Origin of the sequence: Sulfitobacter sp. 1A13421 (genome assembly GCF_043557285.1) — a bacterium.
In the GTDB taxonomy this organism is placed as follows: Bacteria; Pseudomonadota; Alphaproteobacteria; order Rhodobacterales; family Rhodobacteraceae; genus Sulfitobacter; species Sulfitobacter faviae.
In genome coordinates this window covers 1-110,697 of sequence record NZ_JBIFFQ010000010.1, presented here as the reverse complement: position 1 = coordinate 110,697, position 110,697 = coordinate 1, and the positions used below count along the sequence as shown (strand labels likewise).

Below are 110,697 nucleotides of genomic sequence, written 5' to 3'. Positions count from 1 at the left end.
ATTACCCCGAGCCGCCACGGCCCTAGCCCCTGATAGGCAGGAAACCCTAACAAATTCCTAAGCCCGAAACGAAAAAGGCCCCGATCCTTTCGGATCGAGGCCCCAATCTCTATGCGGTAAGCCTTAGCTCAGCACATCGGCAGTCGCGCTGGATTTCGCGATGGCCTTTTTGATTTTCAACGCGTTGTCGGACAGTTCAACGTCTTTGGCTTTTGCCAGGAACTTGTCCAGACCACCACGGTGGTCAACGCTGCGCAGGGCTGCGGCAGAAATGCGCAGCTTGAACGCGCGGCCCAGTGCTTCGGACTGCAACGACACGTCGTTGAGATTCGGCAGGAACCGACGGCGTGTACGGTTGTTGGCGTGGCTTACGTTGTTGCCCGTCATCGGGCCTTTTCCGGTCAATTCGCAACGGCGCGACATGGGTTCATCCTTTTGCTGTTGTGTCTTTCCAGCGATCCGGAAACACACATAACGTGGGGGCCGCGCAGAGCCGACCCTGAATTGGTTCGCTGGCTTTAAGGGGAATCGCGGTAGCCGTCAACCCGATGCGCGGGACTTGGCCATATTTCCTGCACCCGCCGCCGATCGCGTCAAGCATAGCCGCCCCGCCCTGCCCCCGCTACGCTGGTTTTTGCCATCGGGGCCAGGGTTTCCTTTGCATCCCCCCGGCGGATTTGCGATGCAGACGCATGACCATACAGATGCGCGCCCTCTTCGTTCACCTTTTCACTGCCACCGGAGCAGTGCTGGCGATGCTCGCCATGCTCGCCGCCGTGGAAGAGAAATGGGACCTCATGTTTCTATGGCTGGTGATCGCCTTTTTCGTCGATGGCATCGACGGGCCGCTGGCGCGCAAATATGACGTGAAGACCAACGCGCCCGAGTTCGATGGCGTCTTGATGGATCTGATCATCGATTATCTGACTTACGTCTTCATCCCGGCCTTCGCGCTCTTTACCTCGGGGCTGATGGATGGCTGGAGCGGCTGGGCGATGATCATTATCATCACCTTCGCCAGTGTCATGTATTTCTCTGACACGCGGATGAAAACAAAGGATAATTCCTTTAAAGGTTTCCCCGGCTGCTGGAACATGCTGGTGCTGGTGCTCTTTGCCTTGCAGCCCCAATGGTGGGTCAGCCTAATCGTGGTCACCATCCTTGCCGCGGCGATGTTTCTGCCGATCAAATTCGTCCACCCCGTCCGAACCGAGCGTTGGCGTCCCGTGACGCTGCCCATGGCGCTTGCTTGGACCTTCTTTGCGGGCTGGTCCGCTTGGGTGAACTTCCACCCCGAAAGCTGGGCGCATTGGGGTCTGGTGATCACCTCTGTCTACCTGATCTGCGCCGGCGCCGCGCAGCAGCTGATCCCGTCGGGCGACGAGTGAACCCGCCTTAGTCCCTCAAATCAACAGCCCCGCCGCGCCTTCATGGCGCAGCAGGGCGACCTTGGTCTCGACCCCGCCCGCGCCGCTGAAACCGGTGAGCCCCTTGGCGCCCATGACGCGGTGACAGGGGATGAGGATCGGGATCGGATTGCCGCCACAGGCCCCACCCACGGCCTGCGCTGGCGCGCCGAGGTCACGGGCGATCTCGCCGTAGGTGCGGGTGTGGCCGAAGGGAATGGCCGCGATGGCGGCGCAGACCGCGCGCTGGAAATCGCTGCCGGTGACGCGCAGCGGCAGGTCAAAGTGCTGACGCTGACCTGTGGCGTATTCGTCAATCTGCCTCAAAGCGGTGCCGAGCAGCTCCGAGCGGTCTTGCCCCGCCGCCTGCCCCCAGCCGAGCGCCGTGATCGAACCGTCTTCTTCGGTGACGATCAGATCGCCGAAGGGCGTGGAGAGGGAAGCTTGTTTCATCACTCTACTCTGCGCCAGAAATCACGCCTGCGAAAGAGTGCTGAGGGCATCGCGCTCCCTGGGGGCGATACGCCCTATCTGGCGGGTGTGGACTTGCAAGAGACGCTAAAGGTGCGAATTGCGCAAACGCTGCAAAATCGCCCTCCGGGGGGAGGGAGGGCGATGCCCGTGGTTCCCACGGGCGGGGCATAGGGGACCTGACAAACGAAAACGAGCGCCGGTTTCCCGACGCCCGTTTGATCACTCACTGAAAACGCCTCAGGCTTCCGCCAATGCCTCACGCACCGCCTCATCACAGCGCCCGCAGACTCCGGGATATTCATGCGTGCCGACATCCGGCAACACCTTCCAGCAGCGCTCGCATTTCGCGCCCTCGGCCTTTTCAAACACCACAGCCACGCCATCGGTCTCCGGCATGCGGAAAGCCTCGGCAGGTGCCGGATCGCCGGTCACGGTGATGTCGGAGGTGATGCTGACATCCTCGAAGGACACGCTCTCCAACGCCTCGCGCTGCGCCGCGTCGTCGACATGTACCACGGGGGCCGCCTCGAGCGACGCGCCGATCACCTTCTCGGTCCGCTGCACTTCGAGCGCTGCGGTCACCACCCGGCGCGCGGCGCGGACCTTGGCCCATTTCGCCGCCAGTTCCGGGTTCAACCATGCTTCGGGCGTCTCGGGCATGTCGACCAGATGCACCGAGGAGTCGTCGCCCGGGAAGCGTTCCAGCCAGACTTCTTCCATGGTGAAGACCAGCACCGGGGCCAGCCATGTGGTCAGACGGTGGAAGAGGATATCCAGCACTGTCCGCGCGGCGCGGCGGCGCAGGGTGTCGCCATCGCAGTAAAGCGCATCCTTGCGGATATCGAAGTAGAAGGCCGAGAGATCGATTGTGGCAAAGGTGAAGACCGCTTGGAACACGCCTTGGAAGTCGAAACGCGCAAAACCGTCGCGCACCACCTTGTCGAGTTCCGCCACCCGGTGCAGCACCCACTGCTCAAGTTCCGGCATCTCCGCCGGGTCCACGCGGTCCGCCTCGGAGAAGTCACTCAGCGCGCCCAGCATGTAGCGCATGGTGTTGCGCAAGCGACGATAGCTGTCGGCGACGCCCTTGAGGATCTCATCCCCGATGCGCTGGTCGGCGGTGTAATCGGTCTGCGCCACCCAGAGCCGCAGGATATCGGCGCCATACTGCTGCACGATCTTTTCGGGCACGATGGTGTTGCCGATGGACTTGGACATCTTCATGCCCTTGGCGTCCAGCGTGAAGCCATGGGTCACGACGTTGCGATAGGGCGCGCGGCCCGTGGTGCCGACGGATTGCAGCAGCGAGGAATGGAACCAGCCGCGGTGCTGGTCGGTGCCCTCCATGTAGACATCGGCGATGCCATCCTCGGTGCCGTCCTCGCGGTCGCGCAGGGTGAAGGCATGGGTCGAGCCGCTGTCGAACCAGACGTCGAGGATGTCGGTCACCTGATCGAACTCCGCCGGGTCGACGATGCCCGAAAGGAACCGCTCCTTGGCGCCTTCGGCATACCAGGCATCCGCGCCTTCGGCCTCGAAAGCCTCGACGATGCGCTGGTTCACCGCGTCGTTGCGCAGTAGGAAGTTCTCGTCCGTGGGCGCCACGCCCTTGCGCACGAAGCAGGTCAGCGGCACGCCCCAGGCGCGCTGGCGGCTCAGCACCCAATCGGGCCGCGCCTCCATCATCGAATGCAGACGGTTGCGCCCAGATTTCGGCACCCAGTTGACCTTGTCGATGCAAGTGAGCGCACGCTCGCGGATGGTCTTGCCGTTCTGGTCCAGACCGTCGCCCACTTTCTTGTCGATGGCGGCGAACCACTGCGGCGTGTTGCGGTAGATCACCGGCGCTTTAGAGCGCCAGCTGTGCGGGTAGCTGTGCTTGATCTTGCCGCGCGCCAGCAGGCCGCCGACCTCCACGAGCTTGTCGATGATGGCGCTGTTGGCGTTGCCCTCCTTGCCGTTGGGCTTGAGGATCGCCTTGCCGCCGAAGAAGGGCAGATCGTCGCGGAAGCGGCCGTCTTCCATGACGTTATAGGTGATGACCTGCGGCAGCATGCCGAGATCACGGTAGAGCTCGTATTCTTCCAGACCGTGGGAGGGCGCGCAATGCACGAAGCCGGTGCCCTCGTCCGAGGTGACGAAATCGGCGGCACGGAAATCGCGCAGATCGTCCCATTCGCCATTCGCGCCCTCGGCCCCCGCGAAGGGGTGCTGGAGCGAGACCTTGGCCAGCTCGTCATTGCTCACGCCGCGCACCCGGCGCCACATGCCATCTTCCAGCCGCGCCCGGCCCAGCACGTCGGCGGCCAGATCATCGGCCAGAAGGTAGCGGTCGCCGACATTGGCCCAGCATTCCTCGGGCGTGCCCGTGACCTCGTAAAGGCCGTAGGAGATGCCCTCGCCGTAGACCACGGCCTTGTTCGAGGGCATGGTCCAAGGCGTGGTGGTCCAGATTACCACCTTGGCGCCGTCCAACTCGCTGTCGGTGCCCACGACGTTGAACTTCACCCAGACGGTGAAGCTTTCCTTGTCGTGATACTCGACCTCGGCCTCGGCCAGCGCGGTCTTCTCGACCGGCGACCACATCACGGGCTTGGAGCCTTGGTAGAGCGTGCCGTTCATCAGGAACTTCATGAATTCCTCGGCGATCACCCGCTCGGCATGAAAGTCCATGGTCAGATAGGGGTTTTCCCAATTGCCGGTGATGCCGAGGCGCTTGAACTCCTCGCGTTGCACGTCGACCCATTTGGCGGCGAAGTCGCGGCATTCGGCGCGGAACTCGTTGATCGGCACCTGATCCTTGTCGCGGCCCTTCTTGCGGTACTGCTCTTCGATCTTCCACTCGATCGGCAGGCCGTGGCAGTCCCAACCGGGGATGTAGCGCGCGTCATAGCCCATCATCTGGTGGGAGCGCACGATCATGTCCTTGATCGTCTTGTTCAGCGCGTGGCCGATGTGCAGGTTACCGTTGGCATAAGGCGGGCCGTCATGCAGGGTGAAAGGCTCCCGCCCCTCTTTCTCGCGCAGGCGGTCATAGACGCCGATCTTTTCCCAACGCTCCAGCCAGCCGGGCTCGCGCTTGGGCAATCCGGCGCGCATCGGGAAATCGGTTTTGGGCAGGTTCAGCGTGGCTTTGTAGTCGGGGGTCTCGGCGCACATGGGGGGCGTCCTTTAGGCATTTGGGGGGTTATTCAATCTCGGTCGGTGCGAATGGCTCAAGCACCTCGGCCCGGCGTCTCAACTGCTTAGAGCGCCGGGAATATAATTCGAATAATGATCGCGGTGAGGCGTGTCATGGGCCCGCTTATAAACAGCCCCCCCTGCCCCGACAAGCCCCGGAAGACGCGCGACAATCGGGCTGAAAACACCGCCAGAGTCGCCGCCCGCCGGACTTAACATTTTTTATGATCCCCGGCCTTCGCTTGAATTTTTCGGCGAAAACAGCATCATAAGGTATTCGACAAAGCTTTATTTCCGCGGGCTCCGTTTTAGGGAACCCGCGACAATTCTAATGGGCAGAAAGACCTGCGTGTGACCATCAAAGACACCTTTTATCACGATATGGCCGTAAAACCGTCGGGCATGGTCGACCATCTGAGCGGCGCGCAATGGGCCAAACTTGCCCCGCTGATGACCCATCACAAGCGTTTCACGCCCGGAACCGTGATCAGCCGCAGGGGTGATTTTCTGGATCACAGCCTGTTGCTGCTCGATGGGTTGATCGCCCGCAGCGTGCCGCGCGGACAGCGTGCCCGCAGCACCTTCGTCGCCCTCCAATTCCCCGGTGAGTTTGTCGATCTGCACGCCTTCCCGCTGAAGCAACTCGACCATGATGTGATATCGCTGACCGATACCCATGTCGCCATCATCTCGCATGAGCCGCTGCGCGAGTTGCTCAATGGCGATGTCGAGATGGCCCGGAAACTCTGGCTGATGACCTTGGTCGATGCCTCCATCCACCGCCATTGGGTGATGCGCAACAGCGCCATGCGCGCGCTGGCGCGGGTGGCGAATTTCCTGAGCGAATTCGATGCCCGCATGACCGCCGCCTATGGGATGGAGCGTCAGAGCCTGCCCTTCAGCCTGCGCCAGACCGATATCGCCGATGCCACCGGCCTCACCTCGGTCCATGTCAGCCGCACCCTGCGTGAGCTGCGCGAACATGGCTGCTGCGCCGTGACGGGCGGCAAACTGCTGATCCACGACCGCGCGGGGCTGCATAAAGTCGGCCAGTTCGAGCCTGCCTACCTCTATATGCCCCAAGCCGAAGCGGCGTTTTAGCCCGCCTTTGCCAGAGGCTGCGGCGCACCTTCCACCTCCAAAGCAATCGCCGGATAGGTTCTACGCGGCAGCGCGACATCCCTCTGCGCCCGGGCCGCGTAATAGAGCCGTTCGAACTTCGTCACCATCGCCTGCGCATCAAAGAGCCGTGCCACACGGGCGCGGGGCACATCGGCGGGGATATCACGCGCCTGTAGCAGGGCCTGCGCCAAGGCATCCGCGCTATCCTCAGCCGCGATGACACCCGCCTCGCCAAGCACCTCCTCAACTGCGCCATGCGGGGTCGCGGCAACGGGCAAGCCCGTCGCCATCGCCTCCACCGCGGCAAGGCCAAAGGGTTCCTCCCACTGTGGGGTGAAGAGCCCCACCGAGGCCCGCCCATAGGCCGCCCCAAGCGCCGCCGTTTCCAGATGCCCAACATAGGCCACATCGCCATAAAGATGCGGTCTTAGCATATCGTTAAAGTAATCCTGATGCTCGACGACGCCGTAGATGCGCAGGGGCACCCCTGCGATCTGCGCCGCCTCTGCCGCCAGATGGGTGCCCTTAGTCGGCGTGATCCGCCCAGCCCAGACGGCACTGCCATCCCCCGGCCCGCCTTGCGGCCATTCGTCAAGGTCAATCCCGTTGTGCACCACATGCGCCGTGTCGGGCGCGCCCTCGGGCCACCAGATGCCGCGTTGCCGGGCCGAGACGACGGAGGACAGATGCCAAGGCGCCGCCCCATCCATCAGCGCGCCGCGCAACACTTTGAAGGGCGGGATGTGCAGCGAGGTCACCATCGGCAGCCGCTCCGCCCGCGACAGGCGCGGCAGGAAGCGGTGCAGCGCGTTGTTGTGCACCACGTCAAAGCCACCTTCCAGCAAGAGCCGCGCGGCGCGGGCATAGCAGGCGTCGAGGTGGTCGTTCAGCGCATCGGTGCCGTGAAAGTCATGCCAAGGATAGCGCGCATCATAATGCGCGTCACAGATGGGCAGCAGCTTCACCCCCGGCGGCAGGCTCGCAGCACTGTCCCCGCTGGCCAATAGGGTCACCTCATGGCCGCGTTCGGCCAAGATCCGGGCAAGACCGTGGGTAAAAGCCTCCATCCCGCCCTTGAAGGGGGCGGCGATGGGGTGGCGAATATGGCCGACGATGGCGATGCGCAGGGTCATTCCGCCGCGATCCGCTCTTCGCCGCGCAGATAGCGCAGCACCCGCGCGGTATTGGCGTAAGGCTGGTCCGACTGCTGCTCGCAAAGCGCGAAGTCATCCGCATCCGGTTCACGCAGCTGCACCAATGCATCGCCATCCGTCCCCACCAGCCCCATCAGGCGAAAGGCGGTGAGCCAGTGGTTCATGGTGCGATGGCCCCATTTATCGGCGAAAATCTCGGTATTGCGCAGGATCGAGGGGATGTGGTGGATCGGCGGCATGCAATGCGGGTGATGCTGGTGAAAGACCTTCGCGCCCTTCGCCCAGTGGATCGGCACGCCGCGCTCGTCCAACTCTCGGCCAAAGTCCGTATCCTCGCCCCCATAGCCGGTGTATCGCTCGTCAAAGCCGCCGGAGCGGTCCCAATCTTCGCGGTGGATCGCAAAGTTGAGCGACCAGAAACAGCGGTAATCGTTGCAGCGTTTCAGCCCTTCGGCGGGCGGCCCCTGACGGTCGGAATGGCGCACGGCAACGGCCTCCAACTTCGGATAGCTCCAACCTTCGGTGGCCGTGCCTGCGGGGAGGTAGTTGACCTCGCCCATGATCAGCCCGTTGCCCGGCACCGCATAGTCCATATAGTCGGCGATCAGCTCCGGCGCCGGAATGCAATCCACGTCGAGAAAGACCAGACAGTCGCCTTTGGCCTCTGCCGCGACGGTATTGCGCGCGCGTGAGAGGGGCAATTCGCTGCCCGTCACCTGAACCTGCCGGATCGGGAAATCGGTCTGCGGCAGGTCGTCGTAAAGCGTGTCCTGCATGACCCCGATCACCAGCTCATCCGGCTGCCGGGTCTGTCGGGTCAGGCCAAGGATCACATTGCGCAGATGCGCCGCCCGCCCCCGCGCGAGCGTCAGCGCGCTAACTGTGGTATTCTCAGGCACGGATGGGGTGAACGACGTCATGTATGTCTCCGGTATCTTTGGGTGTTTCTAATAGCAGCTGGTCGGTCAGGCCGATCAGCCAATTGGCCGTCTCTCTGGCGGCATCCTCGTTGACCAAGGCCCGTTGCAGGGCGGGGTCATGGGCATCGAAGGTGTCTTGAATCGCGCGGCGCCATGTCGCGGCGGAAGACGGGAAATGCGGCAGGTGATGCGCCGCCCCCGCCCGCGCCAGCGCTTCGGCCTTTTCGACCTGTTCGTCGAAATAGCGCCACTCCGGCACGGCGAGCCACGGTGTCTCTGCCGCGAGGATCTGGTGGCAGGTGGTGTTCCCGGTCGAGGCCACGACCATATTTGCCGCCGCCAGATAATCCGCCGCGTTATCGATCCAGCCGTGATGGCGCAGGTTGGCAGGCTCGGTGGCATGCCAATCGCGTGCCATGCGCCCGATGGTGATGAAAGCCGTCTCGGGCATTGCCCGCGCCGCGATGCCGAAGGGGGCGGAGGCGAAACCCGTGCCGCCCCCGCCCGACATGACCAGCACCATGCGCTGCTCTGGCCCGACGCCAAGCCTCTCGCGCAACCTGTCCCGCCGCGCGGGATCGGGGCGTTTCACATCGACGCCCAAGCCCCCGGCGAAATGCGTCTTGGCCATATGCCGCGCAGGCCAGTCCGGCTGCGCCAGCGCCTTGGCGGCGGGACAAAGCAACCCGACCGCCCCGTCATAGGCCGCCTGATGCCCCGGATCGCCGCGCTGACCGTGTTGCAGCACCTTCACATGCGGCACCGAACAGATCCGCGCAAGCTGCGCCACCTCAGCCGAGACATCACTGATCATCAGCACCGGATTGGCGCTGGCAAACCAAGCGGCGAGTTGGGCCATGGCCTGCCGGATGCCGGGCCAGCCAAGCGGCGCGCAATGCACCGTATCCGGCGCGCTGGTGGTGTCGTTGATGTCCTCGGCCCCCGTCGCCTCGAATAGCGATGGCAGGGTGATGACTTCCACCGCCCGGGTGAAGGCGGGGAAAATGTCCGGTTTCGCGCAGAAGACGGTCACCGGCTGGCTCTCGGGCAGCGCGTTGACGACCGCCGCGCAGCGCTCCGCATGGCCGCGGCCCTGATGGTGGACGAAGTAACCGATGGGCCGCGTCATTGCGCCACCATCTTCACCGGCGGTTCCATCGCGTTGAGGGCGAAGCCAAAGGTTTCCAGCCCCTCCAAGACCCCAGCCGCATGGGCCGCGCGGGCGTGGTAGAGCCGTCTGCCGCTTAGGCGTTCGCGCAGCCCGTCCATCGCATTGCCCACCAAGATGCCCCGGCCCGGACCATCCTCCACCGCCTGCAACATGTCGAAATCATTGCCACTGTCCCCAGCCACGACAACCCGGTCCATCGGCATGCCCAACCGCCGCGCGGCGGCACAGACGGCAGGCCCCTTGCCCGCCGCCAAGGGCAGAACATCGATCAGCCGCCCATGCGAGGCCACGATCTGCGCCGCAGCACCGCGCCGCGCCAGATGCCGCTCCAACCGGCGCGCGGTGCGCATGTCGCCGAAACCACTGAGCTTCCACCGCCGCTGCTCGATTGGCGCTTGCCAGTTAAAGCCGAAGTCCTTCAGCGCCCGCTCCACCCCGGCCCGGTCCCATCCGGCATCAAGCTTTTGGGCAAAACGCTCATCGAGACACAGCCGCCCTTCGGCATCGGGCAGATAGACCTCGGTCCCAACAGAGGTGATAAAGACGCGCGGGCTGGGCAGGTTCCAATCGCGCAGGATACGGCGGGCCTCCGGCAGGCTGCGCCCCGTGGCCACTGCAAAAAGCGGGCGGTCGCGGGCGATCCATGCGTTGAACAGGGCTGCGGAAGGTGCACAGCCCGTCAGCGTGTTGTCGATATCGCTGGCCAGCAGGACAGGCGCAGGCGTCGTCACGGGCTCGGCGTGGCGGATATCTTCGCAGATGTGCTGCACCTCTTCGGCCCATTTCGACCAGTCGTAGCGCCCGACATGGGCGCGCCCGGCCTCAGATGCCTCGGCCCAGAACGCGCGATCGTCCAACAGCTTCAACAGCGCCGCCTCGATGGCCGCGCCATCGCAGGGCGGCACACAGAGCCCATGACCGAGGTCCGCCACGATATCGGCAGGCCCGCCTTCCCGCGTCGCTACGACCGGCAGGCCATGCGATGCCGCTTCCAACATGGTCAGGCCAAAGGGTTCATGCAGTGCGAGGTTAACAAAAACCCCACCGGTCTGCGCCGCGCGGTCGTAGAGGGCCGCCACATCGCCCTGCGTATGGCTCTGCGGCAGCGCCACTTTGCCGCGCAGTTCCGGCACTTCTAACGTCTCCCGCAGGCGGATCAGCTCCGCGCGGGCCTCTGCATTCGCCTGTAGCGCATCGCCATGCTGGCCGGCGAGGATCACAAGGTTCGCCCGCGCCTGCAAAGCGGGGCTTTGCGCATAGACCCGCGCCAAGGTCGCAAGGTTCTTGCGGGCCACGGGGCGCGCCACGGCGAGCAGCGTCGGGCGGTCGGGGTCACTCAACTGATCGGCCAAAAGCGCACGGCCCGCCCCCGCCTCAGCCGGGCGGCGCAGCGATACGCCCGGAGAGACGCGGTGCACCCGCGCTTGCGCATCCGCCCCATAGGCTGCGACCTGCACCTCGGCCTCATCGCGCGAGGAAAGCACCACCGCATCGGCCTCCAACAGCGCGCGGCGCTCCGCCGCCACGCGCGCTGCATCCACCTCCGCCCCCGATTTGCTTAAGGCCAGCGAATGGGGGGTATAGATCACCGGAATGCCGAACCGCGACCGCGCCGCCAGCGCCAATTGCGCCGCATCGGCGAAATGCGCGTGTATCACATCCGGCAGCCGTTTGGCCTGCGCCAGATCCTCAAGAAACGCGTCCACCAATGCGGGGATTTCCGCGGTGAGGTTTTCCTTGCTCAGATACCCCCGCTCCGCCGTCCAGAGCCGCCGGATCGACAGGCTGCGGCTGACCTGCTGCTCGGTCTGGGCATGCACAGCGCCAAGGCTTGGTTCATCGAAAGCACGGGTCACGATCTGCACCGCATCCACATCGCCCCGCGCCGCCTGCGCGCGGGCCGCCCCCAAGATATAGGCGATGTGACCGCCGGTATCTTCGGTCACGCCATAGTTGACAGACGGCGCCGTGAGGCAGCCCCCGAGGGCAATGTGGCAAATGAACATGAATGGGTCTCCTTATGGAGGGGTGACCCCTCTCATGCCCCATCCGTTCCGATAACAAATGTTAATGCATACATTTCTGGACAGCGGGCATGGCTGCACTAGCTGCCTGCAATTAAACCCAGATATCTTTCAGTCAGAGCCGCCCCAGATGCCCCCAGAAATCCCCCCGCGCTACCTGTTCATCGCCGGGCTGCACCGCTCTGGCACCTCGCTGGTCAACCGCTTGGCCAATGCACTGCCCGGCGCGGGCGGCATTACCGGATCGGCGGCGCCCGAGAATGAGGGGGTCTACCTCCAAGGGGCCATTCCCCATACGGCGCAATCCGGGCGGCCCATGCATTTCGCGACCAACCCAGAGGAACATCTGACCGAGGCGCATCCGCTCAACAGTTTGGAGACGAAGACCCGGCTGGCGCAGGACTGGGCGCCGTGGTTTGCCCCGGACCTGCAATGGCGGGTTGAGAAGTCGCCGGTGAACCTGACCCGCATGCGGCTGATGCAGCAGCTCTTTCCCATGTCGCAATTCATCGTCGTCCTGCGCCACCCCGAGGCCGTCGCCGCCTCGGTCGCGTCATGGGTAGATGCCCCGGCGCAGGCGTTGATCGACCATTGGATCGCGGCGCAAGCCCAGATGCTGGATGACCTGCCCTATCTGCATGCGGTGATGGTTCTGCGTTACGAGGATATCGTCGCCGACGCCCCCCGCGCCCTGCGCCGGATCGCGCGTTTCGTTGATCTGCCCGAGGCGGCATTGCCCGAAGGTATCGCGGATGGAAACCAGACCTACGCCGGGGCCACGCAGATGACGAAGGCACAGGCGGCCGAGGCCGCGCGGTGGGGCTATGCCCCCGGGTTGCAGGTCTCGCCTTGGCCCGGCCTGATCCGGCACCCGCTGCGCGCGGTGCGCGAAGCGGTCGAGGCGGCCTGATCGCTTAACCCTCGCCGAGCACCCCGGTCAGCGCACGTTTGATGATGCCCCGCACGCCGGGGCGTTTTTCGCGGGCAAAGGGCAGCGGGCGGCAAACCTCGATCGCGGCCACGCCAACGCGCGCGGTCAGCGCCCCGTTCACCAGCCCCTCGCCGAAACGGCGGCTCAGCTTGGCAACGATGGACCCGCCCAAGAGCGGCTCGATCAGATCATCCCCCACGGCCACGGCCCCCGTCGCCACCAGATGCGACAGCACCGCGCGGGTCAGCCGCCACGAGCCAAAAAAGCCCGAGCGCCCGCCATAGATTTCCGCAATGCGTCGGATCATCCGCAGGTTGCTGCTGAGGGCCGCGGCGACATCGGCCAGCGCCAGAGGCACCAGCGCGGTCACGGCGGCGACCTGCCGGGCGGCGGCCTCGACCTCGCGGGTGGCGGCACGGTCCAGCGGGGCCAGAACCTCACTCTCGGCCAGCCCCAGAAGCGCTTCGGCATCGAATTGATCGCCCCGCAGCTCCGCCAGCCGGTCGCGGCCCCAGCGGGTATCCTCGCGATGCTTGTAGAGCGCCTCAAGCCGGCCCGTGACGCTGCGCGCGGCGGTCAAATCCCCCTGCGCCAACGCTTCGCCCGCGTCATGGCGCAGCCCGTCGAGCCGCGCGAGCCGTCCAAAGGCCGCCATTTCACGCAGCGACAGCAACAAGAGGACCAGCAGGAACGCCCCGATCAGCAGTGTCATCGCCCAACCCAGCAACGGGTAGCGCGCCATTAAGTCCGTCACGAAGGTCCAAGCCGCGATCGACACCAGCGCGGTGACCAATGCCCCCGCCAGCGCCCAGAACAGCCGCACCAAGCGCGACGGTTTGCGCGCCGCGAGCCGGGCGGCGATCTGCATCGCTTGGCCCTTGGGCGGCGGAGCCTCGACGTCCAACTCGGGCACCGCCGGCGCATCGGCGACCGAGGGCTGCGGCTTGGCGTCTTCTTCAAGGTCGAACAGGATCGGTCCGCGGGCCATCAGGCGGCCTCCCTTTGCCAGTGCAATGTCAAATCAGGCAGCCCTTCGTCATTGGCGCTGCCATCGCTGCGCGCGGTCTCGGCAAACCCGTGTTTGCGGTAGAAGGCGATGGCCCGCGCATTGGCCTGAAACGTCCAACAGGTCAGCGACTTATGGCGTGTCTTTAACGCGCCCAGAAGGGCCGAGCCGATGCCCTGCCCCCGGGCCGATTGCGCCACAAATAGTGCATCCAATGCGCCGCCCTCGCAGGCCGCGAAACCAGCCACGCGGCCCTCCCGCTCGGCCACCGTGACCCAGCCCCGGGCGATCATCGCATCCGCATGGGCGATATCCTCGGCACCGGTATGAATGCGCGGCAACCACGCTGTATCGCGGGCGAAATCGCTCATGATGCCGCCCACGGCCCCCGCATCGAGCGGCTGCGCCGGGCGCAGGGTGGCGGGGCGTGTCACAACCGCACTCACAGCCGGTCCCCAATCAGGAATTCCGCCGCGCGGTCAAGCCGGATATGCGGCGGCCCATCGCCGGGGCGCAGGTCCAGCACCGCCGGGGCAAAGCGCATGATCTGATAGTCCGCCCCCAGCCATTCCTGCGCGCCCTGCCGTGCGGGGGTCAGCAGATGGGCCGGGTCTTCGGGCAGTTCACCGGGATAGAATGCCGCCTGCCGCCCGCGCGTCTCATCCTCGTTCAAAAGCGTGCCGCGCACCACGTCGAGCGGCTCTCCCCCATGGGTCATCACGTCTTCGGTCGTGGCGCGCAGGCTGGCGATGGCCATGGCCCGCGTGCCCGCCCCCGCATATTGCGCCCGATCCCGCGCCTCGCGGATCAGCGCCTGCATGATACCGCTCAGTCGGGAATGCTGGCTGTGGTGCAGATGGTCGGCCTTGGTCGCGGCAAAAAGAATTTTCTCGACCCGTTTGCCCCGCAGGAGCGTGCTCAGAAAGTTGTTCGTCCCCGGCCGGAACGCGCCCAGAATATCGGCCATGGCGCCGCGCAGGTCTTCGACCGCCTGCGGCCCTTGGTGGATCGCGCCAAGCGCGTCAACCAGCACCACCTGCCGATCGATCCGCGAAAAGTGATCGCGGAAGAAGGGCTGCACCACCTGTTTCTTATAGGCCTCGAACCGCCGCGCCATTTCGCGGATCAGCGATTTGCGCGGCGCGCCTTCCGATCCCGGCAGTGGCGCGAAGGTCAGCACCGGTGAGCCTGCAAGGTCACCGGGCAGCAAAAAGCGCCCCGGCGTGCAGTCGGAATAGCCATTGGCGCGGGCGGTTTGCAGATAGTCGGCAAAGCTGTCGGCAAGCCTGCGGGCGGTGGTTTCCTCCAACTCGGCATGAGGATCGGTCTGCTCGGCCAGCGCGCGGTAGCCCGCCGCCTCTTCACGCGACGCGATGCGTTCAATGACTTGCGCCGACCATTCGGCATAGGAGATATCCATCAGCGCCAGATCCAGCAGCCATTCGCCGGGGTAATCCACGATATCCAGATGCAGGGTGCGCGGCCCTTGCAGACCTGCAAGCAACCCATTGGGCCGCACCTTGAGCGAGAGCCGCAGTTCCGAAATCGCTCGCGTGCTCTCGGGCCAGTGGGGCGTCTTTCCGGTCAGCGCGGCGAGGTGGGTCTCATACTCGAACCGGGGCACGGTATCGTCGGGCTGGGGCTGCAGAAACGCCGCCTCAATCCGCCCCTCAGAGGCCGCGAGCAGCCCCGGCATCCGTCCCCGGTCCAGCAGGTTGGCCACCAGCGAGGTGATGAAAACCGTCTTGCCCGAACGCGCAAGCCCCGTGACCCCAAGCCGGATCACCGGCTCGAAAAACGTCTCGCCCACCGTGTCGGTGACATTCTCAAACTGCCGCCAAATCCCGTCGGCAATGCCTGTGATACCCAAAGCTGCGCCCGTCCTTCTTTCTTTGGCCTCAACATAGGGCCGGCAGGCAGGGATTGCCAGAAGCGCCCGCCCGCGCTAAGGCCCCGGTCATGCCCAGATATGCCCTGAAAATCGAATACCACGGCGCGCCCTTCAACGGGTGGCAGCGTCAGGTTGACCAGCCCACAGTGCAAGGCGCGATCGAGGCCGCTTTGGCCAAGCTGGAACCCGGTGACCACACCATCGCCGCCGCCGGGCGCACCGATACCGGGGTGCATGGGCTGGCGCAGGTTGCGCATTGCGACATGGCCCGCGATTGGTCGCCCTTCCGGCTGGGCGAGGCGCTGAACTATCACCTCAAGCCGCAGCCCATCGCGATCACCGATTGCGTGCTGGCGCCCGAAGATTTTCACGCCCGCTTTTCGGCGCTTGAGCGGCGCTACCACTTCCGCATCCTCAGCCGCCGCGCGCCGGCGGTGCATCAAGCGGGGCTGGTCTGGCAGATCAAACACCGCCTAGATGTCGCGGCCATGCAGGCAGCGGCGGATCTTTTGGTGGGCAAACATGATTTCACCACCTTCCGCTCGACCGTTTGTCAGGCGGAAAGCCCGGTGAAAACGCTGGACCGGTTACAGGTTTCGCAGGTCGAGACCAGGGCTGGGACGGAGTATCATTTCGACGTGCGCGCGCGGTCCTTCCTGCACAATCAGGTGCGCAGTTTCGTCGGTTCGCTGGAGCGGGTCGGCGCGGGGTCTTGGAGCGTGGCGGATATGGGCGCAGCACTTGCGGCGAAGGACCGTGCCGCCTGCGGGCCGGTCTGCCCGCCGCAGGGGTTATATCTAGCGCATGTGAGCTATCCGGTGGACCCGTTCGCTAAGGTGTGACGCGGACCATCGCCTGCCCGCGGGGTGGCGATGCTTCAGTCGGCTCATGCCACTTTATCGTGCAGCCTAGGGGCGCGTTACCCAGAGGACACCGCCCTTGGCGAAATCGCCTCCCCGACCGGGCGGGCAGGCGATGGTCCGGCGCCTTTGGCTTGTTTCCGGACCTATAAGCCCTCTTACGGCAGAGGCGTCCACGTCCCGTGGAATTTCCCCTCTTCGCTGATCCGCTCAAACCCATGCGCACCAAAGAAATCGCGCTGCGCTTGGATCATATTCGCCGTGCCCCGCGCCCGGCGCATGCTGTCATACCACGCCAGCGCCGCCGACAGCGCGGGCAGCGCCACGCCCAACAATGCGCCCGCCGCCACGACCCGGCGCAGCGCCGGAATGCTCTCTTCCAAACGTTTGCGCATCGCGGGGGCGAGGATCAGATGCCCGCCGGGCAATTCGCCCCGGAAGGCATCGGCAAACTCGTCCAAAAGCGCCGAGCGGATGATGCAGCCCGCGCGCCAAATCTCGGAGATCCGCGCCATGTCGAGGGACCAGCCAAACTCCTCTGACGCCGCCGACAGGATGCGAAAGCCCTGCGCGTGGCCGATGATCCGCCCCGCCAAAAGCGCCATCTCCAGATCCGCCACCTCGGGCAGCGGCGCGTCCTGCACGCCTTCGGGCAACAGTGGCTCGGCCATCTCGCGCACGAACTTCTCGCTCGACCATCCGCGCGCGCCGACGGCGGCTTCGATGGTATTGGCCGATTGCCCCATCTTGAGCGCTTCGATCAAGGTCCAGCGCCCGGTGCCCTTTTGCCCGGCCTGATCGCGGATCACATCGACCATCGGCGTGCCGGTCTGGGTATCGACCGACAAAAGCGCCGCGGCCGAGACTTCGATCAGATAGGAGTTCAGCGGCCCCTTGCGCCAATCGGCAAAGAGATTGCCAATTTCCACCGCGCCCTGCCCGCCCGCATCGCGCAGCAGGCCGTAGACTTCGGCGATCATCTGCATGTCGGCATATTCGATGCCGTTATGCACCGTTTTGACGAAATGCCCCGCCCCGTCGGGGCCGAGATGCGCCACGCAAGGCGTGCCCTCGAATTGCGCGGCAATCTTCTCGGCCATCGGTTTGAACTGGGTCCAAGAATGCGCGCTGCCGCCGACCATCATCGACGGGCCATTGCGCGCCCCGGCCTCCCCACCTGACACGCCCATGCCGACGAAATGCAGCCCCGTGCCTTCGAGTTCGGCACTACGGCGGCGGGTGTCGTGGAAATCGGCGTTGCCGCCGTCGATCAAAGTGTCGCCCTCATCCAGCAGCGGTTTGATCGCCTCGATCATCGCATCGACCGGCGCGCCGGAAGGGATCATGAAAAGAATGCTGCGCGGGCGGGCGATGGCGGCGACGAACTCCTCAAGCCGCTCGCTCCCGATCAGGCGCTCGGCCAGCGGTCCGGCCTCGTTAAGAAACGGTGCGATCCAATCGGCCTCTCGGTTACTGACCGCCACGGTAAATCCGTTGTCGGCCAAGTTCAGCGCCAGTGCCGAGCCCATGGTCCCCAGACCGTATACCCCGATATCGGCGCCTGCGCCCTGTGCTGCGCCCCCGTCCGCCTGCGTGCCAGTTGCCATAACGATCATGCCTCATTTCTAGCCTGTCATACTGCCAAGCCCGCCAATCCGGCAGGCCGCAGTTTGATTTGCGTTCGGGAAGACTATATAATGTGCGGATAACAAGAAAAACACCCGACCGAGGCATAGTTCTGTAATGACACAAGTATTTAGACGCGCATGGGAGGATATGGTCCTTCCTATTTTCAAACGTCCCCGCCGTGTGCAGGTTGCCGCCCTGTGCTACCGCGACACCGAGGCGGGTAAAAAGGTCCTGCTGATCACCAGCCGCGACACGGGCCGCTGGATTTTGCCCAAGGGCTGGCCGATCGACGGGTTGGACGGCGCCGGAGCCGCCTTGCAAGAAGCATGGGAAGAGGCCGGGGTGACCAATGCGGATATCGAATCCGATCCGATGGGCATTTTCGACTATGACAAGGGTCTCGGCGAAGGTTTGACCGTGCCCGTGACCACACAGGTCTACCTCACCCGCGTCCGCGATCTGAGCGAGGAATACCCCGAAGCGGGCATGCGCAAACGCGCGTGGTTCACCCCGCAAGAGGCATCGGAACTCGTGGATGAGCCTGATCTTAAAGCAATCTTATCTGCCTTCCATTAAGCCCCTTCGGCGCCGGGCCGCTGTCCGGTGCCATTTCCCCCCTGCCCCATTGCCGCCCCTGCCCGTTTCGGGATGTTACAATTTTGTGACAGGGTGACTTGCGCCCTCGGTAGCCTTATGTCACCCCCCGCTGAACGTTAGGATCGGAGATCATACAGGAATGGCAACGGAACCGCAGGGCAGCCAGTGGAAGACACTGGACAAGGACCTCAACCGCATTTCGCAAGTCGAACTGGCCGCGACCTATGTCGCCCGCCCCCTCGTGGCGCCGGGCATCGCGCTGGCCTTTATCGTGGTGGCAGGTGCCGTTGCGGCGGTAATCTTCGGGCAGCAGCCCTCCAGCTTTGTCGTGATCGCCGCGGCGGTCTTTGGCGCCTATATGGCGGTGAACATCGGCGCGAATGACGTGGCCAACAACATGGGCCCCGCCGTGGGGGCTAATGCGCTGACCATGGGCGGCGCCATCGTCATCGCGGCCCTGTGCGAATCCGCCGGGGCGCTTCTGGCGGGGGGCGATGTCGTCTCGACCATTTCCAAGGGCATCATCGACCCGGCGAGTGTTGCGGACACGCGCATCTTCATCTGGGCGATGATGGCGGCGCTGGTCTCCTCCGCGCTCTGGGTCAACCTTGCCACATGGGTCGGCGCGCCGGTCTCGACCACCCATTCGGTCGTCGGCGGGGTCATGGGCGCGGGCATCGCAGCAGCGGGCCTTGGCGCGGTGAACTGGAGCTCGATGAGCATGATCGCCGCAAGCTGGGTGATCTCGCCCGTATTGGGCGGCGCCGTAGCGGCGATGTTCTTGGCCTTCATCAAAGCGCGCATCCTCTACCAAGATGACAAGATCGCTGCTTCGCGCACTTGGGTGCCGGTGCTGGTGGGGCTGATGGCCGGTGTCTTTGCCGCCTATCTGGCGCTGAAGGGGCTGAAAAAGATCATCAGCATCGATATGCCGGTCGCCCTGATCATCGGGCTTGTGACGGGGCTTGTGGTCTATGCCATTTCCGCCCCGCTGATCCGCCGCGCCTCGGAAGGGATGGAGAACCGCAACCGCTCAGTCAAAACGCTCTTTGGCCTGCCGCTGGTCCTCTCCGCCGCGCTGCTCAGCTTTGCCCATGGGGCCAATGATGTGGCCAATGCGGTTGGCCCGCTGGCGGCGATCGTCCATGCGACCGAGTTCGGCGGTTTCGAGGATAAGGTGAGCATTCCCACATGGGTGATGATCATCGGGGCCTTCGGCATCTCCTTCGGTCTGTTCCTATTCGGGCCGAAACTGATCCGCATGGTCGGCAGCCAGATCACCAAGCTGAACCCGATGCGCGCCTATTGCGTGGCGCTTTCGGCGGCGATCACGGTGATCGTGGCGTCGTGGCTGGGCCTGCCCGTGTCTTCGACCCATATCGCCGTGGGCGGGGTCTTTGGCGTGGGCTTTTACCGCGAATGGCATATGGAGCGTCGGCTGCGCCGGATCGGGGCCAAGACCGGTGAGGTCAAGCGTATCGCCAAGGAAGAACGCCGCCGCCGCAAGCTGGTGCGCCGCTCGCATTTCATGACCATCGTCGCGGCTTGGGTGATCACCGTGCCCGCAGCGGCGCTGCTCTCTGGCATCGTCTTTTGGGTGCTCAACGCCTTCGTGAACTAAGATCAGGCGCGGGCGCGCCTCACCCCTCTTGCCGGTCCTGCCCTGCCGCCATTTCGGCCCGCAGGGCGGTGACCGGCAAATGCGGCAGCCCTTCATCCGCAAGCTCTGCCCAGCCCATCACCCGCAGCACCATATCCGTCACCGGCGTCGCCCGGCCAAGCGCCCTTGCGCGGCGCTGCACCTCGCCTTGGAGCGCATCGATCTCGGTCGGGCGGCGCGCGGCGAGGTCTTGCGCCATGGAGGTCCGCGCCTGCGGGTCGATCTGCAACATGGCCGCAGCGACGCGGGTAAAAATCGGCGTCGGCAGGCGCAGGAGTGTCGGCACCAGCCGCGCCGGGATCGGCGTGGTCATGGCGGGGCGGATCTTGTCGGCGCGCAGAACCGCCAGCGCCTCGGCCCATTGATCGGCCATCAGACGCCGCCACGCCCGATCCTGCAACTGCGCTTGCAACGGCAGACCGCTTAAAGCGTTCAGGGCATTGTTGAGGTTCATCAGGAACTTGCCCCATTGCAGGGCGGTGATATCGGCGCGTTCCTCTACCTTCAGGTCCGGCAGCGACAGCCGCGCGGCCAGATCAGCCGGGCCCGCCTCGATCACCAAATCGCCCGAGCTTGCCCGGTGGTAGCAGCCCTGCCCCATGGCCACGACGTTGAACGGCACCAGCCCCGCGCGCAGATCATGCTGCGGCAGATGCTGGGCCAAGGCCGCGCGGTTGCCCATGCCGTTTTGCAGGCTGATGACCTGCACGCCCGGCCCGCTATGGCGGGCGATCAGCCGGGCCATGTCTTCGGTGTCGCGCGATTTGACCGTGACCAGCACGATATCGGCATCGCGCAGACAGGTCTCATCCCCGGCAAGGTTCAGATCATCCGGCGAGAGGTAGCGCGCCATGCCGCCGAAATCCGTCAGGGTCAGCCCATGGGTGCGGATTTCGGCCTGAATGCGGGGCCGCGCCAGTAGGGTCACGGCATGGCCTGCCCCGGCCAGCAGCCCGCCGACAAAGCAGCCCACCGCCCCCGCGCCCGCAACAACGATGCGGGGGCCGTCGCTCATGCGCCGAGACACCAGCGCATGACGGCTTTCTGCGCGTGCAGACGGTTCTCGGCCTCGTCAAAGATCACCGAATGCGGCCCATCCATGACCGAGCTTGTCGCCTCGTCATCGCGGTGCGCAGGCAGGCAATGCATGAAGAGCGCGTCGGGCTTGGCCAGCGCCATCAGCGCGTCGTTCACCTGATAGCCGCGCAGCTGGTTGTGCCGCCGCTCCCGCGCCGACTGCGGATCATGCATGCTAACCCAAGTGTCGGTGACCACCAGATCGGCACCCTCCACGGCCTTCTGGGGGTCGCGCTCAGTGGTATAAAGCCCGTCGAGCGCGCGCTCGGGGTCGAGCGGCTCCGGCCCGGTGAAGACAAGATCGAAGTCGAACTGCTTGGCCGCATGGGCGAAACTGGCGAAGACGTTGTTGCCGTCGCCCGACCAGACCACCTTGCGCCCTTTGATCGGGCCGCGGTGTTCTTCAAAGGTCTGGATGTCGGCCATGATCTGGCAAGGATGCGTGCGGTTGGTCAGCCCGTTGATCACCGGAACGGTGGCATATTCCGCCATCTCCAGCAGGGTCTGCTCTTCGAAGGTGCGGATCATGATCATGTCGACATAGCGCGACAGCACGCGGGCGGTGTCGGCGATGGTCTCACCATGGCCAAGCTGCATGTCAGCACCCGAAAGCACCATCGTCTGCCCGCCCATCTGACGCACGCCCACGTCGAAGGAGACACGCGTCCGGGTCGAGGGCTTCTCAAAAATCAGCGCGACCATGTGATCCTTCAACGGCTGTTCATCATCCGGCGCGCCGCGCGGGCGGCCGTTGCGCGCGGCTTTCATGGCGGCGGCATTGTCGATGATCTGCCGCAGATCGGCGGGGTCGGTTTGGTGGATATCGAGGAAATGGTTCATCTGTCGTCTCTGTCTTGCGGGGTCCAAGGCCACGGCCTTGAAAGCCCGAGGAATGTTTTGGGGTGAATGGCGCTCAGGCCGGGGTCAGGTCACGCGCGATGGCATCAAGGCGGGTCACCGCCTCGGCAATCTCATCGTCGGAAATGGTCAGCGGCGGAAGCAGGCGGATCACATTATCGGCGGCGGGCACGGTGATCAGCTCATGGGCATAGCCCGAGGCGACCACATCGGCATTCGCCGCTTTGCATTTCAGCCCCAGCATCAGCCCCGCGCCGCGCACCTCTTCAAAGACCTCCGGATGCTCAGCCACCAGCCCTTCGAGACGCTGACGCAGCAGCCCCGCCTTGCGGCTCACCTCGGCCAGAAAGGCCGCGTCGGCCACCACATCCAGCACGGCGCAGCCCACGGCACAGCCCAGCGGGTTGCCGCCATAGGTCGAGCCATGGGTGCCTGCGGTCATGCCCGAGGCCGCCTTTTCCGTGGCCAGTACGGCGCCCAGCGGAAAGCCCCCGCCGATGCCCTTGGCGACCATCATGATATCAGGGGTGATCCCGGCCCATTCATGGGCAAAGAGCCGCCCGGTCCGGCCCACGCCGCATTGCACCTCATCGCAAATCAGCAAAAGCCCGTGAGCGTCGCAAAGCGCGCGCATCTGCTGCAATTCGGCATCCGGCACGGCGCGGATACCGCCTTCGCCCTGTACCGGCTCGACCATGATGGCGGCGGTCTTGTCGGTGATGGCGGCCTCAAGTGCGGCGCTGTCGCCAAGGTCGAGATGCACGAAACCCGGCAGTTGCGGGCCGAAGCCTTTGGTCATCTTCTCAGACCCCGCCGCCGCGATCCCGGCGGAAGAGCGGCCGTGAAAGGCTCCGTTGAAGGTGATGATCTCGACCCGCTCGGGCTGGCCCGCCTCATAGAAATACTTGCGCGCCATCTTCACCGCCAATTCGCAGGCCTCGGTCCCCGAATTGCAAAAGAAGGCCGTGTCGGCAAAGGTCTCGGCCACCAGCCGATCGGCCAGCGCCTCTTGCTGCGGAATGTGGTAGAGGTTCGACGTATGCCACAGCGCCTGCGCCTGATCGGTCAGCGCCTTCACCAGCGCCGGATGCGCATGGCCAAGCGCGTTCACCGCGATCCCCGCGCCCAGATCAAGAAAACGTCGTCCATCCGCCTCGATCAGCCAAGTGCCTTCGCCTTTGACGAAGGTCAAAGGAGCGCGATTATAGGTTGGCAGAACGGAAGGGATCATCTGTTTGTCCTTGAAAGAGGGCCGTGTCACGCCGGTAAAAGGGCATGGGGCTGGCGCAGGGTCAATGGGATTTGCTTGTTTTTGAAAGGATGCAGCACGCAGGCTGCGAGATCAGGCCATCACGCCGCCCCAAGGGGGGGGGGCACCATGTTATCGGACGAAGCGTCGTCGGATGGAATATGCGGCAGATTTGATCATGGCTCTTGCATAGCCGCCCTTCATCCCCCACGTAAAGCCCCAATCGCAGCGCCCCGCGCCCGGAGGGCATCGGCGCTTGCACCTGCGGCCCCAGAAGATAAAATGGGGGCCGATACACTGACAAAGCGGTCCGGGCTAGGGGGCCGCTTTTTAACTGGGGAACCCCGTATGTCCTGGACTGATGAGCGCGTAGAGACACTGAAAAAGATGTGGGGCGAAGGCCAGTCCGCCAGCCAGATCGCGAAAGAACTGGGTGGGGTGACGCGCAACGCCGTGATCGGCAAGGTGCACCGTCTGGGCCTGTCGAACCGCACCGCGGGCGCGCCTGCCGCCGCGGCGGCGACTGCCAAGCCGGAGCCCAAGGCCAAGCCCGCAGCCCCCAAGGCCGAGGCCAAGGCGAAGCCCGCCGCCAAAGCCGCGCCCGAGCCGGAGGCCGAAGCCGCCCCCGCGCCCGAAGCCGAAGAGCCCGCCGCAGCCCCGGCGCCCAAGCCCAACCTGCCCGCACGCAAGCAGATCATCCCCGCAGGCCAACCCCTGCCGCCGCAGCCGTCGGCGAATGAGATCAGCCCAGAGGCGCTTGCCAAGGTCAGCGAAGTCGAGAAGAAGGCCAAGAAGATCGGCCTGATGGAACTGACAGAACGCACCTGCAAATGGCCCGTGGGCGACCCGGCGACCGATGATTTCTGGTTCTGCGGCCTGCCCGTGCAGCAGGGCAAACCCTATTGCGAGGCCCATGTCGGCGTCGCCTTCCAACCGATGAGCGCCCGGCGCGACCGCCGCCGCTGAGACGGTCAGGATAAAATGAAAAAAGGCGGGCGGGCTTGAGTGCCCTGCCCGCCTCTTTCTTTGCCTGAGGCCTAGATCAGCGCAGTTTCGGCGGTTTCGCCGGATCGCTGCCCGGGGCCATCCGGGGCGTGTTCTGCAAAGGCTCCATCTGCGGCAGGTCAAAACGCAGGCCGACGCGGGCCAGCTTCTCGACCACCGCGTCATTGGGGCCGAAGAAGCCGACATCCATCGCCCCCGCCTCGATCCCCGAAAAGGTCAGCGCCTCAGACGCGGCGCGCACCAGCGCGTCTTGCGCGCGGGGGATCGCACCGACGAAGGCCAGCAGATGCCCGCGCCCGCCGCCGCTGTATTCGACACCGACAAGGAAGGCCCCTGCCGCCATGCCCGTGGCCGTGGCGAGCTTTGCGTCAATCGCGGCGATCAGCGTCTCGGGCAAGCCCTGCGGCGGGAACACGCGGTCGATGCCCGCCTCCACCTCGCCCGGCGCATGGGCCAGGGTGTTGCGCAGCCAGTCCATCGCCTCGGCAGGCAGCAGGATCTCGGACGGGGCCACGCCGATATTCACCGCCATGCCCAAGGGCTGCCCCTCCAACATCGCGGCAATCGCACGGCCCGAGAGCGCCACGTAAGGAGATGCCTCCCCCACATGGGCCGAGAGCCGCGCCGCGCGGTCGAAGACCATAACATAGCTATCGTCAAGCAGCACCGGGCTGATCTGATCGCCCTGCGGCTCATTCTCAAGCAGCATGAAAAGCTCGACATCCGCGATACGCTCGTAAAATCGCAGCCGCGCCGCGTCGTCGTCGGGGGCGGAGGTCATCGCGGCATGGGCTTGGTCGAGCGGGGTCGGCTCGGTCTTGGGGTCAGTTTGGCGGTCGGTCATTCATCACCTCGGACACGGCGGCGCGCAGACGGGGCAAGACCTCTTCCGCGAACCAGGGATTCTTGTTCAACCATCCGGTATTGCGCCACGACGGATGAGGCAAGGCAAAGACCCCCGGTGGATGATCCCGCCAGCCGGCCACGGCCTCGGTCACGTTGCGAAATCCGGGCAGGTGATATTTCATCGCATAGGCCCCGATCAGCACCGTGAGCCGCAGATCGGGCAGCATCTCCAGCACCGGTTTGCGCCAAGTCTGCGCACAGATACGCGGCGGCGGCAGGTCACTGCCCTTGGCGTCATAGCCCGGAAAGCAAAATCCCATCGGCACGATGGCGACCCTGTCGCGGTCATAGAATGTCGCCTCATCCAGCCCCAGCCAGTCGCGCAGGCGGGTGCCGGACATATCCCAGAACGGCTTGCCCGCCTCATGCACCCGCTTGCCGGGCGCTTGGCTGGCGATCAGCAGCCGCGCGCCGGGTTTAAACCAGACGATGGGCCGCGGGCGATGCTGGGTGGCGGTCACGGCGAAACGCTCGGCACAAAGGCGGCAGGCCGCCAGATCATCTCGGATATCCTTCATGAGCAGGAGATAAGCGGAAGGGGCAAAAGATAAAGGGCGGCGGGCCATCACTTCGACAATTATCGAAATAAACCTTGCATCGCGCTGACGTTTCGATATTTCTAGAATCATGAAACAAGAATCCGCAACCCCCGCCCTCACCCTCGCCGCCAGCAGCTTTGCGGCGCTTGGATCGGAACAACGCCTTCTGGTGCTGCGCACGCTGGTGCGCGCCGGATCAGAGGGGCTAAACATCGGCACGCTGGGCGAACGCACCGGCGTGACCGGCTCGACCCTGACACATCATCTGAAACTCTTGGCCTCTGCCGGTCTGGTGAAACAGGAAAAACAAGGCCGCAGCACCATCTGCGCCGCCGTTGCCTATGAAGAAGTGCAAGCACTGGCGAATTTCCTGCTGACCGAATGCTGCGCGGACGCAATCGACGGCTGCACGGAGCACAACCATGGCTGATACCACACAAACCCTCCCCGCGCTGCACCGCTTGGCCTTTTTGAAAGGCGCTTGGGGCATCACGCTGGCGCTCTTGGCGCTGATCGCGCTGCTGGATTCGCCACAGGTCATGCCGACGGTCATCTTCGCGTCTGAGGCGCTTTTGCACACCGCCCCCTTCATCGCCTTCGCGGTGCTGGCCGTGGCCTATCTCAAAGCCAGCGGGGCGGAGAGCCTGCTTGCCCGCGCGTTCGAGGGCAACCCGGCGCGGATGGTGGTGATGGCAGCGGCGCTTGGCGGCTTGTCCCCCTTTTGCAGTTGCGAGGTAATCCCCTTTATCGCCGCGCTGCTGGCCGTCGGCGCTCCGCTCGGCGCGGTGATGGCCTTTTGGCTGGCCTCCCCGCTGATGGACCCGGCGATGTTCGCGATCACCTCAGGCACGCTCGGCTTCGACTTCGCCTTGGCGAAAACCATCGCGGCGCTTGGCGTCGGCATGTTTGGGGGCTTCACCGTCATGGCCCTGTCCCGCACGCCGATTTTCAACGACCCCCTGCGCCCCCAGCCCGCGAAAAGCAGCTGCTGTTCTTCGGCCAAACCCTTCTCCGGCGCGCCGGTTTGGAAGTTCTGGCAAGAGGCCGAGCGCCGCGCGAGTTTTGCCGACACGGCACTGACCAATGCGCTGTTCCTCGTCAAATGGCTGACCCTCGCCTATGTGGTCGAAGCCCTCATGCTGACCTATGTGCCCGCGGAATGGATCGCCAATGTCTTGGGCGGCACCGGGATCATGCCGATCATTCTGGGCGCATTCGTGGGCGCACCGGCCTACCTGAATGGCTATGCCGCCGTGCCCCTGATCGACGCGCTGCTGGCGCAAGGGATGACCCAAGGCGCGGCCATGTCCTTTGTCGTGGCGGGTGGGGTAAGCTGCATTCCGGCGGCCATCGCGGTCTGGGCACTGGTGAAACCGCATGTCTTCGCCGCCTATATCGGTTTTGCCTTCGTCGGAGCGATCTTTGCGGGTGTGATCTGGCAGTTGGTGGCGTGACCGCGTCAAACTGACGACCCGAATGCGGGGGCGGTAGAAATGCCGCCCCCTTTTTCGTTTCGACTGTTACTGAGGCGAGGGCAGATGTCGCCCCCGCCGAGAGGCCGGGCAGCGAGGCGCTCGCGACTTACGCCGCCGCGCGCTCTCCGTCTGGCTTTTCGGAAGGTTCATCCCCAATCGGCCCCTCGCCATTCACCATGTCTTTGACGGCCATCCCATGGGGCAACTCCTTCCCCGTACCATTGCCCAAGGGCATATCGATATAGAAGGTCGTGCCGGGGCCGTCGTTCTTGAAATAGTCGATCTGCCCGCCCAAGGCTTCGATAATCCGTTTCGAGATGTTCATTCCCAGCCCGGTGCCGCCGACGGCCCGCTGGTCCGAGGAATCGATCTGCGAGAATTCGTCAAAAACCTTCTCGCGCTCGGATTCGGCAAGGCCGATCCCCTCGTCGATCACGCTGATCCGCACCTTGTCGCCACGGTTGACCGAGGTAACCTTGACCGTCGACCCTGCGGGCGAGAATTTGGCCGCGTTCGACAGCAGGTTGGACATCACCTGTTGCAGGCGCTTTTCATCCGTGGCGATCCCCGCAGGCTCCGACGGTTTGGCATAGCGCAGCGTCACGCCAAGGTTGCCTGCAAAGGATTGGTTCAACTCAATCGCGTCTTCGATGATGGTCTGCACCTCAAGCGGTTCGATATCAAAGCTGATCTTGCCCGCCTCGAACTTTTGCAGGTCGAGAATCTCGTTAATGATCGACGTCAGCCGCGCCGAGTTGCGCTGCGCGATCTTTAACACTTTCTCCATCTGCGGGGTCATTTCGCCCAAAACCCCGGCGCAGGCCATATCGAGCGACCCTTTGATCGAGGTCATCGGCGTGCGCAGCTCATGGCTGATGGTCGAGACGAATTCGGTCTTCACCTTGAACGCGATCTTGGTTTTCTCATGCTCGACCTTCAGCTCTTCAAGCTGGCGCAGATTTGTGCGGTACATCTTGAGGAAGATGCGAGAGCAATCGACGATGAAATAGAGCACGAAGACCACGGTGAACAACTGGGTCCAAAGCTCGGATTCGATGCTCGCCCCCGTGCGCACGATGTCCCAGATCGGGATGAAGAGGAATGTCGCGCCATAGATCGCAAGCCGCAGCATCAGCACCGGCAGGATATGGTGGTTGTTCATCGAGGCGAAAAGCGCGGCCGCGAAAAGGAAGAAGAGCGGCAGGAAATGCGTCGTCGCCCCCTGCTGTAACGCGATCCCAAGGGCGAAATAGCTGATCACCCCGGCGCTCAGCACCGTGCCGATATAGATGCGGTTCATGAACAAACGCGCCAAACGTGGGCTGCGCCCCCGCCAGCGGGTGATGCGCAGGAAAAGCAGATAGTCGAAAGTCTCGGAAATCGCGATCAGGATCACGGTCGAGATCGACAGCCACAGATCGTAGTAAAACGCAGACAGGAAAATGGCCGCCGCAAAGATCATCTGCCGCTGCCAGAACAGGTTAACGCCGACTTGGGAGTAATCCCGCATCTGCTGTACCTTTGTCGCGTCTGCCAGATGCGGCGTTTGAATCGGGCCGTATGTTACTTTTTCCTGCGACATCGCTCTCGTTTTCTTCGGTCGGCTGCTCGAATGCCGGCATTCTGCCGATAAACGCCTTTAACATGTTGCATTTCGGCATCGAAGCACATGCTAGACGCGATCATCTTCCCTTCTACACCCGGAAATGGGACATAAGCATGGCCATTTCATGCAACTAGAGGTTAGCCTCTTGATAAGAGGTATTTTTACAGCGAATTTTCGAGGTCCAACATGAGTCTGCAAGGACGGAGCTTCAGTGGAAAATCTTGGCAGGATGTTCTTCCCGAACTGACGCCACAGGACGCTAAGGCGCTGGAAGTAAAGAACAACCGCTTTCCACGAAAACTGCTTAACAGCAAATCGACAGAGACTGACCCCTATAGCCCCGAAGCCCTTGCCCGCGCCAACCCATATATGCGTGCCACAACTTTGTCATTTTTGAACATGCATCAGCACGGGGAATTATTCGTCAACTTCCTCCGGGCGCGGCGCCGAATCTTTATCGACGACAAGCAATGGGATCTCCCTCAGGTTGATGGGATGGAGTTTGACCAATACGACACGCCCCGCGCGCGTTGGATCGTTTTGCATGAATATGGGGAGGTCATGGGCGGGGTCCGCCTGATGCCCACCACCTCGACCTGCGCGCAATACAGCTACATGCTGCGCGATGCGCAACTGGGGATGCTGCCGGACATTCCGCAGGACGTGCTGTTCTTCAAAGCGCCTGTGCGCGACGACATCTGGGAAGCCACCCGCCTGTTCCTGACCAGCGCAGTCCCTGCCCAACGCCGCATCGCCGTGCAACGTATGCTGATGAACCAGATGGCCGGTGCCGCCTATGCCATGGGCGCCAGCCATGTTCTGGGCATCGTGCCCGCCACCTTCAGCCGCTGGATGACCCGGCTTGGCCTGATGAGCGCCGTGCCCGTGGGCCCGGTGCAAAACATCGACGGTGACCGCACGCAGGCGGCCTTGATGAACGTCAGCTACATCGGCGAGATGGCCCCGACCGAGAGCACCCACACGTTGCACTGACCCCCGCGCGGGCGCGGGCCGATATGCCCTCCTCTTATGCCCCCTCTCCCGCAGGATACCCGTCCTGCGGGCAGCAAGTTTTACCGTCACCAAACAGCCCCACGCGGCACCCTGCCCCAGCGAACGCCCGCGTTTCGACATATTGTGGTCAAATTCCGTGAATAAACGGTTAAGATACCTCTGATACCAGAGGCGCCGCGACGCCCCGCTTAGCACCAACCGGAGCAGCGAATGCTGGAATTTGAAAATGTGTCCAAGTCCTTTTGGACGGGATCGCAGCACAAGGTCATTCTTGACCGGGTGTCTTTTCGCGTGGAGCTTGGCAACTCCTTGGGCATTCTGGCCCCCAACGGCACCGGCAAAACGACCCTGATCAACATGATGGCCGGGCTGGAAAAACCCGACGAAGGAGAGATTAGGCGCGGCTGTAACATCTCGTTTCCATTGGGTTTTATGGGCGGGGTGGTCAATAAAGTCTCAGCCATGGAGAACGCCCGCTATATCGCGCGGCTCTATGGGCTTGACCCTGATTACGTCGAAAGCTTTTGCCGCTGGCTCTGCGGTTTGGGGGAATATTTTGACCAGCCGCTCGGCACCTATTCTGCCGGGATGCGGGCGCGTTTCTCATTCGCGCTGATGTTGGCGCTAGATTTTGATATCTATCTGATTGACGAAGGCATGCCCGGCACGACAGACGTGGAATTTAACCGCAAGGCGGGTGATATTCTGAAAGAACGGCTGCGGACCACGACGATCATCATCGTCTCGCATCAGGCCCATACGCTTGAGAAATTTGCCCGCTCCGCCGCTGTCCTTTTGGACGGCAAGCTACATATGTTCGACACCTTGGAAGAAGCGAAACAGCTCTATGACTACGAAACCCAAGGCTAGAAAATTCCGCATCCGCAAAGCGCCGCCCCCCTCGGGCAGCAGCGCCGCGCCGAGCAGCGCCGAGAAGGCGCAGGCGGGCCAGACCGACGCCGAAAAGGCCGCGCGCAAGGCCAAGCTGCGCGCCGTCGCCGATGCGACCGAGGTGGAACCCTCGCACAGCAAGGAAGCCTTGGAACATGCCGCCCGCAGCGGCAAAGCGCCCCATTCCGAGAGCGCCCGCTCGGGCGAGGTGTCCTCCGCCAATGAAGTCTCGGCCGAGCAGGACATCGACGCGATCCGCCGCGAAGGGCTGACAGGCCGCCAATTGCGCATGGCGCGGCGGGTGGCGCAGAAACACGGGCTGGCGCCAACCTCGGATTTCGACGCGGTGCGCCTTTTGCGGGCCAAGGGGATCGACCCGTTTCAGCGGTCCAACATGCTGGAACTCGTGGTGCCGCAGGCGGGTGATCCGGCGGACAGCGGCCTGCCCGCCACCCGCGGCCAGCCCGGCGACCCGAAGGTGCAACTGCCCCAGACCACGCCCCGCGGCCCGCGCGGCCTGCCCTCGACCGATGTCAGCCCCGCCGAGCGCCGCCAGCGCGAGATCTCGGACATTCAGCGCGACATCACCCGCCGCCGCCGCCGCAAAGCGGCCATGCTGCTGGTCCGGCTGGCCTTTTTCGTCATGCTGCCCACCATCGCCGCGGGTTACTATTTCTACAAAATCGCCACACCGATGTATGCCACCGAAAGCCAGTTTCTGATCATTCAGAACGAAGGTGGCGGCGGCTCCAGCCCCTTTGGCGGGCTGCTGCCCACGCAATTCGCCAATAGCGCCGACAGCATTGCCACGCAGGCCTATCTGCAATCGAAAGACGCGATGCTGCGCCTCGACGAAGACGCAGGGTTCCGCGCCCATTTCGCCGACCCTGAGATCGACGCGATCCAACGGCTTTCGGAAAACCCCAGCAACGAAGAAGCCTACAAAACCTACAAGAAGAACGTCAAAATCGGTTACGACCCGACCGAAGGCGTGATCCGGATGGAGGTGATCGCCGCCGATCCCGAGGTCTCGGAAGAATTCTCGAAACGTCTGCTCACCTATGCCGAAGAGCGGGTGAATGACCTGAGCAAGCAAAAGCGCGAAGACGGGATGCGCGACGCGCTGGAGGGTTATGAAACCGCGCTGGAGAACCGCCGCGCGGCGCAGGAGGCGCTGATCAAATTGCAGGTCGACAACAACGTCGACCCCGAGGCGATGATCGCGTCGATCCGCACGCAGATCACCAATTACGAGACCCTGTTGATCGAAAAGGAACTCGAACTCGCCGCCCTGCTCGACAACCAGCGCCCGAACCAAGCCAAGGTCGATGGCGCGCGCGGGGATGTGCGACGGCTGCGCGAGCAGCTCACCAAACTGCGCGAGCGGATGACCGCCGCCAATGAAGGCGAAAACTCGCTGGCGCAACAGGCGGTCGCCGCCCAGCTTGCCCAGGCCGATCTCGCCTCTGCCGACATGGTGCTGCAAAGCGCGCAAACCGCAATGGAACAGGCCCGAACCGAGGCCGGGCGGCAGGTCCGCTACCTCACCGTGGCGGTCAACCCCGTGGCCCCGGACGAGGCGACCTACCCCCGCAAGTTCGAAAACACGATATTGGCTTTCCTTATCTTTGCAGGCATCTACCTGATGTTGTCCCTGACAGCGTCCATTCTAAGAGAACAGGTAACTTCATGACCCAGCTGCGCATTGGCAATCTAACCGTCGGCAATGATCGTCCCCTCACCGTGATCGCTGGCCCCTGCCAGTTGGAGAGCGAAGACCACGCGCAGATGGTCGCGGGGGTGTTGAAAGAGGCCTGTGACGCCGCATGCGCGCAGTTCATCTTCAAGGGCAGCTATGACAAGGCCAACCGCACCTCCCTCTCGGGTAAACGCGGTTTGGGCATCGAAAAGGGGCTGCAAGTCCTGCAATCTGTGGCGCGTGCCAATGACGTGCCGGTGCTGACGGATGTGCATAATGAGGCGCAATGCGCACAGGCCGGTGACGTGGTCGACGTGCTGCAAATCCCCGCCTTCCTCTGCCGCCAAACCGACCTGCTGCTCGCCGCCGGGGAGACGGGAAAGGCGGTGAACGTGAAGAAGGGTCAGTTCCTCGCCCCCTGGGAGATGCAGAACATCGTCGATAAGATCGAAAGCACCGGGAACCGCAACATCCTGCTGACCGAACGCGGCACGACCTTCGGCTACAACACGCTGGTTGCCGACATGCGCAGCCTGCCGCAGATGGCCCAGACCGGCTACCCGGTGGTGATGGACGCGACACACTCCGTCGCCCAGCCCGGCGGCAAGGGCGGGTCTTCGGGCGGACAGCGTGAGTTTGCCCCGGTCATGGCCCGCGGTGCTGCCGCCATCGGCGTTGCGGCGATCTTCATGGAAACCCACGAAGACCCCGACCGCGCGCCTAGCGACGGGCCCAATATGATCTACCTCGACCAGATGCCGGGGCTGATCAACCTTTTGATGCAATTCGACGCGCTGGCCAAAAGCCACCCGCTGACTTTCTAAATTTATCTTAAAAAGCGAGTATTTGACGTGACTAAACCGGCCTCCACCGTGACCCCGAACACTTGGGAATTTCTGCGCGATGCGATGATCACCCCCACAGGTTTCCGCGAATATGACGCGCGTTGGAAATACCCCGACGATATCAATCTGCCCGGCATCACCGCCCTCGGCCTTGGCCTTGGCACGCAGATGCATGCGCGTGGGATTGAGCCTGTCATCGCCGTGGGCAATGACTATCGCGACTATTCGCTCTCAATCAAAAATGCGCTGATGCTGGGGCTGATGCAGGCCGGGATCACGGTTAAGGATATCGGCCCGGCGCTTTCCCCAATGGCCTATTTCGCCCAGTTCCACCTCGATGCCCCTGCCGTTGCCATGGTCACGGCGAGCCACAACCCGAACGGCTGGACCGGCGTCAAAATGGGTTTTCAGCGCCCCCTCACCCACGGCCCGGACGAGATGGCCGAACTGCGCGACATCGTCCTGAATGGCCGCGGCGAGCAGCGCCCGGGCGGGGCTTATGAGTTCGTCGACGGCGTGCGCGAAGCCTATTTGGATGACCTTGTGGCTGACTTCAAAATGACCCGCAAACTGAAAGTCGTTTGCGCCACCGGCAATGGCACCGCGTCGGCCTTCGCGCCCGAGCTGTTCCGCCGTTTGGGGGTCGAAGTCGTCGATAGCCACAACACGCTCGACTACACCTTCCCCCATTACAACCCAAACCCCGAAGCCATGGAGATGCTGCACGACATGGCCGACAGCGTCCGCGTCTCCGGCGCTGATCTGGCGCTTGGTTTCGACGGGGACGGGGACCGCTGCGGCGTGGTGGATGACGAGGGCGAAGAGATCTTCGCCGACAAGATGGGCGTCATCATGGCCCGCGATCTGGCCAAGCTGCACCCAAACAGCACCTTCGTCGCCGATGTGAAGTCCACCGGTCTCTTTGCCTCGGACCCTGAGTTGCAGAAATACGGGGCCAAGGCGGACTATTGGAAAACCGGCCATAGCCACATGAAACGCCGGGTCAAAGAACTGGGCGCGCTGGCGGGGTTCGAAAAGTCCGGCCACTATTTCTTGGCCGAGCCGATTGGCCGTGGCTATGACTGCGGCATGCGCGTTGCGGTGGAAATCTGCAAACTGATGGACCGCAACCCCGACAAATCCATGTCGGACCTGCGCCGCGCCCTGCCTCAGACCTATTCGACGCCCACAATGTCGCCCTATGCCTCGGACACCGAGAAATACGACATCCTCGACCGGATCGTGCAAAAGCTCACAGCCAAGGCCGATGCCGGGGACAAGATCGGCGGTCGCGCGATTGCCGAGGTTATTACAGTCAACGGCGCACGCGTCATGCTCGACAACGGCGGCTGGGGCCTTGTGCGGGCTTCCTCCAACACGCCGAACCTCGTCGTGGTCTGCGAAAGCCCCGAATCTGACGCCGAAATGCGCGCGATCTTCGCCGATATCGATGCGGTGATCCGCACAGAGCCGGGCGTGGGCGATTACGATCAATCGATCTGATCGCCATTTACGGCACCAGAACGACAATGGCCCGGGGCATCGCCACCGGGCCTTTTTTCTTTGAACTAAAAGAGCTTACTTCAGCGCCGCTTCGCAGAAGGCGCGAATGCGATCGGCATCCTTCACCCCCGGCGCGCTCTCGACCCCCGAAGAGACATCAACCTGCCGCGCCCCGGTGAGGGCAATCGCCTCCCCCACGTTGTCGGCATTCAGCCCCCCGGCAAGCATCCAAGGCTTGGGCCAGCGACGCCCAGCGATCAGCCGCCAGTCAAAGGCTAAACCGTTGCCCCCCGGCAGCACCGCGTCCTTGGGCGGTTTGGCATCGACCAAAAGCTGATCCGCGACGGTGACATAGTCGTTCAGCAGCGCCAAATCATCGCGATCGGCCACGCCGACGGCCTTCATCACCGGCAGCCCATAGCGCGCTTTGACCTCGGCCACCCGCGCCGGGCTTTCGCTGCCGTGCAGCTGTAGCATGTCCAGAAAGGGCACCGCGGCCAGCAGCGCATCCAGCGCCGCATCGTCGGCATTGACGGTCAGCGCGACCTTGCAAATGCCGTCAGGCACTGCCTCGGTCATATGCGCCGCGGCCTCCAGCGACAGATGGCGGGGGGATTTTTCGAAGAAGACGAACCCCAAGGTGCGTGCGCCCGCCAAAAGGGCGGCTGGCACATCGGCAGGGTCGGTCAAACCGCAGATTTTTACGTTAACGTTCTCAGGCATGGGTGGGGTTTAGCCTGCTTCGTCGAGCAGCGCCAGCACCTCATCCTTGCCCTGATGCTTCTCTTCCTTGAGGCGGATCACCTCACGCTCCAACCGACGACGCTCACGGGCTTGCCGTGCCAGTTCGGCCCGGTGGCCGTGTTCGCGGATCCATTCCCAAACGAAGCCCACCAAAAGCCCTACGATGATCCCGCCAAGGATCACGATAAAGAGCGGCAGTTCGATAGAAGGGTTCACGGCAAACCAACCTGAAATCTCGGTTGGAAGCACTTGGAGTGTCACGATATTCCGGTTCGCCAGAGCAACGGAAACCAGCGCAATCGCGAAAAGCGCGATGCAGGCATAACGAATGTAACGCATCAGCTTTTCCCGTTCAGCCGGTCGCGCAAGAGCTTGCCTGTCTTGAAGAAAGGCACATGCTTTTCTTCGACATTCACCGTCTCACCGGTGCGCGGGTTGCGCCCCACACGGGCATCGCGTTTCTTAACGGAAAAAGCACCGAAGCCGCGCAATTCGACCCGGTCCCCACGCGCCATGGCGCCCGTGATCTCATCAAAGACCGTGTTTACGATCCGCTCAACATCACGTTGATAAAGATGCGGATTGTCGTCAGCGATCTTCTGGATCAGTTCCGACCGGATCATGGCACGTCCCCCGAGAATTTATTGATGTCTTACCCGACTATAGGAAATAACGCCCCACACGGGAAGGTGTTCCACCAGCGCCGCGATAGATTTTTCGCGGCGAAACCTCTGTTATTTCGGCCCTTTTCCGCCGCCTGCTGCCGCTGAAGGCCACGGCGCGTAGGGATTGGGCATAAGGGCCAAAACCCGCTTCGCGATTCGACCCCGCCCCCTGAACAGCAAAAGGCCCCGCATGTCGCCATGCGGGGCCTTCGCTAAGATTACATATTCAACGTGGAATATGCTTACTCGTCGTCGCCTTTCAGCGCCGCACCAAGGATGTCGCCCAAGCTCGCGCCGGAGTCGGAGGAACCGTACTGCTGTACCGCCTCTTTCTCTTCCGCGATCTCGCGTGCCTTGATGGAGACGCCCAGACGGTGTGCTTTCGCATCAACGTTGGTGATGCGCACGTCGACCTTGTCACCGACCGAGAAACGCTCGGGGCGCTGTTCGGCACGGTCACGGCTGAGGTCGGAACGACGGATGAAGCTCTTCATGCCTTCGTATTCGACTTCGATGCCGCCATCTTCGATGGAGGTCACAGTCACGGTCACGATCGAGCCGCGCTTCACGCCGCCCACGGCTTCGGCGAACTTGTCACCGCCGACGTTCTTGATCGAAAGCGAGATGCGCTCTTTCTCGACGTCCACTTCGGAGACAACGGCCTGAACCACGTCACCTTTGCGGTAGTCTTGAATCGCTTCCTCGCCGCGCTGGTCCCAGCTGAGGTCGGAGAGGTGAACCATGCCGTCGATGTCGCCGGGCAGGCCAACGAACAGACCGAATTCGGTGATGTTCTTGACTTCGCCTTCGACTTCGGTGCCCTCGGGGTGGGTCTCAGCAAAGACTTCCCATGGGTTGCGCATGGTCTGCTTGAGACCAAGGGAAACGCGACGCTTGGCGCTGTCGATTTCCAGAACCATGACTTCAACTTCTTGGCTTGTGGACACGATCTTGCCGGGGTGCACGTTCTTCTTGGTCCAGGACATCTCGGAGACGTGGACAAGACCTTCAACACCGGGCTCCAGCTCGACGAATGCGCCGTAGTCGGTGATGTTGGTCACGCGGCCGCTGTGCACGGAACCCAGCGGGTATTTCGCGCCGACCAGATCCCATGGATCTTCCTGCAGCTGCTTCATGCCGAGGCTGATGCGGTGGGTCTCTTTGTTGATCTTGATGACCTGAACCTTGATGGTCTCGCCGATCGACAGGATCTCGGAGGGGTGGTTCACGCGGCGCCATGCCATGTCGGTGACGTGCAGCAAGCCGTCAACACCGCCAAGGTCAACAAACGCACCGTATTCGGTGATGTTCTTGACCACACCATCGACGGTCTGACCTTCGGTCAGGTTGCCAATGACTTCGGCACGCTGTTCGGCGCGGGACTCTTCGAGGATCGCACGGCGCGATACAACGATGTTGCCACGACGGCGGTCCATCTTGAGGATTTGGAACGGCTGCTTGAGACCCATGAGCGGGCCTGCGTCGCGTACGGGGCGCACGTCGACTTGGGAGCCGGGCAGGAATGCAACTGCGCCGCCGAGGTCGACGGTGAAGCCACCTTTGACACGGCCAAAGATCGCGCCTTCGACACGCTCTTCTGCGGCATAGGCTTTTTCCAGACGATCCCAGGCTTCCTCACGGCGGGCCATTTCGCGGCTGATGACGGCTTCGCCACGCGCGTTTTCGACTTGGCGAAGGAAAACTTCGACTTCGTCGCCAACTTCGATTTTGGGGGATTCGCCGGGATCAGCAAATTCTTTCAGCTCAACGCGGCCTTCCATTTTGTAGCCGACGTCGATGATGGCTTGGCCCGCTTCGACAGCGATCACCTTGCCTTTGACGACTGTGCCCTCTTGGGGCGTGTCCATTTCAAAGCTCTCGTTAAGAAGCGCTTCGAATTCGTCCATTGCTTTAGTCATGTAGCTTTTCGTATCCTTATCAAATGTTTCTGGCCGCGCGGTTGTCTCCGCCGGTCTGGAGTTGCAATTGGTCGTTGTGGTGGCACCGTGCCGTTCTTGTCAGAGAAGCTCCGACATAAAAGCACAGCGGTTGACCCGCAGCCGAACGCAAACAAAAGAGGGCCGGTTAGTACCGACCCTGCCCGCTATATCGCGTCCGAAGCTGTAACCGCCCCTTAGACAAGGCGCGTATAGGCGAATTTTGACGCTCCTGCAAGGGCTATGGCGTGCTGGCCGGGGGATATGCGGGGTTCTGCCGGGCAAGGGCTCCGTAGCGCGTCCGGGGATAGAGGGCACCACAACGGATCAGGCCGAGCGCCGCGCTGCAACCTTTTCCTAGCGATCTGCACGGCCTCTGCCGCGGGAAGCCTGCCTCTCACCCGCTCCAGCCCGCGCCCAGCCCCGGCGCGGGTTTCGGCGGATCGGCAAGATCGCCTTCGGCAAGGTCACTGCCTTGATAGCTGGCAAGGTCCTCAACAAACTCCCAAAGGCGCAGAAAAGTGTAGTCGACCTTTCCTAACGCCTCCGCCACGGCGGCGGGGTTCGACCTGTCCAAGGCGCATAGCGCGCGCATGCTTTCATTCACCATCGGCTTGATATCCTGCGCGCATTCCTCGGTGAACCGCCGTAGAACGCTTTGCAGCTCAGTCCGTTTTTGCTCCTGCGTGGCCACGCCCAGTTGCAGAGCGGTCTTGTGAAGCGCGTGAAAGGCGGAACGCCTGAGCGTGCTTTGCGACAGTTCATCCTTGGCGATATAGTCACTACAGCCGCCGCGCAGCGCTTCGATCGCGACGTCGCTCTGCTCCGTCCCGGTGACCATCACCGTGGCCACACCACCGTTGCGCGGGTGGGCACGGATCATCTGCAAGCCGCGCAGGCCATCCCCATCGGGCAGGTTGTAGTCCAGCAAGATCAGGTCAAACGCCCCCTCATCCAACTGCTGGCCGAGGGCGGCGAGGCTCTCCGCCTCTGTCAAAGAGACAGGAAAATCCAAGCCCCCGCAGAGCCGTTTGATCCGCATCCGGTCAAAGCGCTGGTCATCCACGATCAGGATACGCGCCGCCGCCAAAGGCCCCGCCGCGCCATCCGCCCTATCGCCTGCACCGCTTCCGCGCCTTGCCACGCTCATCAGCCGTCCCCCTGCTTTGCCTCGGCATTTACACCCATGGAGCCTAACAAATGGTTAACCCGCCCCTATTCGCCGCCAGCCTTGCAGAGGAATGTTGCGGTGGCGCGGCGAGGCCGCTACACGAGCCGCCATGAGTGATACAACACGCCCCCGCCGCAACTTCTATGGCCGTCTCAAAGGCAAAGCGCTGAAGAAGTCGCAAAAGACCTATATCGATGAAGACCTCGACGCATTGTCGCCGGGGGCCGTCGATTGGGAGAGCAATCCCGACCGTAGGCCCCTTGACCTTGATACGCTGTTTGGCGGGCGCAAGGTCTGGCTGGAAATCGGCTTTGGCGGCGGTGAGCATCTGGTGCATCAGGCCGGGCAAAACCCGGATGTAGGCATCATCGGCTGCGAGCCTTACATCAACGGCGTCGCCATGTTGCTGGGCAAAATCCGGCGCGCGGGCGTGGACAACCTCGCCATTCACCCCGGTGACGTGCGCGATATGTTCGACGTGCTGCCCGAAGCCTCCATCGACCGGGCGTTCCTGCTTTATCCCGATCCTTGGCCGAAAACCCGCCACCACCGCCGCCGTTTTGTCACGCCCGAGCATCTGGAGCCGCTGGCCCGCGTGCTGAAACCCGGTGCGATCTTCCGCGTGGCGACGGATATTGAGGATTACGTTCGCCAGACGCTCGAACAGGTGCCGCAGCATGGGTTTGATTGGCTGGCCGAAGGGCCTGACGATTGGCGCGCGCCTTGGGATGACTGGATTTCGACCCGCTATGAGCAAAAGGCGCTGCGCGAAGGGCGCACCCCGCATTATCTGACCTTCCGCAAACGCTAAATATTTGCAGCTGATACCACCCCGTTTCCAATCCATCGCACGCGCGGCGATGGACGCTGCCGCCCGCCTGCGATAATAGGAACCTTGAGCAGATCAGAGGTACCTCATGTCCAGTCACGGCAGCCCCATTCCTATGTCATCGCGCGCCTGCGGGCCGCTTAGCGGCACCGCCGAAGTGCCCGGCGACAAGTCGATCTCGCACCGCAGCCTCATCCTTGGCGCCATGGCCGTAGGCGAGACCACGATCACCGGGCTTTTGGAGGGGCAAGACGTGCTCGACACCGCCAAGGCCATGCGCGCTTTCGGGGCCGAGGTGGTCGACCACGGCGGCGGCTCCTATTCCGTGCACGGCGTGGGCGTCGGCGGCTTTGCCGAGCCGGACAATGTGATCGACTGCGGCAATTCCGGCACCGGCGTGCGGCTGTTGATGGGGGCGATGGCGACCTCTCCGATCTCGGTTACCTTCACGGGCGATGCCAGCCTCAACAGCCGCCCGATGGCGCGGGTGACCGACCCGCTGGCGCTGTTCGGCACGCAAACCGTGGGCCGCGCCGGGGGCCGCCTGCCGATGACACTCGTGGGCGCGGCCGAGCCCGTGCCAGTGCGCTACACCGTGCCCGTGCCTTCGGCGCAGGTGAAATCCGCGGTGCTGCTGGCGGGGCTGAATGCGCCGGGCAAAACCGTGGTGATCGAGGCCGAGGCCACCCGCGACCATACCGAGCGGATGCTGGCAGGATTTGGTGCCGAGATCACGGTCGAAGAGACTGACGAGGGCCGCGTCATCACCCTGACCGGCCAGCCAGAGTTGAAGCCGCAGCATATCGACGTGCCGCGCGACCCCTCCTCCGCCGCTTTCCCCGTTTGTGCCGCGCTGATCGTGCCCGGCTCAGACGTGCTCGTGCCGGGCATCGGCTTGAACCCTACGCGGGCGGGGCTGTTCACCACCCTGCGCGAGATGGGCGCGGATCTGACTTATGAAAACGAACGTACCGAGGGCGGCGAGCCTGTGGCCGACCTGCGCGCAAAGTTCTCGCCCAACCTCAAGGGCATCGAAGTACCGCCCGAACGTGCGGCGAGCATGATCGACGAATACCCCGTGCTCTCGGTCGTGGCAGCCTGTGCGACGGGCGAGACCGTGATGCGCGGCGTCAAGGAACTGCGCGTCAAGGAAAGCGACCGGATTGAGGCCATGGCCAGCGGGCTGCGCGGCAATGGGGTCGCGGTCGAAGACGGGCCGGATTGGTGGACCGTCAAAGGTCTGGGCCACGGCAATATCCCCGGCGGTGCAACCTGTCAGAGCCATCTCGACCACCGTATCGCCATGTCGTTCCTGATCCTTGGCATGGTCGCGCAACAGCCGGTACAGGTGGATGACGGCGGACCCATCGCCACCTCCTTCCCAATTTTCGAGCCGCTGATGGCCTCCTTGGGTGCGCAGGTCGAACGGTTGCCTGCGTGACAGGCGACCGGCTGATCTGGCTCAGCCTTTGCGCTGCACTGGCCTTTGCAGCCCTTGCGGGCTTTGCCGAGACACATCTGCGCGCGGCGGGCATCGGCGTCTTGGACGGGCGGCTTCTGGGCTATGATCTGCCCGAGGCGCGCTCCTATCTGTCAGCACTCAGCCCCGAGCAGACGGCGCTGTATCTCGGCCAGTTCCGGCTGGCCGACACCGCCTTCCCCGCCCTTTTGGCGCTGGCCTTGCTGCTGTGGTTCCGGCGCTGGTCGTCGGGCGGGCTGCGGCTGGGGCTGACGCTGGCCGTGGCCCTGTATCTGGGGGCGGATTACACCGAAAACATGCTGATCGGGCGGCTGGTCGAATTGGGGCCGGACCGGATCACCGCACAGGCCGTCGCAACGGCGAGCCTGTTCACAAATGCGAAATGGGTGATACTGGCGGGCTGTTTCACGGCGGCCCTGCTGCTTGGCCTGCGGGCCCGGAACAAAAGGAATTTGCAATGACGGACAACAAAACCAACGGCATCACCGTTGCCATCGACGGCCCCGCCGCGGCGGGCAAGGGCACCGTGGCCAAGGCCGTGGCGGCACATTTCGGCTTTGCGCATCTCGACACCGGGCTTTTGTACCGCGCGGTCGCGGCCAAGACCCTCACCGGGATGGACCCGGAAGAAGCGGCCCAGACCCTCGCCCCCGTCGATCTGGAAGACCCTACTCTGCGCAGCCCCGAGGTTGCCCAAGAGGCCAGCAAAGTGGCGGTGATCCCCGCGGTGCGTGCCGCCCTTGTGCGGTTCCAGCGCAGCTTTGCCACCCGCGCAGGTGGTGCGGTGCTCGACGGGCGCGACATCGGCACGGTGATCTGCCCCGACGCGCCGGTCAAACTCTTCATCACCGCCAGCCCCGAAGTGCGCGCACAGCGCCGTTTCGCCGAACTGTCGGGCAAAGGGATCGAGACCAGCTATGAAGATGTGTTGGAAGACGTGCGCCAGCGCGACCTGCGCGACATGAGCCGGGACCAAGCGCCGCTGAAACCTGCCGAGGATGCCAAGCAGATCGACACGACGGAAATGGCGATCGAAGATGCAGTGGCCGCCGCCGTGGCCTTGGTCGAGGCGAAACGGGGCTGACCCCCGCCGCGAAAAGGGGGGCGCTGTCGCCCACCCCCTCAATCCTTACACAGCCGCCTTCAACTGATCGACCAGATCGCGGCGTTCCCAGCTGAAACCGCCATCCGCGTCGGGCGCGCGGCCAAAGTGGCCATAGGCCGCCGTGCGCTGGTAGATCGGCTTGTTCAACTGCAGATGCTCACGAATGCCGCGCGGGGTCAGGTCGATGATCTGGCGGATCGCCTTTTCGATCGCCGCGTCATGCACGTCACCGGTGCCATGGGTGTCGCAATAGATCGAAAGCGGCTCGCTCACGCCAATCGCATAGCTCAGCTGGATGGTGCATTTGTTCGCCAGCCCTGCCGCTACGACGTTCTTGGCCAGATAGCGCGCCACATAGGCCGCCGAACGGTCGACCTTGGTCGGGTCTTTGCCCGAAAACGCGCCGCCGCCATGCGGTGCGGCCCCGCCATAGGTGTCGACGATGATCTTGCGGCCCGTGAGGCCCGCGTCGCCATCCGGCCCGCCGATCACGAAAACGCCGGTCGGGTTCACATGCCAAACGGTGTCGGCGTCGATCCAACCCTCGGGCAGCACCTCACGGATATAGGGCTCCACGATCTCGCGGATATCGGCGCTGGTCTGGCTTTCGCTCTCATGCTGGGTCGACAGCACGATGGAGCTTACGCCCACCGGTTTGCCGTTCTCGTAACGCACCGAAAGTTGGCTTTTCGCATCGGGCCGCAGGGTCGGCTCGGTCCCGTCTTTGCGCACCTCGGCCAGACGGCGCAGAATCGCATGGGCGTAGTGGATCGGCGCGGGCATCAACTCGGGCGTCTCATCAGTGGCGAAACCGAACATGATGCCCTGATCGCCTGCGCCCTCTTCCTTGCCATCGGCGGCATCGACGCCTTGGGCGATATGCGCCGACTGCGGGTGCAGCAGATTGGTGATCTCACATGTCGCGTGGTGGAACTCATCCTGCTCGTAACCGATGTCTTTGATACAGGCGCGGGCGATATCCTCGACACCCGCCAGATATTCATCGAGCTTGGTCTTGTTGGCCAGCCCGACCTCGCCCCCGATCACGACGCGGTTGGTGGTGGCAAAGGTTTCGGCGGCGACCCGCGCTTCGGGTTCCTCGCTGATGAAAGCGTCGAGGATGGCATCGGAAATCCGGTCGCAGACCTTATCCGGGTGCCCCTCGGAAACGGATTCCGAAGTGAAAGTATAGTTCTGACGGGACATGTAGTGCTCCAATAAAAATTACGCACCACGTCAGGAAGCCGTTGTGGTGCTCTCCCAACGGCTTAGACAACCGCTGGTGGATGGTCAATCGGCATTCCCCGGGCTGCGACGGCGGGCCACGGCAAGCCCGCCAAGGCAGAGGGTCAGAAGCAGGATCAAAGGCAAATCACCGCTGCGACTGTAGAGCGTTGGTGCCAATGGCGCAGGCAGCGGCGCGTCGATGAAGCCCGCGGAATTGAGCGGCAGCGAAGCGATCACCCGCCCCTGCGGGTCGATCATCGCCGAGATGCCAGTATTGGCCGCCCGGGCCATGGGCAACCCCTGCTCGATCGCGCGCATCCGCGCTTGGGCCAGATGCTGACGCGGGCCTGCGGCCTTGCCGAACCATGCGTCATTGGTGACCTGCATCAGAAAGGCGGGCCGCGCCGGGGCGGCGTTCACGTCATGGGCAAAGACGGCCTCGTAGCAAATCAACGGCAATGCGGCACCGAGCGGCCCCAGTTCCAAAACCTGCGCGCCCGGCCCGCTGGAAAAGCCGTTCCCCTCCTGCGCGGCAAGCCCGTGGATACCGAAACGCGCCATCAGATCCCCCAAGGGCATGTATTCGCCAAAGGGCACGAGGTGATGTTTGTCATAAAGCTGATCGACCGCGCCATCGGCGTCCAACACAACAAGCGAGTTGTAATAGCGCATGTTCGACCGGCGCTGCACGCCCAGCACCACCGGCACGTCCGAAGCCGCGCCAATCTCGGCCAATGCACTCCCCGCCATATCCAGCGACCATGGGATCGCGGTTTCGGGCCAGATCACCAGATCGGGGGCCGTGCTTTCGTCCTGCGGCTCGGCGGCGGTGTAGTCGAGTTGGCGGGAGAAATAGAATTCAAAGGTATCGGGGTTCCACTTATCGCGTTGCGCGGCATTGGGCTGCACCAAACGCACCACGTTCTCGGTCAGCACCGCGGGCGGCGCTTGCGGGGGCAACAGCAACAGCAGCACCGTCGACAAGGCCAGCGCCCCCTGCCCCAACCGCAGGCTCAAAGGGCCGCGCAGCAGCAAGATCGCGGCAATGGCGAATAGCCAGAGGTTCAGCGCATAGGGGCCGACCCAGGCGAGGCCCTGCCCCGCCATCACGCCAACCAGTCCTTGAGCGGGCATGGCCCATGGGAAGCCGGTGAAAATATAGGCGCGCAGCAGTTCCACCGCCGCCCAAGTCAGCGCCAGCGCCAGCCCACGCTTCGGCGCGATCCAACGGGCGAGGCCAAAAGCCACCCCCCAGAACAGCGCCATGCCAGCGGCCAGAAGGATCAGCGCAAAAGGCGCCATCCACCCATGCCGCGCCACATCGACCATGAATGGCGAGACGATCCACTGCAGCGCATGCAGGAAATAGCCAAAGCCAAAGCCCCAGCCTAGAAGCACCGCCCGCACTGGCCCGCCAGATTGCGCGCGAAACAGCCAGAACGCGGCTACCAGCCCGGCAAAAAGCAAAACAGGCAGTTCATAAGGCGCGTGCCCGAAGGCTGCGATGGCCCCGGCGAGGGGGGCCAGCAGCAACCGGCCCCGCATCGCCAGCCGTTGCCTCATCCCCCGGCCCCTTGGGTGCGGACCCGCAACCGTTTGATGCGGCGCGGATCGGCGTCGATCACCTCGAACTCTGGCCCGTCGGGGTGCAAGACCACCTCGCCCCGCGCAGGCACGCGGCCCGACAGCATGAAAACCAAGCCGCCAAGCGTGTCGATCTCTTCTTCGTCGACGGTCTCATGATCGGTCAGGGAATGGCCAATCTCAGCCTCGAAATCCCCCAGTGGGGTCTTGGCGAGTGCCAGATAAGTGCCGGGCTTTTCGACCGTCCAATAGGTGCCCTCGTCGACGTCATGTTCGTCTTCGATCTCACCTATGACCTGTTCGATCAGGTCTTCGATGGTCACCAGCCCGTCGACACCGCCATATTCGTCGATCACCAGCGCCATATGCCGCCGCTCGGCCTGCATCTTGGTCAGCAGCACGCCGATGGTCATCGACGGCGGCACATAGACCAAGGGCCGCAGCAGGGTGCGCAGATCGAATTTGGTGTTTTTACCGTTGAAACCGTGGTTTAGCGCAAGGTCTTTGAGGTGGACCATACCAACGGGCGTGTCGAGCGTGCCATCATAGACCGGCAGGCGGGTCATCCCGCTTTCCTTGAAGACCGAGACCAGCTCATCCAGCGTGGCGCTGACCGGCACGGCGGTGATATCCGCCTTTGGGATCGCCACGTCATCGACCCGCATCCGGCGCAGGTTCATCATGCCGTGGCCCGTGGGCCGCTCAGCCTCTGCCGAGGTCTCTGGCGTGTCGTCCTCACTGTCCGATGGGCTTAGCGCCTCGAACACCCGAGAAAAGAAATTACCGGTGCGCATCGCGCCATCATCCGGCTGCTCATGTCTGTCTTCATCTATCAGCGCGCTCTGCGCCGCGTCAGATGATCCGTCTGTATCGCCCATTGGGTCCCGTCTGTGTTACAAAGCCCCTCAAGGCCCATTTTCCTTATATGGGTCATCATAACCCATTTTGCCAAGTATTTCGCACTCCAACCCCTCCATCAACGTCGCGTCGGGGTCATTTTCATGGTCATAGCCCAGAAGATGCAACAGCCCGTGCACGATTAAATGGGTCACATGGGCATCTAATGGCTTCTCCGCCGCCGCGGCTTCAGCGGCGCATGTCTCGAAAGCCAAGGCGATGTCGCCCAGTTCGAGCATCCCGTCAATGCCGGGGGCGACAGGCAGCGGATCGCCGCCCGGGGTGACCGCCCCGCGTTCCTCCGCAGGCCAACTTAGCACATTGGTCGCCCGCGCTTTGCCGCGAAAGTCTTCGTTTAGCGCCGCAATGCGGCTGTCGTCGCAGGCCAGCAGGGTCATCTCAGCGGCTTCGGCATCAAGGCCGAGATGGCCCAAGGTAGCCCGCGCCGCGGCATGGGCGCGCGTTTCAAGGTCGACCGCGGCCCAGCGGTCGTCCTCGATCACGATGTCGAAATCCTCCAGCATCACATCAAGCGGCACCGCTATCGGCCTCATAAGCTTCGATAATCGCCGCGACCAGCGGGTGGCGTACCACGTCTTTGGAGGTGAAGTAGTTAAAGCTGATGCTGGGGATTTGCTTCAGCAAGCGCTCCGCATCCTGAAGCCCCGACTGCACGCCGCGCGGCAGGTCGATCTGCGTCCGGTCGCCGGTGATCACCATGCGCGAATTCTGCCCCAGACGTGTCAGGAACATCTTCATCTGCATCGAGGTGGCGTTTTGCGCCTCGTCCAGCACCACGAAAGCGTTCGACAGCGTTCGCCCCCGCATGAAGGCCAGCGGCGCGATCTCAATGCGCTTTTCCTCTAGCAGTTTGGCCAACTGCTTGCTCGGCAAAAAGTCGTTCAGCGCGTCGTAGAGCGGCTGCATATAGGGGTCGACCTTGTCCTTCATGTCGCCGGGCAGGTAGCCCAGCTTCTCGCCCGCCTCGACCGCGGGGCGGCTGAGGATGATCCGGTCCACATGGCCGCCGATGAACATCGACACGCCCACGGCGACAGCCAGATAGGTCTTGCCGGTGCCCGCAGGGCCGATGCCAAAGGCCAGTTCGTTGTCGAAGAGCGATTGCACATAGGCTTTCTGCGCATCGGTGCGCGGCTCCACCCGTTTCTTGCGGGTCTGGATTTCGATCGCATCCGAGATCGGCATTTCAAGCTGGTCACCCTGACGCACGCCGGTGCCTGCGCCGGAGTTCCCCATACGCAGCAGACCGTCCACATCCGCAGGCTCAACCGCCCGGCCACTTTCCAGCCGGACATAGAGCGCATTGAGCAGGCACTCAGCCTTCTCCACGGCCTCGCCTTCGCCCAGAATTTGCAGGTGATTGCCGCGCCGGATGATCTGCACCTCAAGCGATTTTTCGATGGCCGCCAGATGCGCGTCATAGGCGCCGCAGAGGTCGATCAAAAGGCGGTTGTCGGGAAATTCCACCACCCGTTCGGCCGCGGTTTCCGGTGTCATCAGATCAGTTGAAGGCAATGCGCGTATCCTTTGTGAAGCACTAAATGTTGAAATAGTCAGACCGGATCGATTTACCAACCCGTCGCGACAAAAAGGGCCGAAGCGCAACGCGCTCCGGCCCGGGGTCTGTGATATGGCCCGCCAAGGTCAGTTCGGGTCTTTGATGTTGGAGCCGCCTTTGAAGTGGCCTGCGGTATGTGTCGGTGGCGCCACGCCCGAGCAGACCGGCTTGCCGAATTTATCGAGCCGTGCCGAAAGATAGCCCTCGACACCGTCGTCGATGATCCAGTGGTCGCAACCGTTGGGATCGACCCAGATGCCCGCCTGAAGGTTGCTCAGGTGCTTTTTGTCGATGCCCCGGTCAAAGGTCTTGTCCGAAGGGTAGCCCCGGCCCAGACCGCCTTCGTAATCGGTACAGGCCGAAAGGCCGACGGCACAGGCTGTGACCATGAGAAGTTTTGTCTTAATCACTTTTACGGTCCCTTCAGCGAATGCAGATGATTTCGACACGGCGGTTCTTGGCCATGTTCGCAGCGGAATTGTTCGGCACGGCGGGCATCCGTTCGCCATAGCCCCGCACATCGGCGATCTTGGCACCCACTTGATTGGCGATGCGCGCCACGGCATTGGCCCGATTGTAGGACAGGCGCATGTTATAGGCGTCCGATGCGCGGCTGTCGGTATGGCCGGTGATGATGTAGGATACCGCCCCGGTCGATTGGAAGAAGTTCGCCAGCCGCGCCCGGCCTTGCGGCGAGATGCTGTATTTGTCGGTGGCAAAGAACTGATCCGCCTCCATCACGCCGCAGACATCGCCGCGGCGGCACACCGGAATGCCCTGCCGGGTGACATGGGGGGTCATATAGCCCTCGGCCCCGTCATCCATAACCCAATGTTCACAGCCATCCGGGTCCACCCAGATGGTCGGCGTGTAAACGCCCTTGTCGCGGCCCTGTTGCGAGGGTGTCTGCGCATCGGCCGAGGTGCTGGCCACGGTCAGCGCCGCTGCCATCGTCAGGCTGGCCATGGCGCGCAGTGCTTTGGAAATAGTGGATCCCACAGCGTTTGTCCTATTCTAATTTCTGGTTCTTATCTTTGGCAAATGCGACCCCTCCCCGGACCCGCGCCTTTTGAGTATAGGGTCAGGTTAGGTAAAAACGGTCTCGCTGTGAAGCTGTGAAATCAACATTTTGTGGCCGAACCTTGGCGGCTTACAACGAATCCACCGCGGGGTAGCGGCAAAACGGCCTCGGAGAGCGGCCATTTCACCCTGCCCCGATCCGCCGAAAACAGGCCATTGGAGACGGCTTGGCGACAATCCCATGCAAGCCATTGAGATTGTTCGCAAACAACAGCCCCTGCCATTGAATTTTCTTGAAAATCGCACCTTTAGACCTAAACCTCTTTCCATCGGATCGCGAGGGTGGGACTTCGCGCGGCTTTGCCGATCTTGATTGCTGCAATGAAAACTGGGGGACCAACTTATGATGAAAACGCTACTCGCCACCGCCGTCACCGGCCTGCTTGCCCTGCCCGCTTTCGCGGGGGGCGTGAAATACGCCTATCACAACCAAGGTGTGGCCCATCCCACGGGCAATGTGATCCACGTCAGCTGCTACCGCGGCCCGTGGAACGACGTGATCTGGGACCGGCCAAACTCGGTCTTCGTGGATAGCCTCGTGGCCGTGGGCTATGACTTTGCCACCGCCCATGCCGTGGCAGAACGGGTCTGCCGGGATCACACACTCGTCGGCAACCCCGAGGGGCTGAAAGCGACGATGAAACGGATCTTTGCGGATGCCGCGTCGCACCGCAAACACAACTACTGACAAGCCAAGGGTGCGCGGCGACGCGCACCCGTTGCAGGCCCTTTAGGGCTTCGGGTCAGACCAGAACGGCGGCCAAAGAGTTCGTCTTGGCCTCGGTCACCCGCACGCGCTGGATATCACCGATCTGCGCCGTGCTATCCTCGATATGAACCGCATGCAGATACTCCGACTTGCCCAGCATCTGACCGGGTAGACGGCCCTTCTTCTCAACCAGAACCGAGACTTCGCGCCCCACCATCGACTGCTGGATTTCCTGCTGGTGCTGGGTGATCAGCCCTTGCAGACGCTGCAAACGGTCATCGGCCACGGCTGGATCGACCAGCGGGCGTTCGGCGGCGGGCGTGCCGGGGCGGGTCGAGTATTTGAACGAATAGGCATAGCCGTAGCGCACCTGCCGGACGAGATCCATCGTGGCCTCGAAATCCGCTTCGGTCTCTTCCGGGAAGCCCACGATGAAGTCACCTGACAGCACGATGTCGGGCCGCGCTTCGCGGATGCGCTCAAGCAGTTTGAGGTAGCTCTCGGCGGTGTGGCTTCGGTTCATCCGTTTCAGGATATGGTCGCTGCCCGATTGCACCGGCAGATGCAGATAGGGCATCAGTTCGGGCACCTCGCCATGGGCCGCGATCAGATCGTCGCCCATGTCGTTGGGGTGGCTGGTGGTGTAGCGGATACGCTCCAGCCCGTCGATCTTGGCCAGCGCACGGATCAACCCGGCCAGCGTCATGCCGCCGTGGTAGGCGTTGACGTTCTGGCCCAGCAAAGTGACCTCGCGCACGCCGCGTTCGACCAGATCGCAGGCCTCGTCCAGCACCTTTTCGGCAGGGCGGGAGACTTCGGCGCCGCGGGTATAGGGCACCACGCAGAAGGCGCAGAACTTGTCGCAGCCCTCTTGCACGGTCAGGAAAGCCGCGGGGGCGCGTTTCGCCTTGGGGCGGCCCTTGAGGTGGTCGAATTTGTCTTCCGCCGGGAAATCGGTGTCGAGCGCGCTTTGCCCGCCCTGCACCTTCGCCTCCATCTCCGGCAGACGGTGGTAGCTTTGCGGGCCAACCACCAGATCGACGGCGGGCTGGCGGCGCATGATCTCTTCGCCCTCGGCTTGGGCCACACAGCCCGCCACGCCGATCTTCAGATCGGGCCGCGCGTCTTTCAGCGGTTTCAGACGGCCCAGTTCGGAATAGACCTTCTCCGCCGCCTTCTCGCGAATGTGGCAGGTGTTGAGCAGGATCATATCCGCGTCATCGGCCCGGTCGGTGGTGACATAGCCCTGCCCGCCCAGGCTCTCGGCCATGCGTTCGCTATCATAGACGTTCATCTGGCAACCATAGGTCTTGATGAACAGCTTTTTCGGTTGGGTCATGGCGGGCATCCAAGGGTTTTGACGGATTTCGGGCAGATGGCGTCGTCTAACAGCGGTGGCCGCGTCTTGCAATGCACCCGGAATTGGCCGACTTTACCGGCGGCAAATTCCAGCGGGGGCCTATGCGGTATCGCAATCTCGACCAGCTTATAAAAGAGGGCCGCATGGCGCTGAACACAGGCCCGATCGCCATGATCCTGGTCGAGGATGAGGTTGAGGTCGACACCACCCTGCGCCACCACCAGCAGGCGGGGTTCGACAGCGTCGTGGCGCTGATGCCCCCCGGCTTCGAGTTGCCCCGCGACCTAGAGGGAAGCGTGCTGCGGGTCGACTATGACACCACTGCCGAAGCCGCGTTGGAGCGGGCCGTGAACCGCATGATCGCGGCGGTTCCGGGGCAATGGCTCTATTACTGTTACAACGCCGAATACCTGTTCCACCCATTTAGTGAGACGCGCAACGTCAAGGAATTGCTGGCCTTTCACAGCGAAGAACGGCGCGATGCCATGCTGGCCTATGTGGTCGACCTCTATGCGCTAGACCTCAAGCAATACCCCGATGCCGTCTCACTCGATCAAGCGCATTTGGACCGATCGGGCTATTACGCGCTCGCGCGCAAGGATGCGGCCCGGCAGGGGCATCCCAAGGAACGGCAGCTTGATTTCTTTGGCGGGCTGCGCTGGCGGTTCGAGGAACATGTGCCGCCGCAAAGCCGCAAGATCGACCGTATTCCGCTGTTTCGCGCCAAACCGGGGCTGAAGCTGCGCGGCGACCACACGTTCAACGACGAGGAATACAACACCTACGCCTGCGAATGGCATCACAACGTCACGGCGGCGATCTGCTCGTTCCGCACGGCCAAGGCGCTGAAGCGCAATCCCGGCAGCCGCTATGACATCGCTACATTCCAGTGGCACAACTCCGAGCCGTTCGAGTGGCATTCCCGGCAGTTGATGGATTTGGGTTTGATGGAGCCGGGGCAGTGGTTTTGACAGGCTCCCCTTTCAACTGACCCGCCCGGTGGCACACCGGGCATCGCCCTCCCTCCCCCCGGAGGGCGATCTTGCAACGTTTCGGCAGACGGGCCAGCCACGGTCCAGAATGACCGTCCCAAACCACGCGACCGCTCATCACCCACCAGGGAGGGCGACACCCTCAGCGCATGGTGGCTAACCTTTTCGGCGCACGGATAAGACGCCGTCGGTATCCGCTACCCTCACCGTTCAGCCCGCAACCGCCCAAAACCCGCGCCCGTCCAAAACCTCCTTGCACTCACCCGCCATGCACCTATGACGGAAGACAGCCTGAACGGGAGGGTCCGATGGCCGTCAACTTGCTCGACACATTCATCAAACCGATGCACCGCGAGGGCATCAAATTCGTGGCGATCTTCGCCGCTGTCACGCTGGTCCTCTTCGCCATCGAAGAAGTCCTCGGCTGGATCGGCGTCGGCCTGACGATCTGGTGCTACTACTTCTTCCGCGACCCCGAGCGTGTCACCCCCGACCGGCCAGACCTGATCGTCAGCCCCGCCGATGGCATCGTCTCGCTGATCGAGCCTGCGGTGCCGCCCGCCGAGCTGGGGATGCCGGATGTGCCGCTGACCCGCGTCAGCGTCTTCATGAGCGTCTTTAACTGCCACATCAACCGCGCCCCCGTCGCGGGCAAGGTGCAGGCCGTGGCCTACCGTCCGGGCAAATTCTTCAACGCCTCGCTTGATAAAGCCAGCGCCGACAACGAGCGCAACAGCCTCTGCATCCGCATGGACGACGGGCGCGACATCGCCGTGGTGCAGATCGCGGGCCTCGTTGCGCGGCGCATCGTCTGTTTCGTGAAATCCGGCGACGGGCTTGAGACCGGCGAACGCTTCGGCTTGATCCGCTTCGGCTCCCGGCTAGATGTTTACCTGCCCGAAGGCGTCGACCCGATGGTGCGCATCGGGCAGACCATAGTCGCCGGGGAAACCGTGCTGGCCGAGTTGAAACAGCCGGTCATAGAGACCGCCCCGCTTTAGGAAAGACCCCATGCGCCCCCCTTCTGAAAAGACCGGCGCGGACCTTGCGCTGATCCAGCTTCTGCCCAATGCGCTGACGATCACCGCGATCTGCGCGGGGCTTTCGGCGATCCGGTTCGGGGTGCAGGGCAACTATGTCCTGGCGGTGCAACTGATCCTTCTGGCCTGTGTGCTGGATGGGTTGGACGGGCGGCTTGCGCGGCTTTTGCGGTCTTCCAGCCCGATGGGGGCGGAATTGGACTCGCTTGCCGATTTTTTGAACTTCGGCGTGGCCCCGCCGCTGATCCTCTATTTCTGGGCGCTGCAAGACATGCGCAGCGCGGCTTGGATTTCCGTGCTCGTCTACGCGGTCTGCTGCGTGGTGCGGCTGGCGCGGTTCAACGTCAACGACAAGGCCGAAGCGGCCAAGGCCAAGAACGGCGATGCGGTGGGCGAATCCGGCTCCTTCTTCACCGGCATCCCCTCGCCCGCAGGCGCGCTGCTGGTGCTCTTGCCGATGACCCTGTCCTTTGCCTTTCACAACCGGCCCATTCTGCCGGATTGGATGATCTGCCTGCATATGGTGCTGATCGGTTTTCTGATGATCAGCCGCATCCCCACATGGTCTTTCAAAACCACCAAAGTCTCCCGACGCCATGTGAAATACCTGCTGGTGGGCGTGGCAATTTTCGCCGCTGCTTTGGCCACCTACGCTTGGACCACGCTCGTCGTCCTCTGCTTGGCCTATATCGGCATGGTGATCTGGGGGCTTTTGAGAGCACGGAAAACGAGTTTAACCAAAAGGAATTGAAATGGACATCAAGGCGGTCGAGACATCCTATGCCCGTTGGGCACCGATCTACGACAAGACCTTCGGCGCGCTGACCAGTGGCGGTCGCCGTCATGTCGTGGCCCATATCAACAAGGGCAGCGGCTCTGTCCTCGAAGTGGGTGTCGGCACCGGCCTGTCCCTGCCCCACTACGCGCCGCACCTCTCCGTCACGGGCATTGATTTCAGCGACGAGATGCTCGCCAAGGCCCGCCAGCGCGTCACCCGCGAAGGGCTGCAACATGTAGCTGACCTGCGCCAGATGGACGCGCGCGACCTCGACTTCCCCGATGCCAGTTTCGACACGATTGCTGCGATGCATGTGCTCTCCGTGGTGCCCGAGCCCGAGCGCGTGATGGAGGAAATCGCCCGCGTGCTCAAACCCGGCGGTCAGGTGGTCATCGCCAACCATTTCATGCGCACCACGGGGGTGCTGGGCTTTCTAGAAAAAGTCTCGGCCCCCTTTGCGAATACGCTTGGCTGGCATTCGGATTTCGAGATGGAAACCGTGCTGCAACAAGACGCGCTGGAGGTCGAAGACGAACGCGCCCTGCCGCCCATGGGCATGATGACCTTCCTAGTGTTGCGAAAACGCGGCTGATCACGCAGGCGGCGGGGCGTGCCCCGCCGGTTCAGGTCTTCCGGCGCAGCCGGATCACCACATCGACCGAGGCAATCTCGGCCCCCTCAGGCGCATCGGGAAGCTGCGCGATCACCAACTTTTCCGAGGGCGCATCGGTCAGCTTGCTGTCGTCTTCCCAAAAGAAATGCGGGTGGTCGTGGGTGTTGGTGTCGAAATAGCTTTTCGAGCCATCCACGGTCACCTCCTGCAACAGCCCGGCATCACAGAACGCCCGCAGCGTGTTATAGACCGTGGCCAGCGAGACAGCCTCGCCCTGCCCCTTCGCAGCCTCAAACAGGCTTTCGGCGGTGACGTGGCGGTCTTGCCCATCGCCCACCAGAAGGTTCGCCAGCGTGACACGTTGGCGCGTGGGGCGCAGCCCGGCCTGAGCCAACCAGCGCGTTCCGACCTCTTGTACCTCTGCGGACATCAGTTCCCTGCCTTTCAGGGTCATATAAAGGAGGAAATCCCCGGTTTTCAATTGAAAACCTCGCACCAATCGTCGCAGCGTCCCTGCCGCGCCCTTGCGGCACGCGGCGGCGGGGTGCTAAACGGGGCCGGATGTTATAACAGAGCAGCAGGAGAGCCGCAGGATGGCCGACTACCCCACGAGTTTCGACAAGGAAGATCTGCTGAAATGCGCCCGCGGTGAACTTTTTGGCCCCGGCAACGCACAGCTTCCCGCCCCGCCGATGCTCATGATGGACCGGATCACCGATGTCTCGGCCGATGGCGGCGCCCATGGCAAGGGCCATATCACCGCCGAGTTCGATATCACCCCGGACCTGTGGTTCTTTGAGTGCCACTTCCCCGGCAATCCGATCATGCCCGGCTGCCTTGGCCTTGACGGCCTGTGGCAGCTCACGGGCTTCAACCTCGGCTGGCGTGGCTGGCAGGGGCGCGGCTATGCGCTTGGCGTGGGCGAGGTGAAGCTCACCGGCATGGTGCGCCCGGACCGCAAGATGCTGACCTACAAGATCGACTTTACCAAGGCGATCCAAACCCGCCGCCTGACCATGGGTGTGGCCGACGGCATCGTAGAAGCCGATGGCGAGGTGATCTATCAGGTGAAAGACATGAAAGTCGCCCTCAGCGAGAGCTGAAGCGCTGCGACCTTACGGATATAAAAAGGGGGCCGCGCGGCCCCCTTTTTCATTGTCGCTCAAAGCGTTTCCATTTCCTGCACCTTACCGTCATGAGGCCCGGTCACCGCGGCCTCGGCCAATACGGCTGCCACATCGGCACGATGCGCCTCGCCCTTCTGATCGACACCTTCGCCGAGATTGACCGCATTGGTCTTGGGGTCATCGGTCAGCGCCACGGGCCGCAGGATCGAATGGGTCAGGCCGGATGCTTGCAGATGTTCATCCGCCGCCTGCTTCGCCTTCAGGTAATGGGTCATCTCATGATCCTCCGGCGGATTATCGGCGCCCACCGAACTCAGCATCACAAAGCGGTCGACCTCGGCCTCGCGGGCCAGATCGACCAGACGCTGCGCGCCTTCGCGGTCGACCTTCTCAGTCATCTCCGGCCCCGTGCTGCCGCCCGACCCGGCGGCGAAAACAACGGCGTCTACACCGTCGCACACACCTGCTTGCAGGTTGGTCAGATCGCCCTTCCGCTCTTCGGTGCCCTCGGGCAGCACAGAGGTATCAGAACCGCCGCGCACCAGTGCGATGGGCTCGGCTCCGCGATCTTTCAATTCACTGACGAGCAGACGCCCGGTTTTGCCGGTCGCACCGGCGACAAGTACTTTCATGGTCATATGGAACCTCTCGGAATTTAGTTTGATACGGGCGAGCGGCGCCTCGCGCCGCCCGCCCTTTGCCGGTTACGACGGCAGGAAAATCGACTTGGCGTTGACGAACTCTTTCATGCCAAAGCCGCCGTGTTCGCGCCCGTAGCCGGAATTTTTCACCCCGCCGAAGGGCATATTCGGATCGGCGGCGCCAAAGTTGTTGATCCGCACCATGCCGGTGTCGAACTCATCCCGCGCAAGGCGCAGGGCGTGTTCTTCATCCGTGCAGAAGATGCCGCCGCCCAGACCATAGCGGCTGTCATTGGCAATGCGCATCGCGTCTTCGTCATCCTTCGCCCGGATGACCGAGGCGACGGGGCCGAAGATTTCATCGTCATAAGCTGGCATGCCCGGCTTGACCTCGGCCAGAACGGTCGCGGGATAATAGGCACCTGTGCGGTCGGGCACTTCGCCACCGCAGAGCACCTTGGCGCCCTTCTCAACACTCTCTTTCACCTGATCGCGAACGGATTCGAACTGCTCTTGGCTCGACAACGGCCCGAGCTTGGTGCCTTCGTCCATCGGATCGCCCATCGGGATCGCCTTCATCGCATCGACATAGGCGCTCACGAAAGCGTCGTAATTCTTCTCGGTCACGATGAAACGCTTGGCCGACACGCAGGTCTGGCCGTTGTTATAAAGCCGCCCCATGGTCGAGAATTTCACCGCCGTTTCGATATCGGCGTCGTCGAGCACAAGATAGGCGTCGTTCGAGCCAAGTTCGAGGACGGATTTCTTCAGGTGCTTCGCGGCCTCGGACCCGATATGGCTGCCCGCGCTGTCAGAGCCGGTCATGGTCACGCCGCGTACCAGCTTATGGCCGATCAGCTTGTCGGAGGTATCGTGGTCGATGATGATAACGTTGAACAGGTCTTTGGGCAGGCCCGCTTCTTCGCAAAGCTCTTTCAAACGCAGCCCGCTGCCGGTGCAGATTTCCGCGTGTTTCAGGACGCAGCCGTTGCCGGCCATCAGGTTCGCGGCCAGCACGCGCACGGGCTGGTAGAGGGGGAAGTTCCACGGCTGAATTTGATAGATCACACCGATGGGCTGATAGGTCACCACACCGCGCTTCTTGCCGCCGGCGTGTTTACGCTCTTCATCCTTCAGCATGTCGGGGCCGTTCTCGGCGGTATATTCAAAGATCTGCGCGCAGAGTTCGACCTCGGTCAGCCCGTCTTTGTAGAGCTTGCCGACCTCGCGGGTCATCAGTTCCGACAGGCTTTCCTTATTTTCGCGCAGCTTCTCGGCGATCTTTTTCAGATAGGGCGCGCGTTCGGCATGGGTCAGCTTGCGCCATTCCTTGAACGCCTCATGCGTGGCCTCGACCGCTTGGGTCGCTTCGGTTTCGGACATCACGTCATAGGTGTCGAGCACCTCTTCCGTGGCGGGATTTACCGTGTTGATCTCGGGCATTCTAATCTCCTTTATGTCTCGTGAAGCCAACACTGCCTGCCATTGCCCCGTTCCATCACAGAACCTTGACCGCGACCTTCGCGCGCAGAGGATAGGCAAACCGCTTGCGCCGTATGGGCGTGCTGGCATACACCGGGGCTGCCAAAACAAAGGAGTGCTGCGCATGCGCCGCGTCGTCGTCACAGGGTTGGGGATCGTCTCATCCATCGGAAATAACGCCGAAGAAGTGCTCGAAGCACTGAAAAACGGCACCTCCGGGATCGAAGCCAGCCCGGAGATGGCCGAACACGGGTTCCGCAGCCGCGTCGCCGGCACGCTGAAGATCAATCTGGCCGATCACATCGACAAGCGCACCTTGCGTTTCATGGGGCCGGGCGCGGGCTATGCCTATGTCGCCATGGATCAGGCGATCAAGGATGCGGGGCTAGACGAGGCGCAGATCAGCAACCCGCGCACCGGTCTGGTGGCAGGCTCCGGCGGGCCGTCGACCTCGGCCATGTTCGCCGCGCATAACATCGTGAAAGACACCGGCGCCACCAAGCGCATCGGGCCTTTTGCCGTGCCGAAATGCATGTCTTCGACCGTCAGCGCGAACCTCTCGACCGCCTTCAAGATCAAGGGCATCAACTATTCGATCACCTCGGCCTGCTCCACCTCGCTGCATTGCATCGGCAACGCGGCCGAGCAGATCATGCTGGGCAAGCAAGACGTGATGTTCGCCGGTGGTGGTGAGGAGTTGGACTGGACGCTCAGCTGCCTCTTCGACGCGATGGGGGCGATGTCGTCCAAATACAACGACGCGCCCGAGACAGCGAGCCGCGCCTTCGACGCGGACCGCGACGGTTTCGTGATCTCCGGCGGCGGCGGCATGCTGGTGCTGGAAGACCTCGACCACGCGCTGGCGCGCGGTGCGAAAATCTACGCCGAGGTGACCGGCTATGCCGCCACCAGCGACGGCCACGACATGGTTGCCCCTTCCGGTGAAGGCGGCGAGCGCGCGATGCGTCTTGCGCTGGAGACCCTGCCCGAGGGCCGCAAGGTGGGCTACATCAACGCCCATGGCACCTCGACCCCGGTGGGTGACGTGGGCGAGATCGAGGCCGTGCGCCGCGTCTTCGGTCAGGGCAACACACCGCCCGTCAGCTCCACCAAGTCGATGACCGGCCATGCGCAGGGCGCTGCCGGCGCGCTGGAGGCGATCTTCTCGCTGCTGATGCTCGACAACGATTTCATCGCCAAGTCGGTCAACGTGCAAAACCTCGACCCCGCGCTCGATCCCTCCGAGATCGCGCTGGAGCGTGTCGACAACGCGGGCCTCGACTCGGTGATGACGAACTCCTTCGGGTTCGGCGGCACAAACGGGTCGATGATCCTGTCGAAATACCAAGGCTGAGGGCTGGAGATGTCTGGATTGCTTGCAGGAAAACGCGGCCTCGTCATGGGTGTGGCCAATGAACGCTCCATCGCCTGGGGCATCGCCAAGGCGATGGCCGAGGCCGGGGCGGAACTGGCCTTTACCTATCAGGGCGAAGCCTTTGGCAAGCGGCTGGAGCCGCTGGCGCAGAGCGTCGGCTCCGACTTCATGGTCGATGTCGATGTGACCGACGACGCCTCGCTCGACCGCGCTTTCGAGGAGTTGGGCGCGCGTTGGCCAACCATCGACTTCGTTGTCCATGCCATTGCCTTTTCGGACAAATCCGAACTGACGGGGCGGTTTTTGAACACCAGCCGGGCGAACTTTAAGAACTCCATGGATATCTCGGCCTATTCCTTCATCGACGTGGCGCGCCGCGCGCATCCGCTGATGAAGGACAACGGCGGCACGCTGATGACGCTGACCTACATGGGCTCGAACCGGGTGACGCCGAATTACAACGTGATGGGCGTGGCCAAGGCGGCGCTTGAAAGTGCGACGCGTTATCTGGCGAATGATCTGGGGCCCGAGGGCATCCGCGTGAACGCGATTTCGCCGGGGCCGATGAAGACGCTGGCGGGGGCTGCCATCGGCGGCGCGCGCAAGACCTACAAGCACACGGATCAGAACGCGCCGCTGCGGTCCAATGCGACGCTCGAGGCTGTGGGCGGCACGGCGGTCTATCTGGCATCCGACGCAGGCGCCTGCACAACGGGCGAGATCATCCGTGTGGATGGCGGTTTCCACGTGCTGGGGATGCCGCAGGCGGAGCATCTTTAACCAGAGACTGAGGGCCATCGCCTGCCCGCGGGTGGGCGAGCCAACGGCTGGACCTTGCCACTTTATGGTTCAGCCGTGACGTGACTTCGCCAAGTCGCGTCCAGCCTCACCAAATCGCCTACCCGGGGGGCGGGCAGGCGATGGCCCGGCGCCTACGGCTTGATTCCGGGCCGAGTGACATACGTGACCGAAGGACGAGGCGCATCGCCACCCCACGGGCAGGCGATGGCCCTCAATTGCTACCGCAACGCCTCGGTCTGCCAAAGCCACACTTTCATCCCGCCATGCGCAATCGCCGGCCCCTGCCCCTTCCACGGCAGCCCGGTCGCCTTGGCAAGCGGCGGCTCCGAGGTCACCAGCCCCACCCGCCAGCCGCGGAACCGCGCCTTCAGCGTCTCGCCCAGCGTCCCGTAGAGCGGATAAAGCAGCTTCTTGTTGCCGATCCGCCCGCCGTAGGGCGGGTTCACGATCACCAGCCCGGGCGGGCCTTCGGGCGGCTGCACCTCCCCTGCCCCGTGGCAGGTGAAGTGACACCACGCCCCCACCCCGGCACGGTCGGCATTGGCCGTGCTCATGCGGATCGCGCCCGCGTCCCGGTCGGAACCGTGGAACCGCAGGGCAGGCTCGGCCTCCGCCCCCGCAGCGCGCATTTCTTCCCACGCCCCGGCATCGAAACTCGCCAGATCCTCGAAGGCGAACCGGCGGGAGCGCCCGGGCTTCAACCCCGCCGCGATCTCGGCGGCCTCAATCAGGAACGTGCCCGAGCCACACATCGGGTCGACCACTGGCTCGCCGGGCGCATAGCCGCAGGACCGCAGCATCAGTGCCGCCATGTTCTCGCGCATTGGCGCCTTGCCCACGGCCTCCTTGTGGCCGCGCTTGTGCAGCGCCTCGCCGGAGGTATCGAGGCTGAAGGTCACCTGATTGTCGTGGATGCGGACCTTCAGCACCAGCGCCGCCTCGGCATCCACCGTGATGCCATGGCTTTCGCGCAGCGCCGTCTCGACCCGTTGGGCTGCCGCCCCGGCGTGATAGATCTTCGACGCCTTGGTCGTCACTTGCACCTTCACCGGCACATCCGACCGCAGCACGTCACTGAAAGGAAACTTCCGACAGCGTTTATCCAGCTGCGCCAGATGGAAAGCCATGAAGCCACCGATCCGCGCCAGCACCCGCGCGGCACCGCGCAACTCCAGATTGGCGCGCCAGACCTCGGGCCAGCCGCCCTGAACGGTCACGCCACCGGGCTGGGCCTGCGCTGCTGCAAAACCTTTTTCCTGCGCTTCGGCGCAGAGCAAATCCTCAAGCCCGGGCGGGCAGACAAAGAAAATCTCGAATGTATCTGGGGTATCCATGGCCCCTGCATAAGCGCCAATGCGCGGGCGTGCGAGGCGAAAAGACGCTGGAGACGTCTTTGGGGCGTGCCGGGGGGAAGCCCCCCGGCCACCGATATCAGGCCGCCGAAGCGATCTTGACCAGTTCGATGTCGAACTGCAGGTCCTTGCCCGCCAGCGGGTGGTTGGCGTCGAGCGTGACGGTGGTCTCGTCAACCTCAACCACGGTCACCGGCAGCGCCTGACCTTCGGGGGTCTGCATCTGCAGCTGCGTGCCGGGATCGAGCGGGATGTCCGCCGGGATGCCCTCGCGCGGCACGGCCTGACGCATCTCGGGGTTCACGGGGCCATAGGCCTCTTCGCTGGGCACTTGAACGACCTTCTTGTCGCCCTCGATCATGCCCGGAAGTGCGCTGTCGAGACCGGGGATGATCTGGCCCGAACCCACGACGAACTCCAGCGGGTCACGGCCCTCGGAGCTGTCGAATGTGGTGCCGTCTTTCAACGTGCCGGTATAGTGAATCTGTACTGTGTCGCCGGATTTGACCTCAGCCATCGGGTGTCTCCAATCTGTAGGGGAAAAAAGGGAAGGAGGCCGCGTATCTGCGCGGGTGCTCCAAATTCCGCGACAGCATGAAGATTGTGACCCCGAGAGTAAACCCCCCGTCCGGGCCGATCGCGGAATTCGCCCCTTTTCGCCGCCGCGCCTGCGTGCCACTCTGTCGCGACACGGAAAGGGAGAGCCTGTCAGATGCCCATTACCACCTGCGTTTTCGACGCCTATGGAACCCTCTTCGACGTGGCCGCCGCCGCCCGTGAAGCCGCAGCCGAACCCGCTTTTGCCGCCATCGCCGAGACTTGGCCGGAACTGGCAGAACACTGGCGCCTCAAGCAGTTGCAGTATTCATGGCTACGGGCCGTGACCGGGGCGCATGACGATTTCTGGCAAGTCACCCAAGAGGGGCTGGATTGGACGCTGGAAAAGATGAACCTCGCCGATGACCCTGCCCTGCGCGCGCGCCTGCTGGCGCTTTACTGGGAGCTTCGCGCCTATGACGAGGTGCCCGCCATGCTGCGCGCGCTGAAAGACGGGGGCCTGAACACCGCGATCCTGTCCAACGGCGCCCCCGCGATGCTGGACGGGGCGGTGCAATCGGCGGGAATCGGTGATCTTTTGGATGTCTCGCTTTCGGTCGAAAGCGTCGGCGTCTTCAAACCGCATGCGTCGGTCTATGACCTTGTCGGAGAACACTTCGGCTGTGCCAAGGACGAGGTGCTGTTCGTGTCCTCCAACGGCTGGGATGCGGCAGCGGCGACGGGCTATGGGTTCACCACCGCATGGGTAAACCGGGGCGGCGATCCGGTGGACCGGCTGCCGTGGAAACCCGCGCATCAGTTGCGCGAGCTGAGCGGTATCCCCGCATTGGCGGGGCTCTGATGCCGCGTTTCACCACCTCCGACGGGCTGTCGCTGCATTACACGGATGAGGGCCGCGGCCTGCCGATCCTCTGCCTTGCCGGTCTCACCCGCACGGGCGCGGATTTCGACTACCTCGCCCCGCATTTGGCTGATCACCGGCTGATCCGCATGGACTACCGCGGGCGGGGCCGCTCGGATTTCGACGCGAATTGGCGGAACTACACGCTCTCGGTGGAATGCCGCGACGTGTTGGAATTGCTCGCGCATCTGGGGTTGGAACAAGTCGCCCTCATCGGCACCTCGCGCGGCGGGCTGAATGCCATGGCGCTGGCGATGATCGCCCATGATCACCTTTTGGGCGTGGCGCTGAATGACGTGGGCCCCGAGCTTGACCCCAAGGGCGTCGAGTTCATCATGGGCTATCTGGGCCGCAACCCCGCCGCCAAGACCTATGAAGAAGCCGCCGCCGCCATGGCCCGCGCCTTTCCCGAGTTTCACGGCGTGCCCGAAAGCCGCTGGCTTGAGGAGGTCAAACGTCACTACAGGGCGACCGACGATGGGCTGAAAATCACCTATGATCCGCATCTGCGCGATGCCGTGGCCGCCGCAGGCCAGCAGTCTGTCGATCTGTGGCCGTTCTTCGATGCGCTGCAAGGGTTGCCGCTGGTCACGATCCGCGGGGCCAATTCCGCCTTGTTCAGCCGCGAGACACTGATGCAGATGCAGGCCCGCCGCCCCGATATGATCGTGGCCGAAGTGCCGGATCGCGGCCATGTGCCCTTTCTCGACGAACCCCAAGCGCTTGCCGCGCTGCACGAATGGATAGGACAAATCAAATGAACATCGACATGATCCGCGCCGCCGCCGACCGCGCCAAGGGCCATGTGCGGCGCACGCCGCTCTTGAACTCCCCCTTTCTGGACGAGATCGCGGGCCGCCGGGTCTGGGTCAAACCCGAATGTTTGCAGCATACCGGCAGCTTCAAGTTCCGCGGCGCGTGGTCGGCCCTTTCGGCCCTACCAAGCGCGCAGCGCGCCAAGGGCGTCATCGCCTATTCCAGCGGCAATCATGCCCAAGGCGTGGCCCTGGCAGCCAAGATGCACGGCGCGCCTGCCGTGATCGTCATGCCCGAGGACAGCCCGCGGCTGAAGATCGCCAACACCCGCGCCTATGGCGCCGAGGTGGTGCTCTATGACCGCGCGAATGAGAGCCGCGAGGAGATCGGCGCGGCCTTGGCCGAGGAACGCGGGCTCACGCTGATCAAGCCCTATGACGAGCCGCAGGTGATCGCGGGCCAAGGGACCACAGGCCTCGAGATCGCCCAGCAGGCCGCCGAGGCCGGGATCGAAGAGGCCCAGGTGATCGTCTGCTGCGGCGGCGGTGGCCTGACCTCCGGCGTCGCGCTGGCGCTGGAGGCCGAGGCGCCGGGGTTCCGCGTGCGCTCGGCGGAACCGGAGGGCTTCCACGATGCCGCCCGCTCGTTGGTTTCCGGCCAGATCGAGCAGAACCCGAGCGCCTTGGGCTCAATCTGCGACGCCATCGTCACGCCTGCGCCGGGGGAGCTGACCTTTCCGATCATGCAGCGGTTGGTGGGGCCGGGGCTGGTGGTGAGTGATGAAGAGGCGTTGCAGGCGATGGGTCATGCGTTCAACCGGCTGAAGGTTGTAGCCGAGCCGGGCGGTGCCGTGGCGCTCGCGGCGGCGCTGTTCCGGGGCGGAGAGATTGAAGGGGACAATGTGATCGTCACCATCTCCGGCGGGAACGTTGATGCGGATATGTTCGCCCGCGCGCTGCAGACGCTGGGCTAACGATTAGGGCAGCACCGACCCGCGGGGTGGTGCTAAAAGCGCCGCCCCAGGGGGGCGGGTCGGCGCTGCCCGCTGCGCCACCGGGCGGTACCTATTCGAACTGTCCCGTCTTTGACCTTCCGCGTTCGCACGATATGCTGCCCCTCAACGCCGCCCAAAGGAGACCCCCATGCAGATTTTCGACACCGGCGAGGTGCAACTCCACTACCGCGTCGACGGCCCCGAGGACGGCGCGCCCGTGGTCTTCGCCAATTCGCTCGGCACCGACATGCGCCTGTGGGATCCAATCCTGCCGCTGCTCGCGCCCGGTCTGCGCATCATCCGCTTTGACAAACGCGGCCATGGCCTGTCGTCCTGCCCGCCCGCGCCCTATTCCATGGGCTCGCTTATCACAGATACCGAGCGGCTGCTCGACCACCTTCAGGTGCGCGGCTGCGTCTTCGTGGGCCTCTCGATCGGCGGCATGATCGCGCAGGGCCTTGCGGTGAAACGGCTCGACATGATCCGCGCGCTGGTGCTGAGCAACACCGCCACCAAGATCGGCAACCGCGACATCTGGGATGCGCGGATCGCGGCGGTGGAACAGGGCGGTATCGAAAGCCTTGCCGATGCGGTGATGGAGCGTTGGTTCTCGACCGGGTTCCGCGCCACGCCGGAACTGGCGCTCTGGCGCAACATGCTGACGCGGCAGCCCGACGCGGGCTATGCGGGCTGTTCGGCGGCGATTTCGCACAGTGATTTCATGACGCCGACCTCCGGCCTACGCCTGCCCGCGCTTGGCATCGCAGGGTCGGAAGACGGCTCAACCCCGCCCGATCTGGTGCGCGAGATGATGGACCTGATCCCTGCCTCGAAATTCAAACTGATCCGCCGCGCGGGCCATCTGCCCTGTGTCGAGCAGCCGCAGGAATACGCAGAAACGTTAAACGATTTCCTCGCCAGTGTCGGACATATCCCGAAGGCGCAGGGCTGATCGTGGCGGCAGGTGTCTCCGGTAGCGGGCGGACCATGCGCGTGCGCCTCGTGCCGTATTCGCGCCCTATCGCGACGTCCGCCCTTGCCTTTGGCCCCTGCGCGAACCACATCTGACCGAATGCCGCTGCCACTGATCTTTATCCTTGTGACGGTGATGATCGATGCCATGGGCGTCGGTCTGATCCTGCCCGTCATGCCCGACCTGATCCGCGAAGTTCGCGGCGGCGGGCTGAGCGATGCAGCCCTTTGGGGCGGCGTGCTGGCCACGGGCTTTGCCGCGATGCAATTCCTCTTCGGCCCGGTGCTGGGGGGGCTCTCCGACCGTTTTGGCCGCCGCCCGGTCCTGCTGCTGGCGCTGATCGTGATGACGCTGGACTATGGCGTGATGGCACTCGCGGGCAGCATTTGGCTGCTGCTGATCGGGCGGCTCGTGGGGGGCATCACGGCGGCGACCCATGCCACGGCCTCGGCCTATATGGCCGATATCTCTCCGGCGCAGGACCGCGCGGCGCGTTTCGGGCTGATCGGCGCGGCCTTTGGCGCGGGCTTTGTTCTTGGGCCGCTGATAGGCGGCGTCTTGGGCGAATATGGCACCCGCGCGCCCTTCTGGGCGGCGGCGGTGCTGGCGGCGGGCAATGCGGCGCTTGGCTGGGCCGTGCTGCGCGAAACCCTGCCCCCGACGCAACGCCGCGCCTTCGACTGGCGACGGGCCAATCCGCTGGGCGCGCTGCGCGCCCTTGGCCGCCTGCCCGAGGTTGGCAGGCTGCTCGCGGTCTATTTCATCTACCATGTGGGCTTTGCCGCCTATCCGGCGGTCTGGGCCTATTTCGGGGTCGAGCGTTTTGGCTGGTCGCCGACGATGATCGGCCTTTCACTGGGCCTTTTCGGCGTGTTGATGGCGCTTGTCCAAGGCGCCTTGATCGGCCCCGTGATCCGCCGCTTGGGCGCGCGCGCCACGGTGATCTTGGGCCATATCTTTGCCCTTGCCGCTTTTGCCGCGCTGACCCTGCTGACCTCGGGCACTTGGGCACTGATCATGACCCCGCTCGCCGCGCTGGCCGGGGTGATCCCGCCCGCGCTTCAAGGCATCATGTCGGCCCGCGTCAGCGCCGATGCCCAAGGAGAGCTGCATGGCGCGCTCAGTTCCTCCACCGCGCTGGCGATGATCCTCTCGCCGCTGACGATGACGGCGGTTTTCGCCTATTTTACCGCGCCGGAAGCTGCGCTCTACCTGCCCGGCGCGCCCTTCCTGCTGGCGCTTTTGCTGACCCTCGGCGGCTTGGCGATCTTTGCCAGCCGCCCTACCCCCACGTCACAAGGTGAAACTTCCCCGCAGTAGGCCCATTCCCCGTCTTGCGCCACCGGCCCATCCGCGTCAGGCTGGCGAAAATTGAAAGAAAGGGACAGGCCATTGCAAACCATCAAAGCCGCCGTCTGCCATGCCTTTGACACACCGCTAAGCGTCGAAGACATCCGCATCAAAGCACCGCAATCGGGCGAAGTTGAAGTGACCTTGGATGCCGTGGCGATCTGCCATTCCGACATTCTGTTTGCCGAAGGCGGCTGGGGCGGCACCCTGCCCGCCGTCTATGGGCACGAGGCCGCAGGCCGGGTCAGCGCGGTGGGGCCGAATGTGCAGGGTCTGGCCGAAGGCGACAGCGTGGTGGTCACCCTGATCCGCGCCTGCGGCAGCTGCCCCAACTGCGCCTCGGGCCAGCCGACGATCTGCGAAACCCCGCAAGCGCCCGAAGGGCCGCTGCAAACGGCGGAGGGCGCACCGCTCGTTCAAGCGATGAACACCGGTGGTTTCGCCGAGAAGGTCGTCGTCGACCGGTCGCAGGTCGTGAAAATCTCGCATGACATCCCCAAAGACGCCGCCTGCCTGATCGCCTGCGGCGTGATCACCGGTGTCGGCGCCGTGGTCAATGCGGCGGGCCTGCGGGCCGGTCAAGACGTGGTGGTAATCGGCGCGGGCGGGGTCGGCCTCAACGCCATCCAAGGAGCGCGCATCGCGGGCGCGCGGCGGATCGTGGCGGTCGACATGACCGAAGACAAACTCGCCATCGCCCGCGAATTCGGCGCGACCGACACTGTGCTCGCGACCGAGGCGAAGCCGTGGCGCGCGGCCTTCAAGGCCATGGGGCGCGGGGCGGATGCCGTGATCGTCACCGTGGGCGCGATCCCCGCCTATGAAACTGCGCCGCGCTACCTTGCCGCCGGGGGCCGGGTGATCATGGTCGGCATGCCCCACAGCGGGGCCGAGGCCAGCTATGAACCGGTCGTCCTCGCCGCCCTAGGGCAAGGCATGGTCGGCTCCAAAATGGGCGATGTGGTGATCCAGCGCGACATTCCGTGGATGGTCGACCTCTATCTTCAGGGCCGCCTGCAACTCGACAGCCTGATCTCTGGCCGCTGGCGGCTGGATCAGATCAACGAGGCGATTGCCGACACCAAGACCGGCGCCGCGCGGCGCAATGTGATCGTCTTCGACCGGTCCTAAATCGGCCCCGAGGCGAGCGGACGCTACGGCAGATCGCCGATCAGAAGGGCGCGAAAATCATTCACATTGGTCCCGGTGGGGCCAGTGTGGAACAGTGCATCTATCGCCTCGAAGGCCCCGAAAGCATCGTTGCGCTGCAAAGCGCCGCGCGGGTCCACAGCCGCCGCGCGCATCGCAGCCGCCGTGCCCGCCTCGACGAAGGCGCCCGCGTTATCCTCCGACCCGTCAATCCCATCGGTATCCGCCGCCAAAGCGGTGATCCCCTCCCGCCCTTCGAGCGCCAGCGCAAGGGACAGCGCAAACTCACTGTTGCGTCCGCCGCGCCCCTTGTGGCGCAGGGTGACCGTCGTCTCCCCACCCGAGAGCAGCACCAGCGGTGCAGGATGGGGAAAACCGCTTTCCTGCGCCTGTCGGGCAAGGGCCGCATGGACCAGCGCCACCTCCCGCGCCTCGCCCTCGATCGCGTCCGACAGGATCCACGCGTTCACCCCCCGCGCCTGCGCGGCCTTGGCCGCCGCGGCAAGCGACAGACCGGCAGAGGCAATGACATGGGTCTGCGTCGTACTCGGCGCGTCCTGCTGAGGCTGCGCGGCGGCCTTTTGCAGAAAAGCCATACAGCGCTCCGGCAGTTCCAACCCCCGCGCGGCCACCTCTTCCAACACCGCCGCCGCAGTACGCCGCCCCGGCACCGTGGGGCCCGAGGCCACGGCCCCCGGATCATCCCCCGGCACATCCGAGACGACAAGGCTCACCACCCGTGCGGGATGGGCCAGTTCCGCCAGACGTCCGCCGTTGACCGTGCTGAACTGCTTGCGGATGTCATTCATGACCGAAATCGGCGCGCCCGAGGCCAAGAGCGCCGCGTTCAACGCCTTCAAATCCTCCAACGTCAGCCCCTCTGGCGGGGCGGGCAAAAGCGATGAGCCGCCGCCGCAGACCAGCGCGATCACCTGATCCTCCGGCCCCAGACCTTGCACCGCTTCCTGCAAGGCGCGGGCAGCCTCGACCCCGGCCTGATCGGGCACCGGGTGGGCGGCCTCCAGCACCTTGATCCGCTGACAAGGCGCGCCATAGCCGTAGCGGGTGACCACGACACCATCATAGGAATGCGGCCAGATGGCCTCGAACGCCTGCGCCAATTGCGCCGCCCCCTTGCCCGCACCGATCACCACCGTGCGCCCTTTGGGCGGCGGCGGCAGCTGGTCTTTCAGGATCAAATGCGGATCGGCGGCGGCGACGGCGGTGTCGAACATTTCGGCCAAGAACTGGCGTTTCGGGTCATTGAGGTTGGACATAGGGCACTCCGACTGCTGCGGCGATCATGGCGGCCCGTTGTCTGCTGTCAATCCGGCAGGGGGCGTTCATGCTGAACAAACAGGCAGTTGCGCGCGCCCAGCAGGCCAAAGTCGGGGTCGCTGCACAGGCCCAAGGGCATCGCCGCGCGCCATTTGCTGTGCCGCCCCCCTGCGTTGAAGGCGGCGCGGAAGCTGTCATCCAGCATCCACGGGTTCTGCTGCGCCACGCCCCCCGTGATGAAGACCCCGCCCCGCGCGCCCATGACCAAGCCCAGATCCCCCGCGACCCCGCCAAGATACTGCACCATCAGAGCAACCGCACGACAGGCGCTCGCGTCCTCCCCGGCCTTGGCCGCCGCGAAAATCGCCGCCGCCCCCTCCAAATGCGCCGCCTCGCCCCGTGCGGAGGCGATGGCGCGATACCAATAGGGCATGCCGGTGCCCGACAGGATCGCCTCGGCCTCGACCGCCAGCGCCGCGCCCATCTGCACCTCGGGCCAGAGCGCGATCAGGGCTTCGAAATAGGCCACTTCCTCGGCGCTATGGGGGGTGAGCCGCAGATGCCCCCCCTCGCCCGGCACCGCCGTGGGCCGCGCGCCCTGCCAGACCAGAGACCCGACGCCAAGGCCCGTCCCCGGGCCGATGATCACCCGCGCCCCTGGTTGCGGGTCGGGCCGGCCCTGAAGATAGGTCACTTTATCCGCATCCAGCGTGGCCAAGGACCAAGCCGCCGCCTCGAAATCATTGAGCAACAGCACCTTGGCGGGGTCCAAACCGCAGGCCCGCGCCAGATCATCGCGCGAAATGCTGCGCGCTGCATTGGTCATCCGCACCTGCCCGTCGACAACCACCCCGGCCACCGCCATGGCCACCCCTTCGGGCGGGCGGCCCATCTCGGCACAAAGCGTCGCGCAGGCGTCGGGCAAAGTGGTCAGCCCGTCGGTGGGATGGGTGCGGCGTTCTACCACCGCCCCCGCCGGGTCTACCGCTGCGAGGCGCAGATTGGTGCCGCCGATGTCCCCTACCAAATACCACATGTGCCTGCCTTGCTGCCCCTGATACCGATGCAAGATGGCCCGCACGCGCGGCCAAGGTCAAACAACAAAACCCGAAAGCCGAGGCTTTCGGGTTTCGCATTTGGGTGCTGTCCGTTTGGATCAATCAGGGGCGATCGGCACCGATGCTTCATCGTCGCCCTCGATGACGTTTTCCTCGTCGACGATCACTTCTTCTTCCGTCTCGGGCGCGGTGGCGACTTCCTCGCCCGTCCAATAGACGATGATCCCGACGCCAAAGATCACCACAAGCGCCATGCCGATCAGGGGCCATTTGTGACGGCTTTCCTGTTTTTTGAGGTTCGTGTCTGGTGGGCTCATGATCCACTCCCTTTCGCTGTCTTCGGGCTGTGCCGCGCAGCACTTCGCGCGGTCCTCGTTACCGGGCCAACCCGGCAGAGCGCGCTAAAGTTCCCGAAAAGGGAAGGTTTCACAAAAGCGCCATCACCTCTGCCATGGTGCGACGGTAACCCGCCACGATCCGATCCCGCTGCCGGTGCCGCCCGCACGTCACCGCATGGCGGCCCGCTGACCACAGATCGGTCACCACCCGGTCCTTGGCGGCAAAGGCCAGACCGTCGAGCAATTGGTCGAGCCGCAGCGCGCAGAGCGCCGGGTCTTGGCTGTCGATCGCCACAAGATCGGCCCACTCGCCCACGGCAATCTCGCCCCGGCCCCGGCCAAGCGCCTGCGCCCCGCCACGCGCCGCGCCCGTGTAAAGCGCCGCCCCGACCGAACCTTCGCCCGCCACCATCACATTGCGCGCCAAATCCCGCAGACGTTGCGAATATTCCAGCGTGCGCAATTCCTCGGTCAGCGAAATCAACACATTGGAATCCGATCCGATGCCAAACCGCCCCCCGGCGGCAAGGTAACCCGGCCCGTTGAACGGCCCATCGCCCAAATTGGCCTCCGTCACCGGGCAAAGCCCTGCCACCGCGCCGCTGTGGGACATGGCAGCGGTCTCACCTTCCGTCATATGAGTGGCGTGGATCAGGCACCAGTTCTCGGCCACCTCGGCATTGGCCAGCAACCACTCGACCGGGCGTGCGCCAAGCCATGCGGAGATATCCGCGACCTCTTTGGGCTGTTCGGCGATGTGGATATGGGTTGGTACATCGGGATGGGCGGCCAGCACCTCGGCCAATTCCGCCGGGGCGGTGGCGCGCAGCGAATGGGGCGCGATGCCGACGCGGCAATCGGGGGGGAGGTCCCGCACCGCCCGCTGCGCCTGCTCAACCAGCGCGCCGAAGCGCGCCACCCCATTGCCAAAACGCGCCTGCCCCGCCTGCAAGGGCTGCTGCCCCGCCCCGCCATAGGTATAGAGCACCGGCAGATGGGTCAGCCCGATCCCCGTCTGTGCTGCCGCCGCCGCGATCCGGGCCGATAGCTCCCCCAGATCGTCATAGGGCGTGCCGTCCGGTTGGTGGTGGAGGTAGTGAAACTCTCCCACGCTGGCGAAACCGGCCTCTTGCATCTCTAGGAAGACGAAGGCCGCGATGGCTTCGATATGCGCAGGCGTCAGATGCGCGGTGAAGCGATACATCAGTTCGCGCCACGTCCAGAAACTGTCTTTCCCGGCCAAGCGCGTCTCGGTCATCCCGGCCATGGCGCGTTGGAAGCTGTGGCTGTGCAGATTGGCCAGCGCCGGCAGCAGGGTGTCGACACGGGTGTCATCGGCCTGCGGTGCCTGCCCGGTCTCAACCTGCGTCACCCGCCCATCGGCAACCGTGATCCGAACCTCTCGCGCCCATCCCTGCGGCAGTTTTGCATGTGTAGCGAAAATCATTTGACGGCCCTTTGCTTCTTTATGTATAGACATATAGCAAATAAAACCGATGTATAAAAGCGAAACCTGAGGAGGAGGCGATAGGATGACAGCGCAGGATCGGGTCTTGGTCGACCTCACGGCGGCGACGATGGATGGCCCACAGCCCTATGGTTTGATCAAAGATGCGGCGATCGCGATTGCCGAGGGCCAGATCGCATGGGTCGGCCCGCGCGATGATCTGCCGCAAGGCTACCGCGCCCTGCCCGCCGAATCGCTGGGCCAGCGGCTTGTCACCCCCGGGCTGATCGATTGCCACACCCATATCGTGCACGGCGGCGACCGCGCGCGGGAGTTCGAGATGCGGCTGGAGGGCGCCAGCTATGAGGAAATCGCCCGCGCCGGGGGCGGCATCGTCTCAACCGTCACCGCCACCCGCGCCGCCGATGAGGCAGAGTTGCTGGCCGATGCCCTGCGCCGCGTCGACGTGCTGATCGCCGAAGGGGTCACGGCCATCGAAGTCAAATCCGGCTACGGTCTGGATATCGAGACCGAGCTGCGCATGTTGCGCACCGCCCGTGCCATTGGCCAGCAGCGCCCGATCCGCGTCTCAACCACCTTCCTCGCCGCCCATGCGGTGCCTGCCGAATACGCAGGCCGCGCGGATGCCTATATCGACGAGGTCTGCCTCCCCGCCCTGCGTGCCGCCTATGCCGAAGGGCTGGTCGATGCGGTCGACGGGTTCTGCGAGGGCATCGCCTTTCAGCCCGCCCAGATCGCACGGGTCTTTGACCTGGCGCGGGAATTGGGCCTGCCGGTGAAACTCCATGCCGAGCAATTGTCGAACTTGGGCGGCGCGCGGCTGGCGGCCTCCTATGGCGCGCTCTCGGCGGATCATATCGAATACCTTGATGAGAGCGGCGTGAGCGCGATGGCCGAAGCGGGCAGCGTGGCCGTTCTACTGCCCGGTGCCTTCTATACATTGCGCGAGACCCAAGCGCCGCCCATCGACCTGCTGCGCAAACACAGCGTGCCGATGGCGCTGGCGACGGATATCAACCCCGGGTCTTCGCCGCTCAACTCCCTCCTCTTGACGCTTAACATGGGCTGCACCCTGTTCCGCATAACGCCCGAAGAGGCGCTGCGCGGCGCCACGCAACATGCCGCCCGCGCGCTCGGGCTGGACGATTGCGGCATGATCCGCCGCGGCCTGCGCGCCGACCTCGCCGTTTGGGACATTAAACACCCGGCCGAACTTGCCTATCGCATCGGCTTCAACCCGCTTAATTCCCGCATTTTCGGAGGCCAATCGTGACCACCCTGACCCTCACCCCCGGCGCGGCCACGTTGGACGATCTGGCCCGCATCTACCGCGAAGAGGCATCTGTGCGGCTCGACCCCGCCTGCCGCCCCGCAATCGAAGACGCCCATGCCCGCATCGCTCGGGCCGTGGCGGGCGAAGATGCCGTTTACGGCGTGAACACCGGTTTCGGCAAGCTCGCCTCGGTCAAGATCGCGGCGGAGGATACGGCGGCGCTGCAACGCAACCTGATCCTGTCGCACTGCTGCGGTGTTGGCCCCGCGATCACGCGCGGCCATGCGCGGCTGCTGATGGCGCTGAAACTGCTGAGCCTCGGGCGCGGTGCCTCGGGCGTGCGGCTGGCGGTCGTGGACCTGATCGAAGCCATGCTTGAGCGGGGCGTGACCCCGGTGATCCCGGCGCAAGGCTCGGTCGGCGCCTCGGGCGATCTGGCCCCCTTAGCGCATATGGCCGCCGTGATGATGGGCCATGGCGAGGCGGAGTTGGAGGGCCGCGTCATGACGGGCGGCGCGGCGCTGACTGCTGCGGGTCTCACCCCGTTGGAGTTCGGCCCGAAGGAAGGGCTGGCGCTGATCAATGGCACACAATTCTCCACCGCTTTCGCGCTGGCGGGACTCTTCGACGCATGGCAGGCCGCGAACTCGGCGCTGGTGATCTCAGCCCTGTCGACGGATGCGATCATGGGCTCCACCGCGCCGCTACAGCCCGAGATCCACGTCCTGCGCGGCCATCGCGGCCAGATCGAGGCGGGCGAGACCATGCGCGCCCTGCTCAATGGCTCAGAAATCCGGGAGAGCCATGTGGCGAATGATGCCCGCGTCCAAGACCCTTATTGCATCCGCTGCCAACCGCAGGTGACGGGGGCGGCGATGGACGTGCTGCGCATGGCCGCCGCCACGCTGGAGGTCGAAGCCAATGCCGCCACCGATAACCCGCTGGTGCTGACGGGGGCAGACCTCATCGTCTCGGGCGGGAATTTCCATGCCGAGCCGGTGGGTTTCGCCGCCGATATGATCGCCCTCGCCGTGGCCGAGATCGGCGCCATCGCGCAGCGCCGGGTGGCGCTGATCGTGGACCCGGTGCTCAGCTTCAACCTGCCGCCCTTCCTGACGCCGACCCCCGGCCTCAACAGCGGCTATATGATCGCCGAAGTCACCACCGCCGCCCTGATGAGCGAGAACAAACATCTCGCCAACCCTTGCGTCACCGACAGCACGCCGACCTCGGCCAACCAAGAGGATCACGTCAGCATGGCCGCCCATGGCGCGCGACGGCTCGGGCAAATGGTCGAGAACCTGAACCGCATCCTTGGGGTGGAACTGCTCTGCGCCGCGCAGGGCATCGACTTTCGCGCGCCGCTGGCCACCAGCGAGACCTTGCAGCGGGTGGTCGCGCGGGTCCGCGAAGAGGTCGCCACGCTGGAGAAAGACCGCTACCTCGCCCCCGATCTGGAACGCGCGGCACGGATGGTAGCGGGCGGTGAGATCACCCGCGCCGCCGCCTGCGAGATGCCGGGGCTTTCCACATGACCCCCGCTGAGATCACCCCCGTCGAGATCACCCGCGGCGACAGCCCCATCGTGCTCGGCCTGCCCCACACCGGGACTGACCTGACCGAGGCCATCCGGCGCGACCTGAACCCGCGCGGGCGGGAATTGGCGGATACCGATTGGCATATCGATCGGCTCTACGACGGGTTGCTGCCCGGCGCGACCACGGTGCGCGCGACCTTCCACCGCTATGTTATCGACGCCAACCGCGACCCTTCGGGCGCATCGCTCTACCCCGGGCAGAACACCACCGGGCTGGTGCCGTTGACGGATTTCGACGGGCAAGACATCTGGACCACCCCGCCCGACGCAGCCGAGGTTGAGGCCCGCCGCGTGGCATACCACGCGCCCTATCATGCCGCGCTTGAGGCCGAACTGGCCCGCGTCCGCGACCTGCATGGGGTCGCGATCCTCTATGACTGCCACTCGATCCGCTCGCTGATCCCCTTCCTCTTTGACGGCCCGCTGCCCGATTTCAACATCGGCACGAACCTCGGCACCACCTCCGCGCCGGAGATCGAAGCCGCCGTCGCCGAGATCTGCGCCGCCGCACCCGGCTACACCGCCGTCAGCAACGGGCGCTTCAAGGGAGGCTGGACCACGCGCCACTATGGCCGCCCCGCCGAAGGGGTCCACGCGATCCAGATGGAACTGGCGCAAAGCAGCTACCTCGGCGCCGAGGCCCCGCCTTGGCCCTATGCCCCCGACCAGGCCGCGCGGCTGCGCGTCCATCTGACCGATATCCTGACAACTCTGGCCGCACTGGCCCCTACCCTGAAAGGCACAGCATGAGCGATCCGCGCAAGAACACCCGTGACGTCTATCCCGCCACCGGCACCGAGCTTTCGGCGAAAAGCTGGCTGACCGAAGCGCCGCTGCGGATGCTGATGAACAACCTGCACCCCGACGTGGCCGAGAACCCGCATGAGCTGGTCGTCTATGGCGGCATCGGGCGCGCGGCGCGGACTTGGAAGGACTACGACCAGATCGTCGCCTCCCTGCGCGCCTTGGAAGAAGACCAGACACTGCTGGTACAATCGGGCAAGCCCGTGGGCGTCTTCCAAACCCATAAGGACGCCCCGCGCGTATTGATCGCCAACTCCAACCTCGTGCCACATTGGGCGAATTGGGATCACTTCAACGAACTCGATAAAAAGGGTCTGGCGATGTACGGCCAGATGACCGCCGGCTCGTGGATCTACATCGGCAGCCAAGGCATCGTGCAGGGCACCTATGAGACCTTCGTCGAGGCAGGCCGCCAGCACTATGGCGGTGACCTCAAAGGCAAGTGGATCCTCACCGGGGGCTTGGGCGGTATGGGCGGCGCGCAGCCTTTGGCCGCGGTCATGGCCGGGGCCTGCTGTCTGGCGGTGGAGTGCAATCCCGACAGCATCGATTTCCGCCTGCGCACCCGCTACGTCGACGAAAAGACCGACAGCCTTGATGAGGCGCTGGCGATGATCGAGCGGTGGACCGCCGCGGGCGAGGCGAAATCGGTTGCACTTCTGGGCAATGCCGCCGATGTCTTTCCCGAGCTGGTGAAACGCGGGGTCCGCCCCGATATCGTGACCGACCAGACCTCGGCCCATGACCCGGTGAACGGCTACCTGCCGCAGGGCTGGACGATGGGCGCATGGCGCGAGAAACGTGAGAGCGATCCCAAAGCGGTCGAAAAAGCCGCCCGCGCCTCGATGAAGGTGCAGGTGCAAGCGATGGTCGATTTCCACACCGCGGGCATCCCAACGGTCGACTATGGCAACAACATCCGCCAGATGGCGCTGGAGGAAGGGTTGCAGAACGCTTTCGACTTCCCCGGCTTCGTGCCCGCGTACATCCGCCCGCTGTTCTGCCGCGGCATCGGCCCCTTCCGCTGGGCAGCGCTGTCGGGCGATCCTGAGGATATCTACAAGACCGACGCCAAGGTGAAGGAAATCCTCGCTGAGGACACGCATCTGCACAACTGGCTCGACATGGCGCGGGAGCGTATCTCTTTCCAAGGGCTGCCTGCACGGATTTGTTGGGTGGGCTTAGGCGTGCGCCACAAGCTGGGGCTGGCCTTCAATGAGATGGTCCGCACAGGCGAACTCAGCGCGCCGGTGGTGATTGGCCGCGACCACCTCGACAGCGGCTCCGTCGCCTCGCCCAACCGCGAGACGGAGGCGATGAAAGACGGCTCGGATGCCGTGTCGGACTGGCCGCTGCTGAACGCGCTTTTGAACACCGCCTCGGGGGCGACTTGGGTGTCGCTGCACCACGGCGGCGGGGTTGGCATGGGCTTCTCACAGCACTCTGGCATGGTGATCTGCTGTGACGGGTCCGAGGACGCCGACCGGCGGATCGAGCGGGTGCTCTGGAACGACCCGGCGACGGGCGTGATGCGCCATGCGGACGCGGGCTATGACGAAGCGCGCGATTGCGCCCGCGAACACGGGCTGAACCTGCCGGGTATCCTTTAAGCGCTGAGCGCCGCCGCCCGCTCGCGGCGGCGGCAGCTTAATAGCGCGTGGTCAGGCGGTGGCCGGGGCGGTAGGACAGCCGCACATAGGTCACCGCCTGCCCCTCCCACCACGTCGAACGCTCGACGGTAAAAACCGGATCGCCCAAGCCGCAGGCGAGGTATTCGCTCAGCCGCTGATCGGCCAGACCGGCGGAGAGGCTGATCTCCACATCCGAAAAGGGAATGGCCGAGATCAGCCATTCGTTCGGCCCGACATCGGTGAAACTCTCCTCCCGCGCCTGCGGGAGGGTGGCGAGGTTGATCCAACGGTCCTCAAATTGATAGGGGTCGCCATCGGCGTAATGCATGCAAACCAGATGCAATGCCTCGCTCCCCGCGCTCAGTTTGAGCCGGGCGCGCAGCCAGTCGGGCGCAGGCTCAATCGCGTGACTGACCCGCGAATACCGATAGTCGGCGCCCTTCTCTTCGATCTCGGCCCGGACCAGCGGAATGTCGAAACGCGCCTGCCGCAGCGGGGCCATGCGCACCCGCGTCCCCGCCTTGCGCCGCCGCTCGATAAACCCCTCTTCGGCCAATTCGCGCATGGCGCGGTTGACCGTCGCCCGGGCGCAGCCATAGGTCTCGGCCAGATCGACCTCATTGGGCACAAGGCTGCCCAACGGCCACTCGCCCTTGGTGATCTTTGACAGGATGTCGGTTTTCACATCCCGGTAGGTGACTTTCATAGCGCGGCCTGCTGCGATCATGACTGTTTTACCAAGCATTACACTAGATCAATGCCCAGCCCAAGCGCCCCCGCGCGCCAGCCCGGAAGGAAACCGCCGGAGCCGGGCGCGGGTCTTGCCTCCGCCCGCGTTTGCTGGAAAATTACCCGCCACCTGCCCCCTCAGCCAGAAAGGCCGCCCATGCGCGTTCAGCCCCCGAAAATCCGCACTGCCGCTCTGATCTTAGGCCTTGGCCTGCTCGCCGCCTGCGGTGGCAAACAGACCGAAGTCGTCGCGGTTCCGGCGGATGAGGTGGAGTGTATGGCCCGCGCGATGTATTTCGAATCCAACCGTTCCAGCCGCGACGGAATGGTGGCCGTGGGGACGGTGGTGCTGAACCGCGTCCACTCCGACGCCTTCCCTGACACGGTCTGCGGCGTGGTCGGTCAGCCCAATCAATTCGCCCCCGGCGTGATGACGAAACCGATGACCGACCGCGGCGCCCCGCTGGCCCGCGCCACGGCGCTTGCCGTGCTTCAGGGGGAGCGGCATCCGAAAGTCACCCGCGCAAAATTCTTCCACGCGGCGTGGTACAATGCGAACTACAACAACATGCATTATGTGGTGACGGCGGGCGGCAATGCCTTTTACGAAAAGCGCCGCGCCCATCTTGTGACCGCGCCCAACCCGCTGCCGCCGCTCGAAGGGATCACCCCGCACTAAGGGTCACAAACCCCCGCGGGCGATCAGGATCAGCACGAGGTAACGCCCGCCCTTCGCGAGAGAAACGATCAGCAAGAACCGCCAAAGCGGTTCGCGCAACATGCCCGCGGCCAAGGTCAGCGGATCGCCGATGATCGGCACCCAACTGGCCAGCAGGCTCCAATAGCCCCAACGCCGATACCAGCCAGAGGCGCGGGCCATCTGCTTGGCCGAAAAGGGAAACCAGCGGTGATCGGCGAAATGACTAAGGTAGCGACCCAGCCACCAGTTCAGCAGCGATCCCAGCACATTCCCCAGCGTCGCCACCAGCCACAGAAGTGCCGTGGCATGAGCGCCCGACCACATCAGCCCCAATAGCACCGCTTCGGATTGCGCGGGGATCAGGGTGGCCGCCAGCAGCGCCGCGAAGAACAGGCTCAGCAGGGCCAGCATGTCGGCGGCAAAAGTGGGCAGAGACGGCAGGGCATGGCGCGTCAGTAAAGACGCCGCGCCCACAGGGCAAGCCGCGCTTTGGAAAAGCGCGCAGGCTTATTTGGTCAGGATCAACTTGCCCGCCCGCGTGATGCGCAGCGTATAGGTCTGGCCGTCCAAGACGATATTCGCGGTCGAGCCATTGGGCACCAAGGCACGGGCATCATGCACGGCCTCTTGGGCCGGTTGGGCGGCGGGCGATGGATCGGGCAGTTTTTGCATCAGGCTCATCACAGGTCTCCCAATTGGCGTGCGCGTTGCAGATCGATGAGATGCTCAAGGCCGAAGCCTTCGCAGGCTGCGGCATCGTTGCTGCCAAACGCGATATCGCGCCAGCTGTTGTTGGATGGGGTCTGTAGCCGGGCATGGCTCATTGGCTCGGGCGTGGTCACGGGTGTCCTCACGGGGCGGGCTCCTTTCCATTGACATCCGGGCTTCCGACGCGCGGTGGCTTGGACGGTTTCGGCGTAAAGTCGTACATTCTCCCGGCAAAAAGACCGGGCTCCCTTAACGGCTACTTAATCCGATTATTTTAGTCAAGTATAGAAAAGCCGGCCCCCAAGCGTCATTCCGCGTCGATCTTCTGAATGGCGCTGAAGCCCTCGAACCGGGGCGAGCCTTCATGCAGCTTGCGGGTCTGCCCCGCCCGCGCATGGGCCGCGCGGAAGGCGTCGCTGGTGGTCCAAGCCCGGAAATGTGCTTCGCTTTGCCAAACGGTGTGAGAAGCATAGAGAATCGTCCCCTCCGCCTCCGGCCCTTTCAGCATGTGGAAGGACACGAAGCCCTCGCTGTCCTTCAGGTGGCTTTCACGGTTCAGCCATAGTTCTTCGAAAGCGACGGCGTTTTCGGGCAATACGGTGAAACGGTTCATGGCAAGATACATGGGCCTGTCCTTTAGTTCTCGATCAGGGCGTTGCAGGGGGCGTCGCGCTCGGCGGGCGGGATGAGACGGGCCTCATCGAAAGGCACCGCGGTCTCGGCCTCTACAAAGCCGATGGCATGGGTCGTGACTTCGGGCGCGGCTTGAGCGATGAGGGCGGGAATGCCCCAATCGGTGCGGGCGTGGCCATTGCCGGTGATCACGGCCACCGGCGGGCCGTAGGCTTCGAGCGCGTTGAGCGCGGCGCGGGCGAAGGTGGCGTCGCGGTAGCGCTGCACGGCGACCATCCCGCCCATCATCTCGCGCGGCATGGCTTCGCAATGGGCGGCGAATTGCAACGCTACACGCCCGGCCTGCTGATCCTCCGGCAAGGGCTGGTCGAGGCCGAAGCGCGCCGCCTCAGGCCCGAAGAGCTCGGCTGCCCCCTCGCTGTACACGCGTTGCACAGCCTCACGCGGGGCGGCGGCGCCGATGATGCGGGCGTCTCCCAAAGCGTCAAAGATGGGGGCATAGATATCGAAGTGCTGCCACCCGCTCGCCGCCCAAGCCTGCGCAATCTGGCTGCGATCGGCGTCGGCCTTTGCCGACTCTTCGGCGGTGAGCATTTCGAACACCACTGCCGTAGGACGCAGCGCCTTTAGGGCAGCGGCCTGTTCGAGATGGGCATGGGGGTTGTCATGCACCTCGCCCAAGATCACGATCTCGGCGGGGGTGTCAGCGTTCGCGGGCGGCGCCAGCCAGAGCAGCATCGCGGCGCAAAGGCGCTTCGCCCTCACGATTTGCGCTCATCCGTGTCGGTTTTGATTTCGGGGTCGTTGTAATCGTTGGGGTCAAAGTCTTCGGGGTCGAACGGGTCTTCGTCTTCGGCGATGCCGCTGACATGGGTGGTGCCGCTTTCCTCGTCAAAGACCAACCCGTAGTTCGCCTTGCCCTCGCTTTTGTAGCGCCGAAACTCGTGGATGCCTGCGTAGACGAAAACCAGCGTGATCGGCAGCAGAATCAGAAATGCGATAACTTGGGCGTCCATGAACGCGCTCCTTTGAATGCTTGTCGGGGGCCTGTCTCACCATAGGGGGCGCGGGTGGAGGCCACTGCGCGCGCGGTGATCCGGCCAAAGATCTTAACGGTCGCTGCGCCAATTGCGCGGCCTGACCAGATGCGGCCCTATCTGAACCGCCTTGTGAGAGAAAGCATTAATCCGCCCAGTTTGTTCCGCAAGCTCTATTTCGCAGGCTCTTGTTTTATTGCGTTCCACCGGCTCTTCGGCACTCGCAGCCCCGCTCTTTTGACCCGTGCGCAGCGGCGGCGGCATCGCACAAGCGCCTATGAAACCAGCACAAACGCGCGGACTTAGGCAGCCGTTCCGCAAAAAAGGACGCGTTACAAAAGCTTCGTCAAACTTAAACATTCGTGACATTCACCGCTGCGATAGGTCGCCCCGCAAACCCCGGGGGACTTATGCTCGTCATTTCTGAACTGACCAAAACATTCGGCGCGAACACAGCGGTGGCCCGCGCCAACCTAGAGGTCGACAAGCCGCAGATGATCGGAATCATCGGGCGCTCCGGCGCGGGGAAATCCACCCTGCTGCGGATGCTCAACCGGCTGACCGATGCCTCCTCGGGGCAGATCCTGTTTCAGGGGCGCGATGTGACCGCCCTGCGTGGCGCGGCCCGGCGCGGCTGGCAGGCGGAATGCGCGATGATCTTTCAGCAGTTCAACCTCGTCCCACGGATGGATGTGGTATCGAACGTGCTGCACGGCACGCTCAACCGCCGCTCGACGCTCAGCAGCATCTTCAACCTCTACCCCGATGCCGACATCACCCGCGCCATCGAAATCCTCGACCGGCTGGGCATCGCACAGCACGCGCCCAAACGGGCCGAGGCGCTTTCCGGCGGGCAGCAACAGCGCGTCGCCATCGCCCGCGCCCTGATGCAGGACCCGCAGATCATTCTGGCGGATGAACCCATCGCCAGCCTCGACCCGATGAACGCGCAGGTGGTGATGCAATCGCTGCGCCGCATTCACGAGGAAGACGGCCGCATGGTCATCGCCAACCTTCACACGCTGGATACCGCGCGCCGCTACTGCGACCGCGTGGTGGGGATGCGCGACGGCAAGATCGTCTTTGACGGCACGCCCGAGCAGCTGACCACCGGCATGGCCCGCGAAATCTACGGTGCGGACAGCAGCTTTTCCGAAGCCGCCACCTCAACCGAGATCGAAACGCTGGACAAAGTGCCAGCCTGACACGACCCGCCCCAAAGGGCATTTTTTGCAAACGGAGACGACACAATGAAAAAGCTCATCGCCGCCGCCTTGGCAACCACGGCCCTCACCGGCACCGCCATGGCCCAAAGTGCCGAGATCGACGAATTCCGCATCGGCATCCTCGGCGGGGAAAACGCGCAGGACCGGATGAACTCCTACGAGTGTCTGCGCGGCTACACCGAAGAGCGCCTTGGCGTTCCGGCCAAACTCTTTGCCCCGGCCGACTATAACGGCGTGATCCAGGGCCTGCTGGGCGGCACGCTCGACATGGCATGGCTCGGCGCCTCGGCCTATGCCGCCGTGCACCTGCAAGACCCCGAAGCGGTCGAGCCGGTGCTGGTCAAGATCAACCTCGATGGCTCCTACGGCTATCACTCCATCGGTTTCGCGCGCAAAGATGCGGGCATCGAGAGCCTCGAAGACATGCAGGGCAAGGTCTTTGGCTTTGGCGATCCGAACTCCACCTCGGGCTACCTGATCCCCTCCATCGAAATCCCCCAGACCACTGGTGCCACGATGGAATCCGGCGATTACTTCGGCGAAGTGAAATTCACCGGCGGCCATGAGCAGACCATCGTCGCGGTCAACAACGGCGATGTCGACGGCGGCGTGACATGGGCCGACGGTCAGGGCAACTGGGAAGACGGCTACAACTCCGGCGCGCTGCGCAAAGCCGTGGACGCGGGCCTCGTCGACATGAACGATCTGGTGGAAATCTGGCGCTCCAAGCCGATCCCCGAAGGCCCGGTCGTTCTGCGCAAGGCCCTGCCCGAAGAGGTCAAGGCGACCATGACCCAACTGGTGGATGAACTGCACGAGAAAGACGCCGATTGCGCCTACGGCGTGGCCGCGGGCGAGAGCCTTGGTTTCGATCCGATCGCGCATGACGCCTATGTCTCGATCGTCGAAGCGCGCAAGGCGAAATCCAACTGATCGCAGCGATTACAAGACATCTGGCAGGTCCCGACAACGATTGTCGGGGCCTGTCGTCATAGGGGGACGACAGATGCACCAGACCACCACCGCGCCAGATATCACGGCGGATTACCTTGCCCACACCCGACACAAGCGGGTGATGAACATGATCCTGCTGGTCGTTTTCCTGGCCCTGCTGATCGGCGGTTTCGGCACCGCCAATGCCCGTAACGCAGGCGGGTTCTGGAACGGGCTGCCCAATGTCTTTGACTTCCCCGCCGATGTGCTGAGCGAAGCGTGGGCGCGCATCCATCTGCTGCCCGGCTATTTCGCGAAATACCTCCCCTCTCTGATCGAGACGGTGAACATCGCCGGGGCCGCCACGCTGATCGGCGCGCTGCTGGCTTTCTTCGCTGCCCTTCTGGCTACCCGCGGCCTTGCCCCCGCGCCGTGGCTCGTGGCCCCGCTGCGCCGCCTGCTCGACGTGCTGCGCGCGGTGCCTGAGATCGTCGTCGCGCTGGTGCTGATCTTCCTTCTGGGCGGCGGCCCGGTGCCTGCGATGATCGCCATCGCGCTGCATACCGTGGGTGCGCTCGGCAAGCTTTTTTCCGAGGTGAATGAGAACGCCTCTCTCAAACCTGTCGACGGCCTTGCGTCTGTCGGGGCGGGCTGGCTGCAACGCATGGTTCTGGGCGTCGTGCCGCAGGTCGCGCCCAACTACCTCTCCTATGCGCTGCTGCGGTTCGAGATCAACATCCGCGCCTCGGCCATCCTCGGCTTCGTCGGCGCAGGCGGCATCGGCTATGACCTGCGCAACACGATGTCTTGGGGCCAAGGCAAATTCGACGAGGCGGCGGCGATCTTTCTGCTGCTCTTCGGCACCATCATCATCGTCGACCAAGTCTCAAGCCATTTCCGCGATCGGCTGACCCATGGCCGCGCCTATAAGGACAAGGGAGCCATCCTGTGACCGACCTTACCGCTTCCACCCTCCCCGCTCAGCAGGTCGCCAGCCGTAGCTTCCGGCGCAAACGCATGGCGAGCCTTGCCGCCCCGGTGCTGATCCTTGCCTATCTCACTTACGTCTTCTTTGCCTTCGACGTGGCCGGGCTGGGTGACCGCATCAATGTGTCGAACATGAAGACGCTGGTGGCCGACAGCTATAGCTACAAAACCCATGTCGCCCGCGACAACCGCAACGGCGAGATGGAAATCGCCATCGAAGGGGAGCGCAAGGGCCGCTATGCCCCCGGCACCGCCCCCGATTGGGTCACCTTGGGCGAGACCTCTATCGTCGAGTTGGGCAACGGCCATACCGTCGAACTGGGGCCAGAGGTGCGCTATGACGTGCCGGGCTACGGGCTGATCACCGCCACACCGGGGCGCAGCGGCGTCAACGCCACCCTGCCCGACGGCCCCTTGCCCGCGTGGATCAACGCCTCGAAAAACCGTCTTGCCGTGACCACGGAGGCAGGCCGCCTCACGATCACCCGCAACCGCGCCGAGGTGTTCCGCTATTTCAACGGCTGGGAGCTGTTCTTCTTCACGCTCGACAGCCCCTACTACGGCATGTCCCCGCTTGAGCTGTTGCGCAGCGGTGAATACGGCGCGATCTGGCAGGACTTCTGGACCAACAAGATGTGGCGTCACGGCGATGTGGCTTGGGCGCTGGTCGAGACCGTTCTCATGGCCTTCCTCGGCACCTTTGGCGCGGCGATGATCGCCTTGCCGCTGGGGTTTTTGGCGGCCAAGAACTTCTCTCCGCTTGGCGCGCTGCGCTTTGCCGCGCGGCGGCTCTTTGACTTCCTGCGCGGGGTCGACGGGCTGATTTGGACCATCGTGCTGTCCCGCGCTTTTGGCCCCGGCCCGCTGACCGGCTCGCTGGCGATCCTGCTGACCGATACCGGCACCTTCGGCAAAATCTTTTCCGAGGCGCTTGAGAATGTGGACGACAAACAGATCGAAGGCATCGCCTCTACCGGGGCCACCCCCGTGCAACGCTACCGCTTTGGCGTGATCCCGCAGATCACCCCGGTTCTGCTGAGCCAAGTCCTCTACTATCTGGAGTCCAACACCCGGTCCGCCACCATCATCGGCGCGATCACCGGCGGCGGCATCGGCCTTTTGCTGACCCAAGCGATCATCACCCAGAAAGACTGGGAAGAGGTGAGCTATTACATCGTGCTGATCATTCTGATGGTGGTGGCGATGGACAGCTTCTCGGGCTGGCTGCGCCGCAAGCTGATTGCGGGCAATGAGGCGGGCCACTGATGGCGCGTCTCAAAGCGGATGCGCCCTTCCTTCACCCGGACTGCGAAGTGACTGACACGCAGTTCGGGCGCTATGTCGAGATCGGGCGCGCCACGCGCCTCGCCCATTCCGAAATCGGGGATTACTCCTATTGCGACCGCTGGTGCGACATCGCAAACTCGCAAGTCGGCAAGTTCAGCAATATCGCCGCCAGTGTGCGCATCGGGGCCACCGATCACCCGATGGAAAAGGCCAGCCTGCACCACTTCCACTACCGCGCCGGGGACTACTTCGACGGGGCCGAGGATGACGCCGATTGGTTCGCCCTGCGCCGCAGCCGCCGCACGGTGATTGGCCATGACACATGGTTGGGCCACGGCGCGCAGGTCCGGCCCGAGGTGACCATCGGGCACGGCGCGGTGGTGGCGGGCGGGGCCATCGTCACCCGCGATGTCGCCCCCTATATGATCGTCGCAGGCATTCCGGCCAAACCGCTCCGCCGGCGCTTTTCCGAAAGCATCGCCGCGCGGATGGAGGAATTGGCGTGGTGGGATTGGCCCCATGACCGACTGCAAGCATCGCTCAAGGACTTCCAAACCTTGCCCGCCGAAGCGTTTCTTGAGAAATACGGCTAGTCGCCGGGGTTGAGCGTCAGCGTCACCCGGTCACCCGCGAACCAAGTCACCCCATATTCCACCGGCACGCCTTCGGGGTCCACATTGATCCCCGCCGAGCGCAGGATCGGCGCGCCTTCGGACAATCGCAAATGCAGCGCCTGCGTGGCATTGGCCAGCTTCGCCGTCAGCCGGGTCGAGGCGCGGGTGTAGTCCGCCACCCCGCCCTGCGCCAAAGCCGTGGTGACCGAGCGGCTGGCCTCAAGCGCCGCCAACAGGTCAGGAAACCGCGCGGCGGGAAAGATGCTGCGAAAGATCGCGATGGGCTGCTCATCGGCCAGCGACAGCCCCTCATAGACATGCACCATTGCATCCCCACCCAGCCCCAACTGCGCGGCCTCATGGGCCGAAGCCGTCCGTGTCTCCAACGTCAAAACCTCCTTCGCCGGCACCCGCCCCGCCGCCGCAAGGTTCTGGTGAAAGCGCACCCGTTTGCCGATGGGATAATCCGTGGGCCGCTGCGCCACGAAGACCCCGGCCCCGCGACGGCTGTAGGTCAGCCCGCTCTCGTTCATGTCACCGATCGCGCGGCGCACCGTGTGACGGTTCACGCCAAACCGCGCCGCCAATTGCGCCTCGGTCGGGAGCCGGTCGCCGGGGGCGTATTTCCCCGTTGCGATGTCATGGGTGAGCGTGGCGGTGATGGTTTTCCAGATCGTAGTTCGGGCCATGTCGCAGAAGTTTCACATATCCAAGCTTGCGCCAGCGGAAGGCCAGCGGCTAATACTTGTCTAGTTGTATAGTAAATTAGACAAATGCACAAGGTGTCTAGATGACGGTTGAAACCAAGGAAAAGTCCCGCGACAGGCAGGCGTGGATGGGCCTGCTCGCACGGGCCGAGGCCCGCGATCTCGCCCGGCTATGGGAGGGCTTCGGCCCCCTGCCCGCCCATGAGGTGCTCCGCGCGCCTGAGATCGGCGGCGTCATGCTGCGGGGTCGAATGGGCGCTGTGGGCGATGCCTTCAACATGGGCGAGATGTCGGTCACGCGCTGTTCGGTCCGGCTGACGGATGGGGCAGACGGCCACGCCTATGTGCAGGGCCGCAGCCGCGACAAGGCGCTGCAAGCAGCCCTTACCGACGCGCTGATGCAGGGCGATGCGGCGGATGAGGTCCGCGCCAAACTGCTCGACCCGCTGGCCGAGATCGAGGGCCAGCGCCGCGCCAGCCGGGCCGCCAAGGCCGCCGCCACCAAGGTCGACTTTTTCACCATGGTCAGAGGAGAAGACTGATGCAGACCCTATCGCTGACAGGTGGGTTTCGCGACGCGCCCAAAGACGCCGCTTTTGCCTTTCGCGCGGTGATGAACGCCATGGCCAAACCGGGGGAGATCAACAGCGTGACCGGGGCCGAACCGCCTGCGGGTCTCTCCACCGCCGCCGGGGTCGTCCTGCTGACGCTTTGCGACCCCGAAACGCCGCTCTACCTCGCCCCCGGTTTCGACCGGCCCGAGTTGCGCGACTGGATCACCTTCCACACCGGCGCGCCCTTCGCCCCCGCAACTGCGGCGCAATTCGCCTTGGGCGCATGGGACGACCTGCCGCGCGGCGACTTCCCCCTCGGGACCGCCGCCTACCCCGACCGCTCTGCCACGCTGATCGTCGAGGTGGATGATCTGCGCGGCGAGGGCACGACCCTCTCCGGCCCCGGCATCAAGGATACTGCGGCACTGTCGCTGCCCGAGCGCGCCGCCTTCCAGCAGAGCGCGGCGCTCTTCCCGCGTGGGCTGGATTTCATTTTCACCTGCGGCGACCGTCTGGCGGCGCTGCCCCGAAGCACAAAGGTGTCCTGATGTATGTAGCGGTAAAAGGCGGCGAGCGGGCGATCGACAACGCCCACGCATGGCTCGCCGAAGAGCGGCGCGGTGACGCAAAGGTGCCGGAACTGAGCGTCGCGCAAATTCGCGAGCAGATGACGCTGGCGGTGAACCGGGTAATGGCCGAAGGCTCGCTCTATGATCCTGACCTCGCCGCGCTGGCGATCAAACAGGCGCGGGGCGATCTGATCGAAGCGGTGTTTCTGATCCGCGCCTATCGCACCACCCTGCCGCGTTTCGGGGCCTCGCGCCCGATGGACACCGGCAGCATGGCCTGCGACCGCCGCGTCTCGGCCACCTTCAAGGATGCGCCGGGCGGGCAGGTCTTGGGGCCGACCTTCGACTATACGCACCGGCTGCTGGATTTCAAACTCGCCGCCGATGGTGAGGTGCCCCCGGCCCCCGAAGCGCCCGAGAGCGAGCCGCCAACGGAGACGCCGCACATCATGGAATTCCTCGACCGCGAAGGGCTGATGCAGCGTGACACGGACAGCAAGACCCCGCCGCGCGACCTAACCCGCGAGCCGCTGGAACTCCCCGCCACGCGCGACCTGCGGCTGCAAGCGCTGACCCGCGGCGACGAAGGTTTCGTGCTCGGCATGGCCTACTCCACCCAGCGCGGCTATGCGCGCAACCACGCTTTCGTCGCGGAACTGCGCATCGGCAAAGTCGCGGTCGAAATGGATATTCCCGAACTGGGTTTCGCCATCGAGATCGGCGAGGTCGAGCTGACCGAATGCGAGACGGTGAACCAATTTGCAGGCTCCAAGACCGAGCCGCCGCAGTTCACCCGCGGCTATGGGCTGGTCTTTGGCATGTCCGAGCGCAAGGCGATCTCCATGGCGCTGGTGGACCGGGCATTGCGTTGGGAGGAATTGGGTGAAGACAACCTCGGCGCGCCGGCGCAGGACGCGGAATTCGTGCTCTATCACGCCGACAACATCCAAGCGACAGGGTTCTTGGAGCATATCAAACTGCCCCATTACGTCGATTTCCAATCCGAACTCGAACTGATCCGCAAACTGCGCCGCGAGGCGACAGCCGCGGCGCAAGACGCACCACGGGAGGCCGCGGAATGAACCCTGCCATGACACAGAGTGACCAAGACAGGCATGAGGACCGGGGCATGAACGACTACAATTTTGCCTATCTGGACGAGCAGACCAAGCGGATGATCCGCCGGGCGATCCTGAAAGGGCTGGCGATCCCGGGCTATCAGGTGCCCTTTGCCAGCCGCGAGATGCCGATGCCTTACGGCTGGGGCACTGGCGGGGTGCAAGTCTCTGCCGCGGTGCTGACGCCCGAGGATACCTTCAAGGTGATCGACCAAGGGGCCGACGACACGACCAACGCCGTCTCGATCCGCCGCTTTTTCCAAAAGACCGCTGGCGTCGCGGTGACCGAAGCCACGACCGAGGCCAGCGTCATCCAAACCCGCCACCGCATCCCCGAAGCCGCGCTGCGCGAGGATCAGGTGCTGGTCTATCAGGTGCCAATCCCCGAACCGCTGCGCTTTCTTGAGCCTTCGGAGGTCGAGACCCGCAAAATGCACGAGCTGGAGGAATACGGGCTGATGCATGTGAAACTTTACGAAGACATCGCCCAGCACGGAGCGATTGCCACGGCCTATGCCTATCCGGTCAAGGTCGAGGGGCGCTATGTGATGGATCCTTCGCCGATCCCGAAATTCGACAATCCGAAACTGGAAATGGCCGCGATCCAACTCTTCGGCGCGGGGCGCGAGCAGCGGATCTATGCGCTGCCGCCCTATACGCAGGTCGTCTCGCTGGATTTCGAGGACCACCCCTTTGAGGCGAGCAAGGCCGACCATCCTTGCGGCCTCTGCGGGGCCGAAGACAGCTATCTGGACGAGCTGATCGTCGATGACGCTGGCGGGCGTCTGTTCATGTGTTCCGACACCGATTATTGCGCGGCGCGTCAGGCTGCCGGGCATCGCGGCGCGGATGCAGCACCTGTGGTGGAGGGCATGGCATGACCCCCTTGTTGCAAGTTGAAAACATCGCAAAATTCTATGGCGCGCGGATCGGCTGCACCGATGTCAGCTTTGACCTCTTCCCCGGTGAAGTCATGGGGATCGTCGGGGAAAGCGGCTCGGGCAAGTCGACGCTGCTGAACACGCTGGCGGGGCATCTGACCCCAGATCGCGGGGCGGTGCGGTTCGACACCCGCGCCGATGGGCTGCGCGACACGGTGACGATGAGCGAGCCGGAGCGCCGGATGCTGTCGCGCACCGATTGGGCCTTTGTCCACCAACACGCCCGCGACGGGCTGCGCATGAACGTCAGCGCAGGCGGCAATGTGGGCGAGCGGCTGATGGCCGTGGGCGCGCGGCACTACGGCGACATCCGCGCCAGCGCCACCGATTGGCTGGGCCGGGTCGAGATCAACGAAGACCGGATCGACGACCGGCCCTCGGCCTTCTCTGGCGGGATGCAGCAGCGTTTGCAGATTGCCCGAAACCTCGTGACCGGGCCGCGGCTGGTTTTCATGGACGAACCCACGGGCGGGCTGGACGTGAGCGTTCAGGCGCGGCTGCTCGACCTGCTGCGCGGGCTTGTGCGCGAGATGGGGCTGAGCGCCATCATCGTGACCCATGATCTGGCGGTGGTGCGGCTCTTGGCGGATCGGTTGATGGTGATGAAGGATGGCCATGTGGTGGAAACCGGCCTTACCGATCAGGTGCTCGACGACCCGCAGCACGGCTATACGCAACTTTTGGTCTCGAGCGTGCTACAGGTGTGAACATGCAAAGAAAACCATTCAATTTCAGAATTATACCGAGCAAGGCTAAACCATGATACGCGTGGAAAATGTAAGCAAGTCCTTCACCCTGCACAATCAGGGCGCTGCGGTGTTCCCGGTGATGCGCGGCGGTGAATTGACCGTGGCGCAGGGCGAATGCGTGGCGCTGACCGGCGCTTCGGGCGCCGGGAAATCGACGCTGATGCGGATGATCTATGGCAATTACCTGACCGCCTCGGGCCGGATCATGGTGGGCGATCTGGATGTCGCCCAAGCCGCCCCGCGTGAGATATTGGACCTGCGCCGCAATGTGCTGGGCTATGTCAGCCAGTTCCTCCGGGTGGTGCCGCGGGTGGCGACGCTTGACGTGGTGGCAGAACCACTGCGCGCGGTGGGCAGCAGCGAAGCCGACGCACGGACGCGGGCTGGAGAGTTACTGGCGCAACTCAACATCCCCGAACGGCTCTGGCAGCTCAGCCCCACGACCTTTTCCGGCGGGGAGCAGCAGCGGGTGAACATCGCGCGCGGCTTTGCGCATCCCTACCCCGTCTTGCTGCTGGACGAGCCGACGGCGAGCCTTGACGCCACCAACCGCGCCACGGTGCTGGCGCTGATCGAAGAGGCCAAGGCCCGCGGCACGGCGATCTTGGGAATCTTCCATGACGAAGCCGCCCGCGACCAAATCTGCAACCGCGAAGTGGACGTGACCCGCTTCACCCCCGGATTGGCGGCATGAGCGGGCGTTTCATCGCGGTGGTGGGGCCGTCGGGCGTGGGCAAGGACAGCGTTATGGAAGCGCTGGCGGAAGCGCAGCCCGACATCTTCCTCGCCCGCCGCGCCATCACCCGGCCCAGCGAAGCGGGCGGCGAAGACTTCGACGGGATCGACGAGGACACGTTCCTGCGGCTGGAGGCGGAGGGCGCCTTTGCCCTCAGCTGGGCCGCGCATGGGCTGCGCTATGGCATTCCCATCGCGGTCGATATGGCGCTGGCCGAGGGGCGCGACGTGCTGGCCAACCTCTCGCGCGCGGTGCTGACCGAAGCGAAGCTCAGGTTTGAGCGGTTCGAGGTGCTGTCGCTCACCGCCGCGCCCGAAGTGCTGGCCGCGCGGCTGCGGGGCCGTGGGCGCGAGAGCGAAGCGGAAATCACCGCCCGGCTGGCCCGGGCCGAGCGGGACTTGCCCGACCATATCTCCGCCATCGAGATCGACAACTCCGGCCCGCTGAAGCAGACCGTGGCACAGGCGCTGGCGGCGCTTTATCCCGAAAGGGCCGCGCGGTGAACCTCATGGAACATACCGTCTGGGGCCTGCCCCACCAGTGTCAGGCTGTCCAGCACGAAGGGCTGCGGCAGATGCGGCGTGATATAGGGGGCGAGCGCTGCGGTGACCTGCGGCAGATCGCCCTTGGGCAGTTTGCCGGTCAAGGTGATGTGAAAGCGGAACGCCTCCATCACATAGGGGTAGCCCCATTGGCTGAGGTTGGCCTCTTGCACCGGGGTCAGATTGGCCTGACGCCTGCGGGCCAGATCGGCCTCGGTCGGCGGCGCGCGGAAAGGATCGAGGCCGCGCACCACCTCGGCGGCCATGGCGTTGAGCGCGGCGGTGTCCCCCGCGGGCGTCAGCGCCAGAAACCGGCCCAGCGGGGTGAGCGCCAGCCCATCCAGCGTGACCGGCGCGAGCCGCGTGCAAAGCGTCTCGAACTCGGTCAGCACCCCGTCAGCCGATGCGCCTTTAGCCAGCACGAACGGCGGTTTGATCGTCGCATGCAGCCCGTATTTGCGCGGCGTTTCGGTCAGAGCGGCCACGTCCAGCCCCGCGACCTCAGGATGCGCCACGGCACGCCCGCGCGCCAGATCCCACCCCAGCCAAGCGGCCCCAGCCTCGGCCAATGCGCCCTTGGGCGTGTAATAGATCGCGTAGCGGTCGAACTTCATTCATCTTCTCCCTGCATCCATAGATGCGCAACAAGCGTGACCTTCACATGACAAAAGAAACCATTCTCGCCAATGCTAAAATCATCCTGCTCGATGCGGTGATCCCCGGCAGCGTGGTGCTGCGCGACGGGGTGATCGCCGATATCGCCGAAGGCACCGCCCTGCCCAAGGGGGCGATCGATTGCGAGGGGCGCTACCTCGCCCCCGGGCTGGTGGAGCTGCATACCGACAACCTAGAGCGCCACATGAAGCCGCGGCCCAAGGTCGACTGGCCGCACCGTGCCGCTATCATCGCCCATGACCGCGAACTGGCGGGCACCGGGATCACCACCGTCTTCGACGCGATCCGGGTGGGGTCGATCCTGTCGGACGAAGGGCGCAAACGTTACGGAAAATACGCCCGCGACATGGCCGATGAGATCCTGATGATGCGTGACAGCGGGGCGCTGGCGATCAGCCACCACATCCACCTGCGCGCCGAGATCTGTTCCGAAACGCTGGAGGAGGAACTGGCCGAGTTTGGCCCCGACGACAAGGTTGGCATCGTCAGCCTGATGGATCACACCCCCGGCCAGCGGCAATTCCGCGACGTGCAAAAGTTCGAAGATTACGTCTGTGGCAAGAACGGCCTGCCGCGGGAGGATTTTGGCGATTACGTTACCTTCCTACATGGATTGCAGGACCGGCTTGGCGCGAAACATGAAGCGGCAGCGGTGGCGGCGGCGGCGCGCTATGGCGCAGCGCTGGCCAGCCATGACGACACCACCGCCGAACAGGTCGCGACCAGCTATGCCCATGGCGTGCGGCTGGCCGAATTCCCCACCACCCGCGAAGCGGCAGAGGCTTGCCATGCCCAAGACATCGCCACGATCATGGGCGCGCCGAACCTCGTGCGCGGCGGCTCGCATTCGGGCAATGTCGCGGCCAAGGAACTGGCGGAACTGGATCTGCTCGATATCCTGTCATCCGACTATGTGCCCGCAGCCCTTTTGCTGGGCGCGGTGCAACTGGGCAACCTATGGGGCGATATGGCACGCGGGCTCGCCACCGTGACCCGCACGCCCGCGCGACATGTGGGGCTGTCCGACCGGGGCGAGATCGCTCTGGGTGCGCGGGCCGATCTGATCCTCTTTGACATCATGAAAGACGCGCCGATCCTGGCTTCGGTCTATGCCATGGGCAACCGCGTGGCGTGACCGCGCCCGGCCCCCTGTGCATCCGCCGGTTTTGGCGGGTGCGCCTCTCTCTTTTATCTGCGCAAAAACCCGCCCCTTATACGAATGTGGCTTTTTGCCCTCGTCTTGTCGCTCCATAAGGCTAGGTTAAACAAACCTGCATCTTGCAGAATAATTTAGCCGGTCATCATGGCCGACAAGTTTGAGGAAAATGGTGCGAGAAGCATTCAGATTGGCGAGTGATCGCCTTGGCCAGATCGTCGAAGATGCGGCCAGCGAAGTTTACCTGTTTTCAGTCGAAGATTTCACCTTCACCCTTGCCAATCGCGGCGCGCGGGAGAACCTTGGCTATTCGATGGATGAGCTGCGCGGCATGGCGGCTTGGGACATCAAGCCCGAACTCTCGCGCGAGGCGTTTCTGGAACTCGTCCAACCGCTGCTGAGCGGTGAGAAGACGACGCTGGAATATGAGACGATCCACCAACGCAAGGACGGGTCGCGCTATAACGTGCTGACCCATCTGCAATTGATCGTGACTGAGAATGACACGGTCCTCTACGCGGCCATTCAGGACATCACGAAACAGAAAGAGGCCAACGCGGCGCTGACCAAGGTCTCGGCCCGGCTGGACGCGATCCTGAGCAACACGACGATGGCCATCTTCATGATGGACGACAAACAGCAATGCGTTTTCATGAACCGCGCGGCAGAAGAGCTGACCGGCTATCGGTTTGAGGAAACCGCAGGCCGACCGTTGCATGATGTGATCCACCACACCCATCCCGACGGGCGGCATTTCCCCATCGAAGACTGCGCCATCGACCGCGCCTTTCCCGAGAACCACCAGACCCAAGGGGAAGAGACCTTTGTCCATAAGGACGGCAGCTTCTACCCCGTGGGTTTCACCGCCTCCCCGATGAAGGACGAGACCGGCAAAACCGTGGGCACGGTGATCGAGGTGCGCGACCTGCGCGAAGAACTGCGCGCCCGCAATGCCGAGATCGAGTTCAACAACGCGCTGAAAACCAAGATCGAAGAGGCCATGGCCGAGCGGGACCGGCTTGAGGCGCAATTGGTGCAGGCGCAAAAGATGGAAGCCGTGGGCCAGTTGACCGGCGGCATCGCGCATGACTTCAACAACCTGTTGCAAGTGGTGGGCAGTAACCTGCAACTCTTGTCGAAAGAACTGCCCGAGGGCGACGCCAAGCGGCGGTTCGTCGACAATGCCATGGCAGGCGTGTCGCGCGGGGCCAAGCTCACCGCGCAGTTGCTGGCCTTTGGGCGGCAGCAGCCCTTGGAGCCGAAACCGCAGAACCTTGGCCGATTGGTGCGGGGCATGGACGACATGCTGCGCCGCACGCTTGGCGAAGGGATCGAGGTCGAGACGGTGATCTCGGGGGGCCTGTGGAACTGTCTTGTCGATCCGGCGCAGTTGGAAAACGTGATCCTAAACCTCGCCATCAACGCGCGCGATGCAATGGCCCATCACGGCAAGCTGACGATCGAAGTGGGCAATGCCGCGCTGGATGATGCCTATACGCAGAACCATCCGAACGTGGCGCCGGGCCAATATGTCATGCTGGCGATCACCGATACCGGCGCGGGCATCCCGCCCGAGATCATGGAGAAGGTCTTTGACCCCTTCTTCACCACCAAGGAGACCGGAGAGGGCACGGGGCTGGGCCTCAGCATGGTCTACGGTTTCGTCAAACAATCCGGCGGGCACATCAAGCTTTACAGCGAAGAGAAGCAAGGCACGACCGTGCGGGTCTACCTGCCACGCACACAGCGCAAGGAGGAAAGCGCCCCGCTGCCCGCCACCACCGACACGCCCACCGGCAGTGGCGAGGTGATCCTTGTGGTCGAAGACGATGCCGCCGTGCGCGAGACCGCCGTCGATCAACTGCGCGATCTTGGCTATGACGTGCTCACCGCCGAGAATGCGGACAGTGCGCTGGCGATCGTGAAAAGCGGGGTCCAGATCAACCTGCTGTTCACCGATGTGGTCATGCCCGGCAAAATCCGCAGCCCCGAGCTTGCCCGCGAGGCCAAGGCGCATCTGCCGAATGTCGGCGTGCTCTTCACCTCGGGCTACACGCAGAACGCCATCGTTCATGCCGGACGGCTCGACGAAGGGGTCGATCTGCTGAGCAAACCCTACACCCGCGAACGGCTGGCGCTGAAAATCCATGAGATCCTCTCGCGCCAGACCAGTGCCGACACCGCCCCGCCAGTTGCGGAGGCCGCGCCGAGCACCGATGACGCGCCGAAGGTGCTGTTGGTCGAAGACGATGCGCTGATCTGCATGGCCACGGCGGATATGCTCGCTGATCTGGGCTATGTCGTGACCGAGGCCGACAGCGTCGCCGCCGCGGAACACAGCCTTCAGGCAGAGCGGTTTGATGTCATGTTCACCGACCTTGGCCTGCCCGATGGCTCTGGCATGGAACTGGTGCGGCATGTGACGCAGCTGCGCCCCGAAATCGCCGTGATCATCGCCTCAGGCGCCGATCCGCGGGAATACGCCGAAGGCGATGCAGAGGCGGGGCGCTATGTCAGCTTGATGAAACCCTATGACGAGCATTCGTTGAAACGGGCGTTGGAGCAGTGCAAGGCGGCGGCGGAATAAGGCGGCTAGGATCAGCCCGGTTTTCGATCTATGAGAAAGAAAACAAAAGAAAGGCAGATCATGCGCAGTATTACATTCGCAGCCGTTTCCACCGCTATGTTCATCGCTGGTTGCGCGGGCGTGGCCAGTGACCGCGTCATGGTCCACCGCACCGGGCCGGATGAGCTTTTGAAACTGCGGTCCGGGCCGGGCTTGGACTTCGGGATCATCATGGGGCTGCCCGACGGCACCGTCCTGAACCGCCGCGACTGCGTGACCGAGATCGGACAATTGTGGTGCCGCGTCTCCTTGGCCGATGCGCCTGAGGTGCAGGGCTATGTCTCGGCGGATTATATCTCTGACATTTGATTTATGAACTCGGGTGGCCCGTTTGCAGGGCCGCCCCCAGCCGACGGCGCATCGCCCTGACCGCGCTGCCGCGTCCTAAGTCGATTTTCGCGCGCCTTGCTCTATCTCAGCCCTTCACACCCTTTTTCGAAGTCGCTGAAATATCTCAAGAGTAAGGAAAACCATGTGCCGCTTCCTCGCCTATATCGGACCTGAACTGCCAATCGAGTCGCTGCTCCTTGCGCCTGAGAACAGCCTGCTGAACCAAAGCCTCGACCCGGAACTGCACCCAAGCCTGCAATTGGCCGGATGGGGTTTCTCCGCCTGGAGCGACCATCTGCTGCACCCCGAAGCGCCGCTGTGCTACCACCGGCCCAAGGCCGCCTTTCACGACGACAACGCCAAATCGGTGATCCCCAGCCTGCAGGCCCATACCCTGCTGTCGCATATCCGCGCGGCCTCTTATGACGCCAGCGTGGTTCAGGCCGATGAGAACTGCCACCCATTCTCCTTTGACCATACGCCGTGGATCATCGCCCAGAACGGTGCCCTGCCCCATTGGCGGCAGTTGCAGCGCGAGATCCTGCCCCATTGCAAGGATCGCTACCTCGCCCAGATGCGCGGCACGACGGATACGGAATTCCTTTATGTGCTGCTGCTGTCCTTGCTGGAGGGCGACAGCGACGAAGACGTGCAGCGCGGGTTCGAAAAGCTGTTGCAGGTAATCTGCAAGGCTGCTCGCGACCTCGACCTCGCCGCGCTCACCAAACTCAAGATCGCGTTGGTCAGCAGGGAGCGGATCATCGGCGTGAACTTTGGCTGCGGCCATGAGGGTGAGACGGATGTCACAGGCGATTGGCAAAAGCTGCGGGACGAGGACCTGCCCCTGTCGATGCTGCTTGAACCGATCTACCTGCTCACCGGGGCGAATTTTCAGGACTATGCGAACACCTATGACATCGACGCCTGCCCCGAAGGGGAGACGACCTCGGCCATTCTCGCGTCGGAGCCGCTGACCGAAAACGCGGAGGAATGGCTGAAGATCGAATTCGGCGAGATCGTGTTTCTGGAGCGGAAGGACGGGCTGATCCGCAAAACGGTCCGCAAGCTCGACGTGTAACCGCCATTTAACAGGAGCCTTTATGGCAGATCGCTTCCAGAATTTTGCCGACCTCTCCGCCGAGATGGTCGCGGGCGTCGATTACCGCATCCGGGCCGAGGACCGCGGCAGCGCGGTCGTCATTCTGGCCCCGCATGGCGGCACGATCGAACCCGAGACGGGCCTGATCGCCGAGGCCATCGCGGGGCGCGACCTGTCGCTCTATGTCTTCGAGGCGCTAAAGCCCGGGGCGCATGGGGATTTTCACATCACCTCGCACCGTTTCGATGAGCCGCAGGCGCTGGCGCTTGTCGGCAGCGCCGAGGGGGCCGTCGCCGTGCATGGCCGCAAGGACGATGGCACCCAAACCGTATGGCTTGGCGGGCGGGACAAGGCTATGCGCGATGCCATCGGCGCCGCCCTGCGCAGGGCGGGCTTCGGGGCGGAGGTAAACACCACCCTGCCCGGCCTGCATGAGACGAATATCTGCAACCGCACCCGCAACGGCACGGGGGTCCAGCTTGAACTGCCCCGGTCACTGAGGCGCCATCTGGCGGAGGATTCGGATTTACTTGAAAGGTTCAGCCGCGCGGTGCGCCGGGCGCTCTAGCGCGAAGTGGCAGGCCCGTGATCGGGCCTGCCGAGGGGCCGTTAGCCCTTTTTCTGGAACAGGATCACCAGCAGCGCCAAAAGCGACGAGCCCAGCATCAAGAGCAGCGACACGGCGTTCAGCAGCGGGGTCGACCCCTCTTTCAGCCGGTCGAACATGGCGATGGTCAGCGGCGCGTCGGAGCCCACGAGCATCAGCGTGGTGTTGAAGTTCTCAAAGCTCATCAAAAACGCCACCACCACGGCCCCGACCATCGCAGGCGCAAGGAAGGGCAGCGTGATCGTGCGCACCGCCGTCAGACGGTCCGCGCCAAGGTTCAGCGCCGCCTCCTCCAAGGTCCGGTCGAATTTCTGCAACCGGGCCGAGATCACCAGTGTGGCGATGGTGGTGATAAAGCTGAACTGCCCCAAGATCACCAAGAGCAGACCGGGGCGCAGCGCCTGAATGTCGATCTGCGCCAAGTCCCAAACGCCATTGGCCAGCGTCGAGGAGAAGACCAGCACCGAGATGCCCAGCACGATGCCGGGGATCACCAGTGGCAGCAGCATCAGCACATAGAGGAACCCCTTGCCGCGGAAATCATACCGGTTGAACAAGAAGGCATTGGTCGTGCCCACGCAGACGGAAAGCACCGCCACGCAAAGCGCCACAAAGGCCGAGGTGCCGACCGCGCGCAGAATGCCGCGTTCGTGAAAGACGCCGATCTGCGGACGCTCCTCGCCAAAGAACCAATTCCATGTGAACCCCTCCCACGGGAGAGAGGGGAACTGGCTGTCGTTGAAGGCGAAGACCGCCACCACGGTCAGCGGCAGGGCCAGATAGAGAAAGAACAGCGCCACATAGCCACCATAGAGGATGCGAAAGCTGCGCGATTGCGGGATTGTCGGGATCATTGGATCACCCCATCGTTTCCTTGAGGGTCCGGCCCGTAAGCCAGAGCATCCCCCAGACGATCACCGAAGACAGCACCAAAAGCATAAAGCCAAAGGCGGCGCCCAGCTCCCAATTGGAGCGCACGATGAACTGGTTATAGATCATTTCGGTGAACCAAAGACTGTCCTTGCCGCCCAGCATTGTCGGCGTCAGGTAGTTGCCCAAGCTCAGCATGAAGACCACGATACAGCCCGACACGATACCGGGCATGGCATGGGGGATGATGATCTCACGCAGGACGGAAAGCCCGCTGCCGCCCAGATCATAGCCCGCCTCGATCACGCTGTCGTCGAGGCTTTCCAGCGTGGTGACAAGCGGCACCACCATGAAGAGCATAGAGGTATAGACCAGCCCGACCATCATCGTGGCATCGGTGTAAAGCAGTTCCACCGGACGGTCCGCCAGCCCCACCCATTGCAACAGGTTCGAGACGAGACCGGTCTCGCGCAGCAGGATCATCCAGCCAAAGGTACGCACCAGTTCGGAGACGTAAAACGGGATCAGGCAGAGCAGGAACAACACCTGCTGCAAGCGCCCCTTCGCCATTTTGGCGATGTAATAGGCCACCGGAAAGGCGATCAGCAGCGTCAGCGCGGTGGCCAGCACCGACATCACCGCCGTGCGCCAGAAGGTGCGCAAATACAGCGGTTCGGTCAGCGCCTTTTCATATTGCGCCAGACTGGTTTCATAGACGCCAAAGCTGATCCGCTCGCGCAGCGAGATCAGCAGCATGTCGATATGCGGAATGATGATCAAAAGCCCCAGCCACAGCACCAAGGGCGTCAGCAGCAGGTAGAATGTCAGTCGGGATTGGCTGCGCATCACGCGACCCCAAAGCAGGTCGCCTGCCCCGCGCCCCAGCCGATATGCACCACGTCGCCGCGTTTCAGGCTTGACAACTCCCCCGATTGCGGCAGCGTGACTTCGAGCGTTTCGCCCACATCATCCTGCACCAAGACGCGGGAAGCCGCGCCGTTGAACAACAGGCTGGTGACGGTGCCCTTTAGCTGATTGTCGAACCCCGACAGCGCATCGGCACTGGCAGCCAGCCGAATGGATTCGGGCCGCACGAAAATCTCGGCCTTTGCCCCTTGGACAAGGCCCGCGCCCGTGGCGCGCATGGCAAGCCCGCTGTCGGTGCGCAATTGCAGGGCGTCGCCGTCCACCCGTTCGATCCGGCCTTTCCAGCGGTTCGACTCTCCGATGAAACCGGCGACGAAGGGTGTTTCGGGGCGGTAGTAGAGATCTTGCCCCCGGCCCACCTGTTCGAACTGGCCGTTGCTCATCACCGCGATCTGGTCGGACATCACGAGCGCTTCGGATTGGTCGTGGGTGATATAGACGAATGTCGTGTCAAAGGCGGCTTGCAGGGCCTTTAGCTCAACCTTCATATGTTCGCGCAGCTTGAGGTCCAGCGCCCCCAGCGGCTCATCCAGCAGCAGCACGTCCGGCTCCAACACCATGCAGCGCGCGATGGCGACCCGTTGCTTCTGCCCGCCCGAAAGCTCATCCGCCTTGCGCGCGCCGATGCCCGGCAGGCCGATCCGGTCGAGCGCCTCATCGACCTTGCGCGCGATCTCGGCCTTAGGCATGCCGCGACGGCGCAGCCCGTAGCCGATGTTTTCGGCGATCGTCATCATCGGGAAAAGCGCCAGATGCTGGAACACCATGTTCACCGGGCGCTTGTTCGGCGGCGTATCGAGCACCGAGCCGCCTTTGATCCGAATGTCACCAGAAGTAGGGTCAAGAAACCCCGCGATCATCCGCATGATTGTTGTTTTGCCGCAGCCCGAAGGCCCGAGGATGGAGAAGAAACTGCCGGGCGGCACCGTGAAGGAGACGTTGTTAACAGCGGTGGTATCGCCGAACCGCTTAACGAGGTCGACGCATTCCAGATCTGGGGTCATGTGTATTCCGTATAAAGATGCGACACCCCCGAAATGAGGGTGCCGCTCGTAGGGTCAGTTATCAGTTGGCAGCTTGGACGCGGTCCAGCACTTCGCCTTCGATGGTTTCCAGACCGGCGGGCACCGGCGGATACCATTTGATATTATCGACGGCTTCTTGCGGGAAGCTGTTCTGATACTTGGCTTTCAGGCTGTCTTCGGCAAACTCATCCGCGCCTGCGGAGGCCGTGAAGTTGCCCGCCGCTGCGGTGATCATCGCCGCGATTTCCGGCTGCATGACGAAGTTGATCCACTCATAGGCCACATCGTCGGCCTGCCCTTTGGCGGGCAGAACGAAGGTGTCGATCCAGCCCAGCGCACCAGAGGCCGGGGCCACGAAGGTGATGTCAGCGTTGTCGTCGTTCAGCTTCCAGCCGCCGGTGTCCCATGCCATGGAGGCGGTCACCTCGCCCGAGCGCAGCAGGTTCATCAGCTCATCGCCGCCGCCCCAGTAGGTTTTGACGTTCTCTTTGCATTCGATCAGCTTCTCTTCGACCTTGCCCATGATCTCAGCATATTTCGCTTCGTCGTCGTAGGCGGCAAAGGGGTCTTCACCCATGGCGAAGGCGAAACCGATGAGCGTCGGACGCTTCAGGCGGTAGGACACTTTGCCCGCCACTTCGGGCGCGCAGAGGTCGGTATAATCCTTGACCGTGTCGCCCGCTTCGGCGGTGTTCATCACCAGACCGGAGGTGCCCCAGACGTGCGGCACGCCATAGACATCGCCGTTCACGGTGGTGTTGGCCATGGTCGCGTCGAGCATGGAGGGGATGAAAAGCTCTTTGTTCAGCTTGGAGACGTCGATCGGCTTGTAGATGCCGAATTCCATCTGCGGCCCCATAATGCGGTCTTGCGAAGGCTGGGCGAGGTCGAAACCACCGCCGCCTGTGGCGCGCAGCTTGGCGATCATCTCTTCGTTGTTGGATTTCGTGACTTCGACGGTATGGCCGGTCTCTTCTTCAAATTTCGCGACCACGTCCTCAGGTGCGTAGCCGCCCCATGTCAAAAGGCGCAGCGTGTCGGCTTGGGCCACGGAGGCGAGCCCCGCCAGCATGGTGCCGGCCAGCAGAATGGTTTTTGTCATGGGAAATCCTCTTTCTAGTGTACTCATTGTCGGCAGAATGCGCGCGTTAGACCAGTTGGTCAATTTATACTTCGGCGCATCGCGGCTCCTTGTGGCCTGAGAATGCAAAAGATTTGTGACAGAGGCAGAAAATGCCGTTTGTTTTGGCAGGGTTGCTTTGGGCGGCTGCGGCCATGGGTCGGGTGGCTGACGAAGCCGCCTGTGCTTTTTGGGCCTGCGGGGGCAAGCCCCCTTCGCAGTCATAGCCGCCCGCTCTTCCCCACTTTCTATGGGGAATACGCGGCCCCGCCCGCGTCCTGCACTCCCTCAAATTTACCCAAAAGACACAGGTCATCCCACGCTCAAACCAAGCCCCTTGAGATTCCTGACGGTTTCTATAAGGAATCGCCGCAAAGCCGTCTGAGGGGTCATTTTCTGGTTCCGGGCATTTTGAGTAAAGGGAACTTTAATGAAGCCGACACATGCATTTGCTTGCCTCGCCGCGGGGATGATTCCCGCCGCAGGCCATGCGCAGAGCAATAACGACGAAGCATTCTTGGGCACCATCGTCCTTGAGATGCCAGCCGTTCCGGGGATGGAAGACGATGACATCTCAATTTCCAGCGAAGGGCTGGCGCTGAGCAATCCCGCCGATCTGTCCGAGCTTTTCGTGGCCGAGCCCACCATTGCGGTCGGCAGTTCGATCCCGATGTCGCAAAAGGTCTATGTGAACGGGATCGAGGAGAACAACCTCGCCATTTCTATCGACGGCGCGCGGCAGAACAACAAGGTGTTCCACCACAACACCACCACGCTGATCGACCCCGCCCTACTGAAAGCCGCCCGCGTCGACCCCGGCGTGGCCCCCGCCGATGCGGGCCCCGGCGCCTTGGGCGGCGCGCTGGCTTATGAGACCAAAGACGCGAGCGACCTGCTGGCCCCGGGTGAGACCTTTGGCGGGCGCTACAAGCTGGAATACGACAGCAACGGCGACATCTTCTCGAACAGCCTGTCGGTCTATGGCCGTGAAGGCGGGTTTGAATACCTCGGCTTTGCAAAGGTCGCCGATGGCGGGCTGCGCGAAGATGGCAATGGGGACGAGATCATCGGCTCGGGCACCGACCTGCTCAGCGGGCTGGGCAAACTGGCCTATGAGGCGCAAAGCGGCGACCGGGTCGAGCTTTCTTACGAACGGGTGGTCGACGATGAAATCCGGCCCTACCGGGCGAACCTCGGTGCCATCGTCGGGGGCCGCCCGCTTCCCGCAGACCGCCCCTATGATCTGGAGCGCACCAATATCGTCCTGAGCTACAGCGATACCACGCCCACGGCGATGTGGAACCCCACCGCACGGCTGGCCTATAGCGGGACCAAACTGGTCAACGACGAATCCGAGCTGTCGACCAATTCGATCACCAGCGGTGAAACCGTAAGCTTGAGCGGCGAATTCTCAAACCGTTTCGCACTGAGCTGGGGTGAGTTGAACGCAGGTCTCGACTTCTACTCCGACGAAGCCGATCTGGACTATCTCGCCCTCTCCTCCGGAGCGCGTGAGGCGGCGACGGAGAAGCTCAGCAATATCGGTCTTTTCGCCCAAGCGCGGATGGAGCCCACAAGCAACGCGCGTCTGTCCTTCGGTGCGCGGGCCGATTTTCAGGATTTCGAGGGCACCGATGGTTCCTCGCAGTCTGAATCGGGCCTCTCGGGCAATATCTCGGGCGAATATGACGTCTCGGACGACCTGACGATCAGCGCGGGCTATTCCCACGTCTGGGGCGGTCTGGAACTGGCCGAGAACTATATCCTCAACCCCACGTGGGACTATGGTTCCGGCATCGAGGAAGTCACTGCCGACAACCTCTACCTCGCCGCGAATTACACCATGGGCGCATGGGTCGTCGACGGTAAGCTTTTCGCCACCAACATCGACAACGCCCGCGCCGCCAGCTATCGCGGTGGCCCGGCCTTCACGGCGGATGTGCAATCGCGCGGCTTTGAACTGGGTCTTGGCACCGCATGGGAAGATGGTTTCTTCCGCGCTGGCTTTGCCCGTATCGACACCGAGATCAATGGCCGCTCTGCCGACTCCTACTACGGCAACTACCTGACCATGCCGATGGGCGATTTCCTGACCTTCCAAGTGGCGCATCGTTTGAACAACGGGGTTCTCTTGGGTGGCGATGTGCAGGTGGCCTTCGACTTTGACGACACCTATGACGCCGCCACAGGCGGCAGCGGGCCGGAGTTGGACGGCTACACGATCGCCAATGTCTTTGCCGAATACACGCCCAAGCGGATGGACAACCTGACCCTGCGCGCCGAGGTGAACAACCTCTTTGATGAGCAATACAGCAGCCGCGCCACCTATGGCCAAGAGTTCGTGGGCGAAGTGGAGCCGCTGACCGAGCCCGGCCGCTCTATCCGCGTCAGCGCCGAGATCGTCTTCTGATCTAAGGCAATGCTTGGCTGAACTCCGGTTTGGCCCTTTACCCGGCGCCGATTACGGCGCCGGGATTTTCTGTGAAGGGGCGGCCTATTCGACCGTCCAAACCATGTTCTTCTCTGCTTCCCGGAAGGCGAAAGTTTCAAGATGCCGGTCAATGACACTATGCAGCGCAGGCACCATCTCGGGATCGTCGAGCGTCGCCGTGACGGTGAGGCCCTTGCTGTCCGCCGTCATATAGGCCGTGCCCATCTCGAAAGCGGCATAGCCCTTCTCACTGTCGTAAGATGTCTCGATCTTATGGCCGAAATGTTTGCACAGCTGCTGCAAGTATTTCGAGCCGTTCTCGGTTTGGTAAAATCCTGTGGTCGTCGGCATGGCGCTCTCTCCGGATGCATTTTCTGCCTTAGTCCTAAGCCGGACCTTTGGAATGGTAAACACCGGCCCGGCTTCCCCTCCCCCCTGATGAAAGAGTTACCGCTATGATCAAACCCCTTGCCCTTCTGGCCCTGCTTCTCGCCACGCCCACGCTGGCCGAGACCGTGACGGTCGACACCGCTCGCGGCCCTGCCGAAGCGCCGCTCACCCCCGCCACGGTGGCGGTCTACGATCTGGCGGCCTTCGACAGCCTTACCGCGCTTGGCGTCACACCGCAGGGCTTGGTGCGCCCGGTCTATCTGCCCTACCTTGAAGAGGCGGCAGCGGGGACCGAGGTTATCGGCTCTCTTTTCGAGCCGGATTACGAGGCCCTTTTCGCCCTGAACCCCGACCTGATCATCGCCGGGGGGCGCAGCACCGAACAGGTGCCGGAACTGGCGCGGATCGCTCCCACCTTGGACATGACCATTTGGCAAGACACCATCGGCGAAGGGCTGGCCCGGCTGGAGGCCTACGGCAAGGTTTTCGACAAAGAGGAAGAGGCCGCAGCTCTGACAGCGGCCTTCGAGGACAAACTCGCCCAAACCAAAGACGCGCTGGCGGGCAAGGGCCGCGCGCTTATCGTGATGACCAATGGGCCGAAGATCAGCGCCTATGGCCTCGGCGGGCGCTTTGGCTGGCTGCATGCGGCGCTTGGTCTGCCCGAAGCGGTGCAGGATGTCGAGATGGCCAACCACGGTGAGGCGATCAGCTTTGAATTCATCCGCGAGGCCAACCCCGACATCCTGCTGGTGATCGACCGGATGGCCGCCATCGGTCAGGAAAGCGAAGGCGCGCGTGCCACGCTCGACAACGCATTGGTGCATGAGACGACCGCATGGAAGACTGGCCAAGTCGTGCATCTGACCGCCGCGCCCATCTACATTGCAGGCGGCGGCATCCAGTCGATGACCCGCACGCTGGATGAGATCAACGCCGCCCTGACGGAGCAGTAAACCCGTGGCGCTCGCCCTTGCCTGTCTCCTTGTGATCCTATCGGTCGCCTCGCTCTTCGTCGGGGTGATCGACCTGTCTTGGGCAGCGCTCTGGTCTGATCCGGCGGCCTTGGAGCTGTTGGTGGTCAGCCGCGCGCCGCGCACCATCGCCGTGGTGATTTCGGGCGGGGCCTTGGCCGTGAGCGGGGCAATCATGCAGATGCTGGTGCGCAACCGTTTCGTCGAACCGATGACCGCGGGCACGGGCCAAGGCGCGGCGCTTGGTATCCTTTTGGTCACCCTCTTCGCGCCGGGGGCCCCCATCTTCGTTAAGATGGTTCTCGCCTCCCTCACCGCCCTTGCGGCGGGCGCGGGGTTTCTGGCCATCGTGCAGCGCCTGCCCCCAACCCAGCCCTTGCTGGTGGCGCTGGTGGGGCTGATCTACGGCGGCATCCTTGGGGCGGCGGTCACCTTCATCGCCTATCAGGCGGACCTGCTGCAATATGTCGAGATTTGGATGAACGGTGAGTTCTCCGGCGTGTTGCAGGGCCGGTATGAGTTGCTTTGGCTGGTGGCGCTGGTGGCGGCGCTGACCTATCTCGCCGCCGATCAATTCGCGATCATCGGCATGGGCCGCACGGCCAGCATCAACCTTGGCCTGAACTACGGGCAGACGATGGTGCTGGGGCTGCTGGCCATTTCCATCGTCACCGCCCTAACCGTGGTGACAGTGGGGCTGATCCCCTTTGTCGGGCTGGTCGTGCCCAATATCGTGGCCCGGCTGGCAGGCGACAACCTACGGCGGAGCCTGCCGCTCACCGCGATGACCGGCGCGGGCCTCGTGCTGCTGTGCGACATCCTCGGGCGGCTGATCCGCTATCCTTATGAGATCCCCGTGGGCACGGTATTCGGCGTGGTGGGCGCCCTGCTGTTCCTGTGGTTACTGCATGGGCCCAAACGCCATGTATCCTAAGCGTCTTTGGTGGCTTCTGGCGCTGCTGGGCCTTTGCATCGCGCTTTACCTCGGGCTGGGGGCGCGGGGGAACTGGGGCTTTGTCCTATCATTTCGCGCCAATAAATTGATCGCCTTGCTGCTGGTCGCCGTCTCGGTCTCGACCGCCACGGTGCTGTTCCAGACCATCACCCGCAATCACATTCTGACCCCTTCGGTCATGGGGTTCGATGCGCTCTATCTGCTGACGCTGACGGTGCTGATCTTCGTGCTCGGCGGCCAGACTTTTACCCAACTGCCTGAGATCGTGCAGTTTCTGGTGAACAGCCTCCTGCTGATGGGGGCCGCACTGGCGCTTTTCGGCACGCTCTTGCGCCGCGGCGGGCATGATCTGTTTCGCATGATCCTGGCGGGCATCATCTTTGCCGGGCTGTTCCGGTCGGTCTCAAGCTTTCTGCAACGGGTCATCGACCCCAATGAATTCATGGTCGTGCAGGCCAATGCCTTTGCCCGTTTTGGCCGGGTCGATACCCCGCTTCTCACCCTCGCCGCCCTCTTGACCGGCGGCGCGCTGATCGCCGCTTGGCGGATGCGCCACCGGCTCGACGTGCTGTCGCTGGGCGATGAAAGCGCCATCAACCTTGGCGAAGACCCAAAGCGCGGCATGTTTCAGGTGCTCGTCCTCGTGTCGATCCTCGTCTCGGTCTCGACCGCGCTGGTGGGGCCGATGGCCTTTCTCGGCCTCTTGGTGGTCAGCGTGGCGCGACAGATCACCCCGGTGATGTTTCATAGCGTCATGCTGCCCTCGGCGGGACTGGTATCGGCCATCACGCTGGTCGGCGGGCAGATGGTGCTGGAGCGCGCCCTGCGCTCCTCGACCCCGCTTGTCGTCATCGTCGATGTGCTTGGCGGCCTTGTCTTTCTTATCCTGCTGCTGCGGAGGAAACCCAGATGATCACCATCCGTGACCTGAACCACGACCGGGACGGCAAGCCGACCCTGCGCGAGATCGATCTGACCTTGCAGAGCGGCGGAATAACCGCACTGATCGGCCCCAACGGGGCGGGGAAATCGACGCTTCTGTCGCTGATCGCCCGGCTGATCCCGCTTCAGCAGGGGCAGATCATGGTCGATGACCTGCAAATCGGCGCCTGCGCGAACGACGCATTGGCCCGACGCTTGGCCATTCTGCCCCAAACCAGCGATGCGGCCCCCCTGCTGACGGTTCGCGAGCTGGTGAGCTTTGGCCGCTACCCTTACCACAAGGGCCGTCCGACCGCCAAAGACCGCGAAAAGGTAGAGGCGGCACTGGCGACCTTCGACCTTGCCCCCCTCTCCGAGCGCCGCCTCGACACGCTGTCAGGCGGTCAACGCCAGCGCGCGCAGGTGGCCATGACCTTTGCGCAGGAGACCGATTATATCCTGCTCGACGAGCCGCTGAACAACCTCGACATCGCGGCCTCGCGCGGCTTGATGCACACATTACAAGACCTCGCCCGCACCCATGGCCGGACCATCGTGATCGTGCTGCACGATATCAACTACGCCGCCGCCTATGCCGATCAGATCGTGGCGATGAAGGACGGACGGATCACGCATCACGGCGCAGCGCGGGAGGTCGTGACGGAGGCGATGCTTTCGGAGGTTTATGGGACTTCGGCCCGGGTGCATCGTATTGGGAATACGGTTGTGGTGGCTGTTTGAGGGGGGGCAAGGGGCGATTGGCTAAGGTCGCATGCCATTTTTGCGCTACAGGAAAAAAGCATTCCATCCCCTCCTGAGAACGAGAAAAGCCGCCTATTGAGGCGGCTTTATCTAATTGATCTCTAGGAGAGATTGGCTCCGGCGGTAGGGGGGGGTCACCCTATAGGCCAATGCCTTTGATATTATTGGACTATTTCTGCGCGACTGCACGCTGATCCTTACCCGACTCCGGGATGTGCCCTGAAATGTGACGCACATCGTGCCCCAATTCAAGTACCTTAGTTAAGTGGCGATCAGTTCGCGCCAGCCAGACATCGCCGCGCACCGTGCCGCACTGATCTAAGTGTTCACGAGGTATGCATGCATTGTCAGCCCGTCATTTCGTAAGAGCGCTCGAGACTCTTTTGCACAGTTGCGATCAATGCGGCAGCTACCGATGAATGTGCGCCCGATACATCGACCGTCGAAACGAACATGCGTTCAGCCCCAGTAGGCGAAGCAATGTGGTATGGGATGCAAATGGGCTGGCTCGGCAGACCTTGATTATGGGGATAGAGAAGCATTACCCGATTGCAGTCGTAGAGCTGGCTATAGGCCATCAATTGATACACATCGGACTGGCTCACACCCTGTTTCGGGTCATCGATCCTCGTCGTCATCCGCTTCCACTTTGTGTCAATGATCAGCACGACATTGCTGCCCTCTTTGACGATGATGTCAGGACGCGTACGAAATCGCCCTGTCCCGGCTTCAAACAAACAACTTTTGTGCCCTCCTTGGCTGGTAACCTTGAGGCCAGTGCCAGTCAGCGCGCGCTTGAGAACCCGCAGAATGTATTCTTCGAATAGGGTGTTCATCTCGAACAGAAGCGCATGCCCCCCTGACTGGCCCGTACTTGTCGTCTGGTACTTGCTCCCAAGAAGCAACTGAGCAAGCGAGAGGAGCTCCCGCCAACGCTTGTTGGTCCGATCCAGCGTAATCATCTCCCATCGGAGAGCATTTGCCAGCACATCCGTGATATCTGCGTAGGCGAAGGACAGTTCTCTCAGACTTCTCTGATTATCTGCGGAAGTTGAAAATCGTACCAGTTTGGTAATCGTGGCCTTCATGACCTGATTCAAAGCGATATCTGGCGAAAGCTCGTCAAAGCGGCAGGCGAGCTTCTGAGGGTGAGCCGCAAGTGTCGAAAACTGCCGCGTCATGTCGAGCCGTCCTCGAAGAGCAGAAAGATCGTCTTCGTGATTTATGTATCGCCGCGGGATGCCTTGGCGCACGGCTTCCATCATTTTGCGGCAAAACAATCGAATCAAGATCTCGAGAAGTGTGTCACGTTGCCATCCGAGGCTTGTGGAGTTCTGAGCGTCTATTCGAATGTCACGCGCCACCGCCAACATATGCACCAGGCGACGACGCAGTGTTTCGTCCGAAACGCCATTCTCGCCCATAGCTTCGATCTTAGGTAAGATCTCAAGTTGGCACCCGGGAGCGGCAATAACGCCAACAACACCCCGTGCCCGCAGGTGCTTTCGACGATGCTCTAACACCCCTTCGCCCCCTGCCCCGGCAAACAAAGAGGTTTTGGCGACCTTCACAAGGTTGGATGCATGATCCTCAGGTGTGAACAAGCATGCAATTTTGACCCCGTAGAGGGGTGATCGGCGTCCAAAAATGACCCCCTTACACTGATGTGGA

At 63.6% G+C, this 110,697-nt stretch carries 112 protein-coding genes, 1 pseudogene and 1 riboswitch; of the genes and pseudogenes, 59 read left to right on the top strand and 54 right to left on the bottom strand.

All coding sequences use genetic code 11. The features are described 5' to 3' along the window. Positions 1–123: 123 nt before the first annotated feature. A complete protein-coding gene (gene rpmB, locus ACGYLI_RS15630; RefSeq protein ID WP_067268014.1) occupies positions 124–423 on the bottom strand; it encodes a 50S ribosomal protein L28 in 300 nt (99 codons plus the stop codon). A gap of 269 nt (positions 424–692) precedes the next feature. Between rpmB and ACGYLI_RS15625 the strand changes: the two genes are divergently transcribed. After that, positions 693–1,388 (top strand): CDP-alcohol phosphatidyltransferase family protein, encoded by a 696-nt coding sequence (locus ACGYLI_RS15625; protein WP_394419820.1) that lies wholly within the window; start codon positions 693–695, stop codon positions 1,386–1,388. A gap of 15 nt (positions 1,389–1,403) precedes the next feature. On the opposite strand, the gene ACGYLI_RS15620 is transcribed toward ACGYLI_RS15625, so the two are convergent. Next, positions 1,404–1,859 (bottom strand): methylated-DNA--[protein]-cysteine S-methyltransferase, encoded by a 456-nt coding sequence (locus tag ACGYLI_RS15620; RefSeq protein WP_394419819.1) that lies wholly within the window; start codon positions 1,857–1,859, stop codon positions 1,404–1,406. A 258-nt stretch (positions 1,860–2,117) separates the two neighbouring features. Then, entirely contained in the window at positions 2,118–5,039 is a 2,922-nt protein-coding gene (gene ileS, locus ACGYLI_RS15615; RefSeq protein ID WP_394419818.1) for an isoleucine--tRNA ligase, read from the bottom strand. A 372-nt stretch (positions 5,040–5,411) separates the two neighbouring features. Here ileS and ACGYLI_RS15610 point away from each other — a divergent pair, with 372 nt between their 5' ends. Further along, complete coding sequence (locus ACGYLI_RS15610) at positions 5,412–6,161, top strand: Crp/Fnr family transcriptional regulator (protein WP_394419817.1); 750 nt, start codon at positions 5,412–5,414, stop codon at positions 6,159–6,161. Here ACGYLI_RS15610 and ACGYLI_RS15605 read toward each other — a convergent pair. From ACGYLI_RS15605 to ACGYLI_RS15590, 4 genes are read right to left on the bottom strand one after another with little or no spacing between them, the layout of a single operon-like run. Beyond that, positions 6,158–7,315 carry a glycosyltransferase gene (locus ACGYLI_RS15605; protein WP_394419816.1) on the bottom strand — a complete coding sequence of 386 codons (1,158 nt, stop codon included), beginning with the start codon at positions 7,313–7,315 and terminating at the stop codon, positions 6,158–6,160. The genes ACGYLI_RS15610 and ACGYLI_RS15605 overlap by 4 nt on opposite strands. Further along, on the bottom strand, positions 7,312–8,256 hold the full coding sequence (locus ACGYLI_RS15600) for a glycosyltransferase family 2 protein (RefSeq protein ID WP_394419815.1): 945 nt from the start codon (positions 8,254–8,256) through the stop codon (positions 7,312–7,314). The genes ACGYLI_RS15605 and ACGYLI_RS15600 overlap by 4 nt, the downstream gene beginning before the upstream one ends. Further along, positions 8,228–9,385 carry a glycosyltransferase gene (locus ACGYLI_RS15595; protein ID WP_394419814.1) on the bottom strand — a complete coding sequence of 386 codons (1,158 nt, stop codon included), beginning with the start codon at positions 9,383–9,385 and terminating at the stop codon, positions 8,228–8,230. Before ACGYLI_RS15595 ends, ACGYLI_RS15600 begins: the two co-directional genes overlap by 29 nt. Beyond that, on the bottom strand, positions 9,382–11,433 hold the full coding sequence (locus tag ACGYLI_RS15590; protein ID WP_394419813.1) for an HAD-IIB family hydrolase: 2,052 nt from the start codon (positions 11,431–11,433) through the stop codon (positions 9,382–9,384). The genes ACGYLI_RS15595 and ACGYLI_RS15590 overlap by 4 nt, the downstream gene beginning before the upstream one ends. A gap of 148 nt (positions 11,434–11,581) precedes the next feature. Here ACGYLI_RS15590 and ACGYLI_RS15585 point away from each other — a divergent pair, with 148 nt between their 5' ends. After that, on the top strand, positions 11,582–12,361 hold the full coding sequence (locus ACGYLI_RS15585) for a sulfotransferase family protein (protein ID WP_394419812.1): 780 nt from the start codon (positions 11,582–11,584) through the stop codon (positions 12,359–12,361). A gap of 4 nt (positions 12,362–12,365) precedes the next feature. On the opposite strand, the gene ACGYLI_RS15580 is transcribed toward ACGYLI_RS15585, so the two are convergent. Genes ACGYLI_RS15580 through ACGYLI_RS15570 form a run of 3 tightly spaced genes read right to left on the bottom strand, consistent with a single transcriptional unit; the run spans position 12,366 to position 15,258 of the window. Then, on the bottom strand, positions 12,366–13,370 hold the full coding sequence (locus ACGYLI_RS15580; RefSeq protein ID WP_394419811.1) for a YcjF family protein: 1,005 nt from the start codon (positions 13,368–13,370) through the stop codon (positions 12,366–12,368). Continuing rightward, the gene (locus ACGYLI_RS15575; protein ID WP_394419810.1) at positions 13,370–13,834 is read right to left on the bottom strand and encodes a GNAT family N-acetyltransferase; all 465 of its coding nucleotides are present in this window, start codon (positions 13,832–13,834) and stop codon (positions 13,370–13,372) included. Before ACGYLI_RS15575 ends, ACGYLI_RS15580 begins: the two co-directional genes overlap by 1 nt. Beyond that, positions 13,831–15,258, bottom strand: coding sequence for a YcjX family protein (locus tag ACGYLI_RS15570; RefSeq protein ID WP_394419809.1), 1,428 nt, complete (start codon positions 15,256–15,258; stop codon positions 13,831–13,833). Before ACGYLI_RS15570 ends, ACGYLI_RS15575 begins: the two co-directional genes overlap by 4 nt. Before the next feature lie 89 nt (positions 15,259–15,347). Here ACGYLI_RS15570 and truA point away from each other — a divergent pair, with 89 nt between their 5' ends. Then, on the top strand, positions 15,348–16,121 hold the full coding sequence (gene truA, locus ACGYLI_RS15565; protein ID WP_394419808.1) for a tRNA pseudouridine(38-40) synthase TruA: 774 nt from the start codon (positions 15,348–15,350) through the stop codon (positions 16,119–16,121). A 176-nt stretch (positions 16,122–16,297) separates the two neighbouring features. Here truA and gndA read toward each other — a convergent pair whose 3' ends face one another. After that, on the bottom strand, positions 16,298–17,746 hold the full coding sequence (gene gndA / locus ACGYLI_RS15560) for an NADP-dependent phosphogluconate dehydrogenase (RefSeq protein ID WP_394419830.1): 1,449 nt from the start codon (positions 17,744–17,746) through the stop codon (positions 16,298–16,300). 169 nt (positions 17,747–17,915) lie between these two features. On the opposite strand from gndA, the gene ACGYLI_RS15555 reads away from it, so the two are divergent. Together ACGYLI_RS15555 and ACGYLI_RS15550 are read left to right on the top strand one after the other, a co-directional pair. After that, positions 17,916–18,344, top strand: a complete 429-nt coding sequence (locus ACGYLI_RS15555; RefSeq protein WP_271689452.1) for an NUDIX hydrolase — start codon at positions 17,916–17,918, stop codon at positions 18,342–18,344. A gap of 160 nt (positions 18,345–18,504) precedes the next feature. Then, complete coding sequence (locus ACGYLI_RS15550) at positions 18,505–19,986, top strand: inorganic phosphate transporter (RefSeq protein ID WP_067261454.1); 1,482 nt, start codon at positions 18,505–18,507, stop codon at positions 19,984–19,986. A gap of 19 nt (positions 19,987–20,005) precedes the next feature. Here ACGYLI_RS15550 and ACGYLI_RS15545 read toward each other — a convergent pair whose 3' ends face one another. The 3 genes from ACGYLI_RS15545 to ACGYLI_RS15535 form a co-directional block, all read right to left on the bottom strand. After that, the gene (locus tag ACGYLI_RS15545; protein WP_394419807.1) at positions 20,006–21,040 is read right to left on the bottom strand and encodes a 2-dehydropantoate 2-reductase; all 1,035 of its coding nucleotides are present in this window, start codon (positions 21,038–21,040) and stop codon (positions 20,006–20,008) included. Continuing rightward, on the bottom strand, positions 21,037–21,942 hold the full coding sequence (gene argF, locus ACGYLI_RS15540) for an ornithine carbamoyltransferase (protein ID WP_394419806.1): 906 nt from the start codon (positions 21,940–21,942) through the stop codon (positions 21,037–21,039). Before argF ends, ACGYLI_RS15545 begins: the two co-directional genes overlap by 4 nt. A gap of 73 nt (positions 21,943–22,015) precedes the next feature. After that, positions 22,016–23,191: an aspartate aminotransferase family protein gene (locus ACGYLI_RS15535; protein WP_394419805.1), complete on the bottom strand. Its 1,176-nt coding sequence runs from the start codon at positions 23,189–23,191 to the stop codon at positions 22,016–22,018. A 366-nt stretch (positions 23,192–23,557) separates the two neighbouring features. On the opposite strand from ACGYLI_RS15535, the gene ACGYLI_RS15530 reads away from it, so the two are divergent. After that, complete coding sequence (locus ACGYLI_RS15530) at positions 23,558–24,175, top strand: GcrA family cell cycle regulator (RefSeq protein ID WP_394401407.1); 618 nt, start codon at positions 23,558–23,560, stop codon at positions 24,173–24,175. 76 nt (positions 24,176–24,251) lie between these two features. On the opposite strand, the gene ACGYLI_RS15525 is transcribed toward ACGYLI_RS15530, so the two are convergent. After that, complete coding sequence (locus tag ACGYLI_RS15525; RefSeq protein WP_394419804.1) at positions 24,252–25,058, bottom strand: SseB family protein; 807 nt, start codon at positions 25,056–25,058, stop codon at positions 24,252–24,254. After that, a complete protein-coding gene (locus ACGYLI_RS15520; RefSeq protein ID WP_136720430.1) occupies positions 25,039–25,638 on the bottom strand; it encodes a uracil-DNA glycosylase family protein in 600 nt (199 codons plus the stop codon). The genes ACGYLI_RS15525 and ACGYLI_RS15520 overlap by 20 nt, the downstream gene beginning before the upstream one ends. Before the next feature lie 109 nt (positions 25,639–25,747). Here ACGYLI_RS15520 and ACGYLI_RS15515 point away from each other — a divergent pair, with 109 nt between their 5' ends. Further along, the gene (locus ACGYLI_RS15515; RefSeq protein WP_394414264.1) at positions 25,748–26,089 is read left to right on the top strand and encodes an ArsR/SmtB family transcription factor; all 342 of its coding nucleotides are present in this window, start codon (positions 25,748–25,750) and stop codon (positions 26,087–26,089) included. After that, on the top strand, positions 26,082–27,113 hold the full coding sequence (locus ACGYLI_RS15510; protein WP_394419803.1) for a permease: 1,032 nt from the start codon (positions 26,082–26,084) through the stop codon (positions 27,111–27,113). Before ACGYLI_RS15515 ends, ACGYLI_RS15510 begins: the two co-directional genes overlap by 8 nt. A gap of 127 nt (positions 27,114–27,240) precedes the next feature. Here the strand turns inward: ACGYLI_RS15510 and ACGYLI_RS15505 are convergent, their stop codons facing one another. After that, positions 27,241–28,644 (bottom strand): sensor histidine kinase, encoded by a 1,404-nt coding sequence (locus ACGYLI_RS15505; protein WP_394419802.1) that lies wholly within the window; start codon positions 28,642–28,644, stop codon positions 27,241–27,243. A 465-nt stretch (positions 28,645–29,109) separates the two neighbouring features. Here ACGYLI_RS15505 and ACGYLI_RS15500 point away from each other — a divergent pair, with 465 nt between their 5' ends. The 5 genes from ACGYLI_RS15500 (at position 29,110) to ACGYLI_RS15480 (ending at position 34,692) form a co-directional block, all read left to right on the top strand. Next, positions 29,110–29,733 carry an acyl-homoserine-lactone synthase gene (locus ACGYLI_RS15500; RefSeq protein ID WP_067261478.1) on the top strand — a complete coding sequence of 208 codons (624 nt, stop codon included), beginning with the start codon at positions 29,110–29,112 and terminating at the stop codon, positions 29,731–29,733. A 231-nt stretch (positions 29,734–29,964) separates the two neighbouring features. After that, positions 29,965–30,624, top strand: coding sequence for an ABC transporter ATP-binding protein (locus tag ACGYLI_RS15495; RefSeq protein WP_067261436.1), 660 nt, complete (start codon positions 29,965–29,967; stop codon positions 30,622–30,624). Beyond that, positions 30,602–32,338, top strand: a complete 1,737-nt coding sequence (locus ACGYLI_RS15490; RefSeq protein ID WP_394419801.1) for a capsule biosynthesis protein — start codon at positions 30,602–30,604, stop codon at positions 32,336–32,338. The genes ACGYLI_RS15495 and ACGYLI_RS15490 overlap by 23 nt, the downstream gene beginning before the upstream one ends. Next, positions 32,335–33,168, top strand: coding sequence for a 3-deoxy-8-phosphooctulonate synthase (gene kdsA, locus ACGYLI_RS15485; protein WP_394419800.1), 834 nt, complete (start codon positions 32,335–32,337; stop codon positions 33,166–33,168). Before ACGYLI_RS15490 ends, kdsA begins: the two co-directional genes overlap by 4 nt. 27 nt (positions 33,169–33,195) lie before the next feature. Then, a complete protein-coding gene (locus tag ACGYLI_RS15480; protein ID WP_394419799.1) occupies positions 33,196–34,692 on the top strand; it encodes a phosphomannomutase/phosphoglucomutase in 1,497 nt (498 codons plus the stop codon). 75 nt (positions 34,693–34,767) lie between these two features. On the opposite strand, the gene ACGYLI_RS15475 is transcribed toward ACGYLI_RS15480, so the two are convergent. From ACGYLI_RS15475 to ACGYLI_RS15455, 5 genes and pseudogenes are all read right to left on the bottom strand, one after another. Further along, a complete protein-coding gene (locus ACGYLI_RS15475; protein ID WP_394419798.1) occupies positions 34,768–35,415 on the bottom strand; it encodes a phosphoribosylanthranilate isomerase in 648 nt (215 codons plus the stop codon). Between the two features lie 9 nt (positions 35,416–35,424). After that, positions 35,425–35,775: a lipopolysaccharide assembly protein LapA domain-containing protein gene (locus ACGYLI_RS15470; protein WP_067261428.1), complete on the bottom strand. Its 351-nt coding sequence runs from the start codon at positions 35,773–35,775 to the stop codon at positions 35,425–35,427. Further along, entirely contained in the window at positions 35,775–36,059 is a 285-nt protein-coding gene (gene ihfB, locus ACGYLI_RS15465) for an integration host factor subunit beta (RefSeq protein WP_067261426.1), read from the bottom strand. The genes ACGYLI_RS15470 and ihfB overlap by 1 nt, the downstream gene beginning before the upstream one ends. 284 nt (positions 36,060–36,343) lie before the next feature. After that, positions 36,344–38,038, bottom strand: a pseudogene (rpsA, locus tag ACGYLI_RS15460) (30S ribosomal protein S1); the annotation flags it as partial. Between the two features lie 397 nt (positions 38,039–38,435). Next, positions 38,436–39,188 (bottom strand): response regulator, encoded by a 753-nt coding sequence (locus ACGYLI_RS15455; RefSeq protein ID WP_394419797.1) that lies wholly within the window; start codon positions 39,186–39,188, stop codon positions 38,436–38,438. Positions 39,189–39,318: 130 nt separating this feature from the next. Here ACGYLI_RS15455 and trmB point away from each other — a divergent pair, with 130 nt between their 5' ends. The 4 genes from trmB to ACGYLI_RS15435 all read left to right on the top strand — a co-directional run bounded on the left by trmB (position 39,319) and on the right by ACGYLI_RS15435 (position 42,602). Beyond that, entirely contained in the window at positions 39,319–40,020 is a 702-nt protein-coding gene (gene trmB / locus ACGYLI_RS15450; RefSeq protein ID WP_067261420.1) for a tRNA (guanosine(46)-N7)-methyltransferase TrmB, read from the top strand. A 106-nt stretch (positions 40,021–40,126) separates the two neighbouring features. Further along, entirely contained in the window at positions 40,127–41,479 is a 1,353-nt protein-coding gene (gene aroA / locus ACGYLI_RS15445) for a 3-phosphoshikimate 1-carboxyvinyltransferase (RefSeq protein WP_394419796.1), read from the top strand. Then, the gene (locus ACGYLI_RS15440) at positions 41,476–41,979 is read left to right on the top strand and encodes a hypothetical protein (protein WP_394419795.1); all 504 of its coding nucleotides are present in this window, start codon (positions 41,476–41,478) and stop codon (positions 41,977–41,979) included. The genes aroA and ACGYLI_RS15440 overlap by 4 nt, the downstream gene beginning before the upstream one ends. Then, positions 41,976–42,602 (top strand): d(CMP) kinase, encoded by a 627-nt coding sequence (locus ACGYLI_RS15435; protein WP_271689435.1) that lies wholly within the window; start codon positions 41,976–41,978, stop codon positions 42,600–42,602. The genes ACGYLI_RS15440 and ACGYLI_RS15435 overlap by 4 nt, the downstream gene beginning before the upstream one ends. 45 nt (positions 42,603–42,647) lie before the next feature. On the opposite strand, the gene metK is transcribed toward ACGYLI_RS15435, so the two are convergent. The 7 genes from metK to ACGYLI_RS15400 all read right to left on the bottom strand — a co-directional run bounded on the left by metK (position 42,648) and on the right by ACGYLI_RS15400 (position 48,909). Next, positions 42,648–43,829: a methionine adenosyltransferase gene (metK, locus tag ACGYLI_RS15430; RefSeq protein ID WP_271691856.1), complete on the bottom strand. Its 1,182-nt coding sequence runs from the start codon at positions 43,827–43,829 to the stop codon at positions 42,648–42,650. A 4-nt stretch (positions 43,830–43,833) separates the two neighbouring features. Further along, positions 43,834–43,882: riboswitch (SAM-SAH riboswitch) on the bottom strand. Positions 43,883–43,913: 31 nt separating this feature from the next. After that, positions 43,914–45,413, bottom strand: coding sequence for an apolipoprotein N-acyltransferase (gene lnt, locus ACGYLI_RS15425; protein ID WP_394419794.1), 1,500 nt, complete (start codon positions 45,411–45,413; stop codon positions 43,914–43,916). Beyond that, positions 45,410–46,312, bottom strand: a complete 903-nt coding sequence (locus ACGYLI_RS15420) for a hemolysin family protein (protein WP_394410554.1) — start codon at positions 46,310–46,312, stop codon at positions 45,410–45,412. The genes lnt and ACGYLI_RS15420 overlap by 4 nt, the downstream gene beginning before the upstream one ends. A 27-nt stretch (positions 46,313–46,339) precedes the next feature. Further along, positions 46,340–46,885 (bottom strand): rRNA maturation RNase YbeY, encoded by a 546-nt coding sequence (gene ybeY / locus ACGYLI_RS15415; RefSeq protein WP_394419793.1) that lies wholly within the window; start codon positions 46,883–46,885, stop codon positions 46,340–46,342. Beyond that, the gene (locus tag ACGYLI_RS15410; protein ID WP_394419792.1) at positions 46,860–47,849 is read right to left on the bottom strand and encodes a PhoH family protein; all 990 of its coding nucleotides are present in this window, start codon (positions 47,847–47,849) and stop codon (positions 46,860–46,862) included. Before ACGYLI_RS15410 ends, ybeY begins: the two co-directional genes overlap by 26 nt. A 147-nt stretch (positions 47,850–47,996) precedes the next feature. Further along, positions 47,997–48,320, bottom strand: a complete 324-nt coding sequence (locus ACGYLI_RS15405) for a hypothetical protein (RefSeq protein WP_197470808.1) — start codon at positions 48,318–48,320, stop codon at positions 47,997–47,999. Positions 48,321–48,333: 13 nt separating this feature from the next. Further along, positions 48,334–48,909 carry an OmpA family protein gene (locus ACGYLI_RS15400; RefSeq protein ID WP_394419791.1) on the bottom strand — a complete coding sequence of 192 codons (576 nt, stop codon included), beginning with the start codon at positions 48,907–48,909 and terminating at the stop codon, positions 48,334–48,336. A gap of 427 nt (positions 48,910–49,336) precedes the next feature. Here ACGYLI_RS15400 and ACGYLI_RS15395 point away from each other — a divergent pair, with 427 nt between their 5' ends. Continuing rightward, entirely contained in the window at positions 49,337–49,678 is a 342-nt protein-coding gene (locus ACGYLI_RS15395) for a hypothetical protein (protein WP_271691860.1), read from the top strand. A gap of 55 nt (positions 49,679–49,733) precedes the next feature. Here ACGYLI_RS15395 and miaB read toward each other — a convergent pair whose 3' ends face one another. Beyond that, positions 49,734–51,038, bottom strand: a complete 1,305-nt coding sequence (gene miaB, locus ACGYLI_RS15390) for a tRNA (N6-isopentenyl adenosine(37)-C2)-methylthiotransferase MiaB (protein ID WP_394419790.1) — start codon at positions 51,036–51,038, stop codon at positions 49,734–49,736. Between the two features lie 122 nt (positions 51,039–51,160). Between miaB and ACGYLI_RS15385 the strand changes: the two genes are divergently transcribed. From ACGYLI_RS15385 to ACGYLI_RS15370, 4 genes are all read left to right on the top strand, one after another. Further along, a complete protein-coding gene (locus tag ACGYLI_RS15385) occupies positions 51,161–52,030 on the top strand; it encodes a hypothetical protein (RefSeq protein ID WP_394419789.1) in 870 nt (289 codons plus the stop codon). Positions 52,031–52,359: 329 nt separating this feature from the next. Next, positions 52,360–53,052, top strand: coding sequence for a phosphatidylserine decarboxylase (locus ACGYLI_RS15380; protein WP_394419788.1), 693 nt, complete (start codon positions 52,360–52,362; stop codon positions 53,050–53,052). Positions 53,053–53,062: 10 nt separating this feature from the next. Then, on the top strand, positions 53,063–53,842 hold the full coding sequence (gene pssA / locus ACGYLI_RS15375) for a CDP-diacylglycerol--serine O-phosphatidyltransferase (protein WP_067261404.1): 780 nt from the start codon (positions 53,063–53,065) through the stop codon (positions 53,840–53,842). Between the two features lies 1 nt (position 53,843). After that, the gene (locus tag ACGYLI_RS15370) at positions 53,844–54,461 is read left to right on the top strand and encodes a class I SAM-dependent methyltransferase (RefSeq protein WP_271689428.1); all 618 of its coding nucleotides are present in this window, start codon (positions 53,844–53,846) and stop codon (positions 54,459–54,461) included. Positions 54,462–54,492: 31 nt separating this feature from the next. Here ACGYLI_RS15370 and irrA read toward each other — a convergent pair whose 3' ends face one another. Next, positions 54,493–54,912, bottom strand: a complete 420-nt coding sequence (gene irrA, locus ACGYLI_RS15365) for an iron response transcriptional regulator IrrA (protein ID WP_394419787.1) — start codon at positions 54,910–54,912, stop codon at positions 54,493–54,495. 163 nt (positions 54,913–55,075) lie between these two features. Here irrA and fabA point away from each other — a divergent pair, with 163 nt between their 5' ends. After that, entirely contained in the window at positions 55,076–55,585 is a 510-nt protein-coding gene (gene fabA / locus ACGYLI_RS15360) for a bifunctional 3-hydroxydecanoyl-ACP dehydratase/trans-2-decenoyl-ACP isomerase (RefSeq protein WP_067261401.1), read from the top strand. A gap of 59 nt (positions 55,586–55,644) precedes the next feature. Here fabA and ACGYLI_RS15355 read toward each other — a convergent pair whose 3' ends face one another. Continuing rightward, a complete protein-coding gene (locus ACGYLI_RS15355; RefSeq protein ID WP_394419786.1) occupies positions 55,645–56,247 on the bottom strand; it encodes an SDR family oxidoreductase in 603 nt (200 codons plus the stop codon). A 66-nt stretch (positions 56,248–56,313) separates the two neighbouring features. Next, complete coding sequence (locus ACGYLI_RS15350) at positions 56,314–57,693, bottom strand: NAD-dependent succinate-semialdehyde dehydrogenase (protein ID WP_394419785.1); 1,380 nt, start codon at positions 57,691–57,693, stop codon at positions 56,314–56,316. A gap of 163 nt (positions 57,694–57,856) precedes the next feature. Here ACGYLI_RS15350 and fabB point away from each other — a divergent pair, with 163 nt between their 5' ends. Together fabB and ACGYLI_RS15340 are read left to right on the top strand one after the other, a co-directional pair. Continuing rightward, on the top strand, positions 57,857–59,086 hold the full coding sequence (gene fabB, locus ACGYLI_RS15345) for a beta-ketoacyl-ACP synthase I (protein WP_394419784.1): 1,230 nt from the start codon (positions 57,857–57,859) through the stop codon (positions 59,084–59,086). A 9-nt stretch (positions 59,087–59,095) separates the two neighbouring features. Next, positions 59,096–59,887, top strand: coding sequence for an enoyl-ACP reductase (locus ACGYLI_RS15340; protein WP_322329295.1), 792 nt, complete (start codon positions 59,096–59,098; stop codon positions 59,885–59,887). 239 nt (positions 59,888–60,126) lie between these two features. On the opposite strand, the gene ACGYLI_RS15335 is transcribed toward ACGYLI_RS15340, so the two are convergent. Both ACGYLI_RS15335 and ACGYLI_RS15330 read right to left on the bottom strand, forming a co-directional pair. Then, positions 60,127–61,242, bottom strand: a complete 1,116-nt coding sequence (locus ACGYLI_RS15335; protein ID WP_394419783.1) for a class I SAM-dependent RNA methyltransferase — start codon at positions 61,240–61,242, stop codon at positions 60,127–60,129. A 97-nt stretch (positions 61,243–61,339) separates the two neighbouring features. After that, entirely contained in the window at positions 61,340–61,777 is a 438-nt protein-coding gene (locus ACGYLI_RS15330; RefSeq protein ID WP_271689423.1) for a peptidylprolyl isomerase, read from the bottom strand. Positions 61,778–61,972: 195 nt separating this feature from the next. Here ACGYLI_RS15330 and ACGYLI_RS15325 point away from each other — a divergent pair, with 195 nt between their 5' ends. The 6 genes from ACGYLI_RS15325 (at position 61,973) to ACGYLI_RS15300 (ending at position 67,923) form a co-directional block, all read left to right on the top strand. Continuing rightward, positions 61,973–62,659 carry a haloacid dehalogenase type II gene (locus ACGYLI_RS15325; protein WP_209217365.1) on the top strand — a complete coding sequence of 229 codons (687 nt, stop codon included), beginning with the start codon at positions 61,973–61,975 and terminating at the stop codon, positions 62,657–62,659. Then, complete coding sequence (locus ACGYLI_RS15320; RefSeq protein ID WP_394419782.1) at positions 62,659–63,480, top strand: alpha/beta fold hydrolase; 822 nt, start codon at positions 62,659–62,661, stop codon at positions 63,478–63,480. Before ACGYLI_RS15325 ends, ACGYLI_RS15320 begins: the two co-directional genes overlap by 1 nt. Next, positions 63,477–64,448, top strand: coding sequence for a threonine/serine dehydratase (locus ACGYLI_RS15315; RefSeq protein ID WP_394419781.1), 972 nt, complete (start codon positions 63,477–63,479; stop codon positions 64,446–64,448). The genes ACGYLI_RS15320 and ACGYLI_RS15315 overlap by 4 nt, the downstream gene beginning before the upstream one ends. 169 nt (positions 64,449–64,617) lie before the next feature. Beyond that, positions 64,618–65,421, top strand: a complete 804-nt coding sequence (gene pcaD, locus ACGYLI_RS15310; protein ID WP_394419780.1) for a 3-oxoadipate enol-lactonase — start codon at positions 64,618–64,620, stop codon at positions 65,419–65,421. A gap of 120 nt (positions 65,422–65,541) precedes the next feature. Continuing rightward, positions 65,542–66,762 (top strand): TCR/Tet family MFS transporter, encoded by a 1,221-nt coding sequence (locus tag ACGYLI_RS15305; protein WP_394419779.1) that lies wholly within the window; start codon positions 65,542–65,544, stop codon positions 66,760–66,762. Positions 66,763–66,834: 72 nt separating this feature from the next. After that, on the top strand, positions 66,835–67,923 hold the full coding sequence (locus ACGYLI_RS15300) for a zinc-binding dehydrogenase (protein WP_394419778.1): 1,089 nt from the start codon (positions 66,835–66,837) through the stop codon (positions 67,921–67,923). Positions 67,924–67,946: 23 nt separating this feature from the next. Here the strand turns inward: ACGYLI_RS15300 and ACGYLI_RS15295 are convergent, their stop codons facing one another. From ACGYLI_RS15295 to ACGYLI_RS15280, 4 genes are all read right to left on the bottom strand, one after another. Further along, positions 67,947–69,218 (bottom strand): glycerate kinase, encoded by a 1,272-nt coding sequence (locus ACGYLI_RS15295; RefSeq protein ID WP_394419777.1) that lies wholly within the window; start codon positions 69,216–69,218, stop codon positions 67,947–67,949. 47 nt (positions 69,219–69,265) lie between these two features. Beyond that, positions 69,266–70,255 (bottom strand): ROK family protein, encoded by a 990-nt coding sequence (locus ACGYLI_RS15290; protein WP_394419775.1) that lies wholly within the window; start codon positions 70,253–70,255, stop codon positions 69,266–69,268. Positions 70,256–70,375: 120 nt separating this feature from the next. Further along, complete coding sequence (locus tag ACGYLI_RS15285) at positions 70,376–70,594, bottom strand: hypothetical protein (RefSeq protein WP_209217373.1); 219 nt, start codon at positions 70,592–70,594, stop codon at positions 70,376–70,378. A gap of 109 nt (positions 70,595–70,703) precedes the next feature. Beyond that, entirely contained in the window at positions 70,704–72,062 is a 1,359-nt protein-coding gene (locus ACGYLI_RS15280; RefSeq protein ID WP_394419773.1) for a formimidoylglutamate deiminase, read from the bottom strand. Between the two features lie 85 nt (positions 72,063–72,147). On the opposite strand from ACGYLI_RS15280, the gene hutI reads away from it, so the two are divergent. Genes hutI through hutU form a run of 4 tightly spaced genes read left to right on the top strand, consistent with a single transcriptional unit; the run spans position 72,148 to position 77,367 of the window. Next, the gene (gene hutI, locus ACGYLI_RS15275) at positions 72,148–73,356 is read left to right on the top strand and encodes an imidazolonepropionase (protein WP_394419771.1); all 1,209 of its coding nucleotides are present in this window, start codon (positions 72,148–72,150) and stop codon (positions 73,354–73,356) included. Beyond that, positions 73,353–74,891 (top strand): histidine ammonia-lyase, encoded by a 1,539-nt coding sequence (gene hutH, locus ACGYLI_RS15270; protein WP_394419769.1) that lies wholly within the window; start codon positions 73,353–73,355, stop codon positions 74,889–74,891. The genes hutI and hutH overlap by 4 nt, the downstream gene beginning before the upstream one ends. An 11-nt stretch (positions 74,892–74,902) precedes the next feature. Beyond that, a complete protein-coding gene (hutG, locus tag ACGYLI_RS15265) occupies positions 74,903–75,703 on the top strand; it encodes an N-formylglutamate deformylase (protein ID WP_394419829.1) in 801 nt (266 codons plus the stop codon). Beyond that, a complete protein-coding gene (gene hutU / locus ACGYLI_RS15260; protein ID WP_394419767.1) occupies positions 75,700–77,367 on the top strand; it encodes a urocanate hydratase in 1,668 nt (555 codons plus the stop codon). Before hutG ends, hutU begins: the two co-directional genes overlap by 4 nt. 37 nt (positions 77,368–77,404) lie before the next feature. Here the strand turns inward: hutU and ACGYLI_RS15255 are convergent, their stop codons facing one another. Next, positions 77,405–78,133: a UTRA domain-containing protein gene (locus ACGYLI_RS15255; protein ID WP_394419765.1), complete on the bottom strand. Its 729-nt coding sequence runs from the start codon at positions 78,131–78,133 to the stop codon at positions 77,405–77,407. A gap of 141 nt (positions 78,134–78,274) precedes the next feature. Here ACGYLI_RS15255 and ACGYLI_RS15250 point away from each other — a divergent pair, with 141 nt between their 5' ends. After that, on the top strand, positions 78,275–78,796 hold the full coding sequence (locus tag ACGYLI_RS15250; protein ID WP_271691887.1) for a cell wall hydrolase: 522 nt from the start codon (positions 78,275–78,277) through the stop codon (positions 78,794–78,796). A 3-nt stretch (positions 78,797–78,799) separates the two neighbouring features. Here the strand turns inward: ACGYLI_RS15250 and ACGYLI_RS15245 are convergent, their stop codons facing one another. The 6 genes from ACGYLI_RS15245 to ACGYLI_RS15220 all read right to left on the bottom strand — a co-directional run bounded on the left by ACGYLI_RS15245 (position 78,800) and on the right by ACGYLI_RS15220 (position 81,174). Continuing rightward, positions 78,800–79,228 carry a YqaA family protein gene (locus ACGYLI_RS15245; protein WP_394419761.1) on the bottom strand — a complete coding sequence of 143 codons (429 nt, stop codon included), beginning with the start codon at positions 79,226–79,228 and terminating at the stop codon, positions 78,800–78,802. A 96-nt stretch (positions 79,229–79,324) separates the two neighbouring features. After that, on the bottom strand, positions 79,325–79,489 hold the full coding sequence (locus ACGYLI_RS15240) for a hemin uptake protein HemP (RefSeq protein ID WP_082851946.1): 165 nt from the start codon (positions 79,487–79,489) through the stop codon (positions 79,325–79,327). A gap of 8 nt (positions 79,490–79,497) precedes the next feature. Then, complete coding sequence (locus ACGYLI_RS15235) at positions 79,498–79,671, bottom strand: hypothetical protein (protein ID WP_394419759.1); 174 nt, start codon at positions 79,669–79,671, stop codon at positions 79,498–79,500. A 161-nt stretch (positions 79,672–79,832) separates the two neighbouring features. Continuing rightward, positions 79,833–80,150 carry an antibiotic biosynthesis monooxygenase family protein gene (locus ACGYLI_RS15230; protein ID WP_394419757.1) on the bottom strand — a complete coding sequence of 106 codons (318 nt, stop codon included), beginning with the start codon at positions 80,148–80,150 and terminating at the stop codon, positions 79,833–79,835. 11 nt (positions 80,151–80,161) lie between these two features. Continuing rightward, a complete protein-coding gene (locus ACGYLI_RS15225) occupies positions 80,162–80,923 on the bottom strand; it encodes a ChaN family lipoprotein (RefSeq protein WP_394419755.1) in 762 nt (253 codons plus the stop codon). Further along, positions 80,920–81,174, bottom strand: a complete 255-nt coding sequence (locus tag ACGYLI_RS15220; protein ID WP_209217383.1) for a hypothetical protein — start codon at positions 81,172–81,174, stop codon at positions 80,920–80,922. The genes ACGYLI_RS15225 and ACGYLI_RS15220 overlap by 4 nt, the downstream gene beginning before the upstream one ends. Positions 81,175–81,605: 431 nt before the next feature. Here ACGYLI_RS15220 and phnC point away from each other — a divergent pair, with 431 nt between their 5' ends. The 5 genes from phnC to ACGYLI_RS15195 all read left to right on the top strand — a co-directional run bounded on the left by phnC (position 81,606) and on the right by ACGYLI_RS15195 (position 86,221). Beyond that, the gene (phnC, locus tag ACGYLI_RS15215; protein WP_067261353.1) at positions 81,606–82,400 is read left to right on the top strand and encodes a phosphonate ABC transporter ATP-binding protein; all 795 of its coding nucleotides are present in this window, start codon (positions 81,606–81,608) and stop codon (positions 82,398–82,400) included. A gap of 45 nt (positions 82,401–82,445) precedes the next feature. After that, on the top strand, positions 82,446–83,354 hold the full coding sequence (gene phnD, locus ACGYLI_RS15210) for a phosphonate ABC transporter substrate-binding protein (RefSeq protein WP_271689405.1): 909 nt from the start codon (positions 82,446–82,448) through the stop codon (positions 83,352–83,354). 73 nt (positions 83,355–83,427) lie between these two features. Continuing rightward, complete coding sequence (gene phnE, locus ACGYLI_RS15205) at positions 83,428–84,306, top strand: phosphonate ABC transporter, permease protein PhnE (RefSeq protein ID WP_394419753.1); 879 nt, start codon at positions 83,428–83,430, stop codon at positions 84,304–84,306. 65 nt (positions 84,307–84,371) lie between these two features. Then, the gene (phnE, locus tag ACGYLI_RS15200; RefSeq protein ID WP_394419828.1) at positions 84,372–85,607 is read left to right on the top strand and encodes a phosphonate ABC transporter, permease protein PhnE; all 1,236 of its coding nucleotides are present in this window, start codon (positions 84,372–84,374) and stop codon (positions 85,605–85,607) included. Next, the gene (locus tag ACGYLI_RS15195) at positions 85,607–86,221 is read left to right on the top strand and encodes a chloramphenicol acetyltransferase (RefSeq protein ID WP_394419751.1); all 615 of its coding nucleotides are present in this window, start codon (positions 85,607–85,609) and stop codon (positions 86,219–86,221) included. The genes phnE (ACGYLI_RS15200) and ACGYLI_RS15195 overlap by 1 nt, the downstream gene beginning before the upstream one ends. Here ACGYLI_RS15195 and phnF read toward each other — a convergent pair. Beyond that, on the bottom strand, positions 86,218–86,931 hold the full coding sequence (phnF, locus tag ACGYLI_RS15190; RefSeq protein WP_394419749.1) for a phosphonate metabolism transcriptional regulator PhnF: 714 nt from the start codon (positions 86,929–86,931) through the stop codon (positions 86,218–86,220). The genes ACGYLI_RS15195 and phnF overlap by 4 nt on opposite strands. Before the next feature lie 101 nt (positions 86,932–87,032). Here phnF and phnG point away from each other — a divergent pair, with 101 nt between their 5' ends. From phnG to phnN, 7 genes are read left to right on the top strand one after another with little or no spacing between them, the layout of a single operon-like run. After that, entirely contained in the window at positions 87,033–87,491 is a 459-nt protein-coding gene (gene phnG / locus ACGYLI_RS15185; RefSeq protein ID WP_394419747.1) for a phosphonate C-P lyase system protein PhnG, read from the top strand. Continuing rightward, entirely contained in the window at positions 87,491–88,051 is a 561-nt protein-coding gene (phnH, locus tag ACGYLI_RS15180) for a phosphonate C-P lyase system protein PhnH (RefSeq protein ID WP_394419746.1), read from the top strand. The genes phnG and phnH overlap by 1 nt, the downstream gene beginning before the upstream one ends. Beyond that, positions 88,051–89,154 (top strand): carbon-phosphorus lyase complex subunit PhnI, encoded by a 1,104-nt coding sequence (locus tag ACGYLI_RS15175; protein WP_394419744.1) that lies wholly within the window; start codon positions 88,051–88,053, stop codon positions 89,152–89,154. The genes phnH and ACGYLI_RS15175 overlap by 1 nt, the downstream gene beginning before the upstream one ends. A gap of 47 nt (positions 89,155–89,201) precedes the next feature. Beyond that, the gene (locus ACGYLI_RS15170) at positions 89,202–90,071 is read left to right on the top strand and encodes an alpha-D-ribose 1-methylphosphonate 5-phosphate C-P-lyase PhnJ (RefSeq protein ID WP_209217597.1); all 870 of its coding nucleotides are present in this window, start codon (positions 89,202–89,204) and stop codon (positions 90,069–90,071) included. Continuing rightward, complete coding sequence (gene phnK, locus ACGYLI_RS15165; RefSeq protein WP_067261337.1) at positions 90,068–90,838, top strand: phosphonate C-P lyase system protein PhnK; 771 nt, start codon at positions 90,068–90,070, stop codon at positions 90,836–90,838. Before ACGYLI_RS15170 ends, phnK begins: the two co-directional genes overlap by 4 nt. 52 nt (positions 90,839–90,890) lie before the next feature. Continuing rightward, positions 90,891–91,574, top strand: a complete 684-nt coding sequence (gene phnL, locus ACGYLI_RS15160) for a phosphonate C-P lyase system protein PhnL (RefSeq protein WP_394419741.1) — start codon at positions 90,891–90,893, stop codon at positions 91,572–91,574. Continuing rightward, on the top strand, positions 91,571–92,119 hold the full coding sequence (gene phnN, locus ACGYLI_RS15155) for a phosphonate metabolism protein/1,5-bisphosphokinase (PRPP-forming) PhnN (protein ID WP_394419739.1): 549 nt from the start codon (positions 91,571–91,573) through the stop codon (positions 92,117–92,119). The genes phnL and phnN overlap by 4 nt, the downstream gene beginning before the upstream one ends. Here phnN and ACGYLI_RS15150 read toward each other — a convergent pair. Next, positions 92,095–92,772: a DUF1045 domain-containing protein gene (locus tag ACGYLI_RS15150; protein ID WP_394419737.1), complete on the bottom strand. Its 678-nt coding sequence runs from the start codon at positions 92,770–92,772 to the stop codon at positions 92,095–92,097. The genes phnN and ACGYLI_RS15150 overlap by 25 nt on opposite strands. A gap of 47 nt (positions 92,773–92,819) precedes the next feature. Between ACGYLI_RS15150 and ACGYLI_RS15145 the strand changes: the two genes are divergently transcribed. The 5 genes from ACGYLI_RS15145 (at position 92,820) to ACGYLI_RS15125 (ending at position 98,612) form a co-directional block, all read left to right on the top strand. Next, positions 92,820–93,968 carry an alpha-D-ribose 1-methylphosphonate 5-triphosphate diphosphatase gene (locus ACGYLI_RS15145; RefSeq protein WP_394419735.1) on the top strand — a complete coding sequence of 383 codons (1,149 nt, stop codon included), beginning with the start codon at positions 92,820–92,822 and terminating at the stop codon, positions 93,966–93,968. A 211-nt stretch (positions 93,969–94,179) separates the two neighbouring features. Continuing rightward, positions 94,180–96,576, top strand: coding sequence for a PAS domain S-box protein (locus ACGYLI_RS15140; RefSeq protein WP_394419734.1), 2,397 nt, complete (start codon positions 94,180–94,182; stop codon positions 96,574–96,576). A gap of 60 nt (positions 96,577–96,636) precedes the next feature. After that, positions 96,637–96,924 carry an SH3 domain-containing protein gene (locus ACGYLI_RS15135; protein ID WP_209217398.1) on the top strand — a complete coding sequence of 96 codons (288 nt, stop codon included), beginning with the start codon at positions 96,637–96,639 and terminating at the stop codon, positions 96,922–96,924. Between the two features lie 163 nt (positions 96,925–97,087). Continuing rightward, positions 97,088–98,023: a class II glutamine amidotransferase gene (locus ACGYLI_RS15130; RefSeq protein ID WP_394419732.1), complete on the top strand. Its 936-nt coding sequence runs from the start codon at positions 97,088–97,090 to the stop codon at positions 98,021–98,023. Between the two features lie 22 nt (positions 98,024–98,045). After that, positions 98,046–98,612, top strand: coding sequence for a poly-gamma-glutamate hydrolase family protein (locus tag ACGYLI_RS15125; protein ID WP_394419730.1), 567 nt, complete (start codon positions 98,046–98,048; stop codon positions 98,610–98,612). 41 nt (positions 98,613–98,653) lie between these two features. Here the strand turns inward: ACGYLI_RS15125 and ACGYLI_RS15120 are convergent, their stop codons facing one another. The 4 genes from ACGYLI_RS15120 to ACGYLI_RS15105 all read right to left on the bottom strand — a co-directional run bounded on the left by ACGYLI_RS15120 (position 98,654) and on the right by ACGYLI_RS15105 (position 102,575). Next, positions 98,654–99,505 (bottom strand): ABC transporter permease, encoded by an 852-nt coding sequence (locus tag ACGYLI_RS15120; protein ID WP_394419728.1) that lies wholly within the window; start codon positions 99,503–99,505, stop codon positions 98,654–98,656. 4 nt (positions 99,506–99,509) lie between these two features. Then, the gene (locus tag ACGYLI_RS15115; RefSeq protein WP_209217402.1) at positions 99,510–100,367 is read right to left on the bottom strand and encodes an ABC transporter permease; all 858 of its coding nucleotides are present in this window, start codon (positions 100,365–100,367) and stop codon (positions 99,510–99,512) included. Further along, entirely contained in the window at positions 100,367–101,452 is a 1,086-nt protein-coding gene (locus ACGYLI_RS15110) for an ABC transporter ATP-binding protein (protein WP_394419727.1), read from the bottom strand. The genes ACGYLI_RS15115 and ACGYLI_RS15110 overlap by 1 nt, the downstream gene beginning before the upstream one ends. Before the next feature lie 61 nt (positions 101,453–101,513). Beyond that, positions 101,514–102,575, bottom strand: coding sequence for an extracellular solute-binding protein (locus ACGYLI_RS15105; protein ID WP_394419725.1), 1,062 nt, complete (start codon positions 102,573–102,575; stop codon positions 101,514–101,516). 448 nt (positions 102,576–103,023) lie between these two features. On the opposite strand from ACGYLI_RS15105, the gene ACGYLI_RS15100 reads away from it, so the two are divergent. After that, complete coding sequence (locus ACGYLI_RS15100; protein WP_394419724.1) at positions 103,024–105,003, top strand: TonB-dependent receptor domain-containing protein; 1,980 nt, start codon at positions 103,024–103,026, stop codon at positions 105,001–105,003. 84 nt (positions 105,004–105,087) lie between these two features. On the opposite strand, the gene ACGYLI_RS15095 is transcribed toward ACGYLI_RS15100, so the two are convergent. After that, entirely contained in the window at positions 105,088–105,375 is a 288-nt protein-coding gene (locus ACGYLI_RS15095; protein ID WP_394419722.1) for a DUF2218 domain-containing protein, read from the bottom strand. Between the two features lie 104 nt (positions 105,376–105,479). Here ACGYLI_RS15095 and ACGYLI_RS15090 point away from each other — a divergent pair, with 104 nt between their 5' ends. From ACGYLI_RS15090 to ACGYLI_RS15075, 4 genes are read left to right on the top strand one after another with little or no spacing between them, the layout of a single operon-like run. Next, positions 105,480–106,370 (top strand): siderophore ABC transporter substrate-binding protein, encoded by an 891-nt coding sequence (locus ACGYLI_RS15090; RefSeq protein ID WP_394419721.1) that lies wholly within the window; start codon positions 105,480–105,482, stop codon positions 106,368–106,370. Positions 106,371–106,374: 4 nt separating this feature from the next. After that, positions 106,375–107,322, top strand: a complete 948-nt coding sequence (locus ACGYLI_RS15085; RefSeq protein ID WP_394419719.1) for an ABC transporter permease — start codon at positions 106,375–106,377, stop codon at positions 107,320–107,322. Beyond that, positions 107,312–108,256, top strand: a complete 945-nt coding sequence (locus tag ACGYLI_RS15080) for an iron chelate uptake ABC transporter family permease subunit (RefSeq protein WP_394419718.1) — start codon at positions 107,312–107,314, stop codon at positions 108,254–108,256. The genes ACGYLI_RS15085 and ACGYLI_RS15080 overlap by 11 nt, the downstream gene beginning before the upstream one ends. Further along, positions 108,253–109,005, top strand: a complete 753-nt coding sequence (locus tag ACGYLI_RS15075; RefSeq protein ID WP_394419717.1) for an ABC transporter ATP-binding protein — start codon at positions 108,253–108,255, stop codon at positions 109,003–109,005. The genes ACGYLI_RS15080 and ACGYLI_RS15075 overlap by 4 nt, the downstream gene beginning before the upstream one ends. A gap of 368 nt (positions 109,006–109,373) precedes the next feature. Here the strand turns inward: ACGYLI_RS15075 and ACGYLI_RS15070 are convergent. Further along, a partial coding sequence (locus tag ACGYLI_RS15070) for an McrC family protein (RefSeq protein WP_394419716.1) occupies positions 109,374–110,697 on the bottom strand: 1,324 nt, incomplete at its 5' end.

Excerpts from the sequence above, each read along its gene's own strand:
- rpmB (WP_067268014.1), bottom strand. The coding sequence starts at position 423 with ATGTCGCGCCGTTGCGAATTGACCGGAAAAGGCCCGATGACGGGCAAC.
- ACGYLI_RS15625 (WP_394419820.1), top strand. The coding sequence starts at position 693 with ATGACCATACAGATGCGCGCCCTCTTCGTTCACCTTTTCACTGCCACC.
- ACGYLI_RS15620 (WP_394419819.1), bottom strand. The coding sequence starts at position 1,859 with ATGAAACAAGCTTCCCTCTCCACGCCCTTCGGCGATCTGATCGTCACC.
- ileS (WP_394419818.1), bottom strand. The coding sequence starts at position 5,039 with ATGTGCGCCGAGACCCCCGACTACAAAGCCACGCTGAACCTGCCCAAA.
- ACGYLI_RS15605 (WP_394419816.1), bottom strand. The coding sequence starts at position 7,315 with ATGACCCTGCGCATCGCCATCGTCGGCCATATTCGCCACCCCATCGCC.
- ACGYLI_RS15600 (WP_394419815.1), bottom strand. The coding sequence starts at position 8,256 with ATGACGTCGTTCACCCCATCCGTGCCTGAGAATACCACAGTTAGCGCG.
- ACGYLI_RS15595 (WP_394419814.1), bottom strand. The coding sequence starts at position 9,385 with ATGACGCGGCCCATCGGTTACTTCGTCCACCATCAGGGCCGCGGCCAT.
- ACGYLI_RS15590 (WP_394419813.1), bottom strand. The coding sequence starts at position 11,433 with ATGTTCATTTGCCACATTGCCCTCGGGGGCTGCCTCACGGCGCCGTCT.
- ACGYLI_RS15585 (WP_394419812.1), top strand. The coding sequence starts at position 11,582 with ATGCCCCCAGAAATCCCCCCGCGCTACCTGTTCATCGCCGGGCTGCAC.
- ACGYLI_RS15580 (WP_394419811.1), bottom strand. The coding sequence starts at position 13,370 with ATGGCCCGCGGACCGATCCTGTTCGACCTTGAAGAAGACGCCAAGCCG.
- truA (WP_394419808.1), top strand. The coding sequence starts at position 15,348 with ATGCCCAGATATGCCCTGAAAATCGAATACCACGGCGCGCCCTTCAAC.
- gndA (WP_394419830.1), bottom strand. The coding sequence starts at position 17,746 with ATGGCAACTGGCACGCAGGCGGACGGGGGCGCAGCACAGGGCGCAGGC.
- ACGYLI_RS15555 (WP_271689452.1), top strand. The coding sequence starts at position 17,916 with ATGGTCCTTCCTATTTTCAAACGTCCCCGCCGTGTGCAGGTTGCCGCC.
- ACGYLI_RS15550 (WP_067261454.1), top strand. The coding sequence starts at position 18,505 with ATGGCAACGGAACCGCAGGGCAGCCAGTGGAAGACACTGGACAAGGAC.
- ACGYLI_RS15545 (WP_394419807.1), bottom strand. The coding sequence starts at position 21,040 with ATGAGCGACGGCCCCCGCATCGTTGTTGCGGGCGCGGGGGCGGTGGGC.
- argF (WP_394419806.1), bottom strand. The coding sequence starts at position 21,942 with ATGAACCATTTCCTCGATATCCACCAAACCGACCCCGCCGATCTGCGG.
- ACGYLI_RS15535 (WP_394419805.1), bottom strand. The coding sequence starts at position 23,191 with ATGATCCCTTCCGTTCTGCCAACCTATAATCGCGCTCCTTTGACCTTC.
- ACGYLI_RS15530 (WP_394401407.1), top strand. The coding sequence starts at position 23,558 with ATGTCCTGGACTGATGAGCGCGTAGAGACACTGAAAAAGATGTGGGGC.
- ACGYLI_RS15525 (WP_394419804.1), bottom strand. The coding sequence starts at position 25,058 with ATGACCGACCGCCAAACTGACCCCAAGACCGAGCCGACCCCGCTCGAC.
- ACGYLI_RS15520 (WP_136720430.1), bottom strand. The coding sequence starts at position 25,638 with ATGAAGGATATCCGAGATGATCTGGCGGCCTGCCGCCTTTGTGCCGAG.
- ACGYLI_RS15515 (WP_394414264.1), top strand. The coding sequence starts at position 25,748 with ATGAAACAAGAATCCGCAACCCCCGCCCTCACCCTCGCCGCCAGCAGC.
- ACGYLI_RS15510 (WP_394419803.1), top strand. The coding sequence starts at position 26,082 with ATGGCTGATACCACACAAACCCTCCCCGCGCTGCACCGCTTGGCCTTT.
- ACGYLI_RS15505 (WP_394419802.1), bottom strand. The coding sequence starts at position 28,644 with ATGCGGGATTACTCCCAAGTCGGCGTTAACCTGTTCTGGCAGCGGCAG.
- ACGYLI_RS15500 (WP_067261478.1), top strand. The coding sequence starts at position 29,110 with ATGCGTGCCACAACTTTGTCATTTTTGAACATGCATCAGCACGGGGAA.
- ACGYLI_RS15495 (WP_067261436.1), top strand. The coding sequence starts at position 29,965 with ATGCTGGAATTTGAAAATGTGTCCAAGTCCTTTTGGACGGGATCGCAG.
- ACGYLI_RS15490 (WP_394419801.1), top strand. The coding sequence starts at position 30,602 with ATGACTACGAAACCCAAGGCTAGAAAATTCCGCATCCGCAAAGCGCCG.
- kdsA (WP_394419800.1), top strand. The coding sequence starts at position 32,335 with ATGACCCAGCTGCGCATTGGCAATCTAACCGTCGGCAATGATCGTCCC.
- ACGYLI_RS15475 (WP_394419798.1), bottom strand. The coding sequence starts at position 35,415 with ATGCCTGAGAACGTTAACGTAAAAATCTGCGGTTTGACCGACCCTGCC.
- ACGYLI_RS15470 (WP_067261428.1), bottom strand. The coding sequence starts at position 35,775 with ATGCGTTACATTCGTTATGCCTGCATCGCGCTTTTCGCGATTGCGCTG.
- ihfB (WP_067261426.1), bottom strand. The coding sequence starts at position 36,059 with ATGATCCGGTCGGAACTGATCCAGAAGATCGCTGACGACAATCCGCAT.
- ACGYLI_RS15455 (WP_394419797.1), bottom strand. The coding sequence starts at position 39,188 with ATGAGCGTGGCAAGGCGCGGAAGCGGTGCAGGCGATAGGGCGGATGGC.
- trmB (WP_067261420.1), top strand. The coding sequence starts at position 39,319 with ATGAGTGATACAACACGCCCCCGCCGCAACTTCTATGGCCGTCTCAAA.
- aroA (WP_394419796.1), top strand. The coding sequence starts at position 40,127 with ATGTCCAGTCACGGCAGCCCCATTCCTATGTCATCGCGCGCCTGCGGG.
- ACGYLI_RS15435 (WP_271689435.1), top strand. The coding sequence starts at position 41,976 with ATGACGGACAACAAAACCAACGGCATCACCGTTGCCATCGACGGCCCC.
- metK (WP_271691856.1), bottom strand. The coding sequence starts at position 43,829 with ATGTCCCGTCAGAACTATACTTTCACTTCGGAATCCGTTTCCGAGGGG.
- lnt (WP_394419794.1), bottom strand. The coding sequence starts at position 45,413 with ATGAGGCAACGGCTGGCGATGCGGGGCCGGTTGCTGCTGGCCCCCCTC.
- ACGYLI_RS15420 (WP_394410554.1), bottom strand. The coding sequence starts at position 46,312 with ATGGGCGATACAGACGGATCATCTGACGCGGCGCAGAGCGCGCTGATA.
- ybeY (WP_394419793.1), bottom strand. The coding sequence starts at position 46,885 with ATGAGGCCGATAGCGGTGCCGCTTGATGTGATGCTGGAGGATTTCGAC.
- ACGYLI_RS15410 (WP_394419792.1), bottom strand. The coding sequence starts at position 47,849 with ATGACACCGGAAACCGCGGCCGAACGGGTGGTGGAATTTCCCGACAAC.
- ACGYLI_RS15395 (WP_271691860.1), top strand. The coding sequence starts at position 49,337 with ATGAAAACGCTACTCGCCACCGCCGTCACCGGCCTGCTTGCCCTGCCC.
- miaB (WP_394419790.1), bottom strand. The coding sequence starts at position 51,038 with ATGACCCAACCGAAAAAGCTGTTCATCAAGACCTATGGTTGCCAGATG.
- ACGYLI_RS15385 (WP_394419789.1), top strand. The coding sequence starts at position 51,161 with ATGCGGTATCGCAATCTCGACCAGCTTATAAAAGAGGGCCGCATGGCG.
- ACGYLI_RS15380 (WP_394419788.1), top strand. The coding sequence starts at position 52,360 with ATGGCCGTCAACTTGCTCGACACATTCATCAAACCGATGCACCGCGAG.
- pssA (WP_067261404.1), top strand. The coding sequence starts at position 53,063 with ATGCGCCCCCCTTCTGAAAAGACCGGCGCGGACCTTGCGCTGATCCAG.
- ACGYLI_RS15370 (WP_271689428.1), top strand. The coding sequence starts at position 53,844 with ATGGACATCAAGGCGGTCGAGACATCCTATGCCCGTTGGGCACCGATC.
- irrA (WP_394419787.1), bottom strand. The coding sequence starts at position 54,912 with ATGTCCGCAGAGGTACAAGAGGTCGGAACGCGCTGGTTGGCTCAGGCC.
- fabA (WP_067261401.1), top strand. The coding sequence starts at position 55,076 with ATGGCCGACTACCCCACGAGTTTCGACAAGGAAGATCTGCTGAAATGC.
- ACGYLI_RS15355 (WP_394419786.1), bottom strand. The coding sequence starts at position 56,247 with ATGACCATGAAAGTACTTGTCGCCGGTGCGACCGGCAAAACCGGGCGT.
- ACGYLI_RS15350 (WP_394419785.1), bottom strand. The coding sequence starts at position 57,693 with ATGCCCGAGATCAACACGGTAAATCCCGCCACGGAAGAGGTGCTCGAC.
- fabB (WP_394419784.1), top strand. The coding sequence starts at position 57,857 with ATGCGCCGCGTCGTCGTCACAGGGTTGGGGATCGTCTCATCCATCGGA.
- ACGYLI_RS15340 (WP_322329295.1), top strand. The coding sequence starts at position 59,096 with ATGTCTGGATTGCTTGCAGGAAAACGCGGCCTCGTCATGGGTGTGGCC.
- ACGYLI_RS15335 (WP_394419783.1), bottom strand. The coding sequence starts at position 61,242 with ATGGATACCCCAGATACATTCGAGATTTTCTTTGTCTGCCCGCCCGGG.
- ACGYLI_RS15330 (WP_271689423.1), bottom strand. The coding sequence starts at position 61,777 with ATGGCTGAGGTCAAATCCGGCGACACAGTACAGATTCACTATACCGGC.
- ACGYLI_RS15325 (WP_209217365.1), top strand. The coding sequence starts at position 61,973 with ATGCCCATTACCACCTGCGTTTTCGACGCCTATGGAACCCTCTTCGAC.
- ACGYLI_RS15320 (WP_394419782.1), top strand. The coding sequence starts at position 62,659 with ATGCCGCGTTTCACCACCTCCGACGGGCTGTCGCTGCATTACACGGAT.
- ACGYLI_RS15315 (WP_394419781.1), top strand. The coding sequence starts at position 63,477 with ATGAACATCGACATGATCCGCGCCGCCGCCGACCGCGCCAAGGGCCAT.
- pcaD (WP_394419780.1), top strand. The coding sequence starts at position 64,618 with ATGCAGATTTTCGACACCGGCGAGGTGCAACTCCACTACCGCGTCGAC.
- ACGYLI_RS15305 (WP_394419779.1), top strand. The coding sequence starts at position 65,542 with ATGCCGCTGCCACTGATCTTTATCCTTGTGACGGTGATGATCGATGCC.
- ACGYLI_RS15295 (WP_394419777.1), bottom strand. The coding sequence starts at position 69,218 with ATGTCCAACCTCAATGACCCGAAACGCCAGTTCTTGGCCGAAATGTTC.
- ACGYLI_RS15290 (WP_394419775.1), bottom strand. The coding sequence starts at position 70,255 with ATGTGGTATTTGGTAGGGGACATCGGCGGCACCAATCTGCGCCTCGCA.
- ACGYLI_RS15285 (WP_209217373.1), bottom strand. The coding sequence starts at position 70,594 with ATGAGCCCACCAGACACGAACCTCAAAAAACAGGAAAGCCGTCACAAA.
- ACGYLI_RS15280 (WP_394419773.1), bottom strand. The coding sequence starts at position 72,062 with ATGATTTTCGCTACACATGCAAAACTGCCGCAGGGATGGGCGCGAGAG.
- hutI (WP_394419771.1), top strand. The coding sequence starts at position 72,148 with ATGACAGCGCAGGATCGGGTCTTGGTCGACCTCACGGCGGCGACGATG.
- hutU (WP_394419767.1), top strand. The coding sequence starts at position 75,700 with ATGAGCGATCCGCGCAAGAACACCCGTGACGTCTATCCCGCCACCGGC.
- ACGYLI_RS15255 (WP_394419765.1), bottom strand. The coding sequence starts at position 78,133 with ATGCTTGGTAAAACAGTCATGATCGCAGCAGGCCGCGCTATGAAAGTC.
- ACGYLI_RS15250 (WP_271691887.1), top strand. The coding sequence starts at position 78,275 with ATGCGCGTTCAGCCCCCGAAAATCCGCACTGCCGCTCTGATCTTAGGC.
- ACGYLI_RS15245 (WP_394419761.1), bottom strand. The coding sequence starts at position 79,228 with ATGCTGGCCCTGCTGAGCCTGTTCTTCGCGGCGCTGCTGGCGGCCACC.
- ACGYLI_RS15240 (WP_082851946.1), bottom strand. The coding sequence starts at position 79,489 with ATGCAAAAACTGCCCGATCCATCGCCCGCCGCCCAACCGGCCCAAGAG.
- ACGYLI_RS15230 (WP_394419757.1), bottom strand. The coding sequence starts at position 80,150 with ATGTATCTTGCCATGAACCGTTTCACCGTATTGCCCGAAAACGCCGTC.
- ACGYLI_RS15220 (WP_209217383.1), bottom strand. The coding sequence starts at position 81,174 with ATGGACGCCCAAGTTATCGCATTTCTGATTCTGCTGCCGATCACGCTG.
- phnC (WP_067261353.1), top strand. The coding sequence starts at position 81,606 with ATGCTCGTCATTTCTGAACTGACCAAAACATTCGGCGCGAACACAGCG.
- phnD (WP_271689405.1), top strand. The coding sequence starts at position 82,446 with ATGAAAAAGCTCATCGCCGCCGCCTTGGCAACCACGGCCCTCACCGGC.
- phnE (WP_394419753.1), top strand. The coding sequence starts at position 83,428 with ATGCACCAGACCACCACCGCGCCAGATATCACGGCGGATTACCTTGCC.
- phnE (WP_394419828.1), top strand. The coding sequence starts at position 84,372 with ATGGCGAGCCTTGCCGCCCCGGTGCTGATCCTTGCCTATCTCACTTAC.
- ACGYLI_RS15195 (WP_394419751.1), top strand. The coding sequence starts at position 85,607 with ATGGCGCGTCTCAAAGCGGATGCGCCCTTCCTTCACCCGGACTGCGAA.
- phnF (WP_394419749.1), bottom strand. The coding sequence starts at position 86,931 with ATGGCCCGAACTACGATCTGGAAAACCATCACCGCCACGCTCACCCAT.
- phnG (WP_394419747.1), top strand. The coding sequence starts at position 87,033 with ATGACGGTTGAAACCAAGGAAAAGTCCCGCGACAGGCAGGCGTGGATG.
- phnH (WP_394419746.1), top strand. The coding sequence starts at position 87,491 with ATGCAGACCCTATCGCTGACAGGTGGGTTTCGCGACGCGCCCAAAGAC.
- ACGYLI_RS15175 (WP_394419744.1), top strand. The coding sequence starts at position 88,051 with ATGTATGTAGCGGTAAAAGGCGGCGAGCGGGCGATCGACAACGCCCAC.
- ACGYLI_RS15170 (WP_209217597.1), top strand. The coding sequence starts at position 89,202 with ATGAACGACTACAATTTTGCCTATCTGGACGAGCAGACCAAGCGGATG.
- phnK (WP_067261337.1), top strand. The coding sequence starts at position 90,068 with ATGACCCCCTTGTTGCAAGTTGAAAACATCGCAAAATTCTATGGCGCG.
- phnL (WP_394419741.1), top strand. The coding sequence starts at position 90,891 with ATGATACGCGTGGAAAATGTAAGCAAGTCCTTCACCCTGCACAATCAG.
- phnN (WP_394419739.1), top strand. The coding sequence starts at position 91,571 with ATGAGCGGGCGTTTCATCGCGGTGGTGGGGCCGTCGGGCGTGGGCAAG.
- ACGYLI_RS15150 (WP_394419737.1), bottom strand. The coding sequence starts at position 92,772 with ATGAAGTTCGACCGCTACGCGATCTATTACACGCCCAAGGGCGCATTG.
- ACGYLI_RS15145 (WP_394419735.1), top strand. The coding sequence starts at position 92,820 with ATGACAAAAGAAACCATTCTCGCCAATGCTAAAATCATCCTGCTCGAT.
- ACGYLI_RS15135 (WP_209217398.1), top strand. The coding sequence starts at position 96,637 with ATGCGCAGTATTACATTCGCAGCCGTTTCCACCGCTATGTTCATCGCT.
- ACGYLI_RS15130 (WP_394419732.1), top strand. The coding sequence starts at position 97,088 with ATGTGCCGCTTCCTCGCCTATATCGGACCTGAACTGCCAATCGAGTCG.
- ACGYLI_RS15125 (WP_394419730.1), top strand. The coding sequence starts at position 98,046 with ATGGCAGATCGCTTCCAGAATTTTGCCGACCTCTCCGCCGAGATGGTC.
- ACGYLI_RS15120 (WP_394419728.1), bottom strand. The coding sequence starts at position 99,505 with ATGATCCCGACAATCCCGCAATCGCGCAGCTTTCGCATCCTCTATGGT.
- ACGYLI_RS15115 (WP_209217402.1), bottom strand. The coding sequence starts at position 100,367 with ATGCGCAGCCAATCCCGACTGACATTCTACCTGCTGCTGACGCCCTTG.
- ACGYLI_RS15110 (WP_394419727.1), bottom strand. The coding sequence starts at position 101,452 with ATGACCCCAGATCTGGAATGCGTCGACCTCGTTAAGCGGTTCGGCGAT.
- ACGYLI_RS15105 (WP_394419725.1), bottom strand. The coding sequence starts at position 102,575 with ATGACAAAAACCATTCTGCTGGCCGGCACCATGCTGGCGGGGCTCGCC.
- ACGYLI_RS15100 (WP_394419724.1), top strand. The coding sequence starts at position 103,024 with ATGAAGCCGACACATGCATTTGCTTGCCTCGCCGCGGGGATGATTCCC.
- ACGYLI_RS15095 (WP_394419722.1), bottom strand. The coding sequence starts at position 105,375 with ATGCCGACGACCACAGGATTTTACCAAACCGAGAACGGCTCGAAATAC.
- ACGYLI_RS15090 (WP_394419721.1), top strand. The coding sequence starts at position 105,480 with ATGATCAAACCCCTTGCCCTTCTGGCCCTGCTTCTCGCCACGCCCACG.
- ACGYLI_RS15080 (WP_394419718.1), top strand. The coding sequence starts at position 107,312 with ATGTATCCTAAGCGTCTTTGGTGGCTTCTGGCGCTGCTGGGCCTTTGC.
- ACGYLI_RS15075 (WP_394419717.1), top strand. The coding sequence starts at position 108,253 with ATGATCACCATCCGTGACCTGAACCACGACCGGGACGGCAAGCCGACC.